The organism is Anaplasma phagocytophilum str. Webster (assembly GCF_000964685.1).
Classification (GTDB): domain Bacteria; phylum Pseudomonadota; class Alphaproteobacteria; order Rickettsiales; family Anaplasmataceae; genus Anaplasma; species Anaplasma phagocytophilum.
Genome location: NZ_LANS01000001.1, coordinates 115,344 through 230,686 on the forward strand (window position 1 = coordinate 115,344; position 115,343 = coordinate 230,686).

Sequence of the window (115,343 nt, forward strand, 5' to 3'; positions counted from 1 at the left end):
GAACGGGTACAAAATTATCCTAATAGGGCATAAAGGACACAGAGAAGTTGAAGGTAGCATGGGGCAAATACAGAGTGAAGTCCTGTTAGTACAGAATGTTGATGATGTGTATAACCTACCGGTTGATGCCGAGACGAAACTTGCATATGTAACTCAAACAACCTTAAGTGTTGATGATACCAGGGTGATAGTTGAAGCGCTGAAGACTAGATTTCCAGATATTGTAGGACCTGACTTAAAAGACATATGTTACGCAACTCAAAATAGGCAAACTGCTGTAAAAGAGCTTGCCTCTATGGTTGATGTAATGCTAATCATGGGTGGTAAGAACAGCTCTAACACCAACAGACTGCTGGATCTTGCAAAAGTCCGCAATCCTCGTTCTTTTCTTATAGGATCCTACGAAGATGTAGACCTGAGTTGGTTTGCAGATACTAAGAAAATAGGTGTCACAGCAGGGGCGTCTGCTCCGGCCATTCTGGTTGAAGAGCTTTTAAAATATTTTTCCTCTAAAATGAACATAAAGGTGTCGACCATGGATGGGGTACGGGAGAACATTGTCTTCAAACTACCTAATTTGAATGAAAGCTCTCACAGCTTCTCCAGTGACGCTTAAATGCTGTAATAGTGATATTTTCTTATTAGTAGGCAGTTCACGTCATTGTAACACACATTACGGGCACGGGCGCTGAAGAGAGTGAAAGCTTTTGTACGTGGTTGTTTAGAAGCCATGGTGAGGTAATGCATCAAGATAACCACAAGTGAAAGTGTGGTTATCCAAGAAGTCGCAATCATACTAGCGCTTTGGTATATAAATAGAGAAATTAGGCTGTTGGCGTTGAGCTCACCTATAAAATTGCGTCACTATCTACAGAAGACGATATAGAAGTATAGCCATGGTAAACGGGTTTAGGTACTTGGCTGCACCCCGGGGAAGTGTATCCGAAACGTAAATGGTTGCTTAGGTGGATACGTTTTATCTCAGCCTATATAGGTGAATATTGAACATAACGGTGCATTTTTTACTCAGTGTTCTCCCAGCAAAAATACACCAACTTTTCGTTGCTTTGAATATGACTTGATTCTCTAGAGAAAGAACGTTATCATGCGGCACTCGTGGCTGTTGCTGGCTTATATGAAGGTAGGAATTATACGAATGAAGGGAGGAGAAGGGTTACCCTTGCCCTCTTACGCAACTCCGCAAAGTGCGGGGCTGGATTTATATGCTGCACTTAGTGAAGAGGTGGTTATACGTTCTGGTGAGCGGTGTCTTATTCGCACAGGTGTGGCTATTGAGCTTCCTGATGGCTATGAAGCACAAGTTCGATCGCGGTCTGGTTTGGCTGTAAAAGCTGGTGTTGTAGTTTTAAATTCTCCTGGCACTATTGATGCAGATTACCGCGGTGAGATTGCCGTAATCCTAGCGAATTTTGGTGCTAGCGATTACGTTGTCAAGCATGGTGACAGGATTGCCCAGCTCGTCATAGCGCCTGTTATGCGTATTTCTTGGGAAGAATCTTCCAATATTACTGAAACTCAGCGTGGCGCAGGGGGCTTTGGCTCTACTGGAGTCTAATCTTCCGAAAACAGGTTGTTTTTCCGTGAAGCGCTGTCTATTAGGGACGTGTGTTTGGTGGTGGTGTTGTGAACATTTGCAAGGAAAAAACGCCTTGAGCTGTTTTTTATCCTATAAAAGCTAATCAAGAAGTCGGGCGGAAAGGGTACTCCATCTCTTGTCGTAGAACTTTCCATATACCCTTATTTAATAGTTGTAAATTCCGTTATTGCGTACAATATCGTTAGTGATCGATACACTGCTACCATATCGTACTCCCTACCATCTTGCCTTCGGCATGCTTAGGTGAACAATAAAGAGCTAACTCTCAGTGTTTCATGAGAAAAAGGAGCAACAATATATAGAGATCTAATACTTTTCGTGGCTTTTTCTGAGATTTGTATACAGTTCCAAGCATAATAGAAGTTATTTGTCGTGGTAGGACTTTGCTGCTGTTTGTTTTCAAGGCGAGAAGCCTTACTCTTTCCCACCTTGAAGCTTTATTACTTGACATCTAGAGCAATCCCACACAATAAGGTAAGATATTCTGTGTAAGTTTGTCTATTATACCTGCAACTATAGAGATATATTTGGAATCTTCTGGTATAGAGCTTGATGTCGTCCAGCTTAATTTCAGCAATAATTTACAAAGTAGTCGTGTACTTTCTTTGGTCCATGACACAGCTCAGGAGCGTGTAACTCACAAAAGAAGCAATACTATCTTTCTAATGCTTTACCGCTACCACGGGGATTATCTTAGAAGGAAAGAACGGCGAGCTATTGTCGTAAACTCAACAGTCACTCATATATCTTCTTACATCTTGTCTTAGGGTGATATTTAGTTCCTTGACTCAGGATTTCTATTTACGAGGAACCAGTAAAATCTCGCAGGCGCAGCATATTAATTGCAGATGCCTCAAAGAATCTTCTACCAACAACTATACAACCTAAAAGTAACACTATGTGGAAAGTTACGTCTTGATATTAGAGTGACAAAAATAAAGTGATTACGTCACAGAATGAAGAACACTAAAATGTCGTCCATATTTATGGTATGCCAAATGCTAGATAAAAACGCAAGGTTTCCTGATGAGATCTCATATGGCTCTATAGGAGGGCCTACATTTTCTACAAACGTCACACCATTAGCTAACGGTGGAGAACAACGCAAGATTAATTGGTCTTACCCACGTTGTAGATACAACGTAATATACGGAGTCAAATCGTACTCGCAATACGAAGTGTTAATGGATTTTTTTTATGCGCACAGGGGTAAGGCTTTTTCATTCAGATTTAAAGACTGGAGCGACTATAAAGCATCTATGCAACACGTAGGTAGCGGAGATGGAACATCACTGTTCTTCCAAGTGATAAAGAAATACTCTGCTGGCTCATACTCCTATACACGCCTTATTAGAAAACCCGTAGAGGGCACAGTAAATATCTGGATAGAAGAGGCACCACAGCTGGAAAATACTCACTATACTATAGATTACAACACAGGGCAGATAAGCTTTCTGGAAGCACCAAAGCTTGGAGTAAAAGTATATGCGAGTTTTGAGTTTGACATACTTGCAAGATTCGACACCGACTTCCTTGCATGTTCCTTAGACGGATGCGGAAACTATGGCTGCCAAAACATTCCCGTGGCAGAAGTCAAAGACTCTTAACTACTTGGGTACAAAAGAGTGCATGGTATGTCAGATATCACGGCTAGTATGCTACCCATAATCATTATCCCCTATTTCTAACTATCAAGCCCATTTATGTCAGCTTCTATCTCTGCTATCTTATTCTTCAGAACTTGTATCTCATCTTCTGTCAGATTTCCTTGTGCGATACGACTCTTTAATTTACTAATCTTTCTCTGCATCTTTGAGATACTACTCTTTTGTTTTTGTGCTTTCTCCTCTCTTTCTTTCTCTTGAGATTTCTTTTTCTCATCCTGATGCGTCTCCTTAGAAGCATCTTGTTCTTGGTCTTTTTCTGGCAAACTTTTGTCTTGATGAGATATATTCTCACTAGTCATAGTAGATAAAAGACCTTTTAATATTTCATGAGTGCTGACACCTGATGGCTGCCCTTCTTTTCTCTTAGGCTTTCGCTTCTTAGATTTACCAGCATCTCCTTTTTTAGCTTTTTTCTTATCAGAAGAGGTGCCCGAAAACAGCTCTAAAGTATCAGTATCTGATTGTTTCTGCGCTGCGGTAGTAACATCGCTTTCTGTCTTCAGCAAACCTCGGTCTTCTATCGGTGCAGCAACCTTACTACTCGTGTCACGAACAACATCCTCTTCTTTGCCGGATTTAAGAGCTTCTGACGCTATATCCTTTGTAGCGGTTGACACCACTGATACATCTATTTGCCCTCTACGCATCAATAATGTTTTCTTAGAAGATCTAACCTCAACCTCATCTTCTATAGCACTACCATCCCCTATATCAGGATCCAGTCTTTCAGGCCTTAAATCACCCTTATCACCATCCTGATCATCAGGTTTAGTACCATACTCGGTAGCTTCAGGTACTACTTCTCTAGGAAGTTCCGTCGCAGTATTACCATCCTTCTCCTGATCATCACGTTCAGTTACTTCAGATGGCACACTATCAGTTGATTCACTACTCCTAGAAGATCTAACCTCAACCTCATCTTCTATAGCACTACCATCCCCTATATCAGGATCCAGCCTTTCAGGCCTTAAATCACCCTTATCACCATCCTGATCATCAGGTTTAGTACCATACTCGGTAGCTTCAGGTACTACTTCTCTAGGAAGTTCCGTCGCAGTATTACCATCCTTCTCCTGATCATCACGTTGAGCATCACGTTCAGTTACTTCAGATGGCACGCTATCAGTTGATTCACTACTCCTAGAAGATCTAACCTCAACCTCATCTTCTATAGCACTACCATCCCCTATATCAGGATCCAGTCTTTCAGGCCTTAAATCACCCTTATCACCATCCTGATCATCACGTTGAGCATCACGTTCAGTTACTTCAGATGGCACGCTATCAGTTGATTCACTACTCCTAGAAGATCTAACCTCAACCTCATCTTCTATAGCACTACCATCCCCTATATCAGGATCCAGTCTTTCAGGCCTTAAATCACCCTTATCACCATCCTGATCATCAGGTTTAGTACCATACTCGGTAGCTTCAGGTACTACTTCTCTAGGAAGTTCCGTCGCAGTATTACCATCCTTCTCCTGATCATCACGTTGAGCATCACGTTCAGTTACTTCAGATGGCACGCTATCAGTTGATTCACTACTCCTAGAAGATCTAACCTCAACCTCATCTTCTATAGCACTACCATCCCCTATATCAGGATCCAGTCTTTCAGGCCTTAAATCACCCTTATCACCATCCTGATCATCAGGTTTAGTACCATACTCGGTAGCTTCAGGTACTACTTCTCTAGGAAGTTCCGTCGCAGTATTACCATCCTTCTCCTGATCATCACGTTGAGCATCACGTTCAGTTACTTCAGATGGCACGCTATCAGTTGATTCACTACTCCTAGAAGATCTAACCTCAACCTCATCTTCTATAGCACTACCATCCCCTATATCAGGATCCAGTCTTTCAGGCCTTAAATCACCCTTATCACCATCCTGATCATCAGGTTTAGTACCATACTCGGTAGCTTCAGGTACTACTTCTCTAGGAAGTTCCGTCGCAGTATTACCATCCTTCTCCTGATCATCACGTTGAGCATCACGTTCAGTTACTTCAGATGGCACGCTATCAGTTGATTCACTACTCCTAGAAGATCTAACCTCAACCTCATCTTCTATAGCACTACCATCCCCTATATCAGGATCCAGCCTTTCAGGCCTTAAATCACCCTTATCACCATCCTGATCATCAGGTTTAGTACCATACTCGGTAGCTTCAGGTACTACTTCTCTAGGAAGTTCCGTCGCAGTATTACCATCCTTCTCCTGATCATCACGTTGAGCATCACGTTCAGTTACTTCAGATGGCACGCTATCAGTTGATTCACTACTCCTAGAAGATCTAACCTCAACCTCATCTTCTATAGCACTACCATCCCCTATATCAGGATCCAGCCTTTCAGGCCTTAAATCACCCTTATCACCATCCTGATCATCAGGTTTAGTACCATACTCGGTAGCTTCAGGTACTACTTCTCTAGGAAGTTCCGTCGCAGTATTACCATCCTTCTCCTGATCATCACGTTGAGCATCACGTTCAGTTACTTCAGATGGCACGCTATCAGTTGATTCACTACTCCTAGAAGATCTAACCTCAACCTCATCTTCTATAGCACTACCATCCCCTATATCAGGATCCAGCCTTTCAGGCCTTAAATCACCCTTATCACCATCCTGATCATCAGGTTTAGTACCATACTCGGTAGCTTCAGGTACTACTTCTCTAGGAAGTTCCGTCGCAGTATTACCATCCTTCTCCTGATCATCAGGTTTAGTACCATACTCGGTAGCTTCAGGTACTACTTCTCTAGGAAGTTCCGTCGCAGTATTACCATCCTTCTCCTGATCATCACGTTGAGCATCACGTTCAGTTACTTCAGATGGCACGCTATCAGTTGATTCACTACTCCTAGAAGATCTAACCTCAACCTCATCTTCTATAGCACTACCATCCCCTATATCAGGATCCAGCCTTTCAGGCCTTAAATCACCCTTATCACCATCCTGATCATCAGGTTTAGTACCATACTCGGTAGCTTCAGGTACTACTTCTCTAGGAAGTTCCGTCGCAGTATTACCATCCTTCTCCTGATCATCAGGTTTAGTACCATACTCGGTAGCTTCAGGTACTACTTCTCTAGGAAGTTCCGTCGCAGTATTACCATCCTTCTCCTGATCATCAGGTTTAGTACCATACTCGGTAGCTTCAGGTACTACTTCTCTAGGAAGTTCCGTCGCAGTATTACCATCCTTCTCCTGATCATCACGTTGAGCATCACGTTCAGTTACTTCAGATGGCACGCTATCAGTTGATTCACTACTCCTAGAAGATCTAACCTCAACCTCATCTTCTATAGCACTACCATCCCCTATATCAGGATCCAGCCTTTCAGGCCTTAAATCACCCTTATCACCATCCTGATCATCAGGTTTAGTACCATACTCGGTAGCTTCAGGTACTACTTCTCTAGGAAGTTCCGTCGCAGTATTACCATCCTTCTCCTGATCATCAGGTTTAGTACCATACTCGGTAGCTTCAGGTACTACTTCTCTAGGAAGTTCCGTCGCAGTATTACCATCCTTCTCCTGATCATCACGTTGAGCATCACGTTCAGTTACTTCAGATGGCACGCTATCAGTTGATTCACTACTCCTAGAAGATCTAACCTCAACCTCATCTTCTATAGCACTACCATCCCCTATATCAGGATCCAGTCTTTCAGGCCTTAAATCACCCTTATCACCATCCTGATCATCAGGTTTAGTACCATACTCGGTAGCTTCAGGTACTACTTCTCTAGGAAGTTCCGTCGCAGTATTACCATCCTTCTCCTGATCATCACGTTGAGCATCACGTTCAGTTACTTCAGATGGCACGCTATCAGTTGATTCACTACTCCTAGAAGATCTAACCTCAACCTCATCTTCTATAGCACTACCATCCCCTATATCAGGATCCAGCCTTTCAGGCCTTAAATCACCCTTATCACCATCCTGATCATCAGGTTTAGTACCATACTCGGTAGCTTCAGGTACTACTTCTCTAGGAAGTTCCGTCGCAGTATTACCATCCTTCTCCTGATCATCACGTTGAGCATCACGTTCAGTTACTTCAGATGGCACGCTATCAGTTGATTCACTACTCCTAGAAGATCTAACCTCAACCTCATCTTCTATAGCACTACCATCCCCTATATCAGGATCCAGCCTTTCAGGCCTTAAATCACCCTTATCACCATCCTGATCATCAGGTTTAGTACCATACTCGGTAGCTTCAGGTACTACTTCTCTAGGAAGTTCCGTCGCAGTATTACCATCCTTCTCCTGATCATCACGTTGAGCATCACGTTCAGTTACTTCAGATGGCACGCTATCAGTTGATTCACTACTCCTAGAAGATCTAACCTCAACCTCATCTTCTATAGCACTACCATCCCCTATATCAGGATCCAGCCTTTCAGGCCTTAAATCACCCTTATCACCATCCTGATCATCAGGTTTAGTACCATACTCGGTAGCTTCAGGTACTACTTCTCTAGGAAGTTCCGTCGCAGTATTACCATCCTTCTCCTGATCATCACGTTGAGCATCACGTTCAGTTACTTCAGATGGCACGCTATCAGTTGATTCACTACTCCTAGAAGATCTAACCTCAACCTCATCTTCTATAGCACTACCATCCCCTATATCAGGATCCAGTCTTTCAGGCCTTAAATCACCCTTATCACCATCCTGATCATCAGGTTTAGTACCATACTCGGTAGCTTCAGGTACTACTTCTCTAGGAAGTTCCGTCGCAGTATTACCATCCTTCTCCTGATCATCACGTTGAGCATCACGTTCAGTTACTTCAGATGGCACGCTATCAGTTGATTTACTACTCCTAGAAGATCTAACCTCAACCTCATCTTCTATAGCACTACCATCCCCTATATCAGGATCCAGCCTTTCAGGCCTTAAATCACCCTTATCACCATCCTGATCATCAGGTTTAGTACCATACTCGGTAGCTTCAGGTACTACTTCTCTAGGAAGTTCCGTCGCAGTATTACCATCCTTCTCCTGATCATCACGTTGAGCATCACGTTCAGTTACTTCAGATGGCACGCTATCAGTTGATTCACTACTCCTAGAAGATCTAACCTCAACCTCATCTTCTATAGCACTACCATCCCCTATATCAGGATCCAGCCTTTCAGGCCTTAAATCACCCTTATCACCATCCTGATCATCAGGTTTAGTACCATACTCGGTAGCTTCAGGTACTACTTCTCTAGGAAGTTCCGTCGCAGTATTACCATCCTTCTCCTGATCATCACGTTGAGCATCACGTTCAGTTACTTCAGATGGCACGCTATCAGTTGATTCACTACTCCTAGAAGATCTAACCTCAACCTCATCTTCTATAGCACTACCATCCCCTATATCAGGATCCAGCCTTTCAGGCCTTAAATCACCCTTATCACCATCCTGATCATCAGGTTTAGTACCATACTCGGTAGCTTCAGGTACTACTTCTCTAGGAAGTTCCGTCGCAGTATTACCATCCTTCTCCTGATCATCAGGTTTAGTACCATACTCGGTAGCTTCAGGTACTACTTCTCTAGGAAGTTCCGTCGCAGTATTACCATCCTTCTCCTGATCATCACGTTGAGCATCACGTTCAGTTACTTCAGATGGCACGCTATCAGTTGATTCACTACTCCTAGAAGATCTAACCTCAACCTCATCTTCTATAGCACTACCATCCCCTATATCAGGATCCAGTCTTTCAGGCCTTAAATCACCCTTATCACCATCCTGATCATCAGGTTTAGTACCATACTCGGTAGCTTCAGGTACTACTTCTCTAGGAAGTTCCGTCGCAGTATTACCATCCTTCTCCTGATCATCACGTTGAGCATCACGTTCAGTTACTTCAGATGGCACGCTATCAGTTGATTCACTACTCCTAGAAGATCTAACCTCAACCTCATCTTCTATAGCACTACCATCCCCTATATCAGGATCCAGCCTTTCAGGCCTTAAATCACCCTTATCACCATCCTGATCATCAGGTTTAGTACCATACTCGGTAGCTTCAGGTACTACTTCTCTAGGAAGTTCCGTCGCAGTATTACCATCCTTCTCCTGATCATCACGTTGAGCATCACGTTCAGTTACTTCAGATGGCACGCTATCAGTTGATTCACTACTCCTAGAAGATCTAACCTCAACCTCATCTTCTATAGCACTACCATCCCCTATATCAGGATCCAGCCTTTCAGGCCTTAAATCACCCTTATCACCATCCTGATCATCAGGTTTAGTACCATACTCGGTAGCTTCAGGTACTACTTCTCTAGGAAGTTCCGTCGCAGTATTACCATCCTTCTCCTGATCATCAGGTTTAGTACCATACTCGGTAGCTTCAGGTACTACTTCTCTAGGAAGTTCCGTCGCAGTATTACCATCCTTCTCCTGATCATCACGTTGAGCATCACGTTCAGTTACTTCAGATGGCACGCTATCAGTTGATTCACTACTCCTAGAAGATCTAACCTCAACCTCATCTTCTATAGCACTACCATCCCCTATATCAGGATCCAGTCTTTCAGGCCTTAAATCACCCTTATCACCATCCTGATCATCAGGTTTAGTACCATACTCGGTAGCTTCAGGTACTACTTCTCTAGGAAGTTCCGTCGCAGTATTACCATCCTTCTCCTGATCATCACGTTGAGCATCACGTTCAGTTACTTCAGATGGCACGCTATCAGTTGATTCACTACTCCTAGAAGATCTAACCTCAACCTCATCTTCTATAGCACTACCATCCCCTATATCAGGATCCAGTCTTTCAGGCCTTAAATCACCCTTATCACCATCCTGATCATCAGGTTTAGTACCATACTCGGTAGCTTCAGGTACTACTTCTCTAGGAAGTTCCGTCGCAGTATTACCATCCTTCTCCTGATCATCAGGTTTAGTACCATACTCGGTAGCTTCAGGTACTACTTCTCTAGGAAGTTCCGTCGCAGTATTACCATCCTTCTCCTGATATACAGGTACATCCAGAGTTTCTAATGCTGCATCCTCTGGTGCCGATGCTGCAGCTTCTAACGCGTCTCCTCCAGCTGTAACTTCAGCTCCTAATGTACCATCTAATCCCTCATCACCTGCAGATACTACATTCTCTTCAGTCACCACATCAGCTGAAGCCGCTTCTGCTAGAGGTTTACCTTCTACGGTATAGTCTTTACCCTCTACTCTTGATGCTTCTATAATTCTGGAATCTACAACAGCATCCTGCTTTATCCCTGAAATAGCAGGCGCTTCTTCGCTTTTATCCCCTTCTAATTCTGCTTTTTGATCAATGTTAGGAACGATCAGTCCTATTTCTTCTCTTTCTTCTTTTTTTTTACCCGCTTTTACTTCATCAGAATCTCTTTTATCTCCTTCCTTATCTACTGGTATCTCCACAGTTTTTAATGCTTCGGCCTCTGGTGCCGATGCTGCAGCTTCTAACGCGTCTCCTCCAGCTGTAACTTCAGCTCCTAATGTACCATCTAATCCCTCATCACCTGCAGATACTACATTCTCTTCAGTCACCACATCAGCTGAAGCCGCTTCTGCTAGAGGTTTACCTTCTACGGTATAGTCTTTACCCTCTACTCTTGATGCTTCTATAATTCTGGAATCTACAACAGCATCCTGCTTTATCCCTGAAATAGCAGGCGCTTCTTCGCTTTTATCCCCTTCTAATTCTGCTTTTTGATCAATGTTAGGAACGATCAGTCCTATTTCTTCTCTTTCTTCTTTTTTTTTACCCGCTTTTACTTCATCAGGATCTCTTTTATCTCCTTCCTTATCTACTGGTATCTCCACAGTTTTTAATGCTTCGGCCTCTGGTGCCGATGCTGCAGCTTCTAACGCGTCTCCTCCAGCTGTAACTTCAGCTCCTAATGTACCATCTAATCCCTCATCACCTGCAGATACTACATTCTCTTCAGTCACCACATCAGCTGAAGCCGCTTCTGCTAGAGGTTTACCTTCTACGGTATAGTCTTTACCCTCTACTCTTGATGCTTCTATAATTCTGGAATCTACAACAGCATCCTGCTTTATCCCTGAAATAGCAGGCGCTTCTTCGCTTTTATCCCCTTCTAATTCTGCTTTTTGATCAATATTAGGAACGATCAGTCCTATTTCTTCTCTTTCTTCTTTTTTTTTACCCGCTTTTACTTCATCAGGATCTCTTTTATCTCCTTCCTTATCTACTGGTATCTCCACAGTTTTTAATGCTTCGGCCTCTGGTGCCGATGCTGTAGCTTCTAACGCGTCTCCTCCAGCTGTAACTTCAGCTCCTAATGTACCATCTAATCCCTCATCACCTGCAGATACTACATTCTCTTCAGTCACCACATCAGCTGAAGCCGCTTCTGCTAGAGGTTTACCTTCTACGGTATAGTCTTTACCCTCTACTCTTGATGCTTCTATAATTCTGGAATCTACAACAGCATCCTGCTTTATCCCTGAAATAGCAGGCGCTTCTTCGCTTTTATCCCCTTCTAATTCTGCTTTTTGATCAATGTTAGGAACGATCAGTCCTATTTCTTCTCTTTCTTCTTTTTTTTTACCCGCTTTTACTTCATCAGGATCTCTTTTATCTCCTTCCTTATCTACTGGTATCTCCACAGTTTTTAATGCTTCGGCCTCTGGTACTGATGCTATAGCTTCTAATGCATCTTCTCCTACAGATATTGCCTCGCTATCAACACGATCTCCAGAAGGCGGTGCTTTTCCTGACTTATTTCTAAAACGCGCTCCTTCTTTTGAACCTCCCGACGCTTTAAGGCCACTTGAATCATCATCTGTCTTAGATCCCGAATGCGCCCCATCCTTATCATCACGCTTGCTACTAGACGCCTTAGTACCTCTACCTTTGTGTTTCTCTTTCGAAAGCCCCTTTTGAGGATAATTGCTACCTTCTCCTTCATGTACACCAAGCTCTGAAGATTCTTCTCGCACAAAATTTATTTCTAAAGAGCCGTCTGAAACACCTACATCACTCAATAAATCTTCTATGTGATAATGATCCTCTACTCTCACTCCTGCAGCATTAGCAGCATGTGGTACTTCTACAGATCTGTCTCCTCCTTGCCTTACTTCAGGATCAGAAAATGCACTTCCAGACCCCTCTGCAATCTCCATATCTCCGACATTAGTAACACTGCTCTCTTCTTTTAGTGCATGATTTACATCATCACCATTATCCGAACTAGTATCCGAACTTACATCCGAAGAAGAATCGCTAGCACCTGACATCAAATCCGCAACTGAGCTTTCTTCTGCCTGGGACACTACTTCAGCTGTGGAATCTACTCCTCCTTCTTGATTTTCTGGCGATACGCTTGCAGAATCAGCTAATTCATGCCCACCTACTTCTATGCCTTCAGGTAATGCACGATCGCCTGTTCCTTCTCCTCCTTGAATCCTTTCCTCTGTAAGCGCTTGAGACCCTCCCGCACTCGGCTCAGACTCACCAGTACCTGATATCAAATCCGCAACTGAGATTTCTTCTGCCTGGGAAACTACTTCAGCTGTGGAATCTACTCCTCCTTCTTGATTTTCTGGCGATACGCTTGCAGAATCAGCTAATTCATGCCCACCTACTTCTATGCCTTCAGGTAATGCACGATCGCCTGTTCCTTCTCCTCCTTGAATCCTTTCCTCTGTAAGCGCTTGAGACCCTCCCGCACTCGGCTCAGACTCACCAGTACCTGATATCAAATCCGCAACTGATCTCTCTTCTGCCTGGGAAACTACCTCAGCTGTGGAATCTACTCCTCCTTCTTGATTTTCTGGCAACGCACTTGCAGAATCAGCTAATTCATGCCCACCTACTTCTATGCCTTCAGGTAATGCACGATCGCCTGTTCCTTCTCCTCCTTGAATCCTTTCCTCTGTAAGCGCTTGAGACCCTCCCGCACTCGGCTCAGACTCACCAGTACCTGATATCAAATCCGCAACTGATCTCTCTTCTGCCTGGGAAACTACCCCCTGGCGCGCCGCTTCAGCACCACTAATCTCATCTCGCTCATCAACATTTCGCCTCTTTAAAGCAGCGTCTCTTAACCTGTCAAAATCAACCCCTCCTCCAGACATTACAAAGTCTTGCAATTCCGGTATCTCAGAAGAATTCGCGCGGGATAACCGCACGATCTCATCTCTTATTCTGTCAATATCTCTTTGTATACGCTCCCTTGCTGCATCGTCATTAGTTTGCCCACGCATCACCTCAAGCCCGTGCATTGCATCCACGGCATCCCAGAAATTACCACGATGAATATGTAAATTCCCATTATCATCGAAGAGTTTCGCGCGATCTTCCTCATCCTTGCGCTTCTCAGCAGCATCAGGACGCCTGAAAGGATTTTTATCAGCTTCTTCATCCCTCTTGGGAACATATACTCCCGGCTTGTACTTATCCACACCAATAGTAAGCGTGCGTAAGTTCTGCATCACCTTTGCATGGTCTTGCCGAATATTGTCTAGTAATCCTCCGCTGGTGTTACCCATCATCTTTGCAAGAGAAAACTTCCCAACATACTGCAGAGCATCCAATGGCGAATAGCCCAAATGCGCTCCAAGCCATGCCCTAGCATAATCAAATCTAGGAGAAATAGACTTCATGGAATACAAATCTGCCTCTGTGTGTGAGGACATCAGCGCTCCTGAAACATGACGCATTCCCTTCACCATTCCACCAATGGTGCCGCCCACTATAGGCACTCTAGCAATCAACTTTTCAGGAGCCTCAGCTATAGCCGACCCAATACCTGCTATTTTCGCTCTAGCGAACAATCTGGCAACGTCAATGCTCCTATCAACAGTTTCTATAACCCTCCCGAATACAGGTATTCCTGAGAATATCCTAGCAAACCCCTCATTATACATCGATGCGACAGTCCTAGACATCATCCCACCACCAGATAGGGCAACCGCTATACTCTGTACAAAAGCACGCATCTGCCATACCAAAAATGCGATGAGTATCAACCCAAAGACTTCGGACCACATGACAATCCAGCCTTGCTTGATATTCTTGATGATGCTATAGTCGTATTGCTCTTCTAACTCCTTTAAAGGAGTGCCTGCAAACGCATTGTTCGCAATAATTTCACTTATCAATATATCGAGCAGCTGTTTTTTGAAGACTGGGTCACTCCAATTAGCTTGAGGATTTTCTGTTCGCTTCTTTGAAACCAAATCCTCGAATTTACTTAAATGCCCATCAGTAACTGAAGCACTCGACCTTAGCTGCTTCAATTCCTTCTCTATTTTATTAACTATCCGCGCAATTGAGCTGCCCCTCTCTGACGCCACTAACATATTAACAAGGGCAGCCAAATTCTGAAATTTACGCCCCTGAGCGGTATCATCTCGCGGCACTACACCACCAGGAACCGTCTTACTTTTAGTATCTGGATCCAAAAATGGATAGTCTACGTATCGAAAATCTTCATCCTTATAATCTGGCGGTACTCTAATGACTGCACCACCACCGGTAAAAGTATATCTAGCACTTGCGCCAGCCTCTGGATATGCCCGCTTCTCGGTGCCACCCTTTCCAATTGTTATAGTGTCGTATTTCTGTCCCGGAGTCCACTCATAATACCCTCTATTGATGATAAGGGGAATGTTTATGTGTATCCACTCATTATAACACGCTGTAAAACCAAAAATCCTGTAATAATAGTGCATAATAAGCGTGCCAAACATCGCTATCAGCGTAAACATCAGAATGGCCTGCATAGAAAAGCTGATACACTGCGTCAGCCAACCATCAAATAAACTTTTGAACCTAGAAAACAATATCCCCACAAACAAAATAGGCATAAGAGATATGAGGAAGGTAACACCTACAAATGCTGTAAGATAAATAACAAAACCGTATAGACACAAACCTACATAGAAAAGTACCGCTATAATTATAATGAGCAGCGCAAATATAGATGACCAATCTGCCGTAATCAGAGCCCTTGCTTTAGCCTCCCATACAACTGTAGAAAATATCTTATCCCTTATCATTATGTCCATGAATGAAAACGGGTTGTTTTTATTGAACACTTTCTGTCCTAACGCATATTCATTCACTACTGCTATTATCTCATCGACACCTTCAAGGAATAGCCTCAGCAAATGGTTATAGAAAAAGTCCCAACTACCCGGAGAAATTAACAGAAGAACAAGGACTATTTTCAGAAGCTTTGCAATCAAATCCGTAAGTGGCGCGCGTACCATACCAAATATGTATGTTAGGGCAGTCAGCACTATAGACAAGGTAATGAGCGCAAAAACGAAGTTCCTGTATTCTTTATCTTTGGCAATATTTTGAAAGATCTTCTTCCCTGCACTATCTAGCTCATCCCTAACAAGTTTGCGTACAGATTCAAAAATATCAGTGTTTGTGCCTCTCACTACACCCTTAGTAAACTCGAGACTGTAACCACCCGCATTGTCATGATAGTAATTATCTAGAATCTTAACATATACCTTCCAACCTCTTTCGGGATTTACTACCTGACACTTCACGTCATAAATTCGTCCGCTAGAACGATAAATAGCCTCCCCTCCATCATGAGCAGATTCATATGCCAAATGTGTTGTAGGAGATTCGGGAAACTCGATAAGATCCATTGTCGCATTAGGGTCCTGATCATTTGGTCTTTTAAACAACAAATACGCCCCGTACCCTTTTTCTAGCCAACATGGACGACCATATTGTCCAGTGCCATCTTGATCCTGCATAGGAATCGCATGACACTGCATCCTACAGCCCCCAACCTGCTTTTCATATTTCTGATAAGGACCACATATTCTGTCAACATCTACTACGGAATCATAAAATTCATCAGAAAGGTCTGTCGGCCGTGATATACCCGCATTTACAGCCATTGTCGGACTATGCTTTTCACCATTTTTCTCCCAGGGGATCCAAGCACCCTCCACCTTTACTACTATCTCTTCACCATCAGTAACCAACCCCGTGTCCTGCCAACGCACAATCTGCTTCCTAGAGCCCGGAACTGAACCATCACCTAGTTCACCATTTTCAGCTTTAAAAGCATCAACATTACTTGAGCCATAGTAAGCAGAAACCGCAATTGTAGTGCTGCTATTGAAATTATCTGCTGATACGCACCTTGGAAATGGCACCTCATTCCCACACGAAGTCATGAACAAACATGATATGACCAGTAATCTAAGGAAGTTGCTGCGAGTAAATCTAATCACCACCATTACCTCTAACAAGATAGGTCCTATTTATCATCCTTCCCATCTTTCAAATCATCCCTCACGGCACCACGGACCTTATCACCATTAACATCTGCAGAAGCATCAGAATTGTCTACTCCCGCACCGGTATCACCGTCCTCCAGGCGATGTTCTCGGGCATGATCCCCCCTAGCATCCACACCTGCTTCATCACCACTGATACCACTCCCTGCCGTAGCAGAACCAGAAACTCGATCAGCACCTTCGCCGACACCTACATCCGCTGGCTGATGTTCTCGGGCATGATCTCCCCTAGCATCTACACCTACTGCATCACCGCTGATACCACTCCCTGCCGTAGCAGAACCAGAAACTCGATCAGCACCTTCGCCGACACCTACATCCGCTGGCTGATGTTCTCGGGCATGATCTCCCCTAGCATCTATACCTGCTGCATCACCGCTGATACCACTGCCTGCAGTAGTAGAACCATAAACTCGGTCGTCACCTTCGCCAACACCTCCGTCCCCTGGACGATATTCTCGGGAATGACTTACCCTGGCATCCACATCTGCTTCACCACCACTGACACCACTCCCTGCCGTAGTAGAACCAGAAATTCGGTCGTCTTCGCCAACACCTCCATCCCCTGGACGATACTCTCTGAAAGCATTCACTCTATCATTTATGCCAGGATCATCACTCAGTAAATCCTCGAACTGCGGTCTCCCAGCTTGCATACTGCCAGAAGATCCACCCCCAGGCCGCCTAATATCTCCACCACTGTCACCACCAGAAACGTTATCCTCACCACTTCTCCCCACGTTACTGCCGTCATTATCAACAGGAGCACCTGGCCCTTCACCTGCACCAGCTCCTCTCGCATTACTAGCGCCTTGCACACTATCGGACCCCTCTTTACCTGGCGAATCAGCGCCAGAATTATCCTTTACCCCATCATGACGAGGCTGCACAGAATCTTCAGCGTCAAAGCGGACTTTATCCGAAGCTACAGGATCCATGGCAACAGCACTTCTAATGAGATGCTGAGTCGCATCATCAAGACCAACAACACTCAGCATACTTTGTGTAGCCCCCACAGCAGCTGCTGTCATTCCTGACATACTACCTGATATTGAATGAGCCATAACTTCAGCAATATCTCCAAACTCTCTAGTAGCTTTACAAGCTAATATCAAAACCATGAGCATAGCCATACTGAACGGTAAGCCCATAAATCCTATATCACCCCTAGCTAAACCCTCACGTATTCTGTCACTTACAGGTAATTCGAACGCATACCCCATGGGAAGAAGGGCCGGAATAATACATATATCAGATTGACCAGGTGCAGCTTTGGAATCCTTAGATGAAATATTGAACCCCACCGCACATGACTCACATGCAGCAAAATCTGTCACCGCATGTAAACTTGTTATGATAACTTGATTCAGAAATGCCAATGCTGCGAATAGTATAATCGGCTGCAACATAAAATTCACAAGCATCTTTAGCCAGCCGTCGAACAATCCTTTCGTTACTTGGAATAACAAAAATGTGATGAATATAGGAGCTAAAGTTAATAAAAATGCCAGCCCCACCATAATAAAGAGGTACAATATAATTGCTCTCATCATAGCCAGAAAGAAAGAGAACAATGCCCATATAATACCAATAAATGCCAACCATCCCACAGGCCCCGCCATAAACAGCGAAAGCATACGCAACCAAAACTCAGATGTGAGCATAATCCCTAAAGTGGAATCCAGAAACGCAAATGAGGAATCTCCTCCTAGATATCCATTGAACGCAGATATTATGTCCGGAATCCCCAGGATAAATATACTGAAACAGTGTTCAGTAAAAAACTTCCAACTACCCGGCGAAACTAAGGTAATAATAAGCGCTATCTTTGCTATCCTGACGAATATGTCATGCTTCGTTACTTGGATAATACCTATGATATAGCCCAACACCGAAAACATCAGATATAAAACCAGTAATGCGCGCACCGCAAACCAAAATGGCTTGGTTGACACCTGATTATTATATATCTGTTGCACTACCCCTGCTTTTTTCTGCTGCCCACCACCTTGTATTCCAATATACTCGGGGCTCATAGCTCTACCAATGACCTTCGAAGCTTCTACAGCTTTAGTATCCTGCCCCATAGTTGGCAAATCCGTGCCGTATAGCACATGTAGAAGCACTCCTTGAAGAAAATTGAAGAATGAGGAAAAAATAGGCGTCCATTTCGGCACCCATAGATGCACTGCATAGTAATTATCTGAATTATTGGCCTGTTTCAGCTTCGCTTCATACCCAGGATCTACATCTACCCCGAAGTATATATAACCTTGTCGCTTCTCTGCACCAGAGTTTATCTTATAACTCCATTCCTTCTCTTCTTTATCACTCTTTGATGAATTTATCTTCTCAAAATCGAGCGGTATAGCACCTTGTTGCTTCCCAGGTAACGCAGTAGGAGGTGTATCTCCTATATACATGTAAAGCTTTTGACCGCTTGTAGCGTAGCATGTTCTATGAACATTCAGTGAATAAAACCCCTGTACTGCAATATCCTCACCAGTACGTGCTACACTAATTCGACGTTCAGACGCAGGTTTTCCTGCACTAACAGGCGTAGCTGCAGATGCAACGGAATAACTTATAGTAGTAATTCCCTCATCTCGTGACAAAGGAACATATGTATTCCCAGCATCATTAGAAGATAAAAAACCACCACTGCCTGAAGACATGCCCTGCTTCCAGAAAAACCTTCTCTGCGCCAGTGCTGAAAGCAGAGAATTTTCAGAGTAATTCTTAGCACGACTAACAGTCAATCCCCTCTGGGAAGAGCTACCAGAAGCTGCAACCACAGCTGCTTCACTCCCCTTTCTTTCTTTTACCTTTTTACCTAACTCACCAAAATACGGCCAATATGCCAAATATAAGCGCCCAGAACCCGGAGCTATGTAATCACTATCAAGCTTTAGACTCCCTTTTTCAAAAGTCAAACCGCTCTGACTACTTTTTAGAGACTTAATACCCTCCGGTAAATACTTACACTTTCCCTGATGATCATTACAGTACTGCGCAATGTCACTTGGAAGAATCTTCTTCCCATTTTCAATACTAACTATAACAGCAATGACACCTTCTGCCAGTTCATATGCTTTCTCTACGCTAATAACTGAGTCTTTCTGCGCAACATTCTGACCAAAGTGCTGCCCCGTTAAGGATGATACACTTCTTGCAAAAGCTTCTGGCGACAGGTCACCTCTAATGTCTGGAATGTTGTGCTGCTGATTGCCAGCATCTTCCTCATGATCCTTACCATTAAATTTCGTCTGCGTAGGACACACTACGTTCCCATCCATAACAGTCACTATGCTTCTAATACAGTCGTCATCAACCTGGTTACTCGGCTTGCATACGTACCCACAATGACAATTTAAGTCGTACTCTGTATACTCAGACAATAATGCAGCGATTTTCTCCTCTTTTTCCCTCTGCTTTTTTTCCTCCTCTGTTTCTGATGGCTTACCGAATCTCTTTCCTGTGGTAAATGCCTTATTACTTCCATAAGTGTAAGAACGCTCATGTTTATTATGAGCATCCCGATCCTTTAACTGATCTATTGAGTCAATATTTGATAGCCGCAGAGTAATATTACTCCCCTTCAACAGTTCACAACTCTCCTGATCAAGCTTTGGAGACATGTTTATCTTTGGAACACGTGCATCATGAATACGGCCATTAGTGATCACATTATTGTAAGAAAAAGATAGTTCACCAGATACACTGCTATCCACAACCCCAATGTAACCAAGCGGGAATTGCATTCTGGGCGTCTGAATAATACTACCCCCTACCCTTGGAATCTGCACACCAGCTGGAACCTCTTTACACTCTCCCTTTGCATCCTTTACGTGTAGCAAACCCTTTTTACTGCCATCTCCCAACACTTCTGATGTCGCACCAGAAAGACACAGCTCCTCTATTGCTACAGTTTTCTTGCAAGCTTCATCTCGAAAGATAACCTCGTTGTTGTGAAAAATCACCGGGCTGTGCTCACGAGAAATTTCCTTGCAATCCGGAAAACTCAGATCATAAAGCACCGAACTAAATCTAAGCTGATCCCCTTCTTGTACATCAATGTAAGTGTCATAAAACTCAGTACTAGGAGTGCTAAAATGCTCCGGATACATCTTTATAGCTACAGGCTTCGCCTTTGTATCTAGGGGACATAAATCTATCGTACGATCAACAGTAATTTTTAGCTCATCTTTTTCCCCAACACGATATCCAGAATGCACCCAATACGTAACAGGGCGCTTGTGATCAGCTCCATCAGGATAAACAGGAACCTGAACCTCTTGACTAGAGCTACTCACCCCTGCTCCAGGCTCAATACATGTCCCCCCACAACTTGAGAGCACTACTATCGCTATAAAGAGCAATGACCTTGACAGCATATGATGCACTCCTTAAAAGCTAGCTGGCGGATCTTCAGGACGAATCACAGGCCTACGACGTACGCCTCTTGAATCCTGATGCGCTCCTCCAAAGCCGCGCATCATACCCGAAAACGCACCTTCTTGTCTTCCAGCGCCAGGACCTCTACTGAAAAGCTCTGACTGATGCTGATGCTGTTCCAACATCTGCCCAGTCTGCCTATCTAGACCAACAACACTCAATAACGATTGCGCTGCTGTCGTACCCACTTCAGAAAGATTTGTAAATGCTCCAAACATAATGCTACTCATCTCACCACTGTTAAGCACAAAATCCCTTCCCACGTGGACCAAAGCAAGGAAGATCAAAATGTTAAATATCGGTCCAGGTAACCCTATAAGCATCGCCTCTCCAGTGTTATGTATTTCCCTTATAGTATCAGTGATAGGAATCATAGGAATAATACCGATAGGTAACGGAAAACTTAGCAAACATAACGTGGTAAGCTTTAGATCTATGTTAAAAACGCATGTATCACAAACTTCAAAGTTAAGCATTGCGTATATTACCTCGTTAATTGCATGCACTAGCAGAGCAATACACGAAAAGATCAAAACCGGCTGCATGGCAGTCTGCAGTAAAACTTTTATCCACATATCAAATATGCTTTTTGTGCGTTTGAATAACACACATATCAAAAAGTACGGCGCTATACAGAGCAATAAAGCTATCGTCATTATGGACACTAGATATATAACCACAGCCTGAAACAAAAACTGAATCAAGACTATAATTCCCCAAAATATAAGGATTACAGATAACCAACCTATAGGCCCTGCAAATATAAGCGCTAATAACTGGATCCAGGTTTGCGTAACGCTAAACCTATATAGAATCCCATCCATGAATCCAAAATCTCCCCCCGAACCTATTCCTCCGGTCATTGCATCAATAAGAAACTTTGGTCCATCTATAAAAATGCTCAACAGATGATCGTTGAAGAAGGTCCAACTGTCAGGTCGCAGCACGTACATTACAGTAATAATCTTCACAATTGTAATGAAAAGCTGAAATATCGATGCCTTAGAAAAACCAAAACAAAAATACAGAGCGCTTACTATTACATACAAAACAAGTAACGCATTTACCATGCGCATAAACGGACCACTTTGACTGATGTGACGATATAATTTATGCGCAACACTATCTGTGTCAGAAGAGCCATATAACGCACTTCTTACCTTACCTTCAGTCCATGATACAATATGTCCGAATATCCTTGGAGGTATCTTAGTAGCTTTTGTATGGATTTCAAAATACCCAACATTGTTTTCGTATCCATCGCCATTATCGTGGATACCAAAGTATAAATCCCCTTTTTCACCAACAGCATCTATGAAAACGGACCCTGTATCTATGAAATCTATTTGCCGTGATTTGTTGTTAGGCCCCGGCTCGAAGGTAGGAGGGCCTTCGGAAAACACATAGTACAAGCTTTTTCCAATATGAGCGCTACAATCTTTTTTTGCGCTAAGAGTGTAACTGCCTGCAATATCACCAGAAACTTCCTTGGGAACTTCAACTAAGAGAGAGATTTCATCAGCCCTCTTCGAAGACGATTTAAGAATAAATCCCCTAGCAGCAGCATCTGTTTTATATTCATACGCTCTATTTAGCACCAAGTACTCCTCTGACTGACCCAATGCCGTACCTGTAGCCTTAGCCTGCTCTAGCTTTGAGTCCTCAAAATCACGCGCAAATTCCTTAGGAACCTGAGCCTTTTCCATACCTTTAGGTAACTCTTTCTTCTCTAATTTACTCAGAGCAAAAGAATTTCCCTTCAGCTTCACAAATGGAATTACATCCCTCTCCTCTTCTCCTTGCACTTGTAATAGCTTATGGTAACCTTCGCATCCTTGACTCTTGTCGATAATGCCAGAACACAATTTCTTGCAATGCACGTTTAAAGAGTACGCATCCATCGAGGATTTAAACTTCTCACGTACCCCCCGTACCTTTGCTCGAACTTCTGCTAACTTTTTATCACGCTTTTCCTTTTCAGCCGCAGGATTCTTTGCCCCCTCCTTAGAGTCTTGACTTGAGTTTTTCTCATCCTTTAGTAACTTATCAACATGCGCCTCTAAGTCAGCTTGATTAAAACACAACAGTTTCTCATGCTCATCGTCAAGCTTTTCCATCGAGCTAGGCTTAACAATACCACCACTTATGTGCAAGTACTCCGGTATCCCATCTGTTATATATGGCGCTTCTCCCTTAGCAACTTTGTACCAACTATTGTAATAGCCTGATCCTCCCCCCAACTTGCTGCTAAAATACAGAGGATACTTATTCCCTATATCAGAGGATAAACATGCGCCAACGTCTGATACACGAATATCAGCCTTCCCATTTCTACATGTTTCATCGTCTATTGTAAAATTATTAACAGGATTGAGAAAAAACCTAATCTCCTCACCAGGCATAATCACTACAGGAAAGGTAAATTTAAATTCCCTATTTTTACCCATCGTAATTGGGTCACTATTGGCAACACGCAATTCCATCACGTCTATTTGCGCATTTTCACAAAAGTCTAAGTGATGGGGCTCTATTTGCAAATCCAGCTTCTTACCAGATAACGGAAAATCTACTTTTGTCCAATATTTAGAGCTATCCTTCTGTCCCTTCTCGCCAGAATTTGCAAACACCACACTTCTAACAGTATCCTCGTAAACATTGGCCTGAGATATACAGCCGTGGTACCCACATCCCGCAAGCATAAACAACAGTATAAATATTATCGGAACAAACCTCGGCACTGCACACGCTCTCTATCTACATCAGCTCACGCACTTTCTTACGGCTAGAAATGTACTCGCAGACAAAACTACGAAGCCCCATTAACTACCAACTGACTCCCACTCTATTATCCAGATACCCAGCTCAACATTCACGCTAACTCTGACCACCTTTTCCAGAATCTCCTCCACTGCTTCCCCCAGAAACCTTATCTGTACCTCCACTATCAGAGGAACCAATACCTTTTATGGCATCACGAGCCTTGGAGCCCAAATCTGAAAGTTTACCCGAAGCAGCTCCCCTAACTGCAGAAGCCATACCCGCTGCTTTATGAGCAATACTACGCGGGTTCATACCACCACTACCTATAACACCAGCTCTCGGATCCCCAGCAAGCTCCCCAGCAATGTACGATATAGAACCTAAAAAGTGATAAAACAAAAATCCAATTAGTACGAATACTCCCAATTTAGTCCATATCTGAGCAGTAGTAGCCATTTTAAATTCCGGCGCATTAACAGAAATACCAAACACCAACGGCCTACTAAAAAACTGCATTGTGTCAAATATGCACGCTAGATTTGTTTCATTTTCACGCTTCTCACATGCCTTCTTGTCTACAAGCTCAAACCATATTTTCTGCCCTGCTTTGGGAGCACCAGCTACCGTGCCGTCACTTCCCCCACGATGAAATTTTAATTCACCAAAATATAGATTATCAAAAACAGCAAACATCAAAGAAAGAAACGCAAACAATATCACAGGATAGAGAGAATAGGTCATTAACTGCCTAGTCCACCCATCAAAAAACCCCTTTGTAGCCTGAAATAAAGACATTGGGATCATAAGTGGAGAGATTATCGTTAGCACAGTCAATGCTATCAGCGACAACAAGAAAACATATACCGTCCATATAATCGTAAGTACCAGCATAATGACGGCGAAAAACGCCACTAAGCATATTATGACCTTCGCATTAATTAATATAGCTGGTATTAATAGCCCCGCTGTTAACAATACAGTAAGCAGAATACCTGTTCCTGTACCCCCTGTTAATTGACTACCTAGGTAAAACATCATGCGACAGTCCAGCCTATCCCATGGCATGAGATATAAGTACTGCGGACTATAATCCGATGCTTGAAAGTCACAAATTCCAGTATCACCTCCAGCTGCACGCAGCACAATGTCTGAAAGCCCTATAGAAAGCTTAGTCAAATATTCGTAAGCAAGGGACATGGCGTCACCTTGGGTGAAATAAATCACCAGAGCAAACTTTATAACGGTCATATAAAGCTCCCCGGCACTTTGTACCCCACCCAAAACTGCCTTAATTGAAAACAACACCAATGCAAGTATCAAAGCAGCCATCACTGTCTTCTTAAGCTTCTCCTGAGCAACCTTCAAAAATCCAGGATTTACTGAATTCATTGCCCTTGCGCGCCCCGTACAATCTGCAGGAGGATCTAGCAGATTTTTCAGAGAATCAACTATGCATCCCACAACCACCGACGTTATAGGGAAAATAGACCTGGAATTTAAATTTGCTACACCTTTACAAGTCTCGGCAACATAACAGCTATAACATCCACTATTGTCATAGCTAATAATCTTACTTCCATCAGCGGCCTTAGTCTCCCTTTGCACAGACTTAGCACACATAGGCGCCGGAGGTGAATTAGGACGCATCTGACACCCGATCTCTGGCTTAGCCATAAATGGCACACCACTTAGTTTAACAGCGTCAACACAAAGCTTCGCACCCCGTTCTACAGCTCTAAAAGTCGCATCATGCAGTTTAGCCTCCTGACCAGCTTTTAGAACTTTACACTGAATCGTATACTCAAACTCAGTCCAAGCTCCCGACACAGCAAGCTTTGTATTGTGCATATGATTATCACCAAATGTAGCTTCCCGCGGGTACTTACTCTCCTTTAAAACTTCTTTAGGATCTCTACCTGCAAATCCTAGACGCGCCGCAACATAAGGCGACATATACACCGTGCCCAAAGGATGACGATAACAAACTTCTATATAACGTGAACTAGATACCCGATTCTTAGGCCATGCATAATTACTCGCCTTCTTAAACTTCTTACTTGGACATGTAGGCTCTGCCTTCCGAGCATCCTCTAAACTCTTGCTTTCTGCTAAACAGGCATAATAATCAGCCATGTAAGCAAATTCTTTGCTACAATCCCCTCCGTATTTTCCTAAAATTTCTGACGCAGCTACTGGTTCAGCACACTCCTTATAATCACCCTCCGTAGGCACTTCACCGCCAGCTGCGCGCGAAACATCATCAGCGCTTTCAAAGCGCAACACGGGATGACGGACAAAACTCCAATTACATGCAAAATACGGTGCTGACGCAGCAATACCAGCTGAGATTGTTGCAATCGAAGCAGCTATCATTGCAAAACCGAGAGGCCTAAATCCAACAATCGGAACATATAGAAAACCCACCCCTACAACACCACCACCGAGCGCTGCAGTTATTCCAATGCTACCTATCTTTGCAAGCTCTTCCACAGCACCACAACGCGGATTAGTAGCCTCCGCGTGTCTATAATGCACCAAGTTGTTTTCTTCCTCTGTTGGTGTACTAGCAGTAGCATCGCCCGCCGCGTATGACGTTAAAGGAACTGTAACAACAAGAAACATCAAAAATACCAATGCCCTTGCTACCCTATGCATTTTTCACCCTTTGATAAAAAATAGGCAACCACACATTTGGATCATCCCCTACTTCTTCCATAATTTCACGAAGTATGGCAACGGTCTCGGCCCTACCTGACAAAACGTTTATCGTGTCATCGAGCCCTCGTAAATCTATCCTGGCCACAACAGCACTGACCCCCTGCTTGACTAGGAAAAACCTAGTGCCAGGATCTGTATATTTTATTAAAGAATACTCCCGCTCAGTCAGCATGAAAACATCCCTGTAAGCACTAGTAGCCTTAAGATTAGGCAAAAATATCTGAGTGGCAGTCTGCTGAACTAAGGTATCACTTATCTGACTTTTACTAGCATCCTCAACACTCTGTGTCGCAAATATGACAAAAGTATTGAGCTTCCTAAGAACTTTTAGCCAGTCTTTAATCCTAGGCGCAAAAACAGGATTATCTATCAGCGCCCACGCTTCGTCCAAGATAATCATAGAAGGAGTTCCATCGAGAGAAATACTTATCTTGTGAAACAAATACAAAAGCGTCGGAGCAAGAGCCATGGGATCTTTTAGCAAATATCCCATCTCAAATCCAAATACTCTAGACTTAGTGAAGTCTAATACATCTTCGTCATTATCAAAAAGCGCCGCGTGCGACCCTTCTGAATGCCACATCATCATGCGACTCGCTAGAGTATCTTCTCCACCTATACCCAAAAAAGGAACCAGATTACGTAACTTTCTGTCTTCCTTTTTGAGCTTGAAATTACCCTCTATAGCATCATCAATGCGCAATATATCGTCAGGCGTAAGCTTATCTGACAGAGTAGTAGCCAATAACTTAAACCACTCCATGAGAAAACCCCTATTGTCAGGAGTATCGTCTAAGTGCAGCGGATTTAACCCAGTGGAGCCTCTTGTCTCTATAATGCTGTATACCCCCTTCAAAGCCCTGATGAATATCTCAGCACCATGATCTTTGTCAAAAAAGAACACCCGCGGAGAAAACTTCATCGCCTGAACACACAAAAAGTTCATCAGTACTGTCTTTCCCGCACCAGTTGGCCCAATGATTGCTGTATGCCCAACATCACGCATGTGAAAACTGAAAAAGAACGGCGTGCCTGACGTCGTATCAAATACAGTAACCGCTTCTCCCCAGTGATTGCCAAATTTCTGGCCACTTGGATAGTTATGCTGCGACGCAAAACCTGCCATGTTGAGAGTACTTATTACAGCTTTACGTACAACATAAGAGAAATTACCAGGCAATTGCGCCCAAAATGCCGGCTCTAGATTCACTTTTTCTCTTACAGGATATACCCCACAATTCGACAACTCTGCTTCTACTAAAGAGAGAGCATTTTCCAAATTCTTGGGAGTTTTCTCTATGCATAAAACAGTGAGATGATGATGCCCAAAAGCTATCTTACCACTCATAGCATCATCAAGCGCTTTAGAGATTTCATAAATCTGAGATACAGCCTTATCCGAAGACTGTATCATTCGATTCTGCTGAATCTGCATCTTTGTAATAGCAGCCTGACGATTGGTAAACTTAAACGACTGCGTTATTATAAACTCATAAGGTAACTGCAAAAACGCATCCAACATCCCAGCTGAAGTCGTCTGCCCGTACTCCTTGAGACTAATTAAACCAGCGTATTTCGAACCATCATGACAGACTACCTGCACAACTTTATGACCAAAATACAACCTGTGCATGGGTAGATATTTAGAAATATCACCAAGATCTACCGCAACATTATGCACTGCACCGCAATTCACAATCTGGAGCAAAAACTCCATAATCTCTGAAAAATCCCCAGCCGGAGTACTCCTAATACCCAATTCCCTAGGCGCATAATTACGCAAGCTAGTGACTACCCGATTGGTAACCTCCTCTAAATCCTCAAAAGCAGCCCGCATATCGTTTTTCCAACTCTCAGTCGCTGCCTTTTTGTTGATTTTTTGTAATAGATTAACGAATAGCTCGGTACTTTTATTACTACCTTCCCTCACAATCGTTATATAAAGATCATTCGTGAAAGATTGCTTGGTCATATGCTTATTGCGCCACTGCATATTCACAGCATCAGCAAACGCACTAGAAAATTGCTTACCAGCAAAACCCTCAGAAAACGCGTTCCGCCTGCGCCTTATAATGTGAAAATACAGACCAAACGCCGCAGACGACATACTTCGCAGAGTCTGATTCCTGATCGAGTTTTGTATAGAAAGATCTTCATCATCTGCTGTCTCGAAAGCGTAGCCTGAAAGCTTGATTACCTTAAGCAACGAACCATCCTTCGTAACAAGAGTAGTGCTATTCCAGTGCTCCTGATATGGCAAAAAGTTCGACTGATGGTATTCCCTATTAACAATCTTGCGCTTTCTCGTAGCCGAAGACCAACCTAGCTTTAACATCTACATCACATCATAGGAATTAGAATTGTGATAGAACCGATTAAGGCACTTACTGCACTTCTGCATTCTTATGATTAGCAAATCCATGAACAAAGGATCCTTTGCAGACGCAATAAACCCCAACCCGTGCATACCTGGCGCTAAAATAAACAATACCCTAAAGTCATTGCTATACATGAATATCATGATCGAAAGCATGAAATTCATAATAGCAAACGTATAACTCACACCAAACAGCATGGTGGGCCTGGTTAAACCCTTAAACAGCTGATCCGCTTTTACACTACCAGACATGACTAAACCGAAAACAGGCCCGCACAATCTTTGACAGAATCTAACAACAAAAGGTTATCAAACTTTTAATTCCTACAAACCTTCTACGCAGCCTACAGTACACCTGCATCTTCCAGTCTACCCAAGACAAAATCCCAGTTAAGCAAATGCTCTAGGAAAACGTCTATATATTTCTTCCTTAGGTTGAGATAATCTAAATAGTAAGCATGCTCCCAAACATCCATAGTTGCCAAAGGAAGCTGCCCCTGAGTAAGAAGCGGTGAATCTGCATTCGCTGTGCTAACAACTTTCAATGCCTTAGCATCTTCATCATATACAAGCCATACCCATCCACTACCGAACTGCCCAAGACCACTAGTAGTAAAGGCATTATTAAACCCTTCCACACTACCGAAACTGTGCTCTATCATCTCTCTAAGCTTCTCTGGAGGATTTCCCCCACCATTCGGCTTCATGGATTGCCAATAGAAATCGTGATTCCATATTTGCGCAGCATTGTTGAATATAGCCCTACCAGCACTCCCACTATTGTGAGCCTTGACTACTATATCCCCTAAGCTTTCGTTACCCAAACCTTCAAACTCAGTACCCACCACCAACTTGTTTAGAACATCAACATAAGTTTTGTGGTGACCATTATAGTGACGATCTAAGAGATGGGAAGAAATATACGGCTCCAACCCCTCATACGGCAGATCAGACAATTCAAACATTTTTTATTCTCACCGCGTAAACTACAGTCTATACCAACTATACTATTAAATTACAATAATTAAACTAAAAAATTAACTGCTTCTAACTGCCAACTGCAACTAGTTGGGTTTTCTCTCTGCACATAAAAACTAGCCCATATTTTTAAGTACGACCACCATGCATGTGGGGCACCCGTAGGTAAACTGCCAATAAAAAAGCTGCATAATACCGCACTAAGCCCTCTCGAAATGCCTCACTACAAAAAGGATACATGCTTAACACAAAATACTTCAAGAACATCATCAAGGGGCAAATTGTCTGCTTTTATGTGGTTTTTCTACATCGAGCCTCACAAAACTCTTTCTAATGACTTTTAAAGGTTGTAGCATCTACCTAACTTTGGTAGCACTGTCAGTAAAGGTAGTCTGCAATCTCTCGTTTTTTCATTGTATTTTCGGAACATTTATGGGCAAGAATTTGGCGAGGTTGCTTAAGCAACACAGAAAAAGCATGCGTGTATTCTTCAGAAGCAAACAAGATCGATTTTTTTCTCTACTCTCTCTATCAGCCTTAGGCATTTCTGTAGGAATGTTGATGCTAGTCCTCTGTAGTATTGTAAATAACGGATACAAAGCCCTGACCGCAACTAAGATCCTTCTACACCTAGATGATACCGAAAGCATAAGAAAAGACAGTGAATACTTTAGAGAAGACTGCATAAAGCGCATACATAGCGCACTAGATAAAATCCTCAGCAGCCATGTTGATTTGAACAACCCTGAAACTAAGAGAATAGCCTATAGTATCGTTAGCGAAACAGCACACTATGAACTTGCAGACTTAATTCAAAAGAATGTACGTATTAGCCCTGATGGATTGTGGCTAAATGCCTCTACAGAATTCCTAAGTGGCGTTAAAAATAATGAAATATCTAGCGTGGTGCTCAAAACATTTGAAGATCAAGAACGAATAAAGAGAAGCTTCTTTAATAAATCTCTCTTTACTAACTCACATTCCAAAGTACCAGAAAATGCTGGCATATTAGGTGCGCTTATCGGCTCCTTACTGACTATAATAGTGTGTTTAGCAATTGCCATTCCCCTGGGCATTATGACAGGAATATGTATGCAAGAACTGTTGTCGAATAACAAAGTATCATCAATAATCGAGATCAGTATTAATAACCTGTCGTCTGTACCTTCAATAATTTTCGGGGTATTGGGCTTGGTGGTATACCTAAATATATTTGGCGTGCCCAGATCCTCATCATTGGCAGGCGGCATGACTTTATCAATCATGATACTTCCGTATCTGATATTGACCACAAGGCAGGCTTTAGCAGCTGTGCCAGAGTCTGTAAAACATGCAGCGCTTTCCTTAGGAGCCACCAATATGCAAGTAATAATGCATCACTCATTACCTATAGCTTTCCCTGCTCTGGTACAGGGTGTTTTAGTGAGTGTTGCACGGATTATTGGGGAATCTTCCCCTTTAATTATGATAGGAATGGTAGCATTTGTTATTGATCTACCTAAAACTTTCCTTGATCCAGCAAGTGTTCTGCCTGTGCAAATTTATATTTGGGCAAACAATTCTAGCGCTGAGTTCACAAAGATTTCAGCAATAGCCATACTAGCCTTGCTGATGATCTTACTCGTACTAAACATGATAGCCGCATTTATCAAGAGACGCTTAGATAATTTCTCCTTTTAAGTTATATCGCCTGAATTAAATGGAACACTATTTTTATGAGACTACGCACACCAGCACTACAGCAACATTGATGCCAGAATCATCGCCTGCAGCATCCACAATGTGACCCCTATCCATATACCTCCAGTCTTTGCTGAGCAGCTTCTCTCTGTACTGAGGAACTTACAAATTCCACATCGTATTATTATTTACGCAGCACAACACACGTATTGTGTAACACCTAGAAAGTATTATGCCCAACACATGCTCTAAAGGCAATACCGCAACTCTAAAGCGCCTGCCAAACTTTATCCCTTAATGAGTTGTTTCTTTTATTTACTCCAAGGTCGGAGATTTTAGGCAAGTAGTACCGTGTAATGGTCAACCGTTTGATGCCAACTTCAATTGAATTAACTAAAAATTACTTTTATGAGACCACGCACACCAGCAACATTGCAGCCAGAATCATCGCCTGCAGCATCCACAATGTGACCCCTATCCATATACCTCCAGTCTTTGCTGAGCAGCTTCTCTCTGTACTGAGGAACTTACAAATTCCACATCGTATTATTATTTACGTAGCACAATACACGTATTGTGTAACACCTAGGAAGCGTTACACCCCGACACATGCTCCACAGGTAATACCCAAACGCTACTTTTGTAAAATGTAAGCGCACTCAGCAGGACTCGAACCTGCGACCTCTACCTCCGGAGGGTAGCGCTCTATCCTAACTGAGCTACGAGTGCATAAACTTATTCTGCCGGCAACTTCTTACTAGCTAAGTAGCAACACGCATACGCGCAGTGCGTAAAGCGCGAAGCCTCAGAAAGTCATCCTCAGCATGGTATGAGGACCTAGCTAACGGACTAGATGCTACCATAGAAAAACCCTTGGCATATGCCATACGCTTGTACTGTTCAAACTCCTCAGGGGTAACATACCGATCCACATCAATGTTGTCCTTCGTAGGTTGCAAATACTGCCCCAAGACAAGAAAGTCAACCCCCGCACACCTGAGATCATCCATAACCTGGTATACCTCTTCCTTCTGCTCACCAAGCCCTAACATCAATCCCGACTTCGTGAATACTCCCTGAGTCTTATCCTTTACTTGCTGCAACAATTGCAAAGAATTGAAATACTTAGCTCTAGGACGCACCCTTGCATATAACCTAGGAACCGTCTCCAAGTTGTGATTATATACATCAGGCCTTGCAGAAGCGATGACATCCACCGCGCCTGGCTTACCCTGAAAATCCGGTGTTAGGATCTCTATGGTCACATTTGGGTCACGCTTCCTTATTTCTCTAATACACTTAGCAAAGTGACTTGCCCCACCATCTGGTAGATCATCCCTATCCACAGACGTGATAACCACGTGCTTCAACCCTAACTTGCTGATAGCTTCGCCCACTCTCTCAGGCTCCCCAAGATCCAACGCTCTCGGAACACCAGTCTTAACATTACAGAACGCACACGCTCTGGTACACACGTCACCCATCACCATTATAGTAGCATGCCTCTTATTCCAGCACTCACCTATATTAGGACATGCAGCCTCTTCACATACTGTGTTGAGCCTTTGGCGTTTGACTAGATCTCTAACTTCTTCAAATACCTCGCCCCCGGGCATTTTTACCCTTAACCAGCTGGGCTTACTATTCATAACTACCAGTAATAAACTGCTGGGAGAGTAGTAAAAATTACATAATTTGTCAACATTTCACAGACACTGTGCTGCAGATTACCAAGCACGTACTTTGGCAATACACAGCAGATATGCTCGCACACATAAATACCTTTTTAAGTCTATAATGAACGTTTTCCATAGTTGGAAAATTTTCTTACTAACACATTTACTAGTACTGCTTTCGTAGATGTACAGCAGATAAATAACAATAAGATTCGTATACATCATTACTACTGCTCTTGACACAACAATACATATACTCTGAGATATCCCAGGATGCGCACTATACACGCGACAATATGCTGGTGATAATCCCCTTGCACTCTGCCCACTTACTGCCTATCACTACAATTAAGTCTGCTCCTCAACCCTGCCTTATCGGCGCAGTATCTGCATCTCTACACATTGCTGTGTCACAGTTGCTACTGAAACCTCTGCTAGCTCACTTGATGCCTGCATCTTTACAACAGATGCCTGCTCACACTTAACAACTCCCGATGCAAATGAAACCTTGGCAATTGCACAGAAATCTATCGCATCATACCTCAACTCGTCAATTGCACAGGTACGTTCTTCTCTCCTCTTATTGTGCTCAGTATGAACATGTGCTTGTATATGAAAATCAAGGTGTACATTATGATGCTCCTGTACATGCCTCTGCTCCTTTATACCATCATCTACTACAACCCTTGCATCAGCTTTGGGAGCAGCGCGCCTTGCATGCATATAAGGACCTCTAGCAATCCCCGCATCTTCACCCCCAACAATTTCCATTGCTCTGTTAACAACTATACGCGCCGCTTCTAATACCCGGTTTGCGACCGCTTTCAGTACTTGATTTAACGCTGCTACGATCGCGTGAGCTGCAGTATCAGCTACTGGAACAGGAGCATGATTTCTTCCATGTAAAGCAAGAAAATGCTCCGGTAATATGCTTTTATCATGAGATACTTGGTAACTCATGCTCTTGGAGAGCAAGGCAGCAATGTGCACGTCAAGACCAGGCTGATACCCTGCAAGTGCCATCATGCTCGCCTGCATGCTGGCCATGTCTTTTGCAACACCACCATGAACTAAACCTGCCATATCCATAAGAGGCTGCATGGTTCTGCTATACGATGCGCTACGCTCCCCAGAAAAACCATCACGTTGTAGCGATAACGTAGCTGAGGCAAGAGCACTCCCCATAATTATGATGATCAGCTGCTCAATGCCCATAACAGATCTATAGCTAACCAGCTGCATCCGTAACTGCAGCAGCAATGATAGTCTTTCTTGCAATACTTTTCGCAACGCAGGATCTTGTTCGTGATCCAAAGCTGAAACAAGCTCTTTTATCTGCTCATTCAGCAATTCACTAAGGCTCTTCTCTCTTCTTCTCAGCAGTAACTTCCTGAGAATCGTCATTAGCGCTTCTATCAACAGCCGCTTTTTGCGCCGTTCCTTAAATGACAAAAGCTTAGGATGACCTCGAATAACACTCTTGGTTGTGAACCTTTCATAAAATTCACCAAAAAAATTCAATAATCTCTCAAGTAGAGGTAATTTAAGTGCAAATCCCTCGCCCTCTACAGCGTGCAAATGTTCTGGTAGCCCAACATCCTGAGCAACTTGACTCTGCCCCTCATCGCTTTGGAGCTCTACATGATCGGCTTGATCCTCTAAAGGATATTTCCGCGTAAATTCTGCAAATTCTTTGGATAGCTCTCTAACAAGTTCTTGTGCCGCTGCATCTTCCAACCTAATTTTCGCGCATTCACGTACATCATAGCTATCATCGTTGTTAGTACACGCATCTGTATCGTCGTGTGTATCCTTATGCATATCTAGCATACCAAATTTCCGCGCATTTAGGTGATTAGACAAAACAAACGTTTCATTGTAAATCTTCCCAGTAAAAAATTATTATACCTGAGAACTTAATAGTTAAACTATACCATTTGAACGGAGCTTTCGCTTTACGAGTGCAACTTGCCATTACTAAGTGTTATGACGCAAACATTATATAAAATAGCGCGCGTTTGAGTAGTGAGACAAAATAAATGTCTCCTTGTAACGCTTTCTACTAAAAACGCATTATACTCAAGAACCCAATAGCTAAACTATACCATTTAGAAGAAGATTTCGCTTTGCGATTACAACCTGATATCACTAAATGTTATTATAGTAAATTATATAAAACAGCGCGCATCTCTTTCCGTTTTAGAGCTAGGAAACAGACAAAGCACTTCCGCAGACTGTAGAACACTCAGCTGCTCGTCACACGCTACGTCAGTACTACTATTGGAAGATACGCTGCAAGCATGCGCTCCTTCGCAATTATCCTCTTCCTGCTGAAGGTAAAATTCTAAACTTTCAGCGCATACTTTTTTCTTCTTCCTCTTTTTTATGCTCTTGATTAAGTGCACCTGTGAAACTGTACAGCATAAATCCGCTATACAATTGAAAAAGGCCTTCACTTTACTAACTGCGACACCTTGTTGATGGAATGATTGACCGTATATACTATGGTCTATGGATGCAGATAAATCGGCAATACCTTCCCCATCCAATTGCACTACAGCTTCTCCCAAAGCTATCATATATAGGACACATTCTTTCGGAAATAGACTACCCCAAAAACACTCTAAAAACTCTTGTGCAAGTTCCGTATCCATAAAAAAATCGTACACTTGCCCCAATCCGGCAGAGTTCAAAACTATATCTGCACTCTTCGAGTAGTAGTCAACGCGGGCAGCCAAACTGCCACCATGACACTTTATTGCACTGTATACTAAAATTGAAAGAGTAATGCTCTTAGGATTCTGGAAGTATTCCAAAAACTCTACCACTTCCTCACGGACTTTCTCCCCTAGAGAAATCACACCTAGATTCAAGCCCACCATACTACTCGCTTTTTCAGCCATAGAAGAGGCATGTTCCAATAGTGAAAAGTCTTTGCACATGATGTCACAGAATCTTCTATAACTCATTGTGCTGTGACGCGCTCCTCCCTTATCTATTGTGTCTAAGATACAGCAAGCATCACTGATATAAGGACGAAAGTTACTTCTAAGGTCACACAAGACAACCTCTCTGCTAACCCTTATCCCTTCTAATAACAAATGTCTATATTCTCGTAAGGTTAAAGCGCAGTCCATTAGCGCAATAGCACAACTTTTCTCTATTTTCGTGTCATGGAACAAAATCTCCCATTTTTCAACTGCTCCTGAAACATCTCTTTCAGCCATTACTGCAATAGCCCAGTTTACAGCTGCTATTTTTTCATTAATCTCCTTAAGAGTAACTTCCGCCCCTACTTTAGCATGAGCTCTACTCAGAAACTCCTTAGCACACTTGCTAGAGCTTATGCTTTCTACCCTGGTATGTTCACGATTTGCAACTAAGACAGTCTGCATGTTAACAGCTGTAACAATGTCGTATACAGCCCTTCTTTCGCTGTAAGAATTGAAAATAGTAGGTGTTTTAGGAGTATTAACAGAAACCTGCAAGTGCTCCTGATAATTGTTCAGCAAAAAGAAAAATTCCCTTCTGAGATCAATATAATTTGAGCAGAAAATAGTTCTCTGCGGCAGGCTAACACGCTTCTTAAATGCTTCTAACAATAGTGAAACGTCTTCCTTATCCCCATATACAGAGCGCACAAAACCCTGGTAGATCCCCAAGGGCATATTCCTTAGATTCCCATGGTGCTCTTTATAAACCCCTGATATGAGCTCAAAAATATTGCTAGCAGGTGTCCTGACTTCTCTCTGGTACGCACTGTCATCAACTGCGTTATTCCCATGACGCTCGAAAACAACAGCATCGCCCCCTGTAATATTTTTTTCGACCATGCACACTGAATCGCTTCCAAGCGTTAAAAGCTCAGGCGCAGATTTCTCAACGACATCGACTCTATACACGTCTTGGGGATTGTTCTGTCCTACATAAAACAGCCGGTCAACTAGCAAAAATAAAGAAGGTTTCAATCCATAAATGCTCAGGTGAGAACATACATCCACAAATTGTTTATAAATGTAACTGCAAAGGCCGTAGAACTTATCAAATGCAAATCTCGTAATGCGAGATACCAAGCCAAACAGCAGGATGAAATCAACTGTTCTGATTACTAACCCAATAAACTGTACTGCAAAATGTATGGTTTTATCTACTACAGTATCCAGGACCAATACAGCTACTATGCTGTCAAACATAGCCCTGAGAACATATGCACACCCGTGTGCAGCAATGCCTGGAATGATTCCAAAATGAGCTAGTAACCTACCTACTACACCTACTAAAACACATGCAAGCCCTACCAGTATTAACAATACATACCAAATAACACGATATTTCTTTAGGTAGTACAGTAGCCTTTCTTGAGCTCCCGAGATGTTATGATGTACTCTAAAAGCCTTATGAAGCATTTCGGCGTCATACGCGCCTGTAACGTTCCTATGATCTCCTTCCTTGAGATAAAGAGCACTAGCTATTCTAGAGGAGAACTCCGTATGCGGAATAAGTGAATCCTTAGCATATAACCTATCCCTAATACTTTTTCCCTTATAGCTCGGATAAGTTCTATACTTCCCAGGGTTAAATAATGAGCGCCACCACGAATGAAAGGGTATGTACCGAGATCCCTTATGCACGCGTGTTACAAAATCTAGGAGCGAGCTGTACTCAATATCGCGAATCCACTCATGCTTACGATTCTTTATAGCTGTGCGCAAAATCTCAAAAACTCCGTCCGAAGTTACGCCATCAACAAAAAGTGCATTTACTAGCCGTGATACCTGTACATCACCTTCACACTGTAATCCGTGTAAAATATCACACAACTTATGAGACTCAATTTTACTAAGTAGCAGCCTATTTCTGGCGCTATCATTGCTCGTCCATGCACCATGTTCATCTACTGTAAAAATGGCTTCTAAGTTTCTTTTGTTGAGCAGGCTCTTTTCCCATTCATCAAGGCATTTCCCTGCAGTGCTACACGTAATTTTTGCAGCAACATCCTCAAGAGACTTGCAAACTCCCGTGCGAAGCTCTTGGCAAATAGCACGATACATGGATACAAATCTATGTACCCTATGCGACAGCTCTTGAATCTCGCCCCTTGTAACTCTAACGACAGCATCACGATCAACAATCTGGTTTGTCGCAAGAAAGTCGTAGATAGCTAGCAGTTGGCTTACATCACCACTAACTTCCTTGCAGGTTTCATTGAGAAAAAACCGCAAATCCTCTTCTGTCAACTTTCCTACGTGCTCTGACAGAAAAACACTTTCTGCTGCTACCATCGCACTTAGGCCTCTAAAGTACTGCTGCGCTTGCAGTACTCCACGTTCGTCATTAAACCTTTGGAAAAAAGCCGGATCATCTATAAGACTCCTGAAGCTCTCTAAGTGGGAAATGGCACTTAAAACTTTCTCCGTATCAGCATCTGTCACATGAGGATTATCATCAATCCTTCCAACATCACCACCTTTTGCGTCATAAAAAACCCTCTTCATACTATTCACAACACAATCAAGTTGTCGTGAACGAAGCCTTTTCTCCACATGAGACCTGACACTAACGTCACTCATAATCTCACGTATCGCCACCATAAAGTCACAAGCAGCTATCTTGAGACTTTCTGGTCTCGTAGAACACTGTCCACGGTTAGAGAGTGCACTCAGTAAATTTCTAATACAGCATATTGCGCCCTCAACATATGAGGCATGTCCCTTCTTAGCATCGCGAAGTTCCCCGAGATGCTCCAATCGCATTTTTGCGGCTTCAAATAGAATACTGTCTTCTGTATTTTCTGAGATATTCTCCAATAGATAGCGCATATCTGCCTCTGAAAGGCTAAATGCGCTCTCAAGAATATTGGGATTAGGAAAGCATAAAGGGACAACCCTACTTGCCAATATATTACAGGGCAACCTACCAGGATGAAGGTCTCCAATATAATTAATCAGCTGTTGGAATCTTCCAGCGCCTGAACGCATATCATGCACAAACGTGCTCTGCGCGTGCTGATATAAGTTCTCCGCATAACCCTCAAACAAATTAGTAAGTTCAAGCAACATGTACGTTGCAAGACGCATACTGTATTCATCCTCATTGCAAGCATATCTCATAGGATTACGCATGCGATATATAAGACGAACTAGGTCTGATTTCTTGATTTTGACAACATACTCTCCTGAATCATTTTTCAACACCGCACAGGGTAATATTGAAAGGAGAGAAAATACTCTAGGATCACGCGAGCAAACTACAGTAAAATCAAAAAAACTCTCTTTTATCTTACCTTTTATAATGTTCCCTATAATACCAGAAAGATAGGCTTTGGTCTTTCCAATCCCAAAATTCCGCATCAGTACCCCTGGTCTCAGATACACAAACAAAAATCAGTGGTAGTCTTTTTCGCAAGACAGCCTAAGCGCTACAACCCTCAACAGAGCTAGCTATACAACGTATAATTAACACATAGCAAAGAATGCTGGCTGTTTCCCTATACTCAACAATAGATTGCTAACTCGCAACAAACTTCAATATAATTTCCCCATCAGCAACGCTGCTTCCCGGCGATAGAAGCACTTCTTCTACTTCCGCCTCTACTTCCGAGCATATCAAATTTTCCATCTTCATAGCTTCTATGACGAGAACAGGCTGACCTACGCTTACCTTATCTCCCTTCTTCACGTATATATCAACGATCATACCCGCGATAGGGGATACTATGGCATCACGCAATATTTCATCCTCCTGAGGCTCAGGCATGAACTCAAGAAACTGACCTACGTTCTCTTCACAAACCGTACATACAGCAGAAACCGCCATATACCTTAGATGATACCTACTGGAACTCCTCTTAACTTTTATGCAGTATGAATTACTGTCTATGCTGACATCCAACATTTTGTAATTGCCGCGCCATGCCCCAGATAATACAACATACCCGTCTTGACCATCCAAAGCAGCAAAGATCCTGCCATCTACACGACGCGCATTCAACAAGTACTTAAGCTCTCCAACTCGTGCACATACCTTACCATCTATGCTCCAGTGCTCACCATACTGCCTGGCTTCATCTTCCAAGTATATATACAGCAGTGCAAATGCGAAAATCTCACCTATTTCAGGAGTAAGCTCATCACCCTCAAAACCTGATTTATAAAACTGCGCAATAAACCCAGTACTGATATCTCCTGCAACGAAAGCTGGCTTGCAAAAAACTGATAATAAAAAATCTATGTTATTGACAACACCTTCTACATAAAAACTACAAAGGGACTTCTTCATAACCTCTATAGCCCCTACTCTAGTCTCAGCATAGGACGAGACCTTAGCTATCATAGGATCGTAAAACATGCTGACAACAGAACCCTCGGTCACCCCACTGTCTATCCTAAGATTCACGCTAGCAGGAGGCTCATGATAATGTGATATTCTACCACTTGAAGGCAAAAAGCCTTTTCTAGGGTCTTCTGCATAAACCCTTGCCTCAATGGCTGCCCCTACAAAACGCACGTCCTCTTGAGAAAATGAAAGAGTCTTGCCATCGGCAATATGTATCATCTCAGCTACAAGGTCTATCCCCGTAACCAGCTCAGTTACCGGATGTTCGACCTGTAACCTAGTGTTCATTTCTAGAAAATAAAACTCTCTCTCAGCATTAACTATAAACTCTACAGTACCCGCGGAGAAATAACCCACCTTCTCTGCTAAACTCACACACTGTGCATACATTGCCCGTCTAGTCTTCTCATCCAAAAATGGGCTAGGAGTTTCTTCTATAACCTTCTGATTATTACGCTGTATTGAGCACTCTCTCTCTCCGAGACACACCACATTGCCGTGCTTATCAGCTATTATCTGAATCTCTATATGCCTAGGAGACTCTATGTATTTTTCAATGAATATCCTACAGTCACTAAAGCTTTTCTCAGCTTCATTTGTGGCAGACACAAAAGCCTGTTCCATCTCCCCTACAGAACGAACAATCCTCATGCCCTTACCACCGCCACCAGCAGCAGCCTTTATCATTACTGGAAAACCCATTGACTCAGCTATGCTTAAAGCTTCCGCTGCGCTCTCTACAACCCCCATATATCCAGGGACAACAGCTACTCCTGCATCTTTAGCGATCTTTTTCGATACGACCTTATCAGCCATCATCCTCATAGAAGCCGACGAAGGACCTATAAAGCCTATGCCGCTCTCAGATAACCTATCAGGGAACTCGGCATTCTCAGAAAGGAACCCATATCCAGGATGCACCGCGTCAGCTCCTGTAGCCACTGCAACATTACATATTTTATCTATATCCAAGTAACTTTGACTTGCAGGACTTGGGCCAATGTAAACAGCTTCATCAACACACCTCGTGTGCAGCGCCCCCATATCGGCATCTGAGTACACCCCAACACACTTTATCCCCATCTTACGAGCAGTGCGTGCTATCCTACACGCAATCTCCCCCCTATTAGCAATTAGTATCTTTTTTATCATGCAGCCAAACAGATAAATTCAAACTAAGAGCTGCCGTAATCCACCAGCAGCAAATACAACGCCAGATTCTACATTCGTGCTATCACACTGCAAACAATATTTTTAACTATAGCACCGCATATACCAATAATCAGAATATCCTATATCGGTAACAAAGTTTACAAATCATATAAAATACACCTACCACTGCCCATATCATGACAACCATACCTACCTAGCGAGCTTCTCCTTCTTAAGCAAAAAATTCACAAATAGTCTATCACGCCAAACATTCGTAACACCAAAATGCTTGACTTGCTCAACATCAACACGCAAACCTCGCATATATTGATCTAGTTTAACATACACCGCTAAACAACAGATAACGGAAATACCAATTTGCGAATCAGGACTCAAAGCAGCAAACACACAGGAGATACAACATGACACATGTGCATACCATACTCGTAGAACATTATAACGCGAAAAAACGGCTTGATGTTCTAATTTCTGCTTCCCTTAATATCTCCCGAAGCAAAGCGCAGTGCATTATCAGCGATGGAGGCGTCACACTCCTTGATACACCCGTACTGAATAACAGTCATCTCACAAATACTGGTGATGTGTATACGGTTACGGTCCCAGATACTCCGCAAAGTACATCCATAGACCCTAATCATGATATCCCGCTGCACATAATCTACGAAGATGAACACATAATAGTAATAGATAAAGCTCCCAATATAGCTGTGCACCCCGGTCATGGCACAAAAAACGATACCCTAGCACATGCTCTGCTTGCACACTGTGGTAACGCTTTATGCGCTGTAGGAAATAGCCATAGACCTGGCATCATCCACAGATTGGACAAAGATACCAGCGGACTAATGGTAATAGCGAAAACTGAAAAAGCTTATCTAGTATTATCTCAAGCACTTGAAGAAAAAAAATTCAGGAAAGAATACCTAGCGCTAATATGGGGTGTGCCCACTACAAAACACTGCTTTATACAGACTAATTTAGATGTCAAAAGATCAGACAAAACTATGATGGAAGTTACCCTCTCTAGGGGAAAACACGCAAATACGGAATACATCATTGAAAAGACCTTCGGTAATGTGGCAAGTCTAGCAAGATGTATATTACACACAGGAAGAACACACCAAATCAGAGTACACATGAGCCATATAGGTCACTCTGTTGTAGGTGATCAAAAATACGGAAAAAACAATAAGAAAAGTCTTAGATGCGGCATACCAGAAGTCCGTAATTTTAAACGACAAGCACTACACGCGTGTCTATTAGGCTTCCATCATCCTTGTACTGGAGAATACTTGTGCTTCAATTCAAATCCCGCAAAAGACATACAAGAACTCATCTCGATTCTAGAAAAAGCAACTAGCACAGCTTCGACTTAGGACGTGACGTATACCTGAGCAAAACATCCCCACGGGCTTACCCCAAAAAAGAAGAATATGCTAACAACAAACCACAGACCACCTAAATCCGCACTGACCTTGCAATACCGGACGCACAAACAACCACAACAATAACGAAATGGGAAACCGTGAGCGGCCACTGGAAGCAGAACTATAGAACTCACGCAGCACAGATGCTGAAATACCGAACCTATAACTTTGAAATGAGCCAAGCATTACTTATGCTATTCGCATCGAAGGAAAACAAAGCAATACCCTATACGGTACCCTTATATACCTATGCTAACCAACAACTCACTACCATACCCTTCTTCTACGCACAAAACACCACAACAATAGCGAAATTGGAAACCGTAAGCGGCCACTGGAAGCAGAACTATAGAACTCACGCAGCACAGATGCTGAAATACCGAAACCATTACTTCTCTATAAGCTCAGCATATACCAGTCACATAGAGAGGAAGGATAATAAGGAAGCCCCCGCAGTTCTCTGAATTTACCAATACTTACAACACTTCACCAGCGTACTCTTCGCCGAAAAATGCCATATGGCTCCTACTTCAACAGCATATATATCTTGCTATTCCGCAGTAAAGGATTCCAAAGTCACGCGAGCAAGGCACCGCCATGGAGCAAACCATAGCGCAACACATGCTGTTACTTATAAATGGTCAATTAAACATTACGCCACTACAGCGCATAGAGAGTGGAAACTACAAAACCCTACTTGCTGCGCTACAACCCGCACAGCAAATAGACTTGTGATACAGATAACGAAATACGTCTAAGCAATTATATATTATCGGACTGCTTAGACTTTCCTGTAGCAATAGCAACTTTAATCTTTCTCTTTATCTTACGAGCCACTTCTGTAAGCTTTCTTGAAGAAGTATTCAACAGATAGAGATCCAACCCACCTTTATAGTCTATAGTACGCAGAGTACGACTAGCAACCTTCACCCTAAACTTTCTGCCAAGAACTTCGCTAACCAAAGTGACATTATGCAGATTTACCAGATAACTCCTCTTAGTCTTGCGATTAGAGTGGGAGACCTTATTACCAAAAGACTTAGACGCCCCTGTAATATCACAAACTCTGCTCACCAAAACCTCCATGTAAAGCAAACTAACTTTCTATTCTAGCAAGATGCCATAAGTAGTCAACCTAAGCCTAATCAGAAACTCACTCATAAAAACCCCCTCTTACAACAGGGTATACAACTACGCCGTAAGTCTTTCACCTTTTAGGCTACTGTAACCACAAAAATAGCTCATATTTATGTGTATCACACGGCTCATGTTTTATATCTCAGTACAGATATGTCCTCAGCACAAAGGTAATACTTTGCAAAACTGCTGTTATTAGCTCAAAAAACATCGTCCCCCTATGGTCGCCTTACATACACAAATTTTCATTACATGTCCCTGCGTATACCAGGGCAACCATATGCAACCGGAACTCCAGGCTATAGCGGTTGGAAGCTTGCATGTACTGTATATTTAATTCCATGCTACAAAGCATATTTAAAGCGTTGTCATCCACAAAAATCTAACGTGTGATATGGAGTGTTCACCGCTAGCCGAACCGTATACCATCTCATGTAATTTAAGATACTACAAAATTATGGAAAGCCACTGTGCGATAAGCAAGTTCTCACAAACCCACAATACTGACTGTTAACAGTGATAAATAAATACGGCTTCACAATGATAATTATCATCCTACTAGAAGGGCGTAATTCAGCATTACCAACCAGACAAAATACAAAAAGGTATGAAATATATTATAAGCTGATGGCCCAACTAAGGCACTGAGATGATTTTCCGCAATAAAACAATGTAATCCCTGCTCTTAACGTAGCAAGAGCTTGCATCAATGAAGATGCCAGACGCATTGCTTTTCTTAAAAACCAAGAACTATGTCATATCGTTTATTGTTCAGATTGCTACACGGATTACAAAAACGTTTCTCCTTCTGTTGCCCTTGATATCTTGTGATATGCATCACACAGAACCTGGTATCTTTTTGTAGACATAGCATTCCGTTACAACACGCAAGATATGATTTTTGCAATGCGCTGATTTGTACATTTGCGTGAAGCAGCTATATGTATCGCAAATACATTATTTAAAACCAGAATTACCTCACCCCCAAAGCTTCGCACCTTCAAGCAGCAATATCTATTTTTTATTTTTTCCATTGATATAAACTCACTAATTCTAAAAGCGGGAGCTACACCGCATGCTATATCCCACTCCTACACTATACAAATCTTCTAAAAAATATCCCACAGCAAACCTATCTAAATAAAGTTCATGGGGTCCACATCGATAACGACACGTACATTACGCAACTTTTTGTATTTCTCTCTGCACTCTGACAGTAAGCTCTTAATCGCTGAAATACTGGTAACTTTCAAAAGCACCCTATACCTGTGCATGTTGTTTAATAAGCTAAGAGGCGCTGGAGCCGGTCCCCAAACTGTTATTTTACCAGCCATGCTCGCGACAATCTCATTAGCCACAGCAATCACACCTATTTCTTCTCTCCCTGAGATTATTATTGATACTAACCTCATGTACGGAGGCATTTCAGCTACTTTTCTTGTTTTTAGCTCTACACTATAAAAATCATCTCGATTACTGGACAGCAACGATTTTATAACCGCACTCTCTGGATCATACGTCTGTAGTACAACCTGCCCCTTTTCTTTATATCTCCCAGAACGGCCCGAAACCTGATGCAACAGCTGATACGTCTTTTCTGTTGCCCTGAGATCACTGTTTCCCAACCCTAAGTCCGCATCTATAACACCTACCAACGTCAATTTAGGAAAGTTATGCCCCTTTGCTATAATCTGCGTACCAATAATAATATCGACTTCTCCTTGCAGTACTTGCTCAACGATACTATTCGCCTGTTTGGCACTTATATCACTGCTTAGGACCACAGAGCGCGCCGTAGGAATGAGTTCTTGTATACCCTCTAGTATCCTTTCTATACCCACGCCATATGGACTCATGGTGTTATACTCTTGACACGATGGACACTCTCTTGGTATCTCGCAACTATACGCACAGTAGTGGCATAGCATTGCCCTTAAAACTCTGTGCTCCGTAAGCCACGTACAACAGTTTGGACAGTTTACTTTGTGTCCGCATTGTTTGCATAGTACAAGCCTTGCATATCCCCGTCGGTTCAAGAACAACATTACTTGCTGCTGTTTTGCAAGTGTTTCACATATCTTTTCGTATAAGCATGTAGACATCCATGCCTTTTTTAGTTCGTCTTTGCGCATATCCGCCACTATTATATCTGGCATCACCGCTTCTCCGAACCTTCTCTTCAATACTACATGATTGTACTTCTTTTGCTGTATGTTATTCATGGTTTCCAGTGATGGAGTCGCTGTACACAACACTACTGGAATATCAACGTGCTTTCCCAATACAATGGCCATGTCTCGCGCATTGTATATCATGCCGCTATCCTGTTTGTATGAGCTCTCGTGCTCTTCATCGACAATAATCATCTTCAGATTTTTAAAGGGCAAAAATAACGCAGATCTCGCCCCCACAACTATAGAAGTAGTACCACGCGTCACTGCAAGCCAATTCTCCCTACGCCTTTTTACCGTCAATTCAGAATGCCACTCCACTGGATTACAAGTGGAAAAATAGCTGTAAATCCGCTTCATGAGCTGCGTTGCTAAAACAATTTCAGGAAGGAGTACCAGTACCTGAGCATCTGCACATTCCTGTAAGAGCTTCTCCGCAGCAGTACAATAAACTTCTGTTTTCCCAGCACCTGTCTTCCCATCCAATACAGTGACTGAAAACCCTGTAGAACGCTCTACTATATAGTTACACGCATAACTTTGGTCTTCAGATGGCTGCGGCAATTTTCCCGCTTCTATATTCACATCATTAACGCTCGTACTCTGCGCTAAATCACCACCTAGCGGCATAAATTTACCCCTAGGCATACCTGCAAATACCATCTTCAATACCATACCTATGGGTACAATGTTGTAATTGCTAACCCACTGAATAAATTTGATAAACGACGGAGCCATGGAGGGCAAAATAAGTTTATCTTTGATGTACTTCAACTCTAAATCAGATTCGATGCTATTTTTAAGATCCGTAACCAACCCTAACGCAACCCTATTGCCAAAGGGTACACGCACATAATCACCTACTGAAATTTGAATTTCGTCTGGGACCAAATAGTAAAATGGCCTATCCAATGGTATAGGAAGTAGCACCTCAGCAATCATAATGCTCTACCTACCTCTCTACAAACTTCGCTGGCCATACCCCCGGAACTCCCTAAGAAAACTTACCGCAAAAACACCAGCGCTTACTATAACACATAGGCGCACACTGTAACCTACCAAGTACCCTGTGTTATGCAATGAGGTTAAATTTTCCTTTACTATGACGGTAATTGGAAATACCCGCGGACTCAACCACATGCCCTCCCGCAAAAAAAGCTACTTAATCGGGAACAACTTCACTGCGCCAATGCCACAACACACGTGATGCTATGCGGTCTCTTCTACCTCAATTCTAGAAAAAATCATGCACAATCCCGGGTGATATACCATAACGGCCCCACGGACTTTGTCGGTATTGTTCTATACCTATCATACAATACCCTATGATAGAGCTGATGCTACTGTAGATCACTAAGAAAAAGCCACAAGCCTCTCCTCGTAACGCAGCATCCGAAGACTGAAAAAGCTCACGCACCGTTAGATACCTACGGCAAAATCACCACAAACATTTCAGCTATATTGCTTCACCTCAATTCGAGAGAAAATCATCCATGATACCCAGTGCTACCTTGATGGACACATCAACTTCAGCATGCTGCCCTACTTTTTTCTCCATACCTATCAAGAGAAATTCTGGATGCATCTGTAACAACATGTTACCTCTACTATCCTCTACAGCCTCTATAATCCCATCATCAGCATATGCAGTAACCTTGTATCCAAGATCTAGCAATCTCTTTACATTATGCTCACTGATGTCTATACCCTCACTGTGCATATCGGGAACATAAAACCTAAAGGAATCCTCTTCTTCTGAGCCTCTAACAGATGTAATAATCTTTGCTAGCTTACTTCCAGGCACCACATTAACTTTAAGCAGTGACTTACCATACTCCCTTGGATGTTTTTCAGACACATTATGTGCTGCCACCATTTCACTGGAGCGGAGCATGCTATCTATGCGCTTTATCTTCACTTTCTGAGAATGCAATACCCCCTGCAATCCACCGCAAATAGCTAATAGCTTAATATTATGTCTATCTTGCATAACACTAACTATGGCATCAGTAACTAACTGCCTGTACGGAACCGGCGGAAAAGGAGGACTACTTATGTTGTAGTAGTTACCAGGAATAAACACCCTGTCTATCTTATTATCTAAGAGAAACTTATCCACTCTCCTCGCAATACTAATGGCGTCAGAACCAGCACCAAGTTCTTTCATTATCACATTATAATCTATGAGAACTACTTTCCCAGCACCAAGCTTTAGTAATAAGCCCTCAATGTCCTTGGCGGTCCTATCTTCTCCGGCATAGGTGGAGTACTGAGTAGATAATAGCCCTACAATGGCCTTTCCCGCAGCAGCCTGTGCAGATAGAGAAAAAATAAGCAATACCGTAAATAGAACATAAAAACCTACTGCGTTCCTAGAAGCAGAGTTGTTTATAAAATCCATCATACCCGTAACGCGTCTCATCTTAATAGCTATCCTGCACAGGGTTTGTAGCATCAATCCCCTAATTTTTGCTAAATCATAATGTTTTTAAATATTTTAACAAAGATATATCTTTATTAATTGATAATCATAATTTAAACGTAGGAATAATGTAATTTTTTATTTCAATAGTAATCTAAATAATGATTCTTCCGTGGGAGATTCTGACACAAGCACGCCTTTCCACTTGCACGTATTCAGAGCATCACATACCCTGCTACTAATGGTGTATGCAGCCACAGTAGCGAGACACTCTTTGTACTTCTTTTCCACTAAGTTCATAAAAATTTTCGCGGTTTCCATAGAATAAAACAGTACTCCTGAAATTTTCCTCTTACTCAGCAAATAACAACACTCAGGGCTCAGTTCAGTGCTCCTTATCGTCTCGTATAGTATCAACTCTTCGACGGTAATCCCAAAGTTTCTGGCCATCTTACTTAAGTCATGCGAAATATTTGTACCCCGGATATATAGCACTTTAGAACTATATGATTTCGTTCTCAGATAATGCAGGAGATCCTCTGCTGTACCGCTCACCGTTTTAACATTTTGGAATCCTAAACTAAGTGCATGCTTCATAGAGCTATCACCCACAGTGACAATGGGAATGCTTCTATTATCAGTAGCTTGTGCCATTCCAATAATGCCATGTCTGCTAGTAGCTAAAACAACTTCGTAGCCTTCTAGCCCCGTTATTTCTGCGGCAAGATAACGTACCTCAAACATGGGCTCGATGAAAACGTCAAACCCCAGCGCAATTAGAGCGTCTCTCGACTTCACAGAGTCACACATAGCACGCGTCAGCAGCAGCATAAAATACCGGAAATTACTCTGTAACAATTGCTCATAGAATAAAGCACTCTATTTAATCAAGTACTACATAACGACTAAGTATCCTATGATCTCTTATTCCCTGCCACGATAGTAAGAAAAACAGCTCCGGGAAGAACTGTTCGTTATGTACCATAACTTGACACAGCGCTCATTGCTGTTTTCTACAAATGAGTACACTACGTAAAGCATAACTTGAATAATTTCTCCCACTGAGTCTAGATCAACTAGCAACCTTCCTCTACTTCATGTACCGTTCGGATTACCACTCACAAGCTTTGTTTGATATGAAGTTACTAACTACCTTTTTAGTCAACACTGCAATACACTAAGCTGTCTACACAACACATTCAGACACCGCTTTCATTGTGCAAAATGCTGAGCACTTACCCCATATTGCATCATTACCCTAAAACCGTCTATCAAACCCTATATTCTTCTGCACGCTACTTGAAGCCACTGTTTTACTTCTTCACTCACGCGTGGTGCAATAACCTCAAACACAAAGCTATGATATTCATTCAGATATTCAATCTCCTCACGACTAAGCATGCTACGATCTATCATATCCAAACATATAGGAACACACGTCAGCTGTCTGAATCTGTAAAATCCCCTACCACAATCCACAACGTACATAAGATTTTCTATTCTGATACCATAAGCATCTTGCTCATAATATCCTGGCTCATTAGACAAAACCATACCCGGCTCCAACGGCACACTATTAATAGGAGAAATAGCTTGAGGTCCCTCATGTACCGAAAGAAAGCTCCCAACCCCATGACCAGTAGAATGCCCATAGTTGAGTTGTTTTTGCCACAGATATTGGCGTGCTAAAACGTCCAATGCAGCACCAGTCGTACCTATGGGAAATGCTGCATTTGCAACAGCTATAAAACCTTTGAGAACCATAGTAAAACGCGCTACCTGTTCTACTGAAGGAGCACCTATCGCAACTGTACGCGTGATGTCTGTTGTACCATCGCTATACTGACCACCAGAATCTATGAGGTATATGCCATCTTTTTCAAGTACCTTATTGCTCTTCTCATCCACCCTATAATGGACAATTGCTCCATTGCCTCCGAATCCGGAAATAGTCTCAAAACTCTCTCCCATAAACATATCCTGCTGCTGCCGAAACTCCCTAATTTTCGATACAGCATCAAGCTCGGTCACCCTCAGGTTATTCGCGATACTACAATCAAGCCAATACAAAAAATTGACTACTGCAACCCCATCCCTAACATGGGCTTCCTTCATACCATCAATTTCGATAGCATTCTTTTTTGCCTTGAATATAGTACAGGCGTCCTGATCTTCAATTACAGACACCCGATCTTTTATCATATCGAATATGTATATGGGAATAGTTGAAGCATCTACCGCTATGTTGCTTAAGCCCTTCAGGACATTAGGTAGCTCATCTATCTCAAGTACATTAATACCTTTTCCATCTATGGCTACTCGGTCTGCACCTTCGATAAAGAGGTCTACCCTTCCATCCTTATACAAGATAGCACGAGATAAAACAGCCGGATTATAGGCAAAGTCTAAGTTACGTATATTCAGCAACCATGATATAGAATCTACATCCGTTATGAGCATTGATTCACAACTCTGCATCTTAGATGCTAGAATTGCACGCTTATCACAACTTTCAAGCCCTGCAAATCTCACTGGATGTGTCACAACACGCTGCCGAATCTCCATAGGTCTATCCCAGAGCTTATCCAGCATTTGACACGAGAGCATTTTCAGACAAAAGCGCTTAAATCTTTGTATTTGGCGCAGGGTAAATAATTCGCCATAGTAGCCTATTATAGTTCCTAATGGCAAATTCTCTTTCAACCATATCGCAGGAGTAACGTCGCTCATATCGTAAATATCATAGCAACTTTGATCAACCTCTAGGGAAGCTTGAATGGAATATCTGCTATCGGTAAAAAAGATACATTTCCCCTCACTACGTATTATAAGAAACGCGTTTGATCCCGTAAATCCACACAACCACGCGACTCTCTGCCTATTCTCATTCACATACCCTGACTGATATTCATCCGCGTGATTCAGCAACAGTACTTCCACACCTTGCTCACGCATCGCAAGCCTCAAATCTCTAAGCTTCAAATTCATATACCAGTTCCTCATAACAGAATGCAGGGTTTTTACAGCAGCATTCGGAAATCCAAGCCTGGAAAATTATAGAAGACAGCTACTATGGCGATTTACAACTCACACCCTAGAGTACATAACAATCCTGCACGGCCCAAATACTCAGTAGAACCCTAACTTACCGAGATCAACGTAATATAAGGACATTATCGGGTTCTTGCAAAATACCTAGACCTTTCGTATCAATCATGTAACAAATCGGTAATTCTTCTCGAAAAACGGGGGATAGAAGCGTGTTGTGTGCACGGTATTAGAAAATACCCAAGACGTTTTAATCTTGGTATAGAACAAGCTCATCTTTTTTCATCACAAAGCGGAAATTCTTCAAAAAGCTCATTCCCAACAAAGATGTCTCTAGCTGAGAAGTGCTAATACTTGCACCAACGTTTCTGGCTATCAAGGCGCCAACTTTCATCTCAGGTATTAAAAAGTATTGGGCTTGTATGGCACCATTTGCAGTATGATAAGTTTTTGACGTCTTTGAGGGACGCATGTGTGCGCCTATCCTCTGTGCATCTTTGTGTGAAAGCACAACATCAGTTGCTCCGGTATCAACAAGAAATTTTATATTTTCTCCGTTAATAGATGCAAATACATAAAAATGTCCGTCGCTGGACTTACGCACAGAAGCCCCTACACCATAAGCCTGAGATGCTACACTAACGGCCGTTGCACCCATGTGTTGATGCATTTTATTCTTCAGATCAAACACAAAGGCAAGCCCTATGGTTAATCCTAGCCAAAAAACTACATACTTAGCAGACTTCATCCAAAAATACCTCCTAAGGTGCTTTCACAATACCACCCAATAACTGAACAGTGCAAACCTAAATGAGAATCTATTCTAGAATAAAACGCCGTAGTAGCGCCGTTATATTACTAAGCACATACTACAAAAATGACTCATTATGATACGTCTATAGATACAGCTTGACGCAAAATTCAGCACATGTCATGCACAAAGCACACAAACCTGCACTTACCAGTGCTAAAACACACCACAACTTCAAAAGACACCGATAAACTGAGCTGCGCGAGTTTATGTGCAACTATAAGTAATGACTGAGCGCGTATAGCGTATCAATACTGTATTAATTTCAGATTATCATAAGCACACGACAACAAAAAACAGAGGCAACCATTCTGAATCCCAGGGATATGGCACAATATGAATGTGCACTTATCAGAAGTACTTCATACAATCATGTAGCGTAGCAAATCATGAAACTTTTTCCCGTCCTTAAAGTGCATTAAAATTGCAAAACACTCCTTTGCTCTCGTGGACTCAGCCCTGATAATCTCCACTCCCTCATAGTGAAAAACTGTAACGCTATCATACAATACGCGGGAGAGTAGTAGGATACGCAGAGTCATATGCTGCAGCTATTTATAGCATCACCGCTACCATTCCGGTTAGCAGAACATACAGCATCGGTTGAATAGTGCTCACAGGTTTGAAGACTCGGGCAGTACATTTGTCATTCGCTTTGTTCTTGCTGTATTTAAGAATGACTTCCTTCCGTAAAGCGAAAAAGTGTCATGGTACCCTTTGGGACCGAATATGAACTATTTCAGCAAGGAGAATAGAATCTACCTTTTTGTGTATTTATCTTTTATGATGCTTTGGCTGCAAGAGTTGCTATTCCCCGCGTAGTAGATATAGTTGCGGCAATAATAAGGCATTTTCTTTTACTATAGGACGCAAGACACCCCGTAGGATTCCCCATAGTAGTAGTGACCAGTACTTTTCCGCTATTGCAGCTTTTGGCTACCTGATGCCGAGGTAATAGCTACAAGGGACACGATAGCGCGTCTATTCTATCCCCTAACATGAGTGGTTGCCTGCCGAGGGTGTGTTTTGGTGGCGCTGAGCGTGTCGTGTAATTTTGTATTTTTATACGTGCTTTTTGAAGCTCTCCTGAATCAGGCTGGTGGAAGTAGATTTTTTATGAGATTGTCGTTTGGATGACTATACTGAAGTTCAACTCTTCCAAACAGATTCCATGCTAATCATAAAGTGTTAATACCAAAGAAGCCCCACGCTCACCCCACTAACATTCTAGCAAACCAGAAAAGGGTATTGTAGAAAGAAGCCGATAGAGCATTTTCTCATCAAATCACTTACAACTCACAATAATTGCGCTAACAGATAGCCATCTAAGATAGTGTTACAATGGCACTTGGTACATTGTTTGCCTCATATTTCCCTAGAACCATACTAGAATAGGCCTGCACATCGCAAATGGCTATTTCTCAAAGCCCTCACTTACGCTATCCAGAAGTTCAACTTTAGTACTATTAGAAGCATTAAAGCTGAGAAATGTATAAACCAGGCTCCACGCTCACCCCACTAACATTCTAGCAAACCAGAAAAGGGTATTGTAGAAAGAAGCCGATAGAGCATTTTCTCATCAAATCACTTACAACTCACAATAATTGCGCTAACAGATAGCCATCTAAGATAGTGTTACAATGGCACTTGGTACATTGTTTGCCTCATATTTCCCTAGAACCATACTAGAATAGGCCTGCACATCGCAAATGGCTATTTCTCAAAGCCCTCACTTACGCTATCCAGAAGTTCAACTTTAGTACTATTAGAAGCATTAAAGCTGAGAAATGTATAAACCAGGCTCCACGCTCACCCCACTAACATTCTAGCAAACCAGAAAAGGGTATTGTAGAAAGAAGCCGATAGAGCATTTTCTCATCAAATCACTTACAACTCACAATAATTGCGCTAACAGATAGCCATCTAAGATAGTGTTACAATGGCACTTGGTACATTGTTTGCCTCATATTTCCCTAGAACCATACTAGAATAGGCCTGCACATCGCAAATGGCTATTTCTCAAAGCCCTCACTTACGCTATCCAGAAGTTCAACTTTAGTACTATTAGAAGCATTAAAGCTGAGAAATGTATAAACCAGGCTCCACGCTCACCCCACTAACATTCTAGCAAACCAGAAAAGAGTATTATAGAAAGTAGGTGAGCAAGCATTTCCTCATCAAATCACTTACAACTCACAATCATCGCACGAACAGATAGCCATCTAAGATAGTGTTACAATGGCACTTGGTACATTGCTTGCCTCATATTTCCCTAGAACCATACTAGAATAGGCAAGCACAAATGGCTCTCCTGTAGGGCCTTCGCTATGATACCCAAAAGTCCCGCAAGAACACTAGCACAGAAAATTCTTTCTAATGTCCATGTGATAAGAATACACCCTAACCATATTGCAGAATTTCAGCTATTCAACCCACGTACAATGCGCCGTAAGCGCCACACTCTGCCGCCTACGGCGTCAATAAAAACTTCCCTTGGGAAACCTTCTCCCAAGCCGCTTTAAAGGCTAATAAATGCTCCTTCTCACTCTTACTTAAATACTCAAGCAAGGAAACAATGCAACTGTTGTAGCAATCTGTTTTGATCTTCTCCTGATGCTGCATAAGCCTTAAATACACAAGATAAGTATTTATCACATCAGTCTCGCAATAGTCACGAATCATGGATAACTTGCCATTATCATACAATTCCGCAACAGCAGAACCATCCGTACCGAACTTCCCAGGAAAGCCCATAACCGCACAGACCTCATGCATCTTAACTTTGGCAGATGCACCATACTCCGAAAGGTAATCTAACAAATCACAGTGCCAATCTACGCTATACCTCTGAAAGTAATTATTCCACTTGTCCCCAGCTTTGTACAAATACCCTGCCTGCACCCCGTGGAGCATAGCCCTGTATTTAAGCACCGGAAAATCAAAAGTTCTGCCATTGAACGTAACAAATCGCGGTTTGATGGCAGAAACGTAACTCAAAAAACCCTTAACTAACTCCTGTTCCGAAGAAAGAGCCGTACCACCAGAACGTATTTCCTGTAAAGTAAAAGACTCATAGCCGCCACCTCTCTTGATATCGGCACGCAAAAAGCTAATAGCTACTATCTTGTGAAATGGCTGTCGCAAAAATGAATTCTGCCCATTAGTAATATCAAGGTGATAGTTCGCCATAGCTTCCCTTTTGGCTAAAATATCGTCATCCTCACCAACTGTCTCACCTATAAGATTATTACAGCTATCAGTATCCGGAATAGTTTCTATGTCAAAAACAAGCAAAGAGTCCAACATTATATGTACCCATATTCCTACACAGCGGTTATTAACCCGCAAGATAAATACGCAAATCGCTTCCTCTGTGAATCATGAGTATCCAACACATTCTTCCAGATGATCTTGCCAAAACTTACGCACTTTTACAAATAGGTAAAGGTGCACCTTTTTATTGAGCATAGCGCTTAGCTCGTACCGAGCAGCAGTGCTCACACTCTTAATCAGTGCAGCATCTGCTCCGACAACAATGGTTTTTTGGCTCTCCTTCATCACGTAAATAACTTGCTTGATTATAATGCTATCGCCCTTTTCCTCTATCTGCTCCGTCACTACAGATAAGGAATAAGGCAGCTCTTGCCTGAGCGCTAGGTATAACTTTTCCCTAGTTATCTCTGCAGCAAAGAATTCTAAAGTTGCATCAGTACGATATTCTTCCGGATATAACCACGGCCCATCACATGCTGATTCTTGCAAATAGTCAATCAAATCACGTACCCCAGTTCCGTACAGCGAAGAAACTGTAAAAACCCTATCAAATTTGTGCAATAACTGTACACGCTCTGCAAAAGTCGCTAATTCACCCTCATCAAGAAGATCCATCTTGTTAATTACTGCAATAGAAGCAACGTTATCTCGTTGCAACCTTTTAATGATCTTTTCAACATGTACGCAGATCCGTCGCTTCGCATCGAGCACTAGAATAACCATGTCCGCACCCTTCATCGACATCCACGCGTTCTTGACAATAAACTTCTCAAGCTTCGTCTTAGGAGAAAAAATCCCTGGAGTATCAGTAAACACCAGCTGTACATTACCTTCATTCAGCACAGAGTTCATTTTCACTCGGGTTGTGTGCACTTTATTAGTAACTATAGAGGCCTTAAACCCAACTAACTTGTTAATTAAGGTTGATTTGCCAGCATTGGTCATACCAACAACAGCAACTAAAGAACATTTCATCAATCCCGTATTCTCGATTTCCACACGCTCACCAAAATTAGAAAACACAAAAAGCAAACTCCCATACACCCGCTCTATGACGTAGCAAGCATATCACACGTGTCACATCCCAAAATAACGGGCTACTTCCCCTTCAGAAGATTCATTATGTCAGAATCTGCAATCTTATCCATCTTCATCTGACTAAACTTACTTATCATGGAATTCATCTGATTATACTGCTTTAGCAACGCATTTACAGCATCAACCTTAACTCCCGCACCCTTCGCTATCCTTGCCTTCCTCGCACCATTCAGTATCTCAGGATTCGCCCTCTCCTGCTTCGTCATTGAGTTAATAATCGCAATGTACATGTCGACTTTGCTGTCATCAGCTATCCCCGCAACTTTGCGTTTTATATCGTTACCGAAAGCGGGTATAAACTTCATTATATTAGCAATACCACCCATTTTATTCAAAGCTTTCAGCTGAATAACAAGATCATCCAAATCGAATTTACCCTTCTTGGCCTTCGCCTGTAGCTCATTAATTGTATCCTTGCCAACCGCTTCTACCGCCTTTTCTACAAGAGATGCGACATCTCCCATATTTAACATTCTACGAGCTATTCTATCAGGATAGAAATCGTCCAAATCTTCAGGCTTCTCTCCCGTAGACATGAACTTTATAGGACATCCAGCAACCAACTTCATAGACAAGATAGCACCACCCCTAGGATCACCATCCGCCCTGGTAAAGATCGTCCCAGTAATGCCTAACTCCTCATTGAACTTGCGCACCATAGTGACGGCATCTTGCCCCATTAAGGAGTCTACAACCAATACAATTTCAGCTGGTGATACCTCCTTCTTTACACACTTCAGCTCATCTATCATGTCCTGATTGATATGCAAGCGCCCCGCTGTATCCAAAAGCACCACATCGTGCCCTTTGAGCCTCGCTTCCCTCATAGCACGCTTCGCAATATCAAGTGGTTTTTGCTCCTCAACGATGGGAAGACTGTCTATACCAACTCCATCAGCCAAAACCTTCAGCTGTTCTCGAGCTGCAGGACGATATACGTCTAAAGACGCTACCAACGGGTTTTTAGAATCCTTCTTTAACCTCAGTGCAACTTTTACTGTGTTAGTAGTCTTACCAACACCTTGAAGCCCAACCATCATGATTACTGCAGGAATCTTTCCCTTAAGATCAAGAGCGCTCTTCTCATTACCTAAAACTTCAATCAAACACTCTTCTATACGCTTTATGACCATTTGCTCCGGGAGCACCCCTTTAACTACATCGCCCCCTACGATCTTGCTTTTTACGTTCTCTATAAATTCGTCAACAACACCAAGATTAACATCCGCATCCAACAATGCCTGAGTTATATCTTCTATTACAAGATCAAAATCCTTGCTGGATATCTCCCGCTTTCCACTTAACCTTTGCAGCGCAGAAGAAAACCCCTTGGTTAAAGAGTTAAACATAAGCCCATACCAAAACAATAATACAAATACTCAACATAACCAAAAGCAATGTAGAGCTAACAACCCCAGATGGCGACCTGGCTGATAATACAGTAGAACCACTAGTTTCTATGCTAAAAGCTCCCCCCGCAAAAAGGCCTCCCAACACCTCTCTCATGCGTGACGCAGCATGTGCAAACTTTTCCGCCATTATAAAAAACTGCCGATAGACCCAGCTATCACCTATGGCAGACTCGTACCGTCCCAAAAACTGCCTTCTAAACAAAATAAAAAACAGAACAACGCCACCGAGCCATATTAGCTTAGTTGCTACAGCACCAAATGTATATACAAATTTATGCTCTGAAAAAAGCAAGCCCTCGCCATACAATACACCAGACACCGTAATAATAAGCGACAACATTATAATTGAGAGCTTAGAAGAAAAAGGACTAGGCGCATACTCCGGAGTTGTAGAACACGGCTTTAAGCATGCCAACCAAAAAAGCTTCATTCCATTACTCGCAAATAACAACCATCCCAACATAGGCTGCATATACTTTAGGAGCATATAGTCAAAACTCTGCAAGTTCATATGTAACATTAGCCCTTTCGTCACAAAACCAGCAGTCCACGGGAAGCCCCCTAAATTCAACAGAGCCACTATACAACCCATAGCTTCCATAGATGCCAATTTAAAACACCCAGCCATTCTGTTAATATCAACATGCCCAGAACGTTTTACCACTGAATCAGCAAACATCCCCAAAAGAAGCTGGTATAATACTGAAAATGATAACTGCACGATTATAAGGTCTGATGGTATTCCCGGACACCCAATAGCCATCATAAGCAATCCTGCCTGCCCTACAAACATGTAAGCCATCAGCCTACGAACATTCTGCTCAAGAAAGGCAAATATCGCAGCATATATAGAAGTGAAAATACCGAAGTATAAAATTATGGACTCGCCAGAAAAGAACTTTAACAAAACATACAATGCCACTTTAGTTGTGAACAAGGAAAGTACCAGCATCCCAAAACTTGACGATACCGGATATGCGCGCACAAGCCATGATGCTGCAGGAAAAGCTGCTGTATTTATTATCAAACCAAGCATAAAAAACCATCTAGGTATCCCCTCTAGAACCCCTAAATGAGCATGCTGACTTGCACCCACAAGCAACAAAAAGCCAGAAATAAAATGCAAACATGCATAATGTAAAAATGCAAAATCCCTGCCTTTATATGCCCCAAATGCTACAATACATACTGCAGTAAGCGCCATAATCTCAAAGCCAATAGTTACCAATGTGAGATTTGAAAATAACAATACTGCAATACTGCTAATGCAATATAGCAGAGAACATAAGAGCTCCTTAAAACCTACCCTACACCTACAAACTATGCAAAACATAGATGCAAGAAACGACATAATCAGCGGAATAGCACTGACTTTGTCCAATGAAAACACGTTCTCACCACCCAATGCCTGAAAAATATTACTGAACGTAAAATTATACAAAGAACCCATGGAAAATGTAACATCTAGCCCCTGTACTCTATATACCCGCACAATCCTACGCTAACAAGTCAATATCCAACGCCACAGGTTAAAACATTATTTCGAAACCAAAGACATGAATCATAGCACATGCATCACGTGTTACTTGAATCAGTAAACGCATGTCCTCTGCACCAAAAAAACACATCACTGCAAATTCCAATACTTTGCGCCGCTGTAGCTCTTATCAACTACTTCTCAATATAATACGCATATATAGACGCCTCTATAACCCCTCATCTATGCGCTTAGGTTGCGGTATATCACCCCTATAAAAGCACTGTAACTATTTGCTGAATTATAGCACAATGCTGCGTCACAAATTTACAACTACCCATTTAGATACCAGGGATAATAGCCTTTATTGCAATTACGTCATGGACTCATTATCAAAGTCATAATTCTTTGCAAACGCTGTAATAGTGCATGCCCATAGAAACTTCTGATCTAACCTGCACCTATACGCTGAGATATATAAACACTTATTGCCCACAGGCGATGTATTTATAGTAGTAAGGAAGCTATATTTTATGCCGAGATATTTGCTTTTGTTTGAGAAAGCATTCCAGCAGATAGTTGTTTTACAGGCTCATATGACAAAAAAGCTACTGACCCTAGAACATTATAGCACAAACCTCAGACGCTGGCTGTACCAGCGCAAGCACATAATGTATGCTGAAATCTTCCAATATCTATGTCCCAAAGCATGCACATATAACACAGCGCGTTATAGCAACAGCTAATTACACACATACCTTATTTTAGCAATTGGTACGCCCTGTTTTTAAACGCACGAGATATGTTAGAAATAGCCATGCTTGATGCCATATCGAACGCAAATTGCAACATTCTGTTTTTGAAAGAAAAATTCACAAAAAACGTCACCAAGGTCTCCCTTTCATTTTTAGGCAGGAAATTCCACTCACTACATAAAGTATTAAACACTCCATCAGTAGAAACAGCTCTTATCCACCCTGGGTTCTCTAAAGTCGGAGTAGAGAAACTAACTTCGGAAGTATACGCACCTTCAAGTGACATGAATTGCGCCACCAACTTCACAAACATCGAAGCATCATGCCTTTCAAGAATCACTACTTCCTTACACCACGGTAGAAACGCGGGATACTTCTCAACATCAAGAACAATGGAAAATATATCTTTTGCCGGAAAACTAAGCACTTCGCTCTTGCTAAACCCACGCCTAGCTCGCACCATACACACACTGCTAAAAAAGGAAACTAGGAGATCCGCATTTGCCGTAACGCTTTGCTTAGTGTCCTGAGACTAAAGCTAAGGTGGGCGCCGTGTAATAACCTACTCGAGGTTACCAGTGACGGCTCCCTATAAGAACAAAATCGGGCTCGAGGCACTTTCAACCTACACGAACAACGCAGACCCCCGCAGGAGGATACCAAACTACCCAATACTTATCAACACCTAAGTATTCTTCTTGTCCTCGTCCTTATTAATCTCCTGATATTCGGAATCTACAACACGCTCTTCCGGATTACCATCAGAACCCCCACTACTGCTTCCAGATTGATCAGCACTTCCCGCACCGTCATTCTTATTAGCCGCATATGCAGCTTCTCCCAGCTTCATGGATAGATTCATAAGCGCATCATACTTCTGCTGCAGAGTATCAGTACTACAGTTGCTATCATTCAAGCACTCTCTCAAATCCTTGATAGCGCTCTCGATATTAGACTTATCAGCACCCGCAACCTTATCTCCATAATCCTTCAAAGACTTCTCTACAGAATGTATCAGCCCCTCAGAACTATTCTTCAGCTCCACATGCTTCTTACGCTTTTCATCGTCTTCCGCCCGGTCCTGAGCATCTTTGACCATCTTCTTGATTTCTTCATCACTTAAGCCACCAGAAGACTGTATCTTAATAGTCTGCTCCTTACCTGAAGCCTTATCCTTTGCTGAAACGTGCACTATACCATTAGCGTCTATGTCAAAAGTCACCTCAATTTGAGGAACACCGCGTGGAGCATGAGGAATACCCTCCAGACTAAACTGCCCCAACAACTTATTGTCGATTGCCATCTTACGCTCACCTTGGTACACCTTAATAGTCACCGCAGTTTGACCATCTTCAGCCGTAGAGAACACCTGCGACTTCTTAGTAGGAATTGTAGTATTACGCTCAATCAAAGGCGTAAATACACCACCCAAAGTTTCTATACCCAAAGATAGCGGAGCAACATCCAACAACAAGACATCACGAACATCACCTGTTAAGATACCACCCTGTATCGCAGCACCTACAGCTACAACTTCATCTGGATTTACACCTTGACATGGCTCTTTCCCAAAGAAGTCTTTCACCCTTTGAATAACCTTAGGAACCCTGGTCATACCACCAACTAGCACAACCTCGTCGACCTTACTGTTATCCTTAATACCCGCATCACTCAAAGCCTTCTTACATGGCTCTATAGTGCGCTCGATTAACTCGTCTACCAAACCCTCAAACTTAGCCCTACTCAGCTTCAAACTCAAGTGCTTCGCGCCAGTGCTGTCGCTAGAAATAAACGGAAGAGTTATATCTGTCTCTAACCTGGTAGATAACTCAATCTTAGCCTTCTCCGCAGCCTCCTTGACCCGCTGAACAGCCATAGGGTCATTACGTAGATTTATACCTGTTTCTTTTTGGAAACTCTCCATCATATGTTCCATGATGGCATTATCAAAGTCCTCACCACCAAGCTTAGTATCACCATTAGTAGCTTTAACTTCAAATACACCGTCAGCTATCTCCAAAACAGATACGTCAAATGTACCACCACCAAGATCGTATACTACTATAGTCCTTTGCTTGTCACCCTTATCTAACCCGTACGCCAAAGCTGCTGCTGTAGGTTCATTAATTATTCTCACAACATCTAGGCCAGCAATCGTACCAGCATCCTTTGTTGCCTGACGTTGAGCATCGTTAAAATACGCAGGCACCGTAATAACCGCCTTCTTCACTGGAGCACCAAAGTATCTCTCAGCAGTTTCCTTGATCTTTTCCAAGACAAACGCGCCAATCTGAACCGGAGAATAACCCTCACCCTTTGCTCTTATCCAAGCATCACCGTTCTTTGCAGGAAACACCTCATAAGGACACTTCAAATCCCTCATGTCATCGTATCTGCGGCCGATAATCCTTTTGCTCGCATATATCGTGTTCTGAGCATTGATATTTGCTTGCCGCTTAGCCAATTCCCCTACTAGCCTTTCATTATCAGTAAACGCAACAACAGACGGGGTGGTCCTCGAACCTTCACTGTTTTCTATCACCTTTGCGGTACCAGCCTCCATAACAGCAACACAGGAATTCGTAGTACCTAGATCTATACCTATTATACGCTCAGCCGCCATGACTACCCCCATTCGAAAAAAACAAAAAACTCAGACACGGTAGATATAATAACCAAAGCTGCAAATTACAACCCCCTATTTAAAAATTAGAGAAATATGTCCCTGATACCTAGCAACACACGTGTCCTTACACCACAACAGACCTGATATGCACAATACATGTCAGGAAACTAGTAATACAAACGCTACCAACAAACATCACGCCCCGTTACTAGCTCTATATTGAAGCACCAAAAGCCTCAAATACCCCACTAACTATGCTTACGATATTTTAGAGAGCATCCGCGTTAACCACTTATCAACCCAAGTCACCGCAACCACGCTCTCTCCAACCTCCGCAACATTTTCTGCCAGACTCTTCTGATGATCAGTACCCTCAGCAGGCAATTCCGCTGCTTCCTCTTTTTTCTTAACAGAATCTGCCGTCACGACCACAGCACTAGACAACTCCTCATGAAGCAAGCTACTATAGCCCTTCTCAGCACGAATATTATAATCAGATATACCTAGATTATCATCTACATCAAGCCTGATGAGAACTTTGAATTCACTCTCTATCTCAGCAATCTGCCTTCGCTTGCTATTGAATAGATGCGATACAACCGAAGAAACAACAGAAACCACAAGTATCTTTTCAGGATTCTTGTTAGCCACGTAACTAACATCACGCAAAATACTAGCAGAAATAGACTCTAATGACCTCGTTCTACCAACCCCCTTGCAATGATGACACTGCACTGTGCTGCTATCCAGGATACTCTGCTTCACCCTCTGCCTGGAAATTTCCATCAAACCAAATGCACTTATGTACCCAAACTGAATCTTAGCTTTATCCCCCTTGAAAGCTTCGCGCACCTCAGCCTCAACAGCCCTGCAATAGCGATACTTTACCATATCTATGAAATCTATCACAATGAGCCCGGATAATCCCCGTAAATTCACCTGCCTAGCAATCTCTTTTACGGCCTCCATATTCGTCCTATAGGCGGTTTCTTCGATGCTATCTTCTCCTGTCATTCTTCCAGAATTCACGTCTATGGAAACTAAAGCCTCCGTAGGTGTTATTACCAAATACCCTCCAGAAGGCAGATATATCTTATCTGTATACAATTCCAAAATCTGAGCATTGACCCTATAATGCGTAAATATGGGAATACTACCCTTATATGTCCTTACACGCAGCCTATTGCCGAACATAGACTTTGCGTACTCCTTCACAAGACCAAATGCCTTACTACCAGCTACCACAACATCATGGACGTTCTCATCACAGAAATCGCGCAAAGTGCGCTTTATCACATCAGCTTCTACGTACAATAGAGAAGGATGCGTAACAGACTCAAAACTACTTTTTACCTCATCCCACGTAGACTGTAAGTACGATAAATCTCGCTCCAATTCCTTATGAGTTCTATTGCTCCCAGCAGTCCTAATAATAACACCAGCCTCTTTTGGAAGCTTCATCTCATCTAGAAACTCTTTCAAATTTTTCCTGTGGACACAATCATCTATACGCCGCGATATGCCACTGTTCTTGTTTCCAGAATTTGGCATAAAAATGCAATACCTTCCTGCAAGAACTATATAAGTCGAAAAAGTAGCGCACTTGCTACCCCTCTCCTCCTTCGTGATCTGAACCATGAGTTTCTGATCAACCTTTATGACATTCTGCACCTTATACATCTTGTGCGGCACCAACTTGCCCTTGCCATTCTTGCCTTCAGAACACCTCTTGCCTGCTCGCTGTTCCTCAGCTAAGGACTGCACTTTATCAGCATCTTCTGAACTACTTTCTTCAGAAGGCTCTGCATCTCCCGTACACTCTTCCTCTTCAGAGTGCTCATCTTGCTCCGAATTATCACCATACAGATTCTTCAACAGAACATCTTTCTCTTCCTGAGGAATTTGATAATGCTCAACCGCTATTTCTGAAAACGGCAAAAACCCGTGCTTTCCTACACCATACTCTATAAAAACAGCCTGCAATGAAGGCTCAATACGCCGAACAACAGCGAAATAAATATTCCCCCCACGTAACTGCTTCCTATCCTTTAATTCCTGATCAAACTCAACAACCTTTCCCTCGTCGAGCACCGCAACTCTTATCTCATCTAGGTATACGGCATCAATTAATATTCTCTTTCCACTACCACTATTAGACACAAAACACAACCAACACTAAATAAATTAAAAAACTACCTTACACCACGTAACCCAATACCCACGAGAAGCTAGATATGCACACATGGCAATACTTGACCTAGCTCAAGACGACTTCTCTATCTTAACAACAATAGCCAACCCCACTGCCACAGTGACCACACCCACAACAATAGCAGTTAACATCAAGACACTTGGCAAAGGGTTGCTATACGACAGCGCTGCATCCCCTCGCGAAACTATGGGCGCAATACCCTCACTTACGTAGCCTAAAGACACATAAAATATCAATACTGAGGTTTGGAAAATACCCAAACCCATCAATTGTTTTATGCGGCTGCCACTAGTAACAACAATAAACAACCCTATAGATGCGAAAAATGCAAAGGCTATGTAATTTATATGCGACATTAAGAAAGTCATCAGCATTTCCACCTACGCAAGAGCACTCGTCCCTTGAGCTGCTAAAATCTTATACTACAGCTCTGCAAACTCAGTTTATATCATTTTTCAATGATGCAAAGTCAAAATACACACTCGCGATGGAAGCACATACCGTAATACCGACTCCCAACTCTACAATAAATACCCCAAGCTTCTGCTCAGTCACAGAATCAAACAGCAAAAATACGTAAGATAAAAAATTCCCACCGAAAAGTATGGATACCATCCCCGTCATAATGTATATGAACAGCCCAATGGCCCCGACAGTAACTAAATTTGGTAAAACCTCCCTAATCCTTACATCCCCAAAGACCATGGCATACATAATAATCGCAGATGCCACAATAACTCCACCTTGAAATCCTCCTCCAGGGCTAAAATCCCCATGAACCTGCACATAAAACCCGTACATTAAAATAACAGAAAACATGAAGGAAGTTACATAACGTAGCGCGAAATCATCACGAAATATGGCTACCACCCTGCTCATACTCTCCTATGCCCTCCTTTTCCAACTAATAATGAAACACACATAGCTCCAGTAAAAACTACCAGTGTTTCGCACATAGTATCATATCCCCGTAAACTCGCTAAAATAGCACTTACTAAATTGGGAATATCTGTATCAGCATAGACATCAGCTAACGATAAACTAGACACAGAATTAGCAGGCGATGTAGCATCACCAAACTTCGGCAGATCGAGCACTGCATATCCCAGTGCCGCAAACATCATCATTGAAAGAGCGCCAGCTACCAGCAATTTTACTCGTTCACAGGTATGCCATATATTACGAACTTTAGCAGTATCCCAATTCCCAAGGTACGAAAGCACGAGCAACATTAAGACAGTACTAAAACCAGCTCCTACAGCAGCTTCAGTAATCGCTACATCAGGAGCACTCATAACCAAATATAAGGTAGCAATAGTTATGCTAAATGCACACATAGTAACAGTATTCACTAGCAAATTTTCAAAAAATGCCACCGCACTAGCAAAAACTACGAGGAATAACAGCAACATGCCGTCAATTATATTGTTACTAGAAAACATCTAAACTATCCGACCCGTCGTTCTCCTTAGAATTACATGCAGCACCCGTCAAAATGCCACATATAGTAGTATTCGTAATTAATAATAAACAAATTAGCACTAAAGTCTTTAATGTAAACACCGAAAACCCGTACTGCATTGCCAAACCCAGACATATAAGAATCATGCCCAAAGAATCAAGTATGCTTGCTGCATGGACTCTAGAGTAAAAATCAGGAAGTCGAATCACTCCCACAACAGCAACAACAACGAAAACTATACCCAATCCCATAACCCCCATGCCAATCATAGGAAGAAGCATGCTTAACTACCTCCAACCGTTATAGAGAAAAAATCTAGCAAAACCAACCGCTGCCACTAACCCAACACAAGCATACATCAGCGATACGTCTATAAACAATTCAACAGCACCTCCCATGGCTCCAAGGAGCATAATGAGCATCACTACACAAGTGCTAAATACATTCACCGCTAGAATTCTGTCGTAAACACTGCGAGCACTCACGATTCTAAATAACATCACAGCCCCACATGCCAACAAAACAAAAATAGAAAATTTCAGCATGTCACACTCCCATCCACACAGAACCTAAACAGCAGGATGCAGCCTAGCCAGCACCTTAGAAACCAGATTCTCCTTCGTTATACCAAAGTGCGCATATAAATCCTCACATTTACCAGAAGCCCCAAATTCATCAAGCCCTATAAATATGCCATCTCTACCAATGTATTTATGCCACCCAACAGAACTACCCGCTTCTACCGCTACTTTAAGACTATTATTATCCAACAACCCAGAAATGTACTTTTTCTCTTGCTGATCAAATAACCTCCAACAAGGCATAGATATAACCCTAGTACCTACCCCATAAGTCTTATGAAGGATATCACAAGCTGCCATTGCTACCCCAACCTCTGTACCTGTCGCAAAAATGGTAACCCTAAGATCTCCTTCAAACTCCCTGAGAATATACGCCCCTCTCCCAGAGCGATTCTCACGGCCCAACTCAGACCTCATTGGTTCCACATTTTGCCTAGACAACACAAACAAAGATGGAGACTTAGTAAGCTTCAATGCAATTTCCCAGCACTCCAAAACTTCCACAGCATCTGCCGGCCTAAAAACATAAAGATTTGGAATAGCTCTCAACGACGCAAGATGCTCCACAGGCTGATGAGTAGGTCCATCCTCGCCAACCCCTATGGAGTCATGAGTCATTACGTAAATAGCCTGAAGAGCCATTAAAGCAGATAATCGTATTGCAGGCCTACAGTAATCAGAAAACACCAAAAAGGTTCCGCCATAAGGAATAACCCCAGCATGAAGAGCCATTCCATTCATACATGCGGCCATGGCATGCTCTCTTATACCATAATGAATGTATGACCCAGAGAAATCTTCCTTCGTAATAGGCTTCATCCAACTAGCTTTAGTATTATTAGAAGAAGTTAAGTCCGCAGAACCCCCTACAAGATTATTCACCCTTTGCGAGAAAAACTCCAGCGCTCTACCAAAGGACTTTCTAGTAGCTTCAGCAAAACCTAGATCTCTAAAATGCTCATCTAAACCTTCAAATACAGACTCAGGTACACCCTTAGTAGTAGCAGCATTCAATTCGCCTATTTTGTCACATTGCTCAGACTTGCTAAGCCAAGACTCATACTCCAACTCCGCTCTTTCCCTAACTTCTTTCCACAAAGCAGAAGCATCTGTACTTACCTCAAAAGCCTTACTTTCTCCCTGCCCCAGAGACTCTCTAACTTCTTGAGCATCAGCAGGCGTAAAAGGCCAACTATGCGCTGCAGAAGTATTCTCTTTAGAGCGCATAAACTTCCCTATAATAGTCTTGCATGCTATTATAGATGGCCTATTAGTCTCCCTAGCGGAGGCGATAGCAGCATATACATGACCAAAATCATGCCCATCTACTTCCCAGACATCCCAGCCATATGATGCAAATCTCGCAGCTACGTTATCAGAAGAGGCAAGGCTAATCTTTCCATCTATAGAGATACCATTGTCATCAAATAGAACTATAAGCTTACCCAGACCCAAATGCCCCGCTAAGGAAGCTGCTTCATGACTAATACCCTCCATCAAGCACCCATCCCCGGCCATGACGTAAGTGTAATGATCAATTAGATCACCGCCAAATCTCTGCGCAAGCATCCGTTCAGCAATAGCCATTCCAACAGCACAACCCAATCCCTGACCCAAAGGACCAGTAGTAGCTTCTATACCAGGTGTACACTCATATTCGGGATGACCAGGAGTTATGGAATGCAACTGCCTGAATTTCTTTATATCATCTATGCTGATGTACCCTAATAAATGGAGTATGGAGTAAATAAGCATGGAACCATGTCCATTAGACATGACCAGTCTATCCCGATTGATCCAGTTTGGGTTTTGTACACTGAATCTCAAAAATTTAGAAAACAATACAGCAGCTACATCAGCCATACCTAAGGGCATACCAGGATGACCTGAAGCAGCATTCTGAATTGCATCAACAGATAATAGCCTAATGGCACTTGCCATCTCAGTTAGCTGAGTAGAATACTGCACAGCGCCTTGATTCTCATCTCCCATAACGCACTCACATGCTTAGATATCTATTTACCAGATGGTTTTTATAAGCATCTACGTCAATTCTACGTCCGGTGATCTTCTTTAACAGCGTTGTACTGCTATATCGTCCACCGTGAGAGTATATGTACTTACTTAACCACGCAGTTAACCCTGAAAAATCACCACTTTCGATATTCTCCAAAACAGCAACTTTCGGATCATCAATATAAGAAAAAATTTGTGTAGCAGCTATTGCACCTAGTACCTTACTTGGCAGATACCCAAAACAGCCACTCACCCAGTAATCGTCTTGTAACAGGCCTTCCTGTTCTGTTTTAGTTACTTGATTGAAGTAATACTTAACACCTTGCTCCCAAGCATCAGGCAAGTCCTCAACTGCTAGATCGCCATTTATCAGCTCCTTCTCTAGAGCACATCTTAACATTACATGCGCCAGGGAAGAAACTTCATCCGCTCTTTCAAGCAGTAACTCTGGCCTGACTTCAGAAAGGTACCTATGTACATTACCTGAATCAGCCACCTTACCCCGCAGAGAGAACGTCTTTTTCATAGCAGGCAAAACAAAGGACATGAACCTACTATCCATTAGCAAATGTCGAGACATCAACATTCCTTGAGCCTCAAACATCACACTTCCGGGGAAATCACCAACAGGCTGCCTTCTCCATCTCTTAGGCAAATTCACGCAGTATAGCGTACGCCCTATATTATCAAGCGCTCCCCTAAGCCCTACCCTATAATCTAGCTCGTCGCAGGAAACACCACCAAAATCTTCACATCTGAAAATTGAACACCCGTAGTCTTTGCGGTGAACGTCAATCAAAGAAACATCGGAAGCATAAATTGAAGCCTCTAGATACTCATGCAGTAACCTCTGCTTCTCGCAAGTTATTGACTTTGCAAGATGAATCTTGCTCCCACTCTGCTTTTCTAGCACTTCACTGAAAAACTGCCGATAAAACGCCCCCAGATCAGTAAAAACTTCATCTATCCTCTTGGTATCCATATCACCATCATGCATTTTTAGCATGACATCGTACTTACTCGCTAATCCAAGGTCTCCAGACTTTATTTGCGCAACTTCTGACGAGAGCTTTACTACATCAACCAGTCGCTCCATTACATTCTTAGCCGACTCACTGCCTTCTCTGAAGAGGAGCCACCTGTTCCTACAGTCTATCCTCGCAGTAGTTAAAGCACTCAGCAAATCAGCCGGTACATTCTTAAGGGTTCTGTGCAATCTGCTTATGCAATGCAAGTTTGCTACTTCCCAATCTCCCAGCTTACTCTTGTTGGAAAGCGACGCCTTAATGGCCTCAGCGACAATCTCACTCTCTATGATCTCTTGCCGAATCTCCTGCAACGTATGTATCCTGTCCATTCCGTCTGCTACCAACGGCCTTCCATAGCAGAGCTCATTTATCACATCACCTATGTTGCGTATTTTGACAAAAACTTGCTCCAATAACTTATATTGCTTCATATGCACAATCACCGAAACCTTTTACTTCCAAAAAACGCGCACCCGTCGGAAGTTACGCACCTAAGCTAATAGCCCCAGAAAATGCTACCCCAATCGACTCAGCACGCTGCGATATAACCCACAGACCACTCGGTGTGCTGAGGAAATGCAGGAAAATGCACCCTAAGTTTTAGCACACATAACAACTAAAGCCACCACAAATCGGCAAAATAGATAAAAATTATTTTACTTGACTTGGTGTAGTTTTAAGCAATGATCTATTCGTGGTGTGTGGCCTTTTCGGTTATGGCTTTTTCAGTTGTTTAATGTAAGTTTACTGCAGAGGAGGTGCTACTATGTTGCGGCGCTCGTCGTTTTTTTGTCTACTGGCACTGCTCAGTGTTACAAGCTGTGGGACTCTTCTTCCAGATAGTAACGTCGGAGTTGGACGTCATGACCTTGGAAGTCACCGCAGTGTTGCTTTTGCAAAAAAAGTTGAGAAAGTATATTTCGATATCGGGAAGTACGATCTAAAGGGTCCCGGAAAGAAGGTAATTCTGGAGCTTGTTGAGCAGCTCAGACAGGATGACAGCATGTATTTGGTGGTAATTGGGCACGCAGACGCTACCGGCACTGAAGAATATAGTCTTGCGTTAGGTGAAAAAAGGGCTAATGCCGTTAAGCAATTCATCATAGGATGCGATAAATCTCTGGCTCCTAGGGTCACAACACAATCTAGGGGAAAGGCGGAACCAGAGGTTTTGGTATATTCTACTGATGCTCAGGAGGTTGAGAAAGCCAACGCGCAAAATCGTAGAGCTGTGATAGTGGTGGAGTTTGCACACATTCCAAGGAGTGGTGTAGCTGACATGCATGCGCCTGTTGCTTCTTCCATTACCTCCGAAAATTCCAATGCCTCCGCTGAAGGTGAGGACATGGAAGCTTCTGAATTCTCTAGCGCAATCGCTAACTAGATACACTATCTGTGTTTTCTATGGTGTGGGTTAATTTGGAAGAGAGAGTGACATATCTTTGGGATCGTGGCTAAGTTTCTCATCATTGTGAATTCGCCGGTATACCTATATCACTGCTCAGAATAGTGAAATGTTCTGCATCGATGAGTTCTTGTATACCCTCTAGTATCCTTTCCATACCCACACCATATGGGCTCATGGTGTTATACTCTTGGCACGATGGACACTCTCTTGGTATCTCGCAACTATACGCACAGTAGTGGCATAGCATTGCCCCTAAAACTCTGTGCTCCGTAAGCCACGTACAACAGTTTGGACAGTTTACTTTGTGTCCGCATTGTTTGCATAGTACAAGCCTTGCATATCCCCGTCGGTTCAAGAACAACATTACTTGCTGCTGTTTTGCAAGTGTTTCACATATCTTTTCGTATAAGCATGTAGACATCCATGCCTTTTTTAGTTCGTCTTTGCGCATATCCGCCACTATTATATCTGGCATCACCGCTTCTCCGAACCTTCTCTTCAATACTACATGATTGTACTTCTTTTGCTGTATGTTATTCATGGTTTCCAGTGATGGAGTCGCTGTACACAACACTACTGGAATATCAACGTGCTTTCCCAATACAATGGCCATGTCTCGCGCATTGTATATCATGCCGCCATTACGCCTTCCTGAGGTCTAGCAAAACTAAGTAAAAAAGATATAGATAAACGACAAGGTGCCTATTCTTTCTCCCGCGCTCCATTTGTAGTACAGCTGAAACTCTGTCGCACAAATCTGCAGCTTAGCCTGAAGCCACCATATAACTTGCAAATGGCTATTTAGTACTGAATATACATGATGTAACTGCGCCGTAGTTGACGCTCTGCAATGTTCCATGAATAAGTACAGTTGGTAATACAGCTACAAGCACTTCAACTTATATATTTTCATGTCTTACGGTCAGGCGAGGGTATATACACAGTAAGCATACTTGTAGCATTTCCATGATTATGAGCTTACACGGATATTTGCCACCTAGTGCTAATACTCATGATCTGAAGCGAAAAGCTGTATCCTAATTACCGAGGAAAATCACTTTATAACGCCATGTACGGCATTGTTATTCGCAATGCACACACCTGCTGCTATTCAAATCTACAGGCACTAACTGGTTGTTGTTAAGAGAATAATACGCAAAGCATATACTGTCATAAGAAGCATTGCACCAAGTCTACTATTACTATTAAACCAGGAGTAGAAGTTAAGTAGCTCGATGCTGCGTTATGGTTCCTTGTTGTTTGGAATACATTTAAGGGGGGGGGAATGCAGTTTATGCTATGAAAAAATAGTGAAATTTTATGCAAACCTTTTACTATACGCACTCTGCCCATGTATAAAAATCAAATCCTCCTATAAATTGTCAGAAAATGCAGTGAATGCTTAGATACTGATTTTTCTATATAGAAGATCACAGTTATACCCTAAGTCGCACAGCTATGAGCAATATAAAATAAGGTAATCAAGTAATAGCCCTGTATTTTGTGCCGGTGATGAGATTGTCTCAAAATAGATCTTTAAGCACCCGTGCGTCTTTACACAGGTGATTACGAATATCGCAAATTGGAGTGGCGTAACCGGAATCCACATAAAACGCAGATATTATTCAACGGCGTTTGCTTTTTGTTTGTAGCACGAAGATTGCATCATCAAGAAGAAACACGTTGCGTATTTGTGAGTACAAATATTTAAGAGTTAGAGCCATGTAGCGATAAGACATATAAAATAGATATCTAGCCACGGCTTGTGCATTTTATGCAGTGATACTGAGATTCCTCCACAGTGGATCTTTTTCTGCAGCATTATGTATATGTACGGTGATTATGAATATTGAATAAGTAAACTTGCAGTTTCTATGTCAAATGCTTTCGAGGAATTATGTAAATATTTTTACATATACAATTCATGGATGTACAACCATGCTCCTTATTAACTTAAAGAAAAACATCATAAGCCATATTATCCCGTGCAAAATTCGGACTCATAGAGGTTTTTATACTCTCGACAAAATACCTAAGAGGTATGCTTCTCTCCGATCAGTGTTGACACTATTTCTTTATTTTGCTAGCTTGACCTGGTGTTTTTTACGGACGTTCGATGCCAAGTATAGTAGTAGTTGGGCTACAGTGGGGTGATGAAGGAAAAGGCAAAATAGTAGACTGGCTATCCGAAAATGCCGATACCGTAGTCAGGTTTCAGGGTGGAAGCAATGCTGGTCATACCATAGTAATAGAAGGTAAGGTCTATAAGCTGAGTTTGCTGCCGTCATCCGTGTTGCGACCTGGTAAGCAGTCCATAATCGGAAATGGGGTAGTGCTTGATCCTTATGCTCTTGTAAGAGAGATTGAAAAGTTGCAAGAAAGCAATATTGAGTTGACTCCAGAAAACTTGTCTCTATCTGAGACATGTCCGCTTGTGCTCAGCGTACATCGGGAAACCGAAGTGATACTCGAGAATTTGCGTGGTGTGCACGCGATAGGCACAACTTGCATGGGTATCGGGCCTTGCTATGAGGACAAAATAGGCCGTCGTGCAATAAGACTTTGCGATTTGTTAGATGAGAAATCGCTTCGTGAGAAAGTAGAGTTCCTGCTCTCCTACCATAATCTGCTCAGAAAAGCCACAAATAAGGATGAATTGCAGAGCGAAAAGGTTATGGAGGAAATACTGTTCATAGCCCCTAAGGTATTGCCGTTTATGAAGCACGTAGGGGGTATGATTTACGAACAACTCGCCGAAGGTAAGACTGTTCTGTTTGAAGGTGCACAAGGCGCATTGCTTGATATAGACCACGGAACGTATCCGTATGTAACTTCAAGTAATACTCTTGCTGGCTGTGTTCCAATCGGTTGCGGAGTTGGCTCTCCTGGCAGTATTCGTGTACTTGGACTGGCTAAGGCATATACTACCAGAGTTGGCAATGGCCCGTTCATAACTGAACTCACTGGAGATTTGGACGATTTAATGGTCGAAAGAGGCAGAGAGTTTGGTACTGTGAGCAAGCGGAGACGTAGGTGCGGCTGGTTTGATGCAGCCCTAGTACGTCATGCAGCGTTGTTATCAGGCGCTACTGAGCTTGCTTTGACGAAGTTAGATGTTTTGGACACATTGAGTGAAATAAAGATATGTGTGGGCTATAAACATGGTGAGTCATTTTACAATTATCTGCCACCTGCTTCTCACATACAAGGCGCTTTGGAGCCAATATATGAGGTCTTACCCGGATGGCAGAGCAGCACTCTAGGCGCTGTGTCCAAGAACGATCTTCCTGCCAATGCGTTGGCGTATGTTCAAAGAATCGAAGAACTTGTGCAAATCCCTGTCAGCCTGGTATCTACCAGTCCCGACAGAGATCACATAGTTTTCTTGGGAGATAGCTCATCTATCGCTAAGTCATACTAGAGAGATTGTGTCACTGCTTAGCTAAGTAGAGGACTGCTTCTTTTGTTGTGCTGTTTGGTACATATTAGTAAAGCATGTCTCTATGTTGGTAACGTATCATTTGGAGTTCCTCGTTGTATCTTTGCACTCAGGACATTCAAGTGTACCGCGGTTTCAAGAACACTTTCTGGGTATGAAAATGCTTGGATGAGTTCACCTTTATAAACAATTACCTCAAACAAGTAGATATGGATCAAATAATCCCTTGCGTACTCTAAGAAACAAATAGCTCGTACTTCATGGTGCATACCTTATTTTGGGAAAAGGCGCCATGCTGGCTCGCAGCGATTACATGATGTTAGCGCTCCCGACTTCTCTATAACCTTTAAGAGGTTGTTTTTACAACACTCACAATCTGACTCCGTAAAGCAACCTGCTTCTCACATACAGAGCGCTTTGGAGCCAATATATGAGGTCTTACCCGGATGGCAGAGCAGCACTTTAAGCGCTATGTCTGAGAGCGATCTTCCTACAAATGCATTGGCATATGTTCAAAGAATCGAGGAACTTGTGCAAATACATGTCAGCCTAGTATCTACTCGACAGAGATCACATATTGTTCCTGGAAGACAACTCATCTATAGCTAAATCCATGCTAGCGATTGTGTATCTAGTTAAGCGACGAGACCTTCTTCTTCATCCAATTCACTGGAAACTCTTTAATTGTGAATTGTGGATGATAGCGCTCACACTCTGATTATCGGATAAAAGCCCCTGCTTGGACTTTTCCTCATTTTATATTGCTCCTTGTATGTGCAAAACTCCACATACATACCGTACGTCTGCACAATTTATGAAAAAAGTGCCATATACATCGCTTAACATACTCTCGAAACCAGGTATTCCACGCACTGGCAGTCAAAACTCTTCAAAGTTTTATTTCTATGGCTTATGCGGGCTTTTTTGTTACTCCACTTGTGAGTTTGCACCACTCTGCATGATACAAACTTCTTAGAAACTCTTAAAATATGCTGCCAGGAGTTTCAACGCATAAATGTCGCGATTTACAGCTGCTTTTCCTACACCAGCTACTCGCAACCCATAAACGAGCTTATCCCTTATATTCAGCCACTGAAACACTCATAACAGACTTACACACCTACGAATTTATACTGAAATCTAAGCTCAACGGGACTAAAAATACATTATGTATTACAACTATAAGTGCCTCTTACACTAGGCCCGTACAAATGCTCTCCTCCGTAATACAAATACCTAGTGTACTTATATACCGAGACACATCAGCTAATAAAAAACAATATGCTTTTACGCGCCTCCATTGCAAATAAACGTAATATCATAGACTATCCTGGTATCAGGCTTCAAAACACTCTTAAACACAGTGCCATTTCACATCAGAACGTTGTTGTAACATTCCCACACAGCACAATCACAGACAACTATTATTACCACCCATAGCCTGTATACCCTCTACTCTCGCAATATCTAAGACCTATTGCAGAACTATGTTGTATATCTAGTGCAGCACATGCTTATAGTTCATAAAGGAGTCTCAGAAACAATATCTCCCCCTATCGTGCATGCCTGTAACGCACTGATACATACTGAATATGTGACTATTGTCCAGCACACAGCATAATGCTGCAAAACTCTACATCAAAGCTCTAACCACCTGCTCTCCCTGCGATTACACTATCTGAAACCTGCTGCAAGGCCAAATTATAAGAGTTCAACGCGGTACAAGAATGTGTAAAAGTCTCTATAATGGCGGAAATAACCTTCCCCACAATGCGCCTCATATGTAATCGTTAGTAATCAGTATATATTCTAATGCCGCACGATCACAGACAGCTATCGTGACCACCCGTGGCCTGTATACCCTCTGCTCTCACAAAACACATATAAGACCTGTTGTAGAACCAAGTTGCGACATTTCCATACGGCACCCACATGTGTATTGAGTTCTCGCAAGAGTACAAGGAACAACATATTCCACCACAGCATACCCCAAAATGCACCCAATGTGTAATCGTTAGTAATCAGTATATATTCTAATGCCGCACGATCACAGACAACTATTATTACCACCCGTGGCCTGTATACCCTCTGCTCGCGCAATATCTAAGACCTGTTGCAGAACCAATGCCGCAGATATCTTATCATCTATCTTTTGAGACTCCTTCCGGCGCAAACCTGCTTCACGCGTTGCCCTACTAGCCATGGCAGTGGTATACCGCTCATCGTGAAGATATATGCTTACCCCTGACTTCTTAATTAACTTCTGGGCAAATGCACGCACAATCTGACACATTTCCCCTTCCAAACCATCTGATTGCAGCGGATTTCCCATAACCACAACAGCAGCATCTTCAGAACGCAAGACAGCACTCAACTCGCCAAGATCCTGGCGCATGTTACGCCTATGATATACGCTGTGCGGTATGGCTATAAGGTAGGTAGGATCACTCAATGCCAATCCTATTTTTCTCTCCCCAAAGTCTATACCTAGAATCCTTCTGCCAGGTTCCAACGCCGAGAAAAGCTCCCTAATACTCTCGCACAGCATCACCTTATAGCCGTAAATAAAGTTCCCACTCTCGCCTAGTCACCGCTCTTCACGCAATACCCCAGCGTTACTGACAGGACAAACACTCATCGTAGCTGAAATTAGTTAGCTGCTTACGAGGCACCACCGCTGCAGCTCCATTCACTTCATGAGAAACCTTATCTGCCCTTTGAACTGACTTAGACCTCATATAATACAAGCTCTTCAGACCCTTCTTCCACGCTAAGAAATGCACCTTATGCAGATATCTCTTGTGTACACCAGCCGGAAGGAATATGTTCACTGACTGCGCCTGACATATATATGGCGTCCTATCGCCACTATGCTCTATAACCCAACGCTGATCCAACTCATACGCCGTCTTAAAAACAAGCTTCTCGTGGTCAGTGAGAAAGTCTAAATGCTGCACAGACCCTTCATTCGTGGATATCGACGACCAAACCTGATCATCATCTTTACCCTTAGATTTCAGTAATTCCTGTAGAAACTTATTGCGCACTATGAACGAACCAGTAAGAGTCTTGTGGGTAAACACATTGGCCGCATACGGCTCTATACCAGGCGAAGTGTTACCAGCTATGATAGATATAGACGCAGTAGGCGCCACAGAAAGTTTGTGCACAAACCTCTCCATCTCGTTTGCATCTTGAGCATCAGGACACGCCCCCTTTTCAAGAGCCAACTTGCGTGAAACGGCATCAGCCTGGCTTTTTAAATACGAAAAGATCTTCTTATTCCACATAGTTGCAGCAAAAGACTCAAAAGGTACCATTTTGCTCTGTAGAAACGAGTGAAAGCCCATTACACCTATGCCAATACTACGCTCCCGCATTGCAGAATACCTAGCCCTCTCCAGCTCTGTAGGTGCTTTCTGCACAAAATCTGTCAGTACATTATCCAAAAACCGCATAACATCCTCTATAAACTGAGGATTGCCACACCACATATCATAATATTCCAGGTTCAGCGAAGATAAGCAACACACCGCTGTCCTGGATTTCTTTAAATGATCTTCACCCGTAGTAAGAGTAATCTCCGTACATAGGTTCGACATCTTCACGTCTAAGCCTAGCTTTTTGTATATCTCGGGCTTGCACCTATTAACTGCATCTACAAAAATTATATAAGGCTCTCCCGTCTCTACCCTAGTCGTCAATATCTTGATCCACAAATCCCGAGCTTTTACCGTGGAAATCACGCACTTATCCTTAGGACTAAGCAAATCCCACGTCTTATCATGCTCCACAGCTTCCATAAATTCATCAGACAACAACACACCATGATGAATATTCAAAGCCTTTCTGTTGGGATCTCCCCCTGTTGGCCGTCTTATATCCAAGAACTCCTCTATCTCAGGATGCCACACAGGAAGGTATACGGCCGAACTACCACGACGCAAAGAACCCTGGCTAATAGCAAGAGTTAACGCATTCTGTACAACAATGAAAGGGATTATGCCCGAAGTCTTACCACTTCCCCGAACTCTTTCACCTATAGAACGCAAATTACCCCAATAGCTGCCTATTCCACCACCACGAGAGGCCAACCATACATTCTCGTTCCACAAATTCAATATTCCCGCAAGACTGTCTTCTGTCTCATTCAAGAAACACGATATAGGCAACCCCCTACTAGTGCCACCATTACTCAATATCGGAGTGGCCGGCATAAACCAAAGTTTACTCATGTAATCGTATAACCTCTGAGCATGCTGGCTATCATCCGAGTAATACTGCGCCACCCGCACAAAAAGCTGCTGATAATCTTCCTTCTCTAATAAATACCGATCTGACAAAACAGCCTTGCCAAAATTCGTAAGGTTATCATCACGAGTGTAATCTATAACAATCTGCGACACGTTATATACCCCAACTACCATTATCACTGAGACAAAATCTGGGTCTCAATTCCTTCGTATAACACATACAGTATCTATATCAGAAATTTAGCACGATATACAGTATGCATAGAAAAAAAGGCACAAGTTAATCCACCCCTGACGACAAACCGCAAGAGAAAAAAATGTAAACGGAAAAAACCTACGCGCACTCTTGAGCTGGCACGGCTTAAGGAGTGACTCCCACGGGAGTCGAACCCGCGTTACCACCGTGAAAGGGTGGGGTCCTAGACCACTAGACGAAGGAGTCATAACTACCACAAATATATTCAGCAATGCCGTTACAGTCAAACAAAATTCCTGCTACTTTTTTCACAGTGCAACAACAAATCTCGCACCCGGCTAAAACCTATCACACTGTGCTGATTCAGGAACACAAATCCCTCACAACTTAGCAGATAATGACACATCTTGAAAAGAGAAAAATATTCAAGATACAAAACTATCAGTAGAGCCCTAGAATAATTTTTGCTGATATGACTAACACGTAAAAACCTGGTAATACTAACAAACTGCTGTATATTAGTTGTCTCTTATGGGTGAGGATTATGTAATGATGCGTTGCCACATAAAGGAACGCGTGAAAGACTTCTCTAATTTGGTAGGAAAAGAGCTTACAAAACTCATTGAAACGCAGGTCACTGGAGGGCCTGCTGCAGGCCTGGTAGACGCAATCGGCTATTGTATACTCCCTCCAGGTAAGTGTCTGCGTGCTTTTCTTGCAAGTTCCGTTGCTCAAACCTTTGGTGTAAGCATAGAGAGAACTTTGCCCCTGTGTCTTGCAATTGAGGTGCTTCACTCTTACTCCCTTGTACATGATGACTTACCATCTATGGATAATGCGCCTACTAGGAGGGGTAAGAATAGTTGCCATATAGAGCATGGAGAAGCGTTAGCACTCCTCACAGGGGACGCTTTGCTGACGTTAACGTTTGAATTATTGTCTTCCATGGATGAAAGTTGCACTGTTAAATGCGCTATAATCAGAGTTATTTCCGATGCCTGTGGGCACCGTGGTATGGTTGCAGGACAAGCACTTGATATGGGAAATTTAGAACCCTCACTGGAGGCTGTAAAGCAAATTCACAAATTGAAAACAGCTCGATTATTCTCTGCTGCATGTGAATCTGGAGCAATACTAGCTGAGGTTTCTACTGCCAACCAGCAAGCATTGGCATCCTATGGTGAGACCTTGGGGTGCGCATTTCAAGCTAAGGACGATTTATGTGATATAAATGAAGATGATAGCTGCCTGAACATTGCTCGCATATTAGGTAGGGAAAAGACGCTTGAATACATAGACTATTTGTTACATCAAAGCGAGGAGTATCTAGAAAGAATTGATGAAGATACCGCAGTGTTGAAGGAACTTGTTGCGTTTATAAGAAATTTGTGACTTATGAAAAGAATTACATGCTGGGTGCTCAAGATTGCTGTAGTGGTTTCTGCACTATTTCTTGTACTGAGAGTGGTTTCCGTATTTCTCACAGAGAATGAAGCGCGCTATACTGCCGATAAGCCTTATTCCCTTAGTGTGGAGAACTCAAATAGCCTTGGGTACCGGATAGGCGTTTCATTAATACGTCCAATATTAGAAGCACGAATAGACCAGTACATCAAAGATCAAGGCCTTGAGGACTACTTCAAGAGTTTGACACTTAAGTTACCACCGAAAGTCAGCTTCTCTTTCAATGATGTGCAAGAAGGCCAAGGATCCTCAGTAGTGTGCGGTCAAATGGTCACTGCGATGGTGGTACAATCGTCAGCCTCGGATCGGGAGAAAATTGGTACCTTATCTCAAACGGAGTTAGCGGAAAGAGTTAAGAACAGTGTATTACATCTCAACTTTCAGCTTGGAACACATGAAGTGCCTGCACTTAATCAAGGTATGATTGGCATGCGTGCTGATGGTAGTCGAGTGGTAACTCTTAACAATGATGGAGATGCTCTTAGCTACTATGTTAATTTAACATCAATAGACTCCTCAGAGCCTTCTGCAAGCGCTTTAGAGCGTTTCATGGTTTTTGATAAGGTGAGAACAGATTACGACTATAAGGAACCGATCACTGTGTCACGATGTGGAGATAAGGTATCGGTGGTGTATAATGTTAGGGATGCCTCTGGTAACGTTCTGTATGAGAACCTAAAGGCAAAATTCACTGTGGGTGCACGACAAGTACCTATAGCATTGGATTTAGCTGCGGTAGACCTGCAATCTGACAGTATGAGGTCTGTTATAGTTCCTCCTGATCTTTTAGCCGGATTAAGCATGGATGCAGACTTTGACAACTCTACCATAAAAATCTTAGAGCTGTGGATGGATAGCGATCCTGAGGAAAACACATAGATCGATGATTCACTAGGTGAAAAGAACTTGGGCGTATAGTATATTCTGTAGTTTGCGGTTTTAGGAGTATCTGCTTTCGCGCACCTTGAGCATTTTGTTACCAAGCTATGTTCCCTGCTCTTATGTTGGGAAACGCTCAGTACGCAATTGAGAAAAGTTACACTCTATGTACAGCGCACATTCAAAAGACTTTACCTTGGTACTTTACGTCCCAGTGTGTTATCTCATATTTTCAGGAACAGTACCTTTCATATACATCACCACTTTACAGATATAACATATCTGCACCACATAAACCCCTACGAATGTGATATTGGAAACAAAGCCTCACTATTTCTGCTACCAGCTCCATAAAATAAAGAGCAAGACGATTACTGGGTGAGTAGCTGTTTTGGGTATCTACCGAGTAAGGTACTAGGTGCAATAACTGCTACACAAATTTTTTCTTATATTGATGATCCGAAAGTTGCTGTTTTGGAAAATATCGAAAGTGGTGATTTTTCAGGATTAACTGCGTGGTTAAGTCCCCGTTCCCTTTTTTCAGCATTCTTTCTCGTTATAGCGTCTGAATATCAAGCACTTAGCTCATACACTTGTGCAGATCTCGCGTCTAGATCTTTAGAAGTCGATGCTCTAGCAGTTTCTCCAGTTACAGCTTTACTAGTAGTGGTCTTTCTGATTAGCACAGGTTTTTCAACCACATCTGTAGAATTTACCGCTTCTTGAAGGCACTCCTTTTGAGAATATTTTGTAGCCGTAAGCTCTACCTTCCTAGAGCTTACAGCAAGATTCGTAGTGCCCTGAGCATATTGCCCTTCTGTAATCTGCTCTCTTAGAACACCTTCACCTCCTGCAGAATCTGCATACTTTTTCTCTAGCTCACGCACAGGGGCGATGCTTCTAATCCAGCGCTGCTGTGCAGTATTCTACTCAGCTAACTGAGATGGCAAGTGCCATTAGGCTATTATCTATTGATGCAATTCAGAAGGTTTAGATGAGCATTTTAGAGATCTAGGTTTTGCTGAAGCTACTAGAAAGTCCTTTGGTAGAGCGCTGGAGTTTTTCTCGCAAAGGGTGAATAATCTTGTAGGGGGTTCTGCGGACTTAACTTCTTCTAATAATACTAAAGCTAGTTGGATGAAGCCTATTACGAAGGAAGATTTCTCTGGGTCATACATTCATTATGGTATAAGAGAGCATGCCATGGCCGCATGTATGAATGGAATGGCTCTTCATGCTGGGGTTATTCCTTATGGCGGAACCTTTTTGGTGTTTTCTGATTACTGTAGGCCTGCAATACGATTATCTGCTTTAATGGCTCTTCAGGCTATTTACGTAATGACTCATGACTCCATAGGGGTTGGCGAGGATGGACCTACTCATCAGCCTGTGGAGCACTTGGCTTAGTTTTTGGAAAATAAAGCTTGGTGATTTAAAGTGCCACCGTTCAATAATGACAGTACTTCTTCTACTATTGCCGGAACACAAAGATAACCATATCTGTATAAACCGTTTATTCTTATCGCTCTGTCCTCCACTAATACTCTGGGAACATTGTCACGGAAGGCCGGCCTACATGCAGACATCATGTCTAATATTCTTGCTTCAGCAAATCCTCGATGTAGTGAGTATATCGCTGAAAGCATTTCTAAGGCTGACTGCACTGATACTTCGGAATAGTCACAACTCTCTATCTCTGAAGCACCAACAATGAACATGTTCTCCTGCCGAGGAACAACATAAACACTATATCTAGGGTGCATCATGCGTACTGCACGTTTTATAGTCACTCCTGGAGCCTTAACCAATATTGCTTCTCCTCGCACACCCCGCAAACCAGCAACTTCAGATTTTGCACCTACCCCTCGACAATCAAATACAAAATCAAACGTATGCAATCCCTGCTCAGTAACAATTTCCGCACACTGCACTTTGAGTACATTGACGTTACTATACCACGTAATACCATAATCCCTGAGTGCGCGCTCCAGGCACTTAAAGAGATTGATACTATCAATGCTACCTTCGTCTTTTATATACATTCCATAGGGGGCTGAAATGCCTTCTTCTAACTCGTATACTTTATTAGTGATGCGCAATTCACTAAACACATCGGGAAATCTATTCCTGATAATAGCACACTTCATTTCTAGATCTGATAAATCCGCAGCATGTGCAACCATGACGCTACCCGAGGTCTGTAGGCAAAATTCAGCGCCTATGTCACTAAGAATCTGCGGCCACAGCTCCATGGATCTGTATCCTAAGTCTATTACCAAATCACCTGTATTTTCTGCTTCTGAGTATAGAGAAAGCATGCCTGCAGCAATGTAGCCACAACTTGCCTTGCCTATGGTATCATCTCGATCAAAAATAGTGACACGCCACCCATCTCTAAGTAACACAAGCGCTAAGATTCTCCCTACCAATCCCGCTCCAGCTATACCTGCAGTTTTTACCATACAACTACTTTAAACATACCGCTGGAAATTATAACAAGAGACAGATATCACAGCACTTGCTTTCGGGCAAATACCTTAAAGGAAGGGTAGACTCTTGTAGCATGCATGCAAATCATAGAATATTTACTGTATCATACCACTAAGTTAGCAAAATATCGCATTTGTACACTCCCTAGTGACTCGAGAAAATGGATCATACTCAAGATCGCATTTCACAATATCTTATTCACATATCGACACCAAAGAGTATTTTCTCGCGAAACCTAAGACAGAATAAGGCATTCTTCTGCTACAAAAATGCTTACTGAATTAGCACTCATTTATAATGCTCTTAGAGCCGCAAGTCATGGATATAATGCAACTGTTTTATGCCATGGAAGAAGGCATACAGTGTAACTATAAGATTTCATTAGCCACTCTAGAGTGCTGTATACCTAAGAAAATAGCGCTTCATAAACACAAGTCTTCCTATAAAATACGATGAGAGCTCTCACATGCCAAGGAGAAATGACAAGTTCTAATATGAGCCAAATTCCTAAGAAGGTCTCTAACTTCTACTCATTTTAGACATCACTACCGACATTTTCTGCTCTCTAAGTTATACAACCTAGCACAGATTATCCTCCCCGTCAGGAAGTCAGGAAGTCAGGAAGTCAGGAAGTCAGGAAGTCAGGAAGTCAGGAAGTCAGGAAGTCAGGAAGTCAGGAAGTCAGGAAGTCAGGAAGTCAGGAAGTCAGGAAGTCAGGAAGTCAGGAAGTCAGGAAGTCAGGAAGTCAGGAAGTCAGGAAGTCAGGAAGTCAGGAAGTCAGGAAGTCAGGAAGTCAGGAAGTCAGGAAGTCAGGAAGTCAGGAAGTCAGGAAGTCAGGAAGTCAGGAAGTCAGGAAGTCAGGAAGTCAGGAAGTCAGGAAGTCAGGAAGTCAGGAAGTCAGGAAGTCAGGAAGTCAGGAAGTCAGGAAGGGGGGGTCAGGAAGTCAGGAAGTCAGGAAGTCAGGAAGTCAGGAAGTCAGGAAGTTTACCATCTGGTTTCACGCTATATACAAAAATTTTCTGTATATAATCGTGAAATTAACAGTATGCTCCTACTCCCTAACTGCTCATCAAAAGTACAGTGAAACTTCGAATCTTTCAGAAACCGCTATAAATTAATGGCGGAAGTTTTAGACCTAACAGCCAGTAATAACACGGCTTCTTTAGATACATTTACCAAAATTTACAATGCCGAAATTCACATGACAAAATCGTTGCCAGAATACAGTGAGCCCTTCTGCCTAGATTACGTGTTTCACTACAGTACCGAATGACTCCATAACATACCTACTCACAGGCATATACCCTAAAAACTCAATTTAAAAAATACGTCCCTACAAGCAAGGTAGAACACTGCAGCAATATCCCACCAAACAATGCGAGAACTATATGGCTTATATATCCAAATAATACCGTGCTTACTCCTACATCACAGCTTGGATAACCTGAGAGACTAACTCTGATCGTACATACCATAGCGCGCCGTGTAATCGCGGAATTTACCCTTCTCCGGTTCAAAGAATAGCCTCACATTACCAATAGGACCATTTCTCTGCTTGGAAACAAAAACGTCCGCAAGATTACTAATAGAATCCATCTTCATCTGCCACTCTGCATGCTTAGGAGTCCCTTCAGTAGGCTGCTTTCTAAGCTCATAATACTCCTCGCGATATAAAAACATCACTACGTCAGCATCCTGCTCAATACTTCCCGAATCACGAAGATCCGACAGCTGCGGCTTCTTATCATCCCGCTGTTCAACAAGCCTTGATAGCTGAGAGAGTGCCACCAAAGGAACATTCAATTCTTTAGCTATAGCTTTTAGCCCCTGAGTCACCTCAGAAACTTCCTGCACCCTATTATCACCACTCCTTTTGGTGGTTCCCTTAATAAGCTGCAAATAGTCAATAAAAATCACCCCCACATTATGCAGCTGGTGCATTCTCCTGATCCTTGTCCTAAGCCCACTAATCGATAACGCAGAAGAATCATCTATAACTAGCGGTAGATCACATATATTTTCACTAGCCCTTAAAACTTGCTGTAAGTCTCCACTGCTTATTTTGCCGGATAAAGCTTTGTATGAGCTGATCTCTGACTCAATGGATATAAGCCTAGATGCTATATGCTCCGCAGACATTTCCAAAGAGAAAAAACCTACACTCTGCCCTTCTCCTTTAGCGACTTACACGCACTAAGAGCCATATTCAAAGCCAAAGCTGTTTTTCCCATAGAAGGCCGCGCAGCCAAAATAATCAAATCTGAATTTTGCAATCCATTCAGCAATAAATCCAAGTCTTTTAGACCTACCGTAATCCCCTGTAAAGCATCTTTATTATGTCTGGCAGACTCAATCTTTTTCCTAACATCTCCTATCAGCGTCGCAAATGTGTGATAATTCCTATCAGCCTTCCCCTTATTCCCCAATAAAAAAAGCTTCTGCGCAGCATTTTCTATCTGCTGCTCCGCTGGGTTATCGGAATCATAATCGTATGCCTTACCAACAATATCGCTACCAAGAGAAATCAAACATCGCCTAAGATGCGCATCAAAAACTACTCTCGCTACACTCCTGATGTCAAAAACTACACTAGCCTTAGCCGCAATCTTTGCGAGATATTCCCCTCCTCCACACTCAAGTAGCGCCTCATCATTGTCAAAAAACATCTTGAGACTTATCTCATTTGCAGAAAGACCCCTCTTATTTATCTTCACTACTTGATCAAAAATGCGTCCATGTAACGGATCATAAAATACTTCCGAGCTGATCATATCCTCAAGAGCATCACAGATCCTATTATCACGGAGCATAGCACCTATCAGCATCTGCTCTGCTTCTACATTGTTAGGCAAGTGAGCAATACTTTTCATCAAGCCCTTTTCTTCTGAGCTATGCACTAAATCCCCCAAAAACTACGACTGCCATCCTAAATCCATAATCAAGCACAAACCACACATCTCACCGCGACCTCCCCTTGTGTTTGCCCTGATACATCCCCTTCATGCTGACCAGCATCTGCCAAAACCCATTCTGTAGCTGACTAGGTTTCATACCTATAAGCTTTTGGCGCTTCTCTGACATCACAAAGCGCGTCCATCTTCCTATAGGCTCCATCAACCCTATAATCTTTACAATATCCTGATATTCAGCATGCACTTCAGAGCTCTTATGCAAGAATTTAGCATTAACCCTCTCCTTCGCAATCTCTCTGTGTTTTTTCTCAAGATAACGCTTATGCTTCTCTTCATCAGTAAGGGATTCCTCTTCATCTTGCACGCTGAACAATCGCTCAACATAATCCCGCAAAAACTTAAAGCATAGCCCCAAAAAGCCAAGACACAAAAAGCCCGCGATGACAATGAAAAAACCCGTCGAAACCTTAAAAATCATGACTTTTCAAGACATAACAACCCCCTCTTATTCTAACACAATGCAGCTGAAATGAGAAAGATATTGGCTGCTTGCCTCTTGTACCTGTATATTCAGTGCAGTATTACATGTTACAACCGTTTGCATTGGTCATGCCTGGCCCTACCTTCGAACACTTTGCGCAGTATATTGTTTAACATGCGAGCTTCTGCCTACATGAAAATAGCGATGGAAGAAGCCAATTCATCCTCCGGAGAAATACCTGTGGGCGCGCTGGTCGTGCGCAATGGAGTTATTATAGCCAAAGCACACAATCTCACCATTCAAAACACAGACCCAACAGCCCATGCTGAAATCGTTGCTATTCGCATGGCATGCAAAGCTCTATCCACTCATATACTTGATGGTTGCGATATTTATGTAACCCTAGAACCCTGCGCGATGTGTACACAGGCTATATCTCTAGCACGAATCAGAAGAATATACTTCGGTGCATGCAATGAAAAGCTAGGTGGCATAGAAAACGGAGCCCAAGTTCTCAAATATTGCTTGCACGTCCCTGAAGTATATGGCGGATTCCTGGAGCAAGAGAATGCCGAACTACTAAAAGCTTTTTTCAAAAAAATGCGCCTTAAGAAGTAGCCACCATTACACAATGCAACCTTACCACTCTTGCAATAGTATCCACACGGGACACAACCGAAATTGACTTAAATATATAAAGCGGCACTACAACATTGGGATGAGAAATTTCAACAGCACTTGAACTATCTCCTTACCCTGTGTATCCAATAAGTATAAGAGCTCCAGATATCAAACTTAGTACCTAGCCACAAATCCAAGGTCACGGGATAATTATGCCTTAGCATCCACTCTCACTTCAAAGCGCAATAACTATCATGAACTTCCTCTCTCAAATTAACCATGATGAAGATATTAAGAAACCACCCTAATCTCATCAACACGAGCAACATGTCACGTCTCTCATAGCTGAAATTATATTCTCAATAGCTGATCCTTACATAAACCAGATACCTGATAATAGTACCAGAAGTCTCAGATACTAGATTACTGTTACGCGCCTCCAAAGCACTAGCTATATTCAAAACCTGCTATCCCCAAGTTAACAAGGGGTGAAGTCATAGCAACTCGCCTCCTGTTGCTTACGAAGGTAGAAAAAACCGCCCTGATTTCTACAACCTCCCCACCTTCAATAGTTTTAGCTAATAACCCTGCTACTATGGTTTTTTCATCACTATTAAGAGCTACTAGATCTTTAGCTACGGCTTTGGCGTTGTCGTTTTGTTTTGGTGCCGTCTTTCCACCTGTGGATGTCGGCCAGTTCTTACTACCATTATTTAAGAGCGTTTTCTCTACAAAGTCCTTCAATACTTCAGGTACTGTGCTGCCATTGCCGTGGCTACTTAAAGCCCCATAATCTCCACACAACGACGTACCATGGTTTGTGCTGTCCCTCGTGGTATGTGTTGTTTCTTCGTACTTACCATAATTACTAGCTCCGCTATGCGACTTCGTCTTACAAACCTTCTCACCAATGCCGGAATGAGAAACCCCAACCGCCTTAGCAAACTGAACGATATCTTTACCCGAGGTTTTGGCAAGAGCAGCAGCAAGGTTATCAGTCTGTCCAGTAACAACATCATAAGCTAACTCCTTAGCTAGTAGATATACTGTTTCATCCTCTCTAATAATACTCTTCCTCTATCCCTTATACCCTTGGTCTTGAAACGCTCGCTCAAGCTCAACCCCGGCACCACCAATACCGTAACCAACACTGCCTTCCATAGCTACAAGCATGTTGTCCTTAAACCCAATACAAGAAAATGCTATTTCAAAAAAGGAAGAGCAACCTTTATACAAGAAGGTAGAGACAATAACCTCCATTACACCCACTAAATTTGCCGAATTTCCATATACGAGCACAATGATCTTCCATGGAATTACGTACATTTCATGGATTACACGTATAAGTTTCTTTGCAATAGCGAATTGGCTGCATCCAGCCAAACTTGCGAGATTCAAGCTTTACACCCTTTCTATCCTTTAAGTAAGGACATACCACCTCAGTCTTTCCCTTACACTAAAATCTCTCAGCTTGCTAAACACTGAACTGTAGTATCACCAAGAAGAGCAGCCTAAAGATATCACCTTAAAACGTCTTACAGCCTTATCAAACTAGCACCCCAAGTCACCCCCGCGCCTATAGCCGCAAGTAATACAAGCTGCCCTTCCTGCAATTTACCATCTCTCCTTGCATCACTCATAGCCAAAGGAATTGACGCAGCTGAAGTATTTGCGTGATCACCTATTCCAAGCACAACCTTATCCTGAGAAATACCGAGCCTTTTGGCAACCAAGTCTACAATTCTCACATTTGCCTGATGAGGAATAAACCAATCAATCGCATCAATGCCTATAGCATTCTTTTTAAGCAACCCTTCAACTGATGATGACAATTTCAAGATAGCGTGCTCAAATAAAACCGTTCCCTTCATGCGTATATGGCCTGCCGTACAGGTAGAAGCAACCCCTCCATCCGTGTACAGAATATCACCCAGTGTCCCATCCGTATACAGCGCTGTATCGACAATACCCCTATTTGAGGCTTTTCCATCTCCCTTGAAGACACATGCCCCCGCACCATCACCGAACAAAACACAAGTGGACCTATCATGCCAATCCACTATCTTAGACATAGACTCGGCGCCTATTAGCAAAGCAACCCCAACTTGACCAGTTTTTATCAAACTATCAACAACAGAAATCGCATATACAAAACCCGAGCACGCAGCGTTCATGTCAAAAGCAAACGCCTTCGTACAGCCAAGCTTTCCCTGCACCATAGTGGCACAACTCGGCAAAGTAGAATCCGGAGTAGAAGTCGCAACAACAATAAGATCCACTTCCTCCGCAGAAACTCCTGCATCACTGAGCGCAGCTTCCGCCGCCTTCACAGCCATATCGGACGTAGCTTCTCCCTCACTTACCAAATACCTGCGCTTTATACCAGTCCTACGAAATATCCACTCATCTGTAGTATCAACAATCAGCGACAAATCCTCATTCGTAACAGCCTTATGCGGCAAAAAGGACCCTACTCCACACAATACAGCTTTCATCACCCCATTTCACTTATTTCCGAAGCTATCTTTGAAACTATAGCATAACGCGCAGAATGCACAGCAGTTTTAATCGCACAAGCGTAAGCCTTGCCATCCGCAGATCCGTGACTCTTAACTACGACACCATTCAACCCTACAAGCATAGCACCATTGTACAGCTTAGGATCTACCAGCTCCATAGTTTTACGCACACTTGGCTTTAACATACATGCAGCAATCTTAGCCGTGATAGAAGACTTTACGACACCTTTGAACAGAGACATAAGCAAATTTGCTACAGCTTCAGTGGTTTTTAGCATTATGTTCCCGGAAAAACCATCCGCTACCACAACGTCTACTTCCCCCTTGAAAACCTCCTCGGCTTCTATGTACCCATAGAAATCCATCTTGGATTTAGCAGCCCTCATCAACGAAAATGCTTCTTGCACAGCATAAGTGCCCTTCACCTCTTCCGAGCCTACGTTCAGCAACCCAACCTTCGGATCAGTTCTTCCCAATATTGCCTTAGCAAAAGCTACACCCATAATCGCAAACTGCAACAACGCATCCGCACTACATTCTATGTTCGCCCCTATATCCAAAACCACAAAGCTACTCTTTTGCGATGGCATAGCAACCGCTATAGCAGGCCTATCTATGCTGTGTATAGTACCTAATAAGTGTCTGGAAATTGCCATAAGAGCGCCAGTATTCCCCGCAGAGACCACAGCAGATACCAATCCCTTTTTAAGATCCTCCACCGCATGCCACATACTAGAACGCCTACGGTGCCTTAAGGCATAAGAAGGCCTATCTGAGGACGATACAGCATCTGAAACATCTACAAACACGCTGTTGGCCTCTACAAGCTTATATTTAGCGAGTACAGGAAGCACTTCCTCTTTTTTACCGTAAATGCTGAAATGGACCTTTCCATCACAAGGAACAACCCCCGATAATACTAAGTTTGCCCCTTCAATTACCACGTCTGGCGCTGAATCGCCCCCCATGGCATCAAGCGCTATAGATATACTATCATCCCGTATCTCAGTCATGGACAACTACACTTTCGATTTTGCTACTTGTTTTCCGTTATAATATCCACCCAAACACACATGGTGTGATAATTTATACTCTCCTGTTGTGGGATCAATCACCACATTTGGTGCTACAAGCCCAAGATGAGAGCGATGCATATTGCGACGCGACTTGGACTTTTTTCTCTTAGGTACAGCCATGGCACAACTCTTATTGACCAAAGTCTTGATTATCACCCAGAAAACAAATATTCGCAACAGCACTTTCACAAGATTACGCACATTTTTCAGCCACGCTGCATGCATATGCTATATTTAGGATGCGCACGAAAAGTGCTACCTTACCCTTTCTATCATCCTGCTATGCAAAATAAGGCATAGATTTTTAGTGTAAGTGCTGGGTATGTCACACTAAGGATAAATCTCCTGTAACATAATTCAGGTTTTTGAGGATTGTAACACCATATGTCATAATGTGTATTACCACGTACCCGCATCGCTGCTGTAAAACAGCTCGCACGAATGTGAATAACATACTTCGTATCTCAATTCGGGTATTGAGACATAGATTTGCATTCATGAAACAGTGTACTCTGCTGTTATAGCTAATTTTTGATGCAAAATATGCATTAATACCCTACTATTATCCACACTTTTCCTACCACCTGTAACGTGTTTATGTATAGAAATTTTAACTTTAAAGTTCTGTTAGAATCCGGAAAAGCAAGAGTTGGTACAATCACAACTCCTCACGGGTCTATTTTTACTCCAGCATTCATTTTCTGCGCTACCAAGGCCTCCATAAAGTCTCTAAAAATACAAGATGTGCAAGAATGCGGCACTCAAATCATTCTATCTAACACTTACCATCTTATGCTGCAACCCGGAGAGCAAGTAGTTGAATCACTAGGTGGCTTGCACAAAATGATGGGCTGGAACGGCCCCATGCTTACAGACTCAGGTGGATATCAAATCTTCAGCCTAGGTTATGGTTCTGTCTCCGAAGAACTTAAAGGGAAGTTACGCAAATCATCAGGTACGTCCCTGATAAAAATTGATGAAAGTGGCGCGCGCTTTAGATCATATATAAACGGTAGTACCTACCACCTCACCCCCGAAAGATCTGTAGAAATACAGCGCAAATTAGGAGCAGATTTGGTGGTAGTGCTGGATGAGTGCACTCCATTCCACACAAGCTATGAATACACAAATCAGTCCATGCTTATGAGCACCAGGTGGGCACAGAGATCTCTAGAAGCCTTTAAAAGCACAGACGATGGATCACAAGCCCTATACTGCGTGATACAAGGAGGTGTGTATCCTGACCTACGTAAGACTAGCTGTGAGTTCGCAAATAATTCTCCTTTCTTCGGACATGCAATAGGAGGATCTCTTGGTGCCTGTAAGCAACAGATGTACGATATAGTGTCTCTAACTTACAATATGCTCGATAAAACTCGTCCAGTACACCTCTTGGGCATCGGGAACGTAATAGATATATTTCACGGAGTCCTACAGGGTATCGATACTTTCGACTGCGTGTATCCTACAAGAATTGCACGCCATGGAGCTGCTCTCGTAAAACCCGAGAACAGAGATATGCATGGAAGAGAATACATAAACCTGAATTCCGCAAAATTCAGAACCAGTACAGATGCAATAGAGCAAGATTGCATCTGCTATACATGCAGAACACATTCAAAAGGATATCTACACCACCTACTGAAGGCAAAGGAGCTACTAGCCTATTCATTAATAACCATACACAACATACAGTTCATGAACGACCTGATGCAACTCATTAGAAAGTCAATCAGCAACAATAGCCTACAACAAGAACTGACTCGATGGAGCTAGTATGCAACCATCACGAAAGTCCACGGTTACATTTTGGATCCACCATAGCGCTATGTGAAATAAAGAATGCTAAATCCTATGGATGTTCCTCAAGATAACCCTTAACTACGTCTGATTTGGGATTTTGAAAAACCTCTTGAGTGGCACCTTGTTCAACAACCCTACCTCCTGAGAAAAAGATAACCTTATCAGATATCTTCTTCACCTGCTTTATGGAATGCGTAACAACCACTATCGCAAAGTTCTTCTTTAAGTCTCTAATCAGATTCTCAACAACACCCGTTGCTACAGGGTCCAATGCAGAACACGGCTCGTCCATCAGCAACATTGTAGGCCTTACAGCAATAGCCCTCGCTATACACAACCTCTGTTGCTGCCCACCTGACAGCTTACACGCATTATCTCTAAGTCTGCCACCAAGCTCTTCCCAAAGCCCCACGCTTCTTAAACTATCCTCCACTATGCTGTCGAGCTTCTTTTTACTCCTGGCCAACCCATGCAACTTGGGACCATAAGCGATATTGTCATATATAGACTTGGGAAACGGATTGGGCTTCTGAAACACCATCCCAACCTTTGCCCTAAGCAACACAACATCAGTTGCGTCAGAAAATACATCCATACCATCAACGATGATCTTGCCATCCACTTTGCAATTTGGCACAAAATCATTCATACGATTAAAACACCGCAAAAACGTTGACTTGCCACATCCTGAAGGCCCTATGAGTGTGGTGATTTCTCTCTTACATACGTTGAGATTTACATCGAACAAAATCTGCTTCCCCTCGTACCACAGATTCAGGTCCTTAACTACAGCATGAACATCTTGCATACAAATTACGCTCCACGCACAGAAATTGAGTATAAAATCGCAGTACTATTCCCAAACATACTCATATCCCCCAAAATACCACGCACAAAGACCCACCGTTTTCCTTCACGAAGCAATTGCACCCTTTCCTCACGACACACAACACCATAATCCTTGAAGTCTACAGTAAAAACCACGTCCTTGTAGCAGGTTTGGACAAGCTTCTACATCTATTAGCAGAAAACATTCCAAGACAATCAAGATTTTTATTATTAAAACTAGAACTACAAATCTTAGCTATGATTACATTGCGAGCAACTTTCCAATAACATAACTTGAATTCCTGTACAAGGCTATCCCAGGCATATTACGAACAATTCAGCAAGGTTTACGAATAAACACTGCATCATATACAAGCATATAGAGTAAAGATCATCTAAAATCTAGGTCCTAGTCACAAAACAACGCAATCACACTATCACCCAATACATATAGACGAGCTCACACCACTAATAACACCTCAATCAAGACATAAATACTTTTCTCAGAGGAAATTTTCTACCGAAACAACTAAATATTTAATACAACAAATTTACACTGATACAACGTAAAAAGCTAATCGAGATCTTTCCCAAGCATCAGCCGCTCAGTAAGTTTATCGCTATAATCACACCACATACGCTCCAAAAGCATGCCTAAATCACCGTGCCTCCAGAGAAAATCAATAGAAATTATATATCACAAACAAATCCGCCTTATCTTCACACCTTATACCACTTCATAGCTCTACGGCGGTTATCACACTGAACACATAACTTAAGAAAACCCTCGTGCAGCTCTGTTATAATTCGTGGTTTATAGAGCAGTAACTTCCTCGGTAATGTAACAATGGATCATCATCCTCTAAAGTAGCACAGTCTAAGACTCGCCCTACCACAATTTTGTGATCACCCCCATCGTATAATCTGTAAAGAGCACAGTGAAAATACGCAATAGACCCACATATTACGGGAATTCCTGATAGCTTTATATAGTCATGACTGTCCCAATTTTCCACAAGATTACAAGCAAAATCCTGGGAGACATCCTTCTGAGCATCACTGAGGATATTTACTACGAACTCCGTACACTGGCTAAATGCAGCAAACCGAGAAGACGACTTCTGTATTGAAAACAGAACCAATGGGGGATCTAGAGATACGGAATTGAACGAACTTACAGTAACACCATGCTGAGCTCCTGAAGAATCAACTGTGGTGACAACCGTGACACCCGTAGCAAACCTCCCCATGCACGACTTAAAACGCTTAGCAGATATACTTCCTAATTGTTGCATGCACAAAGCACAACAGGCACCTAAACTATACGACCCAAACACACGCCTAGAAACAATAGGATCCCTGCGTATATGTTCGTCTTGAACATATACATGCATCTAGCCGGATTGTCAAAATCTGTCTTCCTCCACTGGTAGTAGAATACTCCTGCACTTTTCAAAATAAAGACATAGTATGGCCAGCTGAGTGATGATACGACTCCAGCACATACCCACATCGTTATTGTCAAGATATACAGACGCTTCACATATAGTCCGGTATTGTCTCCAAACTTTAATGCAGTACTACCCAAACCTAACCTAGCATCGTCTACCTTGTCCTGATGTGCATATATTGTGTCAAAAGCTGTAGTCCAGAATATGCATCCTATGTACAAAAGTATAGAACCGAACTTTACTTCATTTGCAGCCATTGCGGAACCTATCAGAATTCCAAAATTCCACACAATGCCAAGCACAAACTGTGGATATGAAAAAAATCTCTTCATCAGTGGATAAAGTACAACGCCGCAGAAGCAGATTATGCTTAGATATAGAGACAATTTATTTGTAAACAATAAAATCACACCGGCAATGCACAGCAGGACAGCTAAGGCACATAACCCCTCACGCACTTTCAAACGCCCGCAGGCTATTGGCCTGGATTTTGTTCTGTGTACATGGATGTCTATATTCCTATCAAAGATATCATTGATGATACACCCAGCAGATCTCACTACCAAAGCTCCAATCGCTACAAGAACAAACAATTTTAGTACGCTGTATAAGCTGTTAGAAGCGAGAACGATACTTGCACAAGTAGGAAATGTTGCTAGCAAAGATATCTCGCAGCTATGCAGCCTTATCAACTGAGAATACGGAACCAGAGCGCCAAATACCTTCTTTACCCTGCTAAACATATATTTCCTCCACAACACACACAGCAAATATAAACGGTGAATTCAAAAAACACCTGAGAATATTTTTGCAAGAAACCTGCCACTATAACATAAACCTCTATTACACACCAACAGATTAGCCCTCCGTTTCAATTTTGTGCGCGAAGCCTCTATGCAACTTGTAATTGGACCCCTACGCTTCAAGACCAATAGACTTTCTAGTACGTGGCCAAAAGAATACCAGAAAGGAATAGTATAAATTAGCTAAGGTCAACTATAACGACGATTCTTCATATATGCGACAAGCGTAATAGTGTCAGCGACGATCATACTGGATCGTCTACGAGGTGTAGATTGTCGTTTGTAGTGTAGATTATAGAATTATGACAGTCCTAGTTGAGTAGGTATTTTTCTCAAAATAGGGCTATCTAGCTCTGCATTTTTGTTGCGTAGCAATGCCAAAACACTTTCCGTAATTAGCGCTATAATTGCTCATTGAAGAAACTTGACACAAAAAAGCCTGTACCCACCATTATATCTAGAAAATGCCCTGAGGGGTCTGGAACTATCTAACCCTGCCTTTTTATTGCATAGCAATACCGAAACACTTCCCATAATTAGCTATATTTGCTCACTAGAAAAACTAATATACAAAAGCTGATACCCGGCATTATCTAGAAAATTCGTGCAGGTCTTGGGACTTGACAATATGTGGCACAAACTGTAGCTTGATAGCGTATTGGCGCTAGTAAATTTGTTAGGTGAAGCGATGAAAAGAACTTTTCAGCCAAGTAGGATTGTGAGAAAACGCAGACATGGTTTTCGCGCAAGAATGTCTACTAAATGGGGAAGGAGAATCTTGAATAGACGCCGTGCTCAGGGTAGGAGTATTCTGTGCGCCTAAAGGGTCTTGTTACTCTCAAAAAAAGGAAAGAATTTGCTCATGCTAGGTTGCATGGGCGCACTGTTAAGAGTGGTGGTTTGCTGCTACAAGCTGTTGATGATCCTGGTTCAGGGTCTCCAGGCTGTGAAAGCGTTAGGGTTGGTTTTACTGTAAGTAAAAAGTCTGGAAATGCTGTAGTACGTAATAGAATAAAGCGTAGGCTCCGCGTTGCAGCGCAGAATGTAATAGCTAAAAACGCGCATAGGGGGTTTTATTATATCTTGATTAGTAGTCGTCGTTTGGCTGACGTTGGGATGGGGGAACTACTGTATAGTTTAGTTACTTGTCTTAGGAGGCTGGGTTTGCACTTATAAGTCACTTTTTCATCGTTATTGATTGTAGGCTATGTACTTTTTGAAGTTGTTTTTGGCTTTTCCGGCAGTTTTCCTTTTGCTGTTTTCTGGGTTTAGGCTTTCTTTTTCCTCTAGGTGGTTGCAATTACGTAGTTTTGCCGATGCCATATCGTGTTTGCTGAAGAATCGGGGTGCTGAATTTTCTTCACTGGCAGCGCTGTGTGCGATTGTGGGCGGAAATCTTGGAGTAGGTAACTTATCCGGTACTGCTGTTGCTCTGAGAGCTGGAGGTCCCGGCTTCATAGTATGGATGGTATTCATAATAATACTCACATCAATCATAAAATATGCAACTTGCTATATTAGCATCCGCACACGGGAGGAACGAAATGGTAGGACGTTCGGAGGGCCAGTTGTATATTCACAACACGCTTTTAAGACAAAGTGGGCTTCACTTGCAGTAGCCATTATAACGATGGTTTGCGCTGTAACCGTGGGAAACTTGGTTCAAGTAAACTCCTTATCAATATCTATGCACCTTATAGGTCAATCACCTCTAAGCGCTGGTATAGTAATGGCTATAGCACTGTTCATAGTAACAAATCTGGGATCTCTAGGTAGAGTAGTATCCAGAGTGGTCCCTGCGATGACCATATTCTATATTGTGTTAGCTGGATTAACGCTCGGCAAGTTTGGTAGCAATATCATACCATCATTAAAGCTAATACTCGAAAGTGCATTGAGTCTGAGTAGTCTTCGTGATGGGGCTATATTAGCTTTGGTCGCAGAAACCTTTACAATAATTCAAGTAGGGGCTATACGGGGGATATTTGCCACAGATATAGGTTTAGGGCTTGAGGGAACTGTGCATTCAATGGTAGTAAGCAAGAATGTGGTAGACAGCAACTTCGCTACTCAACAGAGTTTGGTTTCAATTATTTCTCCGTTTATCGTTGCCTTAGTAACGTTCATCACGACTCTAGTCCTATTAACAACTGGAGTATGGACGGATCTCAGTTTAGAGAGCACCAACATGTGTTTTGCGGCTTTCACAAGCGCTTTTGGAAAACACTATACAGAGTATGCGTTGATTGCGTTAGTGTTCTGTTTCTCGCTAACAACCATCCTGACCTGGTTTATCTGCTCTAAAGAGGTGCTGGCTTACGTTTCTCACAATAACCGTTTTATGGAGAAGTGCTGGACTGCTCTGTTTTTCTTTATTATTCCTTTAGGCTCTTTGGGAGGCTTAAGTTTATTGTGGGACATCGCTGATATATCTATATCTATATCCATAATAATAAATACACTGGGTATATTGCTTCTGCTGAATCGTTATAAGAAAGAGATGTTCTCAGCTTTAAGCAAAGATTCGAGTAAAGAGTAGCAGTCTCATAATAACAGTGTTATCGCCCACCACGCAGTGTAGCGTAACTCTCGCGCTGTGATTGCGTACGGAAGGCTTGGGTATAGGCTATAAAAAGCTTGGTTTATGCCAGCGTTGTGCATTGTTACATGTGTAGCTCTCGCGTTGACTAAAAAACTGAAGAAGTCACCATTTCGTGCAGATACGACGGATGGGCCATGCTCCACAGAGAAAGAGAGCGAATATCTGAGCAATGAGCAATGAGCAATGAGCAATGAGCAATGAGCAATGAGCAATGAGCAATGAGCAATGAGCAATGAGCAATGAGCAAGACAATGAGCAATGAGCAATGAGCAATGAGCAGAGCAATGAGCAATGAGCAATGAGCAATGAGCAATGAGCAATGAGCAATGAGCAATGAGCAATGAGCAATGAGCAATGAGCAATGAGCAATGAGCAATGAGCAATGAGCAATGAGCAATGAGCAATGAGCAATGAGCAATCTATCTTCCTAAGTATTTGCTCTTGTCAACAACATCATCCAAAAAATCACTTTTTATTCGATTGCGGGTGATAACGCACTTTCACAACAGTGTCTACCTGACCCCTGCCTTCATAGGTTAAACCCTTTGCATTTTTGTGCCAGGGCCGTCGTGTTATTGATTTTTCCACATAAACTGAAGATTTATTCATCCATATGTAGTGAACTCCGTGATCACGTATATCCTGTAGCCCTATGTGCTTTATATCGCTACACTCTTCTGGATAAGTAGTTTGTTCATTGCATATAATTAGATTCATATTCTTACAGTGTGCTACAAGAAAACTACTGTCACTAGTTATAAGTACGTGATCCTTATATATACATCCACCTTCCTCGCATACTAGCATTTTGTCTTGCAAGAACTCCCCCTGTTGCTTGATTCTGCCCTGGCCGTTATCTCTGGCCCATTGCGCATACTTAAAACCTCTCGTACTACCATTTTGCATAACAAAATACAAATTTGCATCTCTTCCCTTTACTACAACAGCAGTATCATCACAAATAATATCAGGGGTTTTATATGTAATGGCCGATACAGTACCCAAAAAGGTGAAAATTACGCCGCCAAAAAGGCGTATGCAACCCGTACATAGCGACGCGGTAAGTAGTCCAAGTGTTACAAGCAAGACAGAACTACTGGGTATGGAACGAAAAGAAGTAAACAGTTCCGTAAGCGCAGTACAATGAGCAATGTATATTAAAAAACCTACCGCCCACTCCAACAAAAAAGCAATAATCGGAGCGAAGAAGGTATCACACGTTATGAGATATAGCACCCCTAACGGTATCACCACAAACGTTGCTGTAGGCACGGCTATAACGTTTGCTAGCACCCCGGCAATAGAAAATTCATGAAAGTGATAAATTACATAAGGTGCAGTAGCTAAACTTGCAATCAGAGAAACTGTCGCTGTCACAACTAGGTACTGCAGTATATTATTAGCTACAACCATACTGCAAGATAGATTACCAAAAGAAACTAGAGAGAGAACAGCAGTAAACGACATCTGAAAACTGGGAGAAAGAATAGCCTCCGGAGTGGCAAGCAATATTACTGATGCCGCAACAGACAAAGATCTCATACTGTTATGACGCCTGTCTATGATAATACCACAAAAGGTTAGTAAGACCATTATAAATGCCCTACATGCAGAAATTGGCATGCCAGCCAACAGCAAGTAGTAAAAACTCACACCTATCGCAATACCGGAACATAGCTTCTTTGTGTTATAAAGTAATGTAAGCTTTTCAGAACACACAAATACATGTCTAAAAAATATAAAAACCATCCCTGCAACACATGAGAGATGTAATCCCGAAATTGCAAGCAAGTGTGCTAGCCCTGAGCGCCTCACATCCTTGAGTATTTCTTCCCTTATTCCCTGTCGTTTACCTATTAATAGGGCAGAAAGCACTTCTGTAGTGTCTCTACTTAGACGTGCTGCAAATCTTTCATACGTCTTAATACGACTTCTTTCTATCCAATCTAAGAATCTGATACTTTCTCCTTTCTCCTGTAGTACCACCGCAGAAGTCGTAAAACCTGTAGCTCCTATGCCCTTAAAATATGCATCCCTAGCAAAATCATAGCCATTATGCGAATTAGGAGCTTTGGGAGGGTATATTACTCCCGTGAATTTTATTATATCTCCTACTTGGATTATAGGATCGATAACGGTCCTCACCGCTAACCTTATGCAGGTTTTCTTGCGTTTACTTACTTCAACATCACAAACCAGCAACTGTACATGTTTGGGTCTGTAATTAATCTCTCGTAGCGTTCCCACCTTGTCTTTAACATACGTCTTGTCCGTTACGACAAAGTGTTTGAGATCAAGTACTGAAGTTCTGGCATATGCACATACAAAACCCACAATACCAAGTACTATAATAGATAATGGGATCAACTTATCACTGAGATCTATAATAAATACAAGAACTATCCCAGATATGAGAAGAGTTATTACCCAAAACGCAGTAGGCTCATATTCCAGAGAAAAATACAGTATTATCCCCATTGCTTGGAATACAGGAACCCATTGTATTAGGTGATCTGCTTGTAAGCGTAGCTCACTCCCTATAAGGTGGATAAACCTTCTTACGAAAAAGCTACATTTGTGCACAACAAAGTATCATGTTCGATCTTTCCTTAATTAAAAGATTAATTATTTAAGAAAGATACTAAAAATCACAAAAAGATACACCCTTTTTAGAAAACTTCTAGTAAATAACCTAAAAGCTCCTAAACAGATCTAAATAACCCTCCTGTCATTAAAAACCGGACATAAGCACTGTAAAATAGCACCCAATTCCTAGAAAACTTCTAACAAATAGCCTTTGGCGCATATAAGATCTTATGACTGGCATCACAAAACTCCAGGTAAATACTCAAAATCAACAAAATCGGTGCCCTAGCTGCAATGCTAGAAATACTTTTACAAAGAAAAACCAATCCCGCCACAGAACAAACTTATCTATTCATTCCCCCTGGAACAAGACTTACCAAAACCATAGACTATATGATAAGATCTAATGAGAAAGCATCCTCTGAAGATTAAACACAGAACATAAGCACTGTAAAATAGCACCCAATTCCTAGAAAACTTCTAACAAATAGCCTATGGCGCATATAAGATCTTATGACTGGCATCACAAAACTCCAGGTAAATACTCAAAATCAACAAAATCGGTGCCCTAGCTGCAATGCTAGAAATACTTTTACAAAGAAAAACCAATCCCGCCACAGAACAAACTTATCTATTCATTCCCCCCCCCCGGAACAAGACGCACGAAGCCATAAACTATATGACACAGTCTGCAGAATACATGTCTGGCTTTGAGTTATGGTTTGGCATGACTGAAGGTATAATAGTAATAGCCGCTAGAGCTAAAACCCAGCACGTGGGACTTTGTATCTAATGTAGTTAAGGATACCATAAACGCCAGAAATACTACTTGAACACAAAAACAAGATCACAGCATTCACAAATCGCACTCAATGCCAAATACAAAGCTAACTTTAAGCACTCTCTAGTCTTAACTGCCCATGCAGCTCCCTTTTCACAGACTCTATGATACTATCTGACACTTCCTTTATTTCCGCTTCTGTCATAGTACCCAATCCTGAGGTTATCACAACAGCCACTGCAATTGATACCTTACCTTCTGGAATATTTACACCAGAGTAAACATCAAAGACAGAAACATCCTCTACATATCTCACCGCCTTTATGACAGTAACAAGCTCACGCGCTTTTATCTCCTTATCAAGTATAAAAGCAAAATCCCTCTTCACCACCTGGTACTTGTTCAAGAAAAATCCACCTCTTACTTTCTCTTCTTGACTAGATAGCCCCGACAAGAACACTTCAAAGCATGCAACTTTGTCTTTAAGTTCAAAAAACTCCACAAAACTTGGATGCAACTCCCCTACATACCCACACAACAGACCCTGACAATACACATCAGCAGATCTAGAAGGATGCAGATAATCTCTTGTAGATGCACGAAACTCGAGGTCAGCCTCGCTAATACCAAACTGCAGAAATACCCGCTCTATGTCAGCCTTTACATCAAAAAAATCAAATTTTCTGATCGAAGCATGCGGATTCCTAGGAAGATCATTACCCGCTCTAACTCCACACACTACGCAATCACTGCGATCTAGCGCAATATAAACATCTCCCAACTCAAATACTGAAATACTGTCACGCCCACAAGCCTGGTTATTAGATACAACCTGAAGCAAATTAGGCAATACAGACGGGCGCATAACATTGAACTGATTACTAATAGGATTATCTATATACAAATCTTCAACCGAAAATCCCATTTTCTCAACAACAGCACCAGCAAGAAATGACCACGTAATAACTTCGGTCAAACCTTGAGATAACATAGATGCACGCACCCTGTTATTCAAAGAATCATCTACAGCATTAGCTTTTCTCTCTAAAACACGCGCTGGCAACACCTCTTGCTCTTGTATCGCATCATAACCATGTATACGCAGCACTTCTTCTACAAGATCATGCGGAGAAGACACATCATTACGCCATGAAGGCACCTCAACTCGCCATAACTCCCCAGAAGCCGCATCTATAACAAAGCCCAATGACTCCAATATACTCAGAATACGTTCTCGATCGATAGAAACACTACCAATCTTGCTAACAATCTCAGGATCAAACTCAATATGAGCAGCTTTATTAGGTGCGCTACCCGAAATAACTACCTCACTGACTTCTCCCCCGCAGTATTTCGAAATAAGATATGCCGCATAATTCAACCCAAAACCCACCAATTTTGGGTCAACATATCGAGCAAATCTATAACTAGAATCCGTATTTAACCTCAACCTTCTAGACGATAGCGCAATGTCTACAGGATCATACCACGCTGACTCTATAAAAATATTCTCCGTATCAGACGTACACTTACTCTGCTCCGAGCCCATAATACCCGCAATGCAATGCACAATGCCATCAGCATCCCTAATCACCACATCACCAGCAAGCTCATACTTCTTGCCATTTATAGCAATACAATCCCCTCTCGCTACTTTCTCTACAATAAGCGCGGCACCCTTTATTTTATCAGCATCGTATACATGCATCGGCCTATTCAGCAACATCATGACATAGTTAACTATATCAACAACGCACGATACCGTTTTCACACCCGCAGCCAATAGCCTCTCTCTTATCCATCTAGGAGAAGCACTCTTATTACTTATAGACTTGATAGAACACCCCATTATCAAGCCATCTACACGCATATCCAGGGCAAAAGAAGGCTTACAAAGAGCAGCATCACCTCCCACCACAGGAAGCTCCTTAAGACTACCCATTCCCGCAGCAGCTAACTCTCTAGCTATTCCGTATACCCCCAGACAATCACCCCGGTTAGGCGTCACACTAACTTCAATTATCTCTTCCTGCGGAATAAAATCCTCCCCCACAGCATATTCAGAAGATTCCGATAAGTCCACTATACCAGAACTAGGATCCCAAGAAGATGACATCCCTAACTCTTCCAGAGAGCAAAGCATACCACTGCTTTCAATCCCCCTGATCACTGCTTTACTGATAGTAATACCACTCTCTTGGATATAAGCGCCAACTCGCGCTAAAACGGTTATCATCCCACTACGGACATTAGAAGCCCCGCACACTATTTGCAGAACCTCTACCCCGTCGTAAACTTTACATACCTTCAACTTATGCGCATCAGGATGAGCAAGAACCTCTAGAACTTTAGCTACTACGAAAGAGCCTTGCTTTACTCCCCCTTCCACAAGAGCAGCTTCCACACCTATAGAAGAGAGCTCATCTACCAAAACCTGAGCAGAACACCCAACATCAAGACAATCCAGCAACCAAGAATATGCAAACCTCACATATCACCTAAGCTAGCTGCCAATTACCTTCAAATCCTTTTCTCTATCTACTAACTCTATAATCGCTATAGGAGCACAATCACCCTTACGGAAGCCATTCTTCATTATACGAGTATAGCCACCATTACGATTCTTATAGCGCTGAGCCAAAACACCTAAAAGCTTATTAGTAACACTTGAGTTACCACTAGTCCGTGAGAGTAAGAGCCTTCTTCCACAGACTGGATCCTTCTGAGAATATCTCTTAGCAATTGTTATAAGACCCTCAACAACAGATCTCAAATCCTTAGCCTTAGGAAGAGTTGTAACAATCCTCTCAGAAGTCACAAGGGAAACAGCAAGATTCATCATCATAGCCATTCTATGCGCCGTAGGACGAGAAAACTTCCTATAACTTACACCATGCCTCATTCTAACCCCCAATCAGCGCAAACAAACCAATTATTAATCTTCACTATACTGCTTACTCAAATTCTCTATAGACTCCGGCGGCCAATTCGGCACCTTCATCCCCAAATGCAGATTCATACTAGCCAAGACCTCATTTATCTCATTAAGAGATTTTCTACCAAAATTCGGAGTTCTCAACATATCAGACTCCGTTCTCTGAACAAGATCACCTATATAAGTGATATTATCGTTCTTCAAACAGTTATGCGATCTAACAGAAAGCTCCAGTTCATCAACCTTCCTAAGGAGATTATGGTCATAAGGAAGTACACCCTCTTCCTTATCCACACTCTTCCTAGTCTCTTCCACTTCATCAAAACTTATGAATGACTGCAGCTGATCTTGCAATATCTTCGCAGCAACCGCAACAGCATCATCAGGAGCAACAGAGCCATCTGTCTCAACCGTCAACATAAGCCTGTCGTAATCAGTAAACTGCCCTATCCTACTGCTCTCTATTTTTAAAGCCACCTTCTTTACAGGACTATAAAGCGCATTAGTAGCTATAAATCCAGAACCAACTTCGGAAGCACCACCAGACCTTGACGCAGCCCTATACTCCGTAGCCGGAACATAACCCTTACCGCTGTTGACATAGATCTTCATGCAAAAATCCACATCCTTACCCAGCGTACAAATATGCAGATCCTTATTCAAAACTACGTGATCCGCAGAATCAACTATCGAAGCAGCAGTTACCTCTCCCGGACCCCGAGCAACAAGCCTCAGAACCCTTTGATTCGAGTTCAATAACTTCACTCTAAGCATACTGAGGTTCAGTACCAAATCCGCAACATCCTCTCTCACTCCCGAAAGAGCAGTAAGCTCATGCGAAGCTCCTTCAATCTCTATCCCGTAGACGGCAAAACCCCTGAGAGATGACATCATAACACGCCTCAGAGCATTGCCTAGAGTAAGCGCGAAACCACTCTCCAAAGGCTCAATCACCAACTCCATAACACAAGGCTCCTTACCACCTACAACCTTGATAGAAGATGGCCTGGTCAACTTGTTCCAATGGTCAGCCATGGAAAAACCACCCCCATAGCACGCACTACTAGACCCATCGCCGTTAGAAATTGACATAAATCTCTCTCAATAAAAACTACACCCTGCGCCTTTTTGGCAACTTACACCCATTGTGAGGAAGTTTAGTCACATCCTTAATAGACGTAACATTCAGATTGCAAGCCTGCACAGCCCTAATCGCCGCTTCCCTACCTGCACCCGGCCCTGAAATACATACCGATACAGTCTTCATACCATTTCGCTCGATTACAGCCTTTACAGCCCTAGCCACAGTCTCCTGCGCCGCATAAGGAGTAGACTTCTTACTACCCTTAAAATTACATGCCCCAGCGGAAGTAGTGACAAGCACATGACCCTGCTGATCCGCTATAGTCACGATGACATTGTTATAAGTAGCGCAAATGTGCACCCTTCCAACTACAACATTTCTCTTCTTCTTAACTACCGCCATAAAACCCCACTACTTTTTCTTAGCGGCAACAGCCAATCTAGAACCGCCTTTACGAGTTCTGGCATTTGTGTGAGTTCTTTGCCCACGCACAGGCAGCTTCTTCCTATGCCTCAAGCCCCGATAGCAACCAATATCCATCAAGAACTTAATGTTCATAGCTACTTCCTTACGCAAGTCTGCTTCTACAACACAGCCAGCCCTTATAAAATTTCTAATCTTAACTACATCTTCCTCGCTAAGAGCAGACACTCTAACATTCTTGTCTATACCGCAGCCTTCGCAAATCCTGTTAGCCAGAGACGTACCAATACCGTATATGTAAGTTAGTGCAACCACAACACGTTTATCTACAGGTACGTTAACCCCACCTATACGCGCCACCAAAAACCCCTAACAAAAACACCAATAAACCCCTATATAGCAAATGCTCCACATACCGTCAACTAGTTATTTAGACGATCTAGCACATGCTTCACATCCCCGTGAATTTCTTCCACAGTTCTGTCTCCATTTATCCTAATCACCTTGTCCTGATAGTATCCTTCCAACACCGTAACTTCCCTATCATAATCCATGAGCCTTCGCCTAATAACATTCAACGAATCGTCATTCCTGCGAACATACTCCTCACAGCCGCACGCTTGACACGCACCATGATTAAACACAGCATTGGATACAGCACCACATCCCTTACATACCAGGCGACCTTGCAGCCTATTCTCAACAACTGCAGCATCTACCTCTAACTTTAAAACCGCATCTATCTTGCGATTCAATAACTGCATCACTGCAGTGAGAAATTCCGCTTGAGGTAAATTCCTTGGAAAACCATCCAATAAGAAACCTGCAGAAACCCCCCTTAATTTCCTAAATATCATCTCGCAAACTAAAGGATCTCCTACAAGCCTTCCCTCTTGCATTATCGCTTCTACTTCTGCCCCTATCACAGTCTTAGAAGCAACTTCAGCCCTCAACAAATCTCCCATGGAGATAACTTCAAGCCCCTTCAGATATTCACCCAGCAAACGCGCTTGCGTCCCCTTTCCAGAACCAGGAGCACCAAAAATAAGTAAATTTACCTGTTCTTTTTCCATAGCTCTGACTTCTTCATCAACGCACTATACCTTCCAGAATATATCTGAGTCTGTACCTGAGAAAACGTATCATTAATGACATTGACAATAATCAAGAAGCTAGTACCTCCAAGAGTAAACGATACCGCGCAATAGTGCCGCACTACCTCCGGAACTACACAGACCACAGAAAGATATACAGCCCCTATAACCGTTAACCGTCGTATCACCTGATCAAAGTACTCCATTGTACTCTTACCAGGCCGCTTTCCAGGAATAAACCCAGAGTTTTTCTTCAACATCTCAGCCGTTTCCTTGGAATCAAAAACGAGCGAAGTATAGAAGAAAGTGAAGAACATAATCAATGCAACATATACAACGACGTATAGCACGCTTTCAGTATGAAAGTATCTCAATACAAAGTCAGACCATGATGAACCAGCACTAAATTTAGCAAGAGTCATCAACGATAGTAACAACGCATTTGCAAAGATCGGAGGTATAACGCCAGAAATGTTTATCTTCAAAGGCATGTAGCTGGAGTCACTATTATAAAAGCGCCCGCCCACTTGCCGCTTAGGATACTGCACCAAAACCTTTCTATACGATCTCTCAAAAAAGATAATGAGCAGAAACAACGCAAGAAAGGATGCCATAACCAAAAATACAGCGAATCCTGACAACTCCCCTCGTTTCCCTAACATGAACACGGAAGATAAAGAACTAGGCAATTCTGAGATTATTCCCACAAAGATAATCAAGGAAATACCATTACCTATCCCCTTGAGATTGATACGCTCACCCAACCATAGCAAGAACATCGTACCTGCTAACATGCTACTGATCCCAACCACCCTAAAGGTAAGACCTGGATCAAGTACAACCATAACCTCAGCAGTATTCATGCGCTCAAGCCCTAACAAAATCATCAGACCTTGAACAATACAAAAAACTACAGTGAGATACCGCGTATAGGAGTTTATCTTTGCCCTGCCAAGCTCACCCTCCTGCCTCATTTCATTAAGAGCAGGAACAGCTACAGAAAGCAACTGCACCATTATGGAAGATACAATGTAAGGCATAACATTGAGCGCAAATATAGTCATACGCCCCAAAGCACCACCTGAGAACACATTGAAAATGCCCAACACACCAGTAGTATGCCCAGAAACTATCTCACCTATTACACCTAAATTTATACCAGGAATAGGAATATAAGTTCCCAACCTGTACACTATAAGAGCGAATAGCGTGAACCCAAACCTCTTCAGCAAACCAACTCTACTACCAAGCGACGCCGCACTCACCTCGCACCCTCCTGCAAAACTTAATCGCCTAACAAAGACACCTTACTCTCAGCAGAACGTGAAATCGCATCGTAGTATATATCAACTTTTGATCCTAATTCACCTTTACCTAAAATCTTCACCTTACTCTTTGGCGCAATCACCCCAAGATTTACCAGCATTTCCTTACTGATCTTAGCACCCGCATCTATTCTCTTCGCATCTACCAGCCTCTGTATAACCCCGAGGTTGACGATATCGTATCTCTTACGTGTAAAAGATTTAAAACCACGCTTCGGAAGACGGGTAAATATAGACTGCTGACCACCTTCAAAGCCATTCACAGTACAACCAGAGCGAGCCTTCTGCCCCTTATGCCCTTTTCCGGATGTTTTACCCTTACCACAACCTAGCCCCCTACCAAGAACTTTACGTCCCTTTAGCCTAGGAAGACCGCTAAATAACTCATTTAACTTCATAATTATACCGAGCCCATACTACCGATTTATAACGTCGCAGACCTTTTTGCCCCTTTTACCTGCAACTTGCTTAGGAGATAACATACTCTTAAACGCGGAGAACACAGCATAAATTACAGTATGAGCATTTGAAGAACCTACAATTTTGGCGACTACATCCTGAACACCCAAAACTTCAAACACCGCCCTCACGGAACCACCTGCTATTATACCTGTTCCCACTTTCGCAGACCTCAGTATAACCCTGCTAGCACAAAACTTCGCAGTCACATCATGATGTAAAGTACGTGATTCACGAAGGTAAACCCTTATCATGTTCTTCTTAGCAGCATTCACTGCCTTTATCTTGGCTTCGGCAACTTCAGCATGCTTACCCATGCCACAGCCTACTCTACCCTTTTCGTCTCCAACAACAACGAGTACAGAAAACGAGAATCTTCTCCCTCCCTTTACAACCTTGGAGACCCTCCGCACGGACACAAGCAACTCTGACAAATCATGCGCGTCATTTGATGTACGCGGCTTCCTATCAACACTCATCAATACTCCTAAAACTCGAAACCTAGACTCCTCAGTTCATCAGCAAATGCTGCAACGACACCCATATACCTATAAGAGCCTCTATCAAAGACAAACTTGCGATACGCTGCATCTAAACCAGAAATACGCTCAGCTAGCAGCTTGGCAACAATCTTAACAGCCCCCGCATTAACACGCCTACTGGCTACTGCCAGCACTTCCGACTCCAAAGTAGACGCAGCAGCAACAGTCCTACCAGCTTCGTCGTCTATTAATTGGGCATAAAAATGCCTATTAGACTTAAATACTGACAGCCGGATAGAGGACAGAGACCTAAGCTTTAGCCTCACACGCCTCCTACGCCTCTCTGCTCTTTTCAAATCAAACAACGACATAGTCAGACTCCCTCTATCACTTTTTCTTACTAACTTCTTTTCTGTACACGTACTTTCCTTTTACGAAAATACCCTTTCCTTTGTAAGGATCATATCGCCTAATGGAACACAAATCCGCGGCAACCATATGCACCTTGATTTTGTCGCTCCCACTAATAGTAAACTGCGTTGGCTTAGTACACTTAACCTCAATACCCTCAGGAATGACGTACTTAACACTATGACTAAAACCTAAGGATATAGAGAGGCATTCACCTTGATGCACTACCTTATATCCAACACCATTTACCTCGAACTCAACAAGGAAACCGCTGGCCATACCCCTGATCGCATTGTTTATGTTGCTCCTATAAGAACCCCACATCACCTTTGCTTTGGTAGAATGCTTGTTCTCATTAACCAGCATAAGCATCTTGCCATCTAGCACCGCCTTAATTCCATGGCTCAGGGAAAAAGTAGAAGTCCTACCCTTAGCATCGGAAACAGTAACCCCACTTTCGTCAACGCTTACCTGCACACCTTCAGGAATCTCTATAGGCATAGCTCCAACTCTAGACACAGCACAATCTCCCTAAAAAACCCCACATAAAATCTCACCTCCTACACCCGCATTCCGCGCATGAGAATCCAACATTATGCCCTTGGATGTTGATACTATATATATACCAAGAGCATTATAAAACCGAGGCATCTTATCTGCAGATGAGTAAACCCTTTTACCAGGACGCGAAACACGCACTATCTTCCGAATAGCGGCAGCGCTATTAAAATACTTCAAAAATACCTTGAGCACCTTAATACCTGAATCACCCCTGACTTCTTCAGTGAAAGACTCTATATAGCCTTCTTCAACCAAAATCCTCAGTACAGCCATCACTACCTTAGAACAGGGAACATAAACTACCTTGTTCATACCCGCTTGCCCGTTACGTAAACGCGTTAAAAAATCAGCAATGGGATCCGATAACGACACAACAAAACCTCACTAAATTACCAACTTGACTTTGTTAACCCAGGTATCTGACCTATAGAACCCAGCTGACGAAGCACTATACGCGACATCTTGAACTTCCTATAGTAACCACGCGGCCTACCAGTAATCAAACACCTATTCCTAATCCTTATATACGAGGAATCCCTTGGCATTTTGGAGAGCTTTAACTGCGCCGCAAAGCGCTCAGACATAGATAAAGACTCATCCTTAATAATAGCCACAAGAGCCTTACGCTTTTCTGACAACGCCGCAGAAATAGCTACACGCTTCAAATTCCTTTGCACAACAGACTTCCTAGACACCCTACCCCCTACTAATTCATAAAAGGAAATCCCAACTCTAAGAGCAAGGCTTTCGCATCAGCATCATTCGTAGCAGTAGTCACTATCACCACATCTAATCCACGAACCTTATCTATCTTGTCATAATCCACTTCCAAGAACGATATATGCTCCTTTATACCAAATGATATGTTGCCATGCCCATCTAGCTGCGAAGTAGACAATCCTCTGAAATCCCTCTCCCTAGGAAGAGCAATGTTAATAAGCCTATCTAAGAACTCATACATCCTCTTGCCCCGCAAGGTCACCATACAACCTATCGGAAACCCCTTACGTATCTTAAAACCAGCTATGGACTTCCTAGCACGAGTCACCACAGGCTTCTGCGCAGATATCATCGCTAGATCCCGAGTACACGAATCCATAACTTTACTATCCGCAGCACTAATCCCAATGCCCATATTCAAACAAACCTTAACTACTCTGGGCACCTGCATAACATTCTTCTTACCAAGCCTACTAACAAGAGACTTGGCCACCGCGTCCTTAGATAAACTCCCCAACATACTAACCTAATCCAAAACTCTTCCAGAACTTTTTAGGTACCGCACTTTCTTCCCATCGACAAACTTATAGCCAACCCTCGTACGAACACCAGCCTCGCTATCAAAAAAAGCAACATTTGATATATCTATAAATCTTTCGATACTGAAGATACCACCTTCTCTGTTCTTTGACGGCTTAACACTCTTCCTACATAGGGCAACCGATGCTACTTTCGCTAAAACACGCCCACCCTTTCTCAGAATCTTTACAACCTTCCCGACCTTACCTTTATCGCTCCCCGTGATAACGATAACGTCATCTCCACTAACAATCTTAGCCACTACAAAACCTCCACAGCCAAAGACATCACCTTGGTGAATTCACCCACAGGAAATTTTCTTACAGGGCCAAATACTCTAGTGCCTAATGGATCACCTTGATCATTGACCAAAACCACTGCATTACTAGAAAATCTAATAATACTGCCGTCTAACCTGCGAATCGGCCCCTTGACCCTCACAATCACGGCCTTGTATACCTTACCCTTCGTCACGCGTCCTTTGGGAGCAGCAACTTTAGCAGATACAACAATCACATCACCAACCGTAGCAGACTTCTTGCCCCCTAAGAATCCTATACACAGAACCTTACGAGCTCCAGAATTATCTGCAACATCTAAAATGGCATTCTTCTGTATCATCCTAAAACCTACTCATCAACTACAATCCACCTTTTAGTAGCAGATATAGGAACATGCTCCCTTATCTTAACTACATCCCCACGCGCACATCTATTCTGTTCATCATGCACAGAATAAACCCTACATTTCTTCACAATCTTTTTATACACTTTATGGTGAACCATCCTGTAAACTGACACCTTTACTGTCTTATCTCGCCTAGCGTCAGTGACTACACCTACCAAAACTCCCTTAGACATTCTCTCCCCTTATCTTTCTCAAGCTAAGCACAGTCAATACCCTCGCGATTTCCTTTTTTATAACGCTTCGACGAGCAGCATTTACAACACCACCACTCTTGCTTTCAAATATATGCTCAATTAAGTCCCTTCTTAAAGCGGCCAATCTCTCAGACAGCTCCTTAGAAGATTTCTTTTCCATTTCAGCGACTGTACTCATAGATTTTCCCTAAAACCCCTCTTCTACAAAACTGCACTTTATCGGCAACTTCGACTGCGCTTTTCTGAAAGCCTCTCTAGCCAATTCCACAGAAACACCACCTATCTCAAATAAGATACGTCCGGGCTGCACCTTACATACCCACATCTCCGTGCTACCCTTACCCTTACCCATACGCACATCAACAGGCTTCTTACTAACGGGAACATGACAGAATACCCTAATCCACACCTTCCCTACACGTCTCAAACTCCTGGATATACTACGCCTAGCAGACTCAATCTGCTTAGAAGTAAGCCTGCATGGCTCCAAAGCCTTAAGACCACACTGGCCAAACGCAAGCTCACTACCACCTTTGGTATTTCCGCTAATACGCCCCTTAAAACTCTTAGAATGCTTTGTCTTCCTCGGCACAAATAACATAGCAATAACTCCTTACTCGACCACAGCCCTTGAATCACCAACATAAACCCATACTTTAACACCAACTATGCCATATATGGTCTTCGCCTCAACACAGCTGTAGTCAATATTGGCCCTAAATGTGTGCAAAGGAACACTACCTTCTTTATACCACTCGGTTCTAGCTATCTCCGCACCACCTAAACGGCCAGCACAGCTAACTTTCACACCCTTAGCCCCCATCTTGAGACAGTTTTGCACACCCCTCTTCATAGCACGCCTGAACGAAACACGCTTCTCAAGCTGCTGCGCTATATTCTCTGCTATCAGGACAGCCTTCAAATCAGGTTTCTTGACCTCAACAATATGCAACTCCACTTCATGATTCACCATCTTAGCGATCTTCTGCTTTATTCTGTCAATATCAACACCCTTCTTACCAATAATGACCCCCGGCCTAGCAGAGTGTATATTGATAATTACGGCATCCACCTTTCTGGCTATAACCACCTTACTCACCGCAGCA

The 115,343-nt window shown here is 42.5% G+C and carries 84 protein-coding genes, 2 tRNA genes, 1 other RNA gene and 4 pseudogenes (2 of these 91 cut by a window edge); 17 read left to right on the top strand and 74 right to left on the bottom strand.

Annotated features, from left to right (window positions below):
• The 3 genes from ispH to APHWEB_RS00440 form a co-directional block, all read left to right on the top strand.
• A protein-coding gene (gene ispH / locus APHWEB_RS00430; RefSeq protein WP_011450509.1) for a 4-hydroxy-3-methylbut-2-enyl diphosphate reductase crosses the window boundary here: on the top strand, positions 1 to 616 show its 3' portion. 359 nt of this gene lie to the left of the window's left edge; only the last 616 of its 975 coding nucleotides appear in the window; its start codon lies beyond the left edge, outside the window; it ends in the stop codon at positions 614 to 616.
• A 519-nt stretch (positions 617 to 1,135) separates the two neighbouring features.
• Positions 1,136 to 1,576, top strand: a complete 441-nt coding sequence (dut, locus tag APHWEB_RS00435) for a dUTP diphosphatase (RefSeq protein ID WP_011450508.1) — start codon at positions 1,136 to 1,138, stop codon at positions 1,574 to 1,576.
• A 1,013-nt stretch (positions 1,577 to 2,589) separates the two neighbouring features.
• Positions 2,590 to 3,225, top strand: coding sequence for a DUF2460 domain-containing protein (locus tag APHWEB_RS00440; RefSeq protein ID WP_226988832.1), 636 nt, complete (start codon positions 2,590 to 2,592; stop codon positions 3,223 to 3,225).
• Between the two features lie 77 nt (positions 3,226 to 3,302).
• Here APHWEB_RS00440 and APHWEB_RS00445 read toward each other — a convergent pair whose 3' ends face one another.
• From APHWEB_RS00445 to APHWEB_RS00475, 7 genes are all read right to left on the bottom strand, one after another.
• The gene (locus APHWEB_RS00445; protein ID WP_245265805.1) at positions 3,303 to 16,520 is read right to left on the bottom strand and encodes a type IV secretion system protein; all 13,218 of its coding nucleotides are present in this window, start codon (positions 16,518 to 16,520) and stop codon (positions 3,303 to 3,305) included.
• A 23-nt stretch (positions 16,521 to 16,543) separates the two neighbouring features.
• Complete coding sequence (locus APHWEB_RS05740; protein ID WP_011450505.1) at positions 16,544 to 20,977, bottom strand: TrbL/VirB6 family protein; 4,434 nt, start codon at positions 20,975 to 20,977, stop codon at positions 16,544 to 16,546.
• 12 nt (positions 20,978 to 20,989) lie between these two features.
• Positions 20,990 to 23,776 (bottom strand): type IV secretion system protein, encoded by a 2,787-nt coding sequence (locus tag APHWEB_RS00455; RefSeq protein WP_011450504.1) that lies wholly within the window; start codon positions 23,774 to 23,776, stop codon positions 20,990 to 20,992.
• 136 nt (positions 23,777 to 23,912) lie between these two features.
• A complete protein-coding gene (locus tag APHWEB_RS00460) occupies positions 23,913 to 26,453 on the bottom strand; it encodes a TrbL/VirB6 family protein (RefSeq protein ID WP_011450503.1) in 2,541 nt (846 codons plus the stop codon).
• Positions 26,446 to 28,851: a VirB4 family type IV secretion/conjugal transfer ATPase gene (locus APHWEB_RS00465; protein ID WP_011450502.1), complete on the bottom strand. Its 2,406-nt coding sequence runs from the start codon at positions 28,849 to 28,851 to the stop codon at positions 26,446 to 26,448. Before APHWEB_RS00465 ends, APHWEB_RS00460 begins: the two co-directional genes overlap by 8 nt.
• The gene (locus tag APHWEB_RS00470) at positions 28,852 to 29,145 is read right to left on the bottom strand and encodes a type IV secretion system protein VirB3 (RefSeq protein WP_011450501.1); all 294 of its coding nucleotides are present in this window, start codon (positions 29,143 to 29,145) and stop codon (positions 28,852 to 28,854) included.
• A gap of 92 nt (positions 29,146 to 29,237) precedes the next feature.
• The gene (locus APHWEB_RS00475) at positions 29,238 to 29,858 is read right to left on the bottom strand and encodes a superoxide dismutase (protein ID WP_011450500.1); all 621 of its coding nucleotides are present in this window, start codon (positions 29,856 to 29,858) and stop codon (positions 29,238 to 29,240) included.
• A 445-nt stretch (positions 29,859 to 30,303) separates the two neighbouring features.
• Here APHWEB_RS00475 and pstA point away from each other — a divergent pair, with 445 nt between their 5' ends.
• A complete protein-coding gene (gene pstA / locus APHWEB_RS00480) occupies positions 30,304 to 31,551 on the top strand; it encodes a phosphate ABC transporter permease PstA (RefSeq protein WP_021799018.1) in 1,248 nt (415 codons plus the stop codon).
• A gap of 654 nt (positions 31,552 to 32,205) precedes the next feature.
• Here the strand turns inward: pstA and APHWEB_RS00485 are convergent.
• The 6 genes from APHWEB_RS00485 to APHWEB_RS00515 all read right to left on the bottom strand — a co-directional run bounded on the left by APHWEB_RS00485 (position 32,206) and on the right by APHWEB_RS00515 (position 42,110).
• Positions 32,206 to 32,280, bottom strand: a tRNA-Arg gene (locus APHWEB_RS00485).
• A 32-nt stretch (positions 32,281 to 32,312) separates the two neighbouring features.
• Entirely contained in the window at positions 32,313 to 33,200 is an 888-nt protein-coding gene (lipA, locus tag APHWEB_RS00490) for a lipoyl synthase (protein WP_011450497.1), read from the bottom strand.
• Between the two features lie 399 nt (positions 33,201 to 33,599).
• Entirely contained in the window at positions 33,600 to 35,057 is a 1,458-nt protein-coding gene (locus APHWEB_RS05745) for a hypothetical protein (RefSeq protein WP_020848842.1), read from the bottom strand.
• A gap of 338 nt (positions 35,058 to 35,395) precedes the next feature.
• Positions 35,396 to 39,577, bottom strand: coding sequence for a hypothetical protein (locus APHWEB_RS00505; RefSeq protein WP_020849257.1), 4,182 nt, complete (start codon positions 39,575 to 39,577; stop codon positions 35,396 to 35,398).
• A gap of 157 nt (positions 39,578 to 39,734) precedes the next feature.
• Positions 39,735 to 41,714, bottom strand: coding sequence for an ATP-binding protein (locus APHWEB_RS00510; protein ID WP_011450494.1), 1,980 nt, complete (start codon positions 41,712 to 41,714; stop codon positions 39,735 to 39,737).
• A gap of 210 nt (positions 41,715 to 41,924) precedes the next feature.
• The gene (locus APHWEB_RS00515) at positions 41,925 to 42,110 is read right to left on the bottom strand and encodes a hypothetical protein (protein ID WP_196227908.1); all 186 of its coding nucleotides are present in this window, start codon (positions 42,108 to 42,110) and stop codon (positions 41,925 to 41,927) included.
• A 26-nt stretch (positions 42,111 to 42,136) separates the two neighbouring features.
• Between APHWEB_RS00515 and APHWEB_RS00520 the strand changes: the two genes are divergently transcribed.
• Positions 42,137 to 43,111, top strand: coding sequence for an RluA family pseudouridine synthase (locus tag APHWEB_RS00520; RefSeq protein ID WP_011450492.1), 975 nt, complete (start codon positions 42,137 to 42,139; stop codon positions 43,109 to 43,111).
• Between the two features lie 813 nt (positions 43,112 to 43,924).
• Here the strand turns inward: APHWEB_RS00520 and rpmB are convergent.
• From rpmB to APHWEB_RS00630, 23 genes are all read right to left on the bottom strand, one after another.
• Positions 43,925 to 44,236: a 50S ribosomal protein L28 gene (gene rpmB, locus APHWEB_RS00530; protein ID WP_011450489.1), complete on the bottom strand. Its 312-nt coding sequence runs from the start codon at positions 44,234 to 44,236 to the stop codon at positions 43,925 to 43,927.
• Between the two features lie 1,199 nt (positions 44,237 to 45,435).
• Positions 45,436 to 47,412 carry a replication restart helicase PriA gene (gene priA / locus APHWEB_RS00535; RefSeq protein ID WP_011450486.1) on the bottom strand — a complete coding sequence of 659 codons (1,977 nt, stop codon included), beginning with the start codon at positions 47,410 to 47,412 and terminating at the stop codon, positions 45,436 to 45,438.
• Positions 47,413 to 47,430: 18 nt separating this feature from the next.
• Positions 47,431 to 47,622: a hypothetical protein gene (locus tag APHWEB_RS06185; protein ID WP_162183390.1), complete on the bottom strand. Its 192-nt coding sequence runs from the start codon at positions 47,620 to 47,622 to the stop codon at positions 47,431 to 47,433.
• 319 nt (positions 47,623 to 47,941) lie between these two features.
• The gene (locus tag APHWEB_RS00540) at positions 47,942 to 48,874 is read right to left on the bottom strand and encodes a gamma-glutamyl-gamma-aminobutyrate hydrolase family protein (RefSeq protein ID WP_230597191.1); all 933 of its coding nucleotides are present in this window, start codon (positions 48,872 to 48,874) and stop codon (positions 47,942 to 47,944) included.
• 156 nt (positions 48,875 to 49,030) lie between these two features.
• Positions 49,031 to 49,723: a uroporphyrinogen-III synthase gene (locus APHWEB_RS00545; RefSeq protein WP_011450484.1), complete on the bottom strand. Its 693-nt coding sequence runs from the start codon at positions 49,721 to 49,723 to the stop codon at positions 49,031 to 49,033.
• 447 nt (positions 49,724 to 50,170) lie between these two features.
• Positions 50,171 to 51,880 carry an aminopeptidase P family protein gene (locus tag APHWEB_RS00550; protein ID WP_020849254.1) on the bottom strand — a complete coding sequence of 570 codons (1,710 nt, stop codon included), beginning with the start codon at positions 51,878 to 51,880 and terminating at the stop codon, positions 50,171 to 50,173.
• A 310-nt stretch (positions 51,881 to 52,190) separates the two neighbouring features.
• Positions 52,191 to 52,688 (bottom strand): retropepsin-like aspartic protease family protein, encoded by a 498-nt coding sequence (locus APHWEB_RS00555; RefSeq protein ID WP_011450482.1) that lies wholly within the window; start codon positions 52,686 to 52,688, stop codon positions 52,191 to 52,193.
• A 425-nt stretch (positions 52,689 to 53,113) separates the two neighbouring features.
• Positions 53,114 to 53,293: a hypothetical protein gene (locus APHWEB_RS06615; RefSeq protein ID WP_020848839.1), complete on the bottom strand. Its 180-nt coding sequence runs from the start codon at positions 53,291 to 53,293 to the stop codon at positions 53,114 to 53,116.
• Positions 53,294 to 55,220: 1,927 nt separating this feature from the next.
• Positions 55,221 to 56,057, bottom strand: a complete 837-nt coding sequence (locus APHWEB_RS00565; protein ID WP_011450481.1) for a 3'-5' exonuclease — start codon at positions 56,055 to 56,057, stop codon at positions 55,221 to 55,223.
• A gap of 72 nt (positions 56,058 to 56,129) precedes the next feature.
• Positions 56,130 to 56,999 (bottom strand): GTPase Era, encoded by an 870-nt coding sequence (era, locus tag APHWEB_RS00570; RefSeq protein WP_044104199.1) that lies wholly within the window; start codon positions 56,997 to 56,999, stop codon positions 56,130 to 56,132.
• 122 nt (positions 57,000 to 57,121) lie between these two features.
• The gene (ffh, locus tag APHWEB_RS00575) at positions 57,122 to 58,471 is read right to left on the bottom strand and encodes a signal recognition particle protein (protein ID WP_011450479.1); all 1,350 of its coding nucleotides are present in this window, start codon (positions 58,469 to 58,471) and stop codon (positions 57,122 to 57,124) included.
• On the bottom strand, positions 58,464 to 60,026 hold the full coding sequence (locus APHWEB_RS00580) for a proton-conducting transporter transmembrane domain-containing protein (protein WP_020848837.1): 1,563 nt from the start codon (positions 60,024 to 60,026) through the stop codon (positions 58,464 to 58,466). Before APHWEB_RS00580 ends, ffh begins: the two co-directional genes overlap by 8 nt.
• A 744-nt stretch (positions 60,027 to 60,770) precedes the next feature.
• Positions 60,771 to 61,229 carry a type II toxin-antitoxin system RatA family toxin gene (locus APHWEB_RS00585; protein ID WP_011450477.1) on the bottom strand — a complete coding sequence of 153 codons (459 nt, stop codon included), beginning with the start codon at positions 61,227 to 61,229 and terminating at the stop codon, positions 60,771 to 60,773.
• Positions 61,230 to 61,254: 25 nt separating this feature from the next.
• Positions 61,255 to 61,414, bottom strand: a non-coding RNA gene (gene ssrS, locus APHWEB_RS05875) — 6S RNA.
• 37 nt (positions 61,415 to 61,451) lie between these two features.
• A complete protein-coding gene (gene dnaK / locus APHWEB_RS00590) occupies positions 61,452 to 63,401 on the bottom strand; it encodes a molecular chaperone DnaK (protein WP_044104082.1) in 1,950 nt (649 codons plus the stop codon).
• Positions 63,402 to 63,650: 249 nt separating this feature from the next.
• Positions 63,651 to 65,552, bottom strand: a complete 1,902-nt coding sequence (locus tag APHWEB_RS00595; RefSeq protein ID WP_044108158.1) for an Rne/Rng family ribonuclease — start codon at positions 65,550 to 65,552, stop codon at positions 63,651 to 63,653.
• Between the two features lie 102 nt (positions 65,553 to 65,654).
• Positions 65,655 to 65,978, bottom strand: a complete 324-nt coding sequence (locus tag APHWEB_RS00600; protein ID WP_226988840.1) for a cation:proton antiporter subunit C — start codon at positions 65,976 to 65,978, stop codon at positions 65,655 to 65,657.
• 64 nt (positions 65,979 to 66,042) lie between these two features.
• Complete coding sequence (locus APHWEB_RS00605; RefSeq protein WP_020848836.1) at positions 66,043 to 66,483, bottom strand: Na(+)/H(+) antiporter subunit B; 441 nt, start codon at positions 66,481 to 66,483, stop codon at positions 66,043 to 66,045.
• Positions 66,480 to 67,046, bottom strand: a complete 567-nt coding sequence (locus tag APHWEB_RS00610) for a DUF4040 domain-containing protein (RefSeq protein ID WP_020848835.1) — start codon at positions 67,044 to 67,046, stop codon at positions 66,480 to 66,482. Before APHWEB_RS00610 ends, APHWEB_RS00605 begins: the two co-directional genes overlap by 4 nt.
• Positions 67,036 to 67,347, bottom strand: a complete 312-nt coding sequence (locus tag APHWEB_RS00615) for a monovalent cation/H(+) antiporter subunit G (RefSeq protein ID WP_011450473.1) — start codon at positions 67,345 to 67,347, stop codon at positions 67,036 to 67,038. Before APHWEB_RS00615 ends, APHWEB_RS00610 begins: the two co-directional genes overlap by 11 nt.
• 6 nt (positions 67,348 to 67,353) lie before the next feature.
• Positions 67,354 to 67,611 carry a monovalent cation/H+ antiporter complex subunit F gene (locus APHWEB_RS00620; RefSeq protein ID WP_011450472.1) on the bottom strand — a complete coding sequence of 86 codons (258 nt, stop codon included), beginning with the start codon at positions 67,609 to 67,611 and terminating at the stop codon, positions 67,354 to 67,356.
• A gap of 24 nt (positions 67,612 to 67,635) precedes the next feature.
• Positions 67,636 to 69,639 carry a transketolase gene (gene tkt / locus APHWEB_RS00625; RefSeq protein WP_020849252.1) on the bottom strand — a complete coding sequence of 668 codons (2,004 nt, stop codon included), beginning with the start codon at positions 69,637 to 69,639 and terminating at the stop codon, positions 67,636 to 67,638.
• Positions 69,640 to 69,646: 7 nt separating this feature from the next.
• Complete coding sequence (locus APHWEB_RS00630) at positions 69,647 to 71,122, bottom strand: gluzincin family metallopeptidase (RefSeq protein WP_011450470.1); 1,476 nt, start codon at positions 71,120 to 71,122, stop codon at positions 69,647 to 69,649.
• Between the two features lie 335 nt (positions 71,123 to 71,457).
• Between APHWEB_RS00630 and APHWEB_RS00635 the strand changes: the two genes are divergently transcribed.
• Positions 71,458 to 72,075, top strand: coding sequence for an OmpA family protein (locus tag APHWEB_RS00635; protein ID WP_011450469.1), 618 nt, complete (start codon positions 71,458 to 71,460; stop codon positions 72,073 to 72,075).
• Between the two features lie 82 nt (positions 72,076 to 72,157).
• Here APHWEB_RS00635 and APHWEB_RS00640 read toward each other — a convergent pair whose 3' ends face one another.
• Complete coding sequence (locus tag APHWEB_RS00640) at positions 72,158 to 72,733, bottom strand: hypothetical protein (RefSeq protein WP_011450468.1); 576 nt, start codon at positions 72,731 to 72,733, stop codon at positions 72,158 to 72,160.
• A gap of 1,482 nt (positions 72,734 to 74,215) precedes the next feature.
• On the opposite strand from APHWEB_RS00640, the gene APHWEB_RS00645 reads away from it, so the two are divergent.
• Positions 74,216 to 75,520 carry an adenylosuccinate synthase gene (locus tag APHWEB_RS00645; protein WP_011450467.1) on the top strand — a complete coding sequence of 435 codons (1,305 nt, stop codon included), beginning with the start codon at positions 74,216 to 74,218 and terminating at the stop codon, positions 75,518 to 75,520.
• Positions 75,521 to 75,955: 435 nt separating this feature from the next.
• Positions 75,956 to 76,147 carry an adenylosuccinate synthetase gene (locus APHWEB_RS06830; RefSeq protein ID WP_230468226.1) on the top strand — a complete coding sequence of 64 codons (192 nt, stop codon included), beginning with the start codon at positions 75,956 to 75,958 and terminating at the stop codon, positions 76,145 to 76,147.
• Positions 76,148 to 77,184: 1,037 nt separating this feature from the next.
• Here the strand turns inward: APHWEB_RS06830 and APHWEB_RS06975 are convergent.
• The 4 genes from APHWEB_RS06975 to APHWEB_RS00660 form a co-directional block, all read right to left on the bottom strand.
• Positions 77,185 to 77,319 (bottom strand): hypothetical protein, encoded by a 135-nt coding sequence (locus APHWEB_RS06975; RefSeq protein ID WP_011450464.1) that lies wholly within the window; start codon positions 77,317 to 77,319, stop codon positions 77,185 to 77,187.
• 266 nt (positions 77,320 to 77,585) lie between these two features.
• Positions 77,586 to 78,086, bottom strand: a complete 501-nt coding sequence (ruvX, locus tag APHWEB_RS00650; protein WP_011450463.1) for a Holliday junction resolvase RuvX — start codon at positions 78,084 to 78,086, stop codon at positions 77,586 to 77,588.
• Positions 78,087 to 78,153: 67 nt separating this feature from the next.
• A complete protein-coding gene (locus APHWEB_RS00655) occupies positions 78,154 to 79,965 on the bottom strand; it encodes a ribonucleoside-diphosphate reductase subunit alpha (protein WP_011450462.1) in 1,812 nt (603 codons plus the stop codon).
• Positions 79,966 to 80,160: 195 nt separating this feature from the next.
• Positions 80,161 to 80,233, bottom strand: a tRNA-Glu gene (locus APHWEB_RS00660).
• Positions 80,234 to 80,518: 285 nt separating this feature from the next.
• Here APHWEB_RS00660 and APHWEB_RS00665 point away from each other — a divergent pair.
• The 3 genes and pseudogenes from APHWEB_RS00665 to APHWEB_RS06980 form a co-directional block, all read left to right on the top strand.
• Complete coding sequence (locus tag APHWEB_RS00665) at positions 80,519 to 81,379, top strand: polyprenyl synthetase family protein (RefSeq protein WP_020848830.1); 861 nt, start codon at positions 80,519 to 80,521, stop codon at positions 81,377 to 81,379.
• A 3-nt stretch (positions 81,380 to 81,382) separates the two neighbouring features.
• A complete protein-coding gene (locus APHWEB_RS00670) occupies positions 81,383 to 82,330 on the top strand; it encodes an FKBP-type peptidyl-prolyl cis-trans isomerase (protein WP_011450460.1) in 948 nt (315 codons plus the stop codon).
• A gap of 375 nt (positions 82,331 to 82,705) precedes the next feature.
• A pseudogene (locus APHWEB_RS06980) lies at positions 82,706 to 82,843 on the top strand (hypothetical protein); the annotation flags it as partial.
• Between the two features lie 59 nt (positions 82,844 to 82,902).
• Here APHWEB_RS06980 and APHWEB_RS06190 read toward each other — a convergent pair.
• The gene (locus tag APHWEB_RS06190; protein WP_020848829.1) at positions 82,903 to 83,217 is read right to left on the bottom strand and encodes a hypothetical protein; all 315 of its coding nucleotides are present in this window, start codon (positions 83,215 to 83,217) and stop codon (positions 82,903 to 82,905) included.
• A 133-nt stretch (positions 83,218 to 83,350) separates the two neighbouring features.
• On the opposite strand from APHWEB_RS06190, the pseudogene APHWEB_RS00680 reads away from it, so the two are divergent.
• A pseudogene (locus APHWEB_RS00680) lies at positions 83,351 to 83,734 on the top strand (transketolase); the annotation flags it as partial.
• Here APHWEB_RS00680 and APHWEB_RS00685 read toward each other — a convergent pair.
• From APHWEB_RS00685 to APHWEB_RS00695, 3 genes and pseudogenes are all read right to left on the bottom strand, one after another.
• Entirely contained in the window at positions 83,734 to 84,792 is a 1,059-nt protein-coding gene (locus APHWEB_RS00685) for an FAD-dependent oxidoreductase (protein ID WP_011450458.1), read from the bottom strand. The pseudogene APHWEB_RS00680 and the gene APHWEB_RS00685 sit on opposite strands and share 1 nt — an antisense overlap.
• A 1,480-nt stretch (positions 84,793 to 86,272) precedes the next feature.
• Positions 86,273 to 87,690: pseudogene (locus APHWEB_RS00690) on the bottom strand (replicative DNA helicase).
• A gap of 88 nt (positions 87,691 to 87,778) precedes the next feature.
• Positions 87,779 to 88,210 carry a hypothetical protein gene (locus APHWEB_RS00695; RefSeq protein WP_011450455.1) on the bottom strand — a complete coding sequence of 144 codons (432 nt, stop codon included), beginning with the start codon at positions 88,208 to 88,210 and terminating at the stop codon, positions 87,779 to 87,781.
• 177 nt (positions 88,211 to 88,387) lie between these two features.
• Here APHWEB_RS00695 and APHWEB_RS00700 point away from each other — a divergent pair, with 177 nt between their 5' ends.
• Positions 88,388 to 88,831: a nucleoside deaminase gene (locus tag APHWEB_RS00700; protein WP_011450454.1), complete on the top strand. Its 444-nt coding sequence runs from the start codon at positions 88,388 to 88,390 to the stop codon at positions 88,829 to 88,831.
• 522 nt (positions 88,832 to 89,353) lie between these two features.
• Here the strand turns inward: APHWEB_RS00700 and APHWEB_RS06195 are convergent.
• The 4 genes and pseudogenes from APHWEB_RS06195 to rpmF all read right to left on the bottom strand — a co-directional run.
• A pseudogene (locus APHWEB_RS06195) lies at positions 89,354 to 90,025 on the bottom strand (P44/Msp2 family outer membrane protein); the annotation flags it as partial.
• 344 nt (positions 90,026 to 90,369) lie between these two features.
• A complete protein-coding gene (locus APHWEB_RS00710) occupies positions 90,370 to 91,332 on the bottom strand; it encodes a beta-ketoacyl-ACP synthase III (RefSeq protein WP_044104073.1) in 963 nt (320 codons plus the stop codon).
• On the bottom strand, positions 91,329 to 92,366 hold the full coding sequence (gene plsX / locus APHWEB_RS00715) for a phosphate acyltransferase PlsX (protein WP_011450451.1): 1,038 nt from the start codon (positions 92,364 to 92,366) through the stop codon (positions 91,329 to 91,331). The genes APHWEB_RS00710 and plsX overlap by 4 nt, the downstream gene beginning before the upstream one ends.
• A gap of 6 nt (positions 92,367 to 92,372) precedes the next feature.
• Positions 92,373 to 92,549, bottom strand: coding sequence for a 50S ribosomal protein L32 (gene rpmF, locus APHWEB_RS00720; RefSeq protein ID WP_011450450.1), 177 nt, complete (start codon positions 92,547 to 92,549; stop codon positions 92,373 to 92,375).
• Positions 92,550 to 93,026: 477 nt separating this feature from the next.
• On the opposite strand from rpmF, the gene tgt reads away from it, so the two are divergent.
• On the top strand, positions 93,027 to 94,205 hold the full coding sequence (gene tgt, locus APHWEB_RS00725) for a tRNA guanosine(34) transglycosylase Tgt (RefSeq protein ID WP_021799008.1): 1,179 nt from the start codon (positions 93,027 to 93,029) through the stop codon (positions 94,203 to 94,205).
• 76 nt (positions 94,206 to 94,281) lie between these two features.
• Here the strand turns inward: tgt and pstB are convergent, their stop codons facing one another.
• The 4 genes from pstB to APHWEB_RS00740 form a co-directional block, all read right to left on the bottom strand.
• Positions 94,282 to 95,040, bottom strand: a complete 759-nt coding sequence (gene pstB / locus APHWEB_RS00730; RefSeq protein ID WP_011450448.1) for a phosphate ABC transporter ATP-binding protein PstB — start codon at positions 95,038 to 95,040, stop codon at positions 94,282 to 94,284.
• 5 nt (positions 95,041 to 95,045) lie between these two features.
• Positions 95,046 to 95,216, bottom strand: coding sequence for a hypothetical protein (locus tag APHWEB_RS06200; RefSeq protein WP_011450447.1), 171 nt, complete (start codon positions 95,214 to 95,216; stop codon positions 95,046 to 95,048).
• A 644-nt stretch (positions 95,217 to 95,860) separates the two neighbouring features.
• On the bottom strand, positions 95,861 to 96,355 hold the full coding sequence (locus APHWEB_RS00735; protein ID WP_011450446.1) for a flavin reductase family protein: 495 nt from the start codon (positions 96,353 to 96,355) through the stop codon (positions 95,861 to 95,863).
• A 20-nt stretch (positions 96,356 to 96,375) separates the two neighbouring features.
• Positions 96,376 to 97,254, bottom strand: a complete 879-nt coding sequence (locus tag APHWEB_RS00740) for a 4-hydroxybenzoate octaprenyltransferase (RefSeq protein WP_011450445.1) — start codon at positions 97,252 to 97,254, stop codon at positions 96,376 to 96,378.
• Between the two features lie 748 nt (positions 97,255 to 98,002).
• On the opposite strand from APHWEB_RS00740, the gene rpmH reads away from it, so the two are divergent.
• From rpmH to APHWEB_RS00750, 3 genes are read left to right on the top strand one after another with little or no spacing between them, the layout of a single operon-like run.
• The gene (rpmH, locus tag APHWEB_RS05890) at positions 98,003 to 98,137 is read left to right on the top strand and encodes a 50S ribosomal protein L34 (RefSeq protein ID WP_011450444.1); all 135 of its coding nucleotides are present in this window, start codon (positions 98,003 to 98,005) and stop codon (positions 98,135 to 98,137) included.
• Positions 98,128 to 98,490 (top strand): ribonuclease P protein component, encoded by a 363-nt coding sequence (gene rnpA / locus APHWEB_RS00745; RefSeq protein WP_011450443.1) that lies wholly within the window; start codon positions 98,128 to 98,130, stop codon positions 98,488 to 98,490. Before rpmH ends, rnpA begins: the two co-directional genes overlap by 10 nt.
• Before the next feature lie 31 nt (positions 98,491 to 98,521).
• A complete protein-coding gene (locus tag APHWEB_RS00750; protein WP_020849251.1) occupies positions 98,522 to 99,853 on the top strand; it encodes an alanine:cation symporter family protein in 1,332 nt (443 codons plus the stop codon).
• A gap of 528 nt (positions 99,854 to 100,381) precedes the next feature.
• On the opposite strand, the gene APHWEB_RS00755 is transcribed toward APHWEB_RS00750, so the two are convergent.
• From APHWEB_RS00755 to rpsC, 21 genes are all read right to left on the bottom strand, one after another.
• Positions 100,382 to 102,499: a ComEC/Rec2 family competence protein gene (locus tag APHWEB_RS00755; protein WP_011450441.1), complete on the bottom strand. Its 2,118-nt coding sequence runs from the start codon at positions 102,497 to 102,499 to the stop codon at positions 100,382 to 100,384.
• Between the two features lie 896 nt (positions 102,500 to 103,395).
• Entirely contained in the window at positions 103,396 to 105,774 is a 2,379-nt protein-coding gene (gene pheT / locus APHWEB_RS00765) for a phenylalanine--tRNA ligase subunit beta (RefSeq protein ID WP_020849248.1), read from the bottom strand.
• A gap of 12 nt (positions 105,775 to 105,786) precedes the next feature.
• Positions 105,787 to 106,185, bottom strand: a complete 399-nt coding sequence (gene rplQ / locus APHWEB_RS00770) for a 50S ribosomal protein L17 (RefSeq protein ID WP_011450439.1) — start codon at positions 106,183 to 106,185, stop codon at positions 105,787 to 105,789.
• Positions 106,186 to 106,218: 33 nt separating this feature from the next.
• On the bottom strand, positions 106,219 to 107,310 hold the full coding sequence (locus APHWEB_RS00775) for a DNA-directed RNA polymerase subunit alpha (RefSeq protein WP_020848822.1): 1,092 nt from the start codon (positions 107,308 to 107,310) through the stop codon (positions 106,219 to 106,221).
• A gap of 19 nt (positions 107,311 to 107,329) precedes the next feature.
• Positions 107,330 to 107,704, bottom strand: coding sequence for a 30S ribosomal protein S11 (gene rpsK, locus APHWEB_RS00780; protein WP_011450437.1), 375 nt, complete (start codon positions 107,702 to 107,704; stop codon positions 107,330 to 107,332).
• A gap of 9 nt (positions 107,705 to 107,713) precedes the next feature.
• On the bottom strand, positions 107,714 to 108,085 hold the full coding sequence (rpsM, locus tag APHWEB_RS00785) for a 30S ribosomal protein S13 (protein WP_011450436.1): 372 nt from the start codon (positions 108,083 to 108,085) through the stop codon (positions 107,714 to 107,716).
• A 62-nt stretch (positions 108,086 to 108,147) separates the two neighbouring features.
• Positions 108,148 to 108,798 carry an adenylate kinase family protein gene (locus APHWEB_RS00790; RefSeq protein WP_020849247.1) on the bottom strand — a complete coding sequence of 217 codons (651 nt, stop codon included), beginning with the start codon at positions 108,796 to 108,798 and terminating at the stop codon, positions 108,148 to 108,150.
• Positions 108,780 to 110,084, bottom strand: coding sequence for a preprotein translocase subunit SecY (gene secY / locus APHWEB_RS00795; protein ID WP_020849246.1), 1,305 nt, complete (start codon positions 110,082 to 110,084; stop codon positions 108,780 to 108,782). Before secY ends, APHWEB_RS00790 begins: the two co-directional genes overlap by 19 nt.
• Before the next feature lie 20 nt (positions 110,085 to 110,104).
• A complete protein-coding gene (gene rplO, locus APHWEB_RS00800; RefSeq protein WP_011450433.1) occupies positions 110,105 to 110,542 on the bottom strand; it encodes a 50S ribosomal protein L15 in 438 nt (145 codons plus the stop codon).
• A gap of 18 nt (positions 110,543 to 110,560) precedes the next feature.
• Positions 110,561 to 111,082 (bottom strand): 30S ribosomal protein S5, encoded by a 522-nt coding sequence (gene rpsE, locus APHWEB_RS00805; RefSeq protein ID WP_011450432.1) that lies wholly within the window; start codon positions 111,080 to 111,082, stop codon positions 110,561 to 110,563.
• A gap of 8 nt (positions 111,083 to 111,090) precedes the next feature.
• Positions 111,091 to 111,456 carry a 50S ribosomal protein L18 gene (gene rplR / locus APHWEB_RS00810; protein ID WP_011450431.1) on the bottom strand — a complete coding sequence of 122 codons (366 nt, stop codon included), beginning with the start codon at positions 111,454 to 111,456 and terminating at the stop codon, positions 111,091 to 111,093.
• Between the two features lie 16 nt (positions 111,457 to 111,472).
• A complete protein-coding gene (gene rplF / locus APHWEB_RS00815) occupies positions 111,473 to 112,015 on the bottom strand; it encodes a 50S ribosomal protein L6 (protein ID WP_011450430.1) in 543 nt (180 codons plus the stop codon).
• 12 nt (positions 112,016 to 112,027) lie between these two features.
• Positions 112,028 to 112,429, bottom strand: a complete 402-nt coding sequence (rpsH, locus tag APHWEB_RS00820) for a 30S ribosomal protein S8 (protein WP_011450429.1) — start codon at positions 112,427 to 112,429, stop codon at positions 112,028 to 112,030.
• A gap of 17 nt (positions 112,430 to 112,446) precedes the next feature.
• Entirely contained in the window at positions 112,447 to 112,752 is a 306-nt protein-coding gene (gene rpsN / locus APHWEB_RS00825) for a 30S ribosomal protein S14 (protein WP_011450428.1), read from the bottom strand.
• Positions 112,753 to 112,763: 11 nt separating this feature from the next.
• On the bottom strand, positions 112,764 to 113,297 hold the full coding sequence (rplE, locus tag APHWEB_RS00830) for a 50S ribosomal protein L5 (RefSeq protein WP_011450427.1): 534 nt from the start codon (positions 113,295 to 113,297) through the stop codon (positions 112,764 to 112,766).
• A 6-nt stretch (positions 113,298 to 113,303) separates the two neighbouring features.
• Positions 113,304 to 113,618, bottom strand: a complete 315-nt coding sequence (rplX, locus tag APHWEB_RS00835) for a 50S ribosomal protein L24 (RefSeq protein WP_011450426.1) — start codon at positions 113,616 to 113,618, stop codon at positions 113,304 to 113,306.
• Positions 113,618 to 113,977: a 50S ribosomal protein L14 gene (gene rplN, locus APHWEB_RS00840; protein ID WP_011450425.1), complete on the bottom strand. Its 360-nt coding sequence runs from the start codon at positions 113,975 to 113,977 to the stop codon at positions 113,618 to 113,620. Before rplN ends, rplX begins: the two co-directional genes overlap by 1 nt.
• 8 nt (positions 113,978 to 113,985) lie before the next feature.
• Positions 113,986 to 114,216 carry a 30S ribosomal protein S17 gene (rpsQ, locus tag APHWEB_RS00845; protein WP_011450424.1) on the bottom strand — a complete coding sequence of 77 codons (231 nt, stop codon included), beginning with the start codon at positions 114,214 to 114,216 and terminating at the stop codon, positions 113,986 to 113,988.
• The gene (gene rpmC, locus APHWEB_RS00850; protein WP_011450423.1) at positions 114,209 to 114,415 is read right to left on the bottom strand and encodes a 50S ribosomal protein L29; all 207 of its coding nucleotides are present in this window, start codon (positions 114,413 to 114,415) and stop codon (positions 114,209 to 114,211) included. Before rpmC ends, rpsQ begins: the two co-directional genes overlap by 8 nt.
• A 9-nt stretch (positions 114,416 to 114,424) precedes the next feature.
• Complete coding sequence (gene rplP, locus APHWEB_RS00855; protein ID WP_011450422.1) at positions 114,425 to 114,838, bottom strand: 50S ribosomal protein L16; 414 nt, start codon at positions 114,836 to 114,838, stop codon at positions 114,425 to 114,427.
• A gap of 12 nt (positions 114,839 to 114,850) precedes the next feature.
• Positions 114,851 to 115,343: the 3' portion of a 30S ribosomal protein S3 gene (rpsC, locus tag APHWEB_RS00860; protein WP_011450421.1), read on the bottom strand. The gene runs 143 nt beyond the window's last position; the window shows 493 of its 636 coding nt (coding positions 144-636); its start codon lies beyond the right edge, outside the window — the gene reads right to left on this strand; the stop codon is at positions 114,851 to 114,853.

What these genes read in the sequence shown, in the direction of transcription:
- dut (WP_011450508.1), top strand. Translation starts at nt 1,136, where the DNA reads ATGAAGGTAGGAATTATACGAATGAAGGGAGGAGAAGGGTTACCCTTG.
- APHWEB_RS00440 (WP_226988832.1), top strand. Translation starts at nt 2,590, where the DNA reads ATGTCGTCCATATTTATGGTATGCCAAATGCTAGATAAAAACGCAAGG.
- APHWEB_RS05740 (WP_011450505.1), bottom strand. Translation starts at nt 20,977, where the DNA reads ATGCTGTCAAGGTCATTGCTCTTTATAGCGATAGTAGTGCTCTCAAGT.
- APHWEB_RS00460 (WP_011450503.1), bottom strand. Translation starts at nt 26,453, where the DNA reads ATGCATAGGGTAGCAAGGGCATTGGTATTTTTGATGTTTCTTGTTGTT.
- APHWEB_RS00465 (WP_011450502.1), bottom strand. Translation starts at nt 28,851, where the DNA reads ATGTTAAAGCTAGGTTGGTCTTCGGCTACGAGAAAGCGCAAGATTGTT.
- APHWEB_RS00470 (WP_011450501.1), bottom strand. Translation starts at nt 29,145, where the DNA reads ATGTCTGGTAGTGTAAAAGCGGATCAGCTGTTTAAGGGTTTAACCAGG.
- APHWEB_RS00475 (WP_011450500.1), bottom strand. Translation starts at nt 29,858, where the DNA reads ATGTTTGAATTGTCTGATCTGCCGTATGAGGGGTTGGAGCCGTATATT.
- pstA (WP_021799018.1), top strand. Translation starts at nt 30,304, where the DNA reads ATGGGCAAGAATTTGGCGAGGTTGCTTAAGCAACACAGAAAAAGCATG.
- lipA (WP_011450497.1), bottom strand. Translation starts at nt 33,200, where the DNA reads ATGAATAGTAAGCCCAGCTGGTTAAGGGTAAAAATGCCCGGGGGCGAG.
- APHWEB_RS05745 (WP_020848842.1), bottom strand. Translation starts at nt 35,057, where the DNA reads ATGCTAGATATGCATAAGGATACACACGACGATACAGATGCGTGTACT.
- APHWEB_RS00505 (WP_020849257.1), bottom strand. Translation starts at nt 39,577, where the DNA reads ATGCGGAATTTTGGGATTGGAAAGACCAAAGCCTATCTTTCTGGTATT.
- APHWEB_RS00510 (WP_011450494.1), bottom strand. Translation starts at nt 41,714, where the DNA reads ATGATAAAAAAGATACTAATTGCTAATAGGGGGGAGATTGCGTGTAGG.
- APHWEB_RS00520 (WP_011450492.1), top strand. Translation starts at nt 42,137, where the DNA reads ATGACACATGTGCATACCATACTCGTAGAACATTATAACGCGAAAAAA.
- priA (WP_011450486.1), bottom strand. Translation starts at nt 47,412, where the DNA reads ATGATTGCTGAGGTGCTACTTCCTATACCATTGGATAGGCCATTTTAC.
- APHWEB_RS00540 (WP_230597191.1), bottom strand. Translation starts at nt 48,874, where the DNA reads ATGATGGATTTTATAAACAACTCTGCTTCTAGGAACGCAGTAGGTTTT.
- APHWEB_RS00545 (WP_011450484.1), bottom strand. Translation starts at nt 49,723, where the DNA reads ATGCTGCTGCTGACGCGTGCTATGTGTGACTCTGTGAAGTCGAGAGAC.
- APHWEB_RS00550 (WP_020849254.1), bottom strand. Translation starts at nt 51,880, where the DNA reads ATGAATTTGAAGCTTAGAGATTTGAGGCTTGCGATGCGTGAGCAAGGT.
- APHWEB_RS00555 (WP_011450482.1), bottom strand. Translation starts at nt 52,688, where the DNA reads ATGAAGTCTGCTAAGTATGTAGTTTTTTGGCTAGGATTAACCATAGGG.
- APHWEB_RS06615 (WP_020848839.1), bottom strand. Translation starts at nt 53,293, where the DNA reads ATGACTCTGCGTATCCTACTACTCTCCCGCGTATTGTATGATAGCGTT.
- APHWEB_RS00565 (WP_011450481.1), bottom strand. Translation starts at nt 56,057, where the DNA reads ATGTTGGACTCTTTGCTTGTTTTTGACATAGAAACTATTCCGGATACT.
- era (WP_044104199.1), bottom strand. Translation starts at nt 56,999, where the DNA reads ATGAAATGTTCTTTAGTTGCTGTTGTTGGTATGACCAATGCTGGCAAA.
- ffh (WP_011450479.1), bottom strand. Translation starts at nt 58,471, where the DNA reads ATGTTTAACTCTTTAACCAAGGGGTTTTCTTCTGCGCTGCAAAGGTTA.
- APHWEB_RS00585 (WP_011450477.1), bottom strand. Translation starts at nt 61,229, where the DNA reads ATGGTGCGAGCTAGGCGTGGGTTTAGCAAGAGCGAAGTGCTTAGTTTT.
- dnaK (WP_044104082.1), bottom strand. Translation starts at nt 63,401, where the DNA reads ATGGGGGTAGTCATGGCGGCTGAGCGTATAATAGGTATAGATCTAGGT.
- APHWEB_RS00600 (WP_226988840.1), bottom strand. Translation starts at nt 65,978, where the DNA reads ATGCTGATGACTTTCTTAATGTCGCATATAAATTACATAGCCTTTGCA.
- APHWEB_RS00605 (WP_020848836.1), bottom strand. Translation starts at nt 66,483, where the DNA reads ATGAGCAGGGTGGTAGCCATATTTCGTGATGATTTCGCGCTACGTTAT.
- APHWEB_RS00610 (WP_020848835.1), bottom strand. Translation starts at nt 67,046, where the DNA reads ATGTTTTCTAGTAACAATATAATTGACGGCATGTTGCTGTTATTCCTC.
- APHWEB_RS00615 (WP_011450473.1), bottom strand. Translation starts at nt 67,347, where the DNA reads ATGCTTCTTCCTATGATTGGCATGGGGGTTATGGGATTGGGTATAGTT.
- APHWEB_RS00620 (WP_011450472.1), bottom strand. Translation starts at nt 67,611, where the DNA reads ATGCTGAAATTTTCTATTTTTGTTTTGTTGGCATGTGGGGCTGTGATG.
- tkt (WP_020849252.1), bottom strand. Translation starts at nt 69,639, where the DNA reads ATGGGAGATGAGAATCAAGGCGCTGTGCAGTATTCTACTCAGCTAACT.
- APHWEB_RS00630 (WP_011450470.1), bottom strand. Translation starts at nt 71,122, where the DNA reads ATGAAGCAATATAAGTTATTGGAGCAAGTTTTTGTCAAAATACGCAAC.
- APHWEB_RS00635 (WP_011450469.1), top strand. Translation starts at nt 71,458, where the DNA reads ATGTTGCGGCGCTCGTCGTTTTTTTGTCTACTGGCACTGCTCAGTGTT.
- APHWEB_RS00640 (WP_011450468.1), bottom strand. Translation starts at nt 72,733, where the DNA reads ATGATATACAATGCGCGAGACATGGCCATTGTATTGGGAAAGCACGTT.
- APHWEB_RS00645 (WP_011450467.1), top strand. Translation starts at nt 74,216, where the DNA reads ATGCCAAGTATAGTAGTAGTTGGGCTACAGTGGGGTGATGAAGGAAAA.
- APHWEB_RS06975 (WP_011450464.1), bottom strand. Translation starts at nt 77,319, where the DNA reads ATGAGGCGCATTGTGGGGAAGGTTATTTCCGCCATTATAGAGACTTTT.
- ruvX (WP_011450463.1), bottom strand. Translation starts at nt 78,086, where the DNA reads ATGCTGTGCGAGAGTATTAGGGAGCTTTTCTCGGCGTTGGAACCTGGC.
- APHWEB_RS00655 (WP_011450462.1), bottom strand. Translation starts at nt 79,965, where the DNA reads ATGGTAGTTGGGGTATATAACGTGTCGCAGATTGTTATAGATTACACT.
- APHWEB_RS00665 (WP_020848830.1), top strand. Translation starts at nt 80,519, where the DNA reads ATGGGTGAGGATTATGTAATGATGCGTTGCCACATAAAGGAACGCGTG.
- APHWEB_RS00670 (WP_011450460.1), top strand. Translation starts at nt 81,383, where the DNA reads ATGAAAAGAATTACATGCTGGGTGCTCAAGATTGCTGTAGTGGTTTCT.
- APHWEB_RS00685 (WP_011450458.1), bottom strand. Translation starts at nt 84,792, where the DNA reads ATGGTAAAAACTGCAGGTATAGCTGGAGCGGGATTGGTAGGGAGAATC.
- APHWEB_RS00695 (WP_011450455.1), bottom strand. Translation starts at nt 88,210, where the DNA reads ATGATTTTTAAGGTTTCGACGGGTTTTTTCATTGTCATCGCGGGCTTT.
- APHWEB_RS00700 (WP_011450454.1), top strand. Translation starts at nt 88,388, where the DNA reads ATGCGAGCTTCTGCCTACATGAAAATAGCGATGGAAGAAGCCAATTCA.
- plsX (WP_011450451.1), bottom strand. Translation starts at nt 92,366, where the DNA reads ATGACTGAGATACGGGATGATAGTATATCTATAGCGCTTGATGCCATG.
- rpmF (WP_011450450.1), bottom strand. Translation starts at nt 92,549, where the DNA reads ATGGCTGTACCTAAGAGAAAAAAGTCCAAGTCGCGTCGCAATATGCAT.
- tgt (WP_021799008.1), top strand. Translation starts at nt 93,027, where the DNA reads ATGTATAGAAATTTTAACTTTAAAGTTCTGTTAGAATCCGGAAAAGCA.
- pstB (WP_011450448.1), bottom strand. Translation starts at nt 95,040, where the DNA reads ATGCAAGATGTTCATGCTGTAGTTAAGGACCTGAATCTGTGGTACGAG.
- APHWEB_RS00735 (WP_011450446.1), bottom strand. Translation starts at nt 96,355, where the DNA reads ATGCAACAATTAGGAAGTATATCTGCTAAGCGTTTTAAGTCGTGCATG.
- APHWEB_RS00740 (WP_011450445.1), bottom strand. Translation starts at nt 97,254, where the DNA reads ATGTTTAGCAGGGTAAAGAAGGTATTTGGCGCTCTGGTTCCGTATTCT.
- rpmH (WP_011450444.1), top strand. Translation starts at nt 98,003, where the DNA reads ATGAAAAGAACTTTTCAGCCAAGTAGGATTGTGAGAAAACGCAGACAT.
- APHWEB_RS00750 (WP_020849251.1), top strand. Translation starts at nt 98,522, where the DNA reads ATGTACTTTTTGAAGTTGTTTTTGGCTTTTCCGGCAGTTTTCCTTTTG.
- rplQ (WP_011450439.1), bottom strand. Translation starts at nt 106,185, where the DNA reads ATGAGGCATGGTGTAAGTTATAGGAAGTTTTCTCGTCCTACGGCGCAT.
- APHWEB_RS00775 (WP_020848822.1), bottom strand. Translation starts at nt 107,310, where the DNA reads ATGTCAATTTCTAACGGCGATGGGTCTAGTAGTGCGTGCTATGGGGGT.
- rpsK (WP_011450437.1), bottom strand. Translation starts at nt 107,704, where the DNA reads ATGGCGGTAGTTAAGAAGAAGAGAAATGTTGTAGTTGGAAGGGTGCAC.
- APHWEB_RS00790 (WP_020849247.1), bottom strand. Translation starts at nt 108,798, where the DNA reads ATGGAAAAAGAACAGGTAAATTTACTTATTTTTGGTGCTCCTGGTTCT.
- rplO (WP_011450433.1), bottom strand. Translation starts at nt 110,542, where the DNA reads ATGAAGTTAAATGAGTTATTTAGCGGTCTTCCTAGGCTAAAGGGACGT.
- rpsE (WP_011450432.1), bottom strand. Translation starts at nt 111,082, where the DNA reads ATGAGTGTTGATAGGAAGCCGCGTACATCAAATGACGCGCATGATTTG.
- rplR (WP_011450431.1), bottom strand. Translation starts at nt 111,456, where the DNA reads ATGTCGTTGTTTGATTTGAAAAGAGCAGAGAGGCGTAGGAGGCGTGTG.
- rplE (WP_011450427.1), bottom strand. Translation starts at nt 113,297, where the DNA reads ATGTTGGGGAGTTTATCTAAGGACGCGGTGGCCAAGTCTCTTGTTAGT.
- rplN (WP_011450425.1), bottom strand. Translation starts at nt 113,977, where the DNA reads ATGATACAGAAGAATGCCATTTTAGATGTTGCAGATAATTCTGGAGCT.
- rpsQ (WP_011450424.1), bottom strand. Translation starts at nt 114,216, where the DNA reads ATGTCTAAGGGAGTTTTGGTAGGTGTAGTCACTGACGCTAGGCGAGAT.
- rpmC (WP_011450423.1), bottom strand. Translation starts at nt 114,415, where the DNA reads ATGAGTACAGTCGCTGAAATGGAAAAGAAATCTTCTAAGGAGCTGTCT.
- rplP (WP_011450422.1), bottom strand. Translation starts at nt 114,838, where the DNA reads ATGTTATTTGTGCCGAGGAAGACAAAGCATTCTAAGAGTTTTAAGGGG.